We start from the raw sequence: 111,393 nt of genomic DNA, 5'->3' as shown, positions 1-111,393 counted from the left end.
CCGAGTTCGACCTGCTGATGTGCCTGGCCCGTTCGCCTCGCGCGGTGCTCACCAGGGAGCAGCTGCTGGCCGAGGTGTGGGACTGGGCGGACGCCTCGGGCACCCGGACCGTGGACAGCCACGTGAAGGCGCTGCGCCGGAAGATCGGCGCGGAGCGGATCAGGACCGTGCACGGCGTGGGCTACGCGCTGGAGACCCCGCCCGGCTTCGCCGGCGAGGCCCCACGCTCCGGCCAGGCGGCGGGCGAGGTCTGACCGCGTGCTCGAACTCGTTCGGCATCCGGTGTGGCGCCGGGCCTGGCGTCTGACGCGCCCACTGGATCCGTTCCGCTCGGTCAAGGCGGCGCTGGGCTGGCTGGTGGTCATCTCGGTCGTGATCACGACCATGCTGAGCCTGCTGGCCTACCGCTCCGACATCGAGCTCCAGGTAATCGCGATCATGGCGATCATCGCCTCGCTGCTGGTCACCCAGTTCGTCGCGCAGAGCCTGGCGACGCCGGTGCTCGAGATGACCTCGGCCGCCCGGGCCATGGCCCGCGGCGACTACGGCCGCCGGGTGCGCGTCGCCCGGCGGGACGAGCTGGGCGACCTGGCCCGCGCCTTCAACCGCATGGCAGCCGACCTCCAGGCGGTGGACCGGCACCGCAAGGAGCTGGTGGCCAACGTCTCGCACGAGCTGCGGACGCCCATCGCCGGCCTGCGGGCGGTGCTGGAGAACGTGGTGGACGGCGTCTCGGAGGCGGACCCGAAGACCATGTCCACGGCGCTGCGGCAGACCGAGCGGCTGGGACGCCTGGTCGAGCAGCTGCTCGACCTGTCCCGGCTGGAGAACGGCGTGGTGCCGCTGCGGCCGCGCGGCTTCCAGGTGGAGCCGTACCTGTCCGCCGTGCTCGGCGACGCCACGGTGGCCATGCGCCGCGGCCACGCCAGGACGGACGTCCGGCTCCGGCTGGACGTCACGCCCAACGGTCTGCGCGCCCACGCGGACCCGGAGCGGCTCGACCAGGTGGTCACCAACCTGGTGGACAACGCGGTCAAGCACAGCCCACTCGGCGGCGAGGTGGTGGTCCTGGCCCGCCCGGGACAGCTGCCGGGCGGGCTGATACTGGAGGTCAGGGACCAGGGCCCGGGCATTCCCCGGGCGCAGCGCGAGCTGGTCTTCGAGCGCTTCGGGCGGGGCACCACGGACGGCCACGCCCCGCGCGACGGCGGCACCGGGCTCGGCCTGGCGATCGCCCGCTGGGCGGTGGACCTGCACGGAGGCACCATCGGCGTCGCCGAGTCGCGGCGCGGCTGCCGCATCAGACTCACTCTTCCGGGTGATGGCGAGACACGGCCCTGACGACTGTCGCGGGAGCGCGGCGACCGGGTGGACGGCGGATCCCGATCATCGGCGGTCCGTAGCGCCGCCAGGTCGCGGCTTCATTACCGTTTCCTTGCCGTTTCGCGCCGAACTCTGACCAGTTCCCGGAGGCTCGCCTGCCGAAACCACCGAAACCCCGGGCCCGAATGTGATCTAGGCGACGTCTGCCGTTCCTGGACTGCGACCCGAGGCCGGGGAGGCGTAGCCTTGATTTCCGCTGTCCATGACCTTGTGAAGCGGAAGAGGGCGGTTGCCGCCGTGTCGCCACAGTCCCCGAACACCTCCAGCGTCGAGACCGACCCAGGGGCGGAGAAGAACCCCGCCGCCGGATTCGGTGCGAACGAATGGCTCGTTGACGAGATCTACCAGCAGTACCTCCGGGACCCGAACTCCGTGGACCGGGCCTGGTGGGACTTCTTCGCCGACTACAAGCCCGGCGGGCAGGGCACCAAGCGCGCCGACGGCGCGCAGGAGGCGGCGGACGGCGGCGAGGCCACCGCCGCGGCCGCCCCGCAGGCCGCCCCGGCGCAGCCGGCGGCCCAGGCCACCGAGGCCCCGGCGAAGCCGGCCGACGCGGCCACCGGGGCGCCCGCGAAGCCCGCCACGAAGCCGGCCGCCAAGCCCACCGCCGCGAAGCCCGCCGGCAAGGCCGCCGCCGAGGCGGAGGAGGCCGGCGGGCCCGAGCTGGTCACGCTGCGCGGCCCGGCCGCCGCCGTCGCGAAGAACATGAACGCCTCGCGCGAGCTGCCCACCGCCACCTCGGTCCGCGCGGTCCCGGTCAAGCTGCTCTTCGACAACCGCATCGTCATCAACAACCACCTCAAGCGCGCCCGCGGCGGCAAGGTGTCGTTCACGCACCTCATCGGCTACGCCATGGTGCAGGCGCTGAAGGCCATGCCCTCGATGAACTGCTCGTTCACCGAGAAGGACGGCAAGCCCACCCTGGTCAGGCCGGACCACGTCAACCTCGGCCTCGCCATCGACCTGGTGAAGAAGAACGGCGACCGCCAGCTCGTGGTGCCGGCCATCAAGGGAGCCGAGGATCTCAGCTTCTTCGAGTTCTGGCAGGCGTACGAGGACGTCGTGCGCCGGGCCCGCGGCGGCAAGCTCACCATGGACGACTACTCGGGCGTCACCGCCTCGCTGACCAACCCGGGCGGCATCGGCACCGTGCACTCGATGCCGCGGCTGATGCCGGGTCAGGGCCTGATCATCGCGGTCGGCGCCATGGAGTACCCGGCCGAGTTCCAGGGCACCTCCCAGGAGACGCTGAACCGCCTCGGCATCTCCAAGGTCATGACGCTCACCTCCACCTACGACCACCGGGTGATCCAGGGCGCGGCCTCCGGCGAGTTCCTGCGGCTGATGAGCCAGCTGCTGCTGGGCGAGAACGGCTTCTACGACGACATCTTCGAGGCGCTGCGCATCCCGTACGAGCCGGTGCGCTGGCACCGGGACATCGACGTCAACCACGACGACGACGTCACCAAGGCGGCCCGCGTCTTCGACCTGATCCACGCGTACCGGGTGCGCGGCCACCTGATGGCCGACACCGACCCGTTGGAGTACAAGCAGCGCAAGCACCCCGACCTGGACATCAAGGAGCACGGGCTCACCCTGTGGGACCTGGAGCGCGAGTTCGCGGTCGGCGGCTTCGCCGGCAAGTCCATGCTGAAGCTGCGCGACATCCTCGGCGTGCTGCGCGACTCGTACTGCCGCACCACCGGCATCGAGTACATGCACATCCAGGATCCCAAGGAGCGCAAGTGGATCCAGGACCGGGTGGAGCGCCCGCACACCCCGCCCGAGCGTGAGGAGCAGCTGCGCATCCTGCGCCGGCTCAACGCCTCCGAGGCGTTCGAGACGTTCCTGCAGACCAAGTACGTCGGCCAGAAGCGGTTCTCGCTGGAGGGCGGCGAGACCGTCATCCCGCTGCTCGACTCGGTGCTCGACGAGGCCGCCGAGGCGCGCCTGGACGAGGCCGTCATCGGCATGGCCCACCGCGGCCGGCTGAACGTGCTGGCCAACGTCGTGGGCAAGTCCTACGCGCAGATCTTCCGCGAGTTCGAGGGGAACCTCGACCCGAAGTCGATGCACGGCTCGGGCGACGTCAAGTACCACCTCGGCACCGAGGGCACCTTCACCGGCCTGTGCGGCGAGAAGATCAAGGTGTCGCTGGCCGCCAACCCCTCGCATCTGGAGGCGGTCGACCCGATCGTGGAGGGCGTCTCGCGCGCCAAGCAGGACATCATCGGCAAGGGCGGCAAGGACTTCACCGTGCTGCCCGTGCTGATCCACGGTGACGCGGCGTTCGCCGGCCAGGGCGTGGTCGCCGAGACGCTCAACATGTCGCAGCTGCGCGGGTACCGCACCGGCGGTTCGGTGCACATCGTCATCAACAACCAGGTCGGGTACACCGCGACCGCCGCGGCGGCCCGGTCCTCGACGTACTGCACCGACGTCGCCCGGATGATCGAGGCCCCGATCTTCCACGTCAACGGCGACGACCCGGAGGCGGTGTGCCGGGTCGCCCGGCTCGCCTTCGAGTACCGCCAGGCGTTCAACAAGGACGTCGTCATCGACCTGGTGTGCTACCGCAGGCGCGGGCACAACGAGACGGACAACCCCTCCTTCACCCAGCCGCTGATGTACGACCTGATCGACAAGAAGCGGTCGGTGCGCAAGCTGTACACCGAATCGCTGATCGGCCGCGGGGACATCACCCTGGAGGAGGCGGAGCAGGCGCTCCAGGACTTCCAGGGCCAGCTGGAGAAGGTCTTCAAGGAGGTGCGGGAGGCCACCGGCACGCCCGCGCCCGCCGAGGTCCCGGCGCCGCAGCCGGAGTTCCCGGTGAGCCTGGAGACCGGCGTCAGCCAGGAGGTCGTCAAGCGGATCGCCGAGTCCCAGGTCAACATCCCCGAGCGGATCACGGTCCACCCGCGGCTGCTGCCGCAGCTGCAGCGCCGGGCGGCCATGGTCGAGGAGGGCACGATCGACTGGGCGATGGGCGAACTGCTGGCCATCGGCTCGCTGCTGATGGAGGGCACCCCGGTGCGGCTCGCCGGCCAGGACACCCGGCGCGGCACCTTCGGCCAGCGGCACTCGGTGCTGATCGACCGGAAGACCGGCGAGGACTACACCCCGCTGCTGTACCTCTCCGAGGACCAGGCCCGGTTCAACGTCTACGACTCGCTGCTCAGCGAGTACGCGGCCATGGGCTTCGAGTACGGGTACTCGCTGGCCCGGCCCGACGCGCTGGTGATGTGGGAGGCGCAGTTCGGTGACTTCGCCAACGGCGCGGCCACCGTGATCGACGAGTTCATCTCCTCGGCCGAGCAGAAGTGGGGCCAGACCTCGGGCGTCACGCTGCTGCTGCCGCACGGGTACGAGGGCCAGGGCCCGGACCACTCCTCGGCTCGGATCGAGCGCTTCCTCGCGCTCTGCGCGCAGAACAACATGACGGTCGCGATGCCCACCGTCCCGGCGAACTACTTCCACCTGCTGCGCTGGCAGGTGCACAACCCGCACCACAAGCCGCTGATCGTGTTCACCCCGAAGTGGATGCTGCGGCTGAAGGCGGCGACCTCCGCGGCCGAGGAGTTCACCTCCGGCGGCTTCAAGCCGCTGATCGGCGACACCACGGTGGACCCGTCCGAGGTGCGCAAGGTCGTCTTCTGCTCCGGCAAGGTGTACTACGAGCTGGCCGCCGAGCGGGACAAGCGCGAGGTGCGCGACACGGCGCTGGTCCGCCTGGAGCGGCTCTACCCGCTGCCCAGCGAGGAGATCCAGACCGAGCTGGCGCGCTACCGGAACGCCGAGCGGTACGTGTGGGCCCAGGAGGAGCCGGCGAACCAGGGCGCGTGGCCGTTCATCGCGCTGAACCTGGTGGACCACCTGGACGTGATCATCGGCTCGGGCCAGGTGCCCGGGGCCGACCGGCTGCACCGGGTCTCCCGCCCGTCGTCGTCCTCGCCCGCGGTCGGCTCGGCCAAGCGCCACCAGGCCGAGCAGCAGGCCCTGGCCGACGAGGTCTTCACGCTGTAGCCCGGAGCACGACCGCACGAGCCCAGGCGGGCCGGGCGTCCGCGGCAGCACGCCGCCGGATGCCCGGCCCGCCTCGGCGTGCCCTGCGTGTCCGTACGGTCCCGCTCGTCCGCCGACGGCCGGGCCCCGGGGCGCCCCCAGAGCCCGGCAAGGGCTACGTCCCGAGCGGCTCGAAGTCCCAGAAGGGGCGGACCCGGCTGCGGGCGCTGACCGTGTGCACGTGCTGCGAGCCGAGCGTGGAGATCAGCCCGGACAGGGCCTCCTCCTCCACCTTGTCGGCGTCCTCGCCCTTGCGCACCCCGCGCAGGTCCAGCGCCAGCGCGGTCTGGCAGGACAGGAACAGCGGATGCTTGCGGCCCACCGCCTTCGCGGCCCGGCGGGCGGTGTCCCGGCTGAGCTCGACGGCGCCCTCCAGGTCCCCGTCCAGGCTGCGGCCCGCCGTGGCGTTGAGCGCCGTGCCGAGCGTCCACGGGTGGTCGGGGCCGAGCGCCGTGGCCATGTCCGCCAGGCACTCCTCGGTGAGCAGCAGGGACTGCTGCCGCTCGCCGGCCGCCCGCAGCACCAGCGCGTGGTTCACCGCCGCGCCCAGCGTGTACGGGTGCCGCGGCCCGAGCGTGATCCGGAAGCGCTCCATGATGGACTCGCCGATCGCCCGGGCCTGGTCCAGGTTCCCGTGGGCGCGCTGGACGAACGAGTAGCAGGTGGCGATGCGCAGCGTCAGCGGCGAGTCGTCGCCCAGCACCCGCTCGGCCCGCTCCAGCAGGTTCCCCAACCGGGCGTGGGCGCCCGCCCGGTCGCCCGCCCGCAGCACGCAGAGCGCGAGGTTCTGCTCGGCGGTGAGGGTCTGCGGGTTGTCCGCGCCCATCACCGCGCGGTGCTGCGCCACGCCCTGCTCCTGGACCGAGTACGCCTCGTCGTAGCGGCCGAGCAGCCGCAGGTCGAGGGCGTACGCGTTCTCCGCGAGGAGCGTGGAGTTGTGCCGGGCGCCGAGCAGCTCGCGGCGGTCCGCGAGGTTCTTCCGGTTGAGGTCCATGGCCTGGGCGTAGCGGCCCAGCAGCCGCAGGGTCAGGGCCAGGTTGTGCCGGGAGTGGAAGGTCCGGGAGTCGGTCTCGCCGACCACCTCGACGTGCCCGGCCAGGGAGCGCTCGTTGACCTCCAGCGCCTCCTGGAAGCGGGCCAGCCCTCGCAGGTCGGCGGCCAACCCCTCCCGGGCGCGCAGCACGCTGGGGTCGAGCGCGCCGCGGGCCGTGGTCAGGTGGTCGATGACCGAGCGGTCGAGCCGCTCGCAGCGGGCGTAGTCGCCGAGCGCCCGCACCATGGTCGCCTGCTGCGACGCCAGGTCCCAGAGCGCGACGTCCTCGGCGCCGAGCACCTCGCGCCAGGCGCGCTCGGTGCGCTCGATCAGCTGGACGCCGGCCGTGTACTCGCCGGCGAGGTACAGGTACCTGATGCAGTTGAAGATCAGCCGGTGCAGGTCGGGATGGGTGCTGCGGAGCGCCCCCGACGGGTCCAGATGGGGCACCAGCCTGGCGAACCGGGGCCACAGCCGGGTGTCGGTGGGGCGCAGCGGGTCGGCCGCGGCCAGCGCGCGGCGCACCGCCCGGGAGTAGTTGGCCTGGTCCTCCTCGGTCATCCCGTCGCGCACGGTCTGGTGCACCATCCGGTGCAGGTGCAGCGTCCCGGAGGAGGCCGGATCCTGGTCGTGCACCTCGCTCTCGTCGGCCTCGAAGCGCACCACGGAGTGCTGCACCAGCTTGCCGACGGCGGCGTTCCACCGCAGCGAGTCGTCCATCAGCCCGGCCAACGGTTCGGGCAGTTCCTCGGTGGGAACGGCGCGCAGCAGCGTGACCGGGATGGCGCCGGGCGCGAAGAAGGCGCACAGCCGCAGCAGCTCCACCGCCTCCGGCGCGGTCTCGCGCAGCCGGTTCAGCAGTATGGAGAAGGCCGTGTAGTAGCTCATCGGGAAGTCGGTGGACAGCCGGAGCCCGGACTCCAGGTCGGCGCCGCCGTGCAGCAGGTCGACGTACTCGGGGACCGACATGGTGGCGTCGCTGAGCCAGCCCGCGGTCTGGTCCAGCGCCAGCGGCAGGTCGCCCAGCGAGTCGGCGAGCAGGTCGGCGTTGGTGGCGTCGATGCGCGGGGCGCGGCGGCGGATGAACGCCACGGACTCCTCGCGCAGGTACACCGGCACCTCGATGAGCGTGGTGTTGTGCTGGGCCCATTCGCGGTTCTGCGAGGTGATGATGACGTGCCCGGGTCCGGTGGGCACCAGGTCGGCCACGGCGGTCGGATCGTCGGCGCCGTCGAGCACCAGCAGCCAGCGAGCGTGCGGGTCGCCGCGGCGCAACGCGTCCCGGACGGCACGCAGCCGCTCGCCGTAGTCGGGTCCGGTGGTGAGCTCCAGCGCGGGCGCCAGCTCGGCGAGCCGCTGGCGCAGCGTGCCGCGCTGGTCGGCCGGCACCCACCAGACCATGTCGTACTCCGGGCCGAACCGGTACGCGTACTCGGCGCCGATCTGGGTCTTGCCGACGCCGGACATGCCGAGCAGGGTGACCACCCCGGCGCCCGGCTCGGACTCCTGGAGCTCGGCGTACGCCTCCTGGAGGGTGCCCTCGCGGCCGGTGAACCGGGTGTTCCGCCGGGGCACGCCGCTCCAGATGCTGGGCTGCTCGTGCGGATACCGCGGGCCGCGTCTGCGGTCGATCGACACCCCGGCCGGCGGGGTGTGCCGCTGCCCGCCGATGCCCAGCAGGCTGATCAGGCGGCGCTCCGCCTCCCGGGCGCCGATGCCCCACAGCTCGGCGGCCCCGCCGAACGCGGCGGTGGCCGAGGGCATCGGCTGCGAGGTGACGGACACCGCCGCGAACCGGTGGGTGTGCGGGGCGACGACGGAGCGCAGCGCCGCGTTCCACGCCTCCTCGCGGCGCGGGCCGAGCTTGAAGTACCAGTCGCTGAGCACCACCAGGATGCGGCCCTCGACCAGCAGCAGGTCGGTCAGCGCCTCCTCGAGCGAGGTCTCCAGGGGCGGGTCCCAGCGCTGGAACGCGACCCGGACGCCGTGCCGCTCCAACCGGTCGCCGATCCAGGCGGCCCAGGGGCGGTTGAAGCCCGCGAAGCTGATGGTGACCTGGCGGGTCTCGGCTTCGGTGTCCACGGGTCTCTCCTCGTACCGCGATGGCGACGGACCGTCAGATGTCCTCGCTGGGAACATACACCGGGCGTCCGTCAGGTAACCTCCCCCGGCCCGCGGGGCGCTGTGAGGTGCCTCTACTGCCGGGCATGCTGCCGGCTCCACAGCGTGCGGGCGGTCTCCACGTACGCGGTGGCCCGCACCAGATGGCCGTCCGGCGGTCGCGGTCGGCGCAGCTGCTCGTGGCGTTCGGCCATGGCGCGGACGAACTCGCGGCCGGCGTCGGTGAGCCGGCGGGTGTCCCGCAGCACCGGCAGGACGGCGGCCACCTGGGCCCAGCACCGGGCGTGCGCCGCCCAGGAGTAGTCGCGTTCGGCCGGGTCGGCCAGGCTCAGCGCCAGCCGTTGCCAGAAGGCGGCGAGCGCGAGATGGGCGTAGGCGCCGTGCAACAGCCCGTCGAAGGGGCGCGGATCGGGGCGCCACGGGGCCCAGTGGCGGCGCTCGGCGCCCGCGGTGTGCAACGGGGTGAGCTCGCTGAGCGCGGCGAGCTTCGCGTGCTGCAGTTCGTGGGTCAGCCCGGCGGCGAGCAGCGCCGGGCTGGGCGGCGGGCTGGCCAGCACGGCGCCGAAGGCGCCCGGGCTGGTGCCGCTGGAGTGCCCGACCTCGGTGTCCGCCGGTTCGGCCATCGGCACGATGCAGTCCAGCAGCGCGAGTTCGGCGGACCGGGCGGCGCCGCCGAGGTGCAGCAGGGGCAGCGCGCCCTGCCACAGCGCGGCCCAGTGTTCGCGCTCCCCGGGCGGTAGTTCCCTGCGCGCGTGCGCCCCGCCGGGCGCGGAGGTCCGCGCGGCCAGCGGACCCGGGTCGAGGTCGTCGAGCAGCACGGGGCGCGGCCCGCCGTCCAGGGTGCGCAACGGCAGCCAGCGCGGGTCGTCGGAGTGCCAGGAGCCGTCCGGGTCGCGACGCACCTCCAGCGGCGGCTCGCCGGGGGTGCGCATGATCAACAGGCCGTCGCGGCCGCTGAGGTCGGCGAGCGCCCCGTCGGGGGCGGCGCTGTGCAGCGCGCCGAGCGTGGGCAGCGTCATCCGGCCGTCGCGCAGCGGGGCGCTGGTGGTGAAGTCCAGTCCCGCGCGGATGGCCGCGGCGGCGGCGACGGACCCGAGGTGGGCGAGGTCGCGGGCCGCCTCGGACGGGGCGCCGCGCTCCAGTTGCCGGACGCAGGACTCGGCCCAGGGGCCGGTCAGCGGATAGAACAGCACCCGGCGGGCGGCCTCGGGCGCGGCCCGTTCGGCGTGCTCCAGCAGGTCGGCGTGGTCCCTGGCGAGGGGCAGGGGGGCGGCGCCGACCGCGTCGAAGAGCAGCCGCAGCAGCAGCAGGCGCCGGGTGTGCTGGTCCGCGGTCAGCAGCGCCAGCGTGTCGCCGCCGCCCTCGGCCCGCCCCAGCTCCCGCAGGTGTTCCGGGGCGAGGGTGCCGGTCACGGAGCCGCCCCGGCCACCGGAGCCGCCTCGGGGTCGGCGGCCCGGCGGAGCGCCGCGGCGACGTGCCGGATCAGGCGTTGCAGGTCGGCGCAGTAGACCGACGGATTGCGGAAGCCGTGGCCCTCCCGGTAGCGGTGGGCGTAGTGGCCGGCCCCGCAGACCTCGACGAGCGGGCAGCGCTGGCAGTCCTCGGCCAGGGCGGCGCGCCCGTCCTGCCGGGCCACCACGCCCGGGTGGCGGAGCGCCGCGTCGAACGGGTGCCGGAACACGTCGAGTCCGGTCTCGGTGGCGCCGGGGTAGGCCGTCTTGAGCGCGTCCACCTGCTCGATGCTCCCGTCCGTCTCCACCACGACGGCGTCGAAGGGCTGCAGGCCCAGGGCCTCGCCCGCGGCGGGCAGCCCGAGCAGCAGGGCGACGCACTCCTGGAAGAGACGGATCCTGACCCGCCGGCGGTCGTCCCGCCACCAGCGATCGAAGACGGCGCACAGCCAGTCGCCGTACGGCGTCGGGCGCGCGGCGGCCGGGTCGGGCAGGCCGCCCGGCAGTCCCGGCGGCGGGGTGGTCCAGTTGCCGTGCGGCAGCAGCAGGGCGAGCGCCGGTGGGTCGAGCCGCAGCAGCGACTCGTACACCTCCACCGGATCGCTTTCGAGGTCGATGACGCAGAGCACCCCGGCGTAGCCGGCGCGGTGTCCGGGCTCGGCCAACAGCCGGGCCGCCCGGCGGATCCCGGCCCAGGCGGGGCGGCCGGCGTGGTCGATCCGGTGCCGGTTGTGGTGGGCCAGCCCGCCGTCCAGGCTCAGCCCGACGCGGATCCGGTGCCCGGCGAGCGCGCGCAGCCGCCGTTCGGTGAGCAGCACCCCGTTGGTCTGCACGGTGGCGCGCACGGCGCAGCCGGCGGGCACCCGCGCGCGCACCTCGTGCACGAACGCGCCCAGGTCGTCGGGGTCGGTGAGCAGCGGCTCGCCGCCGTGCAGCACCACGGAGACGGCGGACAGCCGGTGCGTCGCGGCGTGTTCGCCGATCCGTTGGGCGGTGCGCCGCAGGGTCCGCGGCGCGGCGGTCACCGGCTGCCGGCGCCAGCCCTGGTCCGCCGCCTCGTACATGTAGCAGTAGTCGCAGGCGAGGTTGCAGCGGCTGTTGACCTTGACGACGAACTGCCGGAACGGTACGGCCACGCCGTCACCAGGCCTGGGAGAACTGCCAGAGGGTCTCCCCCGGCGTGACCATCCGATCGCGCAGCTCGTCGAGCACCTCGTTGAGCACCGGGTGGTCCAGGCGGCGCAGCTCTCCCAGGCTGAGTCCGAGCAGGTCGGGCAGCGGCTCGCGGGCGGCGGGGGCGGTGTCGTCGGGAGTGCCGTCCGCTGTGGTGGCGCACCCAGCCGCGTCCCGTGGGCGGGATGTCATGATTCCTCCTCGCGGCGCTTGACTCCACGCATCGCCGACAGGGGCCATGCGGACATTCCCCCGCGATCGCCTGCGGAAACCCCCGTTCCGCGGCTACCCGTCCGAACCAGCCAGTACGCGGCGGGTGTTGGGCGCCCCGCGCCAGGGTCGGCCGGGTCAGGCGTCGGGGCCGCCGCGGAGTTCGTCGAGGCGTTGCTGGGTCGCCCGGCCGTCGTCGCCGCCGCCGTCCGGTAGGCGTCGCCACAGCGTCCGGGCCGCACGGAACGCCTCGGCCGCCGCCAGCGGGCGCTTGGCGTGCTCGTACGCGTCGCCACGCTGGTGCAACGCGAGCGCGCCGAGCCGGACCGCCTCGGACGACTCCGCGCCGCTCCGTTCGGCGCGCTCCGCCTCCGCGGCCGCCGCTGCGGACCTGCGGTACGCCTCGGCGGCCGACTCCAGCCGCTCCAGCCGGCCGATGTGCCGGAACGCGCGGCGGTGCGTCTCGCCCAGCTCGAACCAGGCCCAGGCGCGGGTCAGCGGCTCCTCGGCGCCGGTGGCGGCGCGGGTGAAGAGGTGCTCCGCCTCGCGCAGGTCGACCATGTCCACCGCCTCCTGGTACCGGGCGGCGAGGGCGCGGCCGAGCAGCAGCAGCCGGTGCGGCAGCCGCGGGTCGTCGGCCGGCGTCTCCATGCGGCAGTCCCGCAGCACCCGCACGGCCTGGGAGATGGCCGTGGCGCCGCCCTCCAGGCCGGCCCGCTGGAGCAGCAGCGCCCCCCACTCCTCCAGCAGCTGCCCGTACTCGGGCCGGTCCCGGGACAGCAGCCGGCTGGCGCCGGCGAACCGCTGGGCCGCCGCCGCCAGGTCGGACGGCGAGCCGTGCTCGGCGAAGCGCCGGGCCCGCAACCGCGCCGAGCGGATCAGGCAGGCGCCGTACAGCTCCGGGTCGTCGGTCAGCTTGCGGGCCCGCGCGATGACCGAGTCGGCGCGCGGCCAGTCCCGCTCGGTCAGCAGCAGCGCGTCCACCTGGTCGAGCAGCGCCCGCGCGGTGGCGCGGGGCGGGGCGGACTCGGCGAGCAGCGCCTGGGCGCCGAGCTCCAACGAGACCGCGGCCTGCTCGGCGTTGACCCGGGCCCGCTCGGCGTCCGGCTCGGCGCCGGCCAGCCGCAGCAGCGCCCGGCCGATGGCCAGCGGCAGCCCGCTCGGCACCGGGTCACTGCCGGGCCAGGCGTCCACGATGGCCTCCAGCATGCCGACGCTCTCCTGGAGCAGGCCGGTGTCGCCGCCGAGCCGCCACTGCTCCTCCAGCACCCGCACCCGTTCCAGGGCCGGGCCGAGCGCCTCGTGCACACTCAGTCCCGGGGTGGCGCAGACCGCGGCGAACTCGCGGTCCGCCTGCCGCCACAGCTCCAGGGCGCCCCGGCGGTCGCCCAGCGCCTGCCGCTCGCCGGCCTCGGCGCTGAGCACCCGGGCCAGCACGGCGCGGGCGCGCACCGCGCCGGGGTGGGCGGCGGCGGTGCGGGCGGCCTGCCGCGCCTCGCGCAGCAGCGCGCCGTCGCGCTGCGCGCGCCACAGCCGCAGCAGCAGGTCGGCCAGCTCACCCCAGAGCTCGGGGTCGGTGCCGCGGCCGGGGCCGCGCTGTCCCGAGACGGCCTCGCGCAGCATCCGCACCGCCTCCAGCAGGTGCCGGACCCGGCCGTCCTCGGCGAACCGGTCGGCGAGCGCGCGGGCCTGGCCGACGGTCTCGGCCACCGGCGGGGCGTCCGCCTCCGGGTCGCGGTGCAGCGAGACGGGCGGGGACTCGGGCGGGAACTCGGGCAGGAAGCGCTGCAACACCTTGGCCGCGACCTCCGCGAACGGCTGGGGCGCGACCGGGCCGCGGGCCGGTTCCGCACGGTCCTCGGGCCCGGCGCCCGGGTCCGGCGGGGCGGCGTGGTCCGGCGGGACCGGCAGGGCCTCCGCGACGTGGCCGCCGGCGAGCTGGGCCAGCGCCAGCGCGGGGAAGTTGGGCCCCGCCTTGCCGAAGCGCTGTTCGACGTAGCCGGAGCAGTGCTTGAGCACCAGCACCGCCTCGTCGTGGCCGAGGGAGCCGAGCAGCTCCTGGTGCACGCCGTCCGCGAACTCGTACCACCGGCCGTCGCCGCCGCCCGCGGTGCCGCCGGTGCCGCCGGCGCGGCGGCGGATCAGGCCGCTGAGCATCACCTCGGACAGCTCGGCGGGCCCGGAGTCGGGCAGCATGGTCCGCTGGATCAGCTGCATCACCGGCAGGAACAGCGGCGCCGCCGCCAGGTATCCGGCCAGCCGGACGGCGGCCGGCGAGGCCGTGGCGCGGAACCGGGCCAGCAGCTGCGCCGCGGAGCGGGAGTCGGCGGCCCGCCGCTGTGTCGTGGCGGCGGCGGGCTGGTCGCCGCGGACCCAGCCGACGGCGGCGCGCACCGATCCGGAGCCGACGCCGGCCAGCAGGCCCGTCCAGGCGCCGAGCGCGGCGGGCGTCGGCGGCAGCACCGGCACGGGCACGGCGCCGTCGCCGGGGCCGTGCGGCCGGCGCGGATCGTCGGCGGCGAAGCGGAGCCTGGCCGAGGAGATCGGCCACTCGTCGCGCAGCAGCCGCCCCGGCGAGACGGGCAGCCGGGTGCGCGCCCACAGTCGCTGCGGCAGCGGCTGCACGACGGCCACCTGGGCGTGCCGGGAGAGCCGGTACAGCAGCCGGTGCGCGGCGCCGCTGCGCCACAGCGGCCCGGTGCAGTCGCTGACCACCACGGTCAGCCGGCGGCCCGTGGGGTCCTGGAGCTGGCGGACGGGGCGCAGCACCGCCTCGTCCGGGTCGAACCTGCGGCTGATCGCCGGGCGGCCGTCGGGCGACTCGTGCAGGTAGTGGACCTGGATGTCGCGGAACGCGCCGAGCCGCGCGAAGACCTCGGTGAGCTCGCCGAGCATCCGCTGCCACACCCGCATGGCGGAGGCCGCGTCCATCAGCAGCTGGAGGTCGACGTGCCCGCGCGGCACCTCGTGGAAGGCGGGTAGCAGCAGCCCGCCGGACCGGGCGGCGCGTTCCACGGTGGCCCGCTCGTCCAGCTCGCCGCGGACCGCCCTGGGCGGCGGGGCGGGCGGGCGGCAGCGCCGCAACGGCCGCAGCGCGCGTTCGAGCTCCAGCAGGTCGGGGAGCGCCCTGGCCTCCGGCACGCCGACCCGCAGCGCGTCCCTGGTCAGGGCGGAGCGCGGTTCGCCGGAACCGTGCGGGTCGGCGTAGAGCGCGACGGTCTGGTCGCCGGCCCGGGGCATCCGTCCGGGTCCGCTCGGGGCCGGCGACTCCGGCTCCCCGGGGTGTTCGTCCCGGGGTGCGGCGGGGCGGCCCCGGTCGGCCGGCGCCGGGTCGGGACGCGCGGCCGGGTCGGCGGCGCTCGGCTCGGCCCGTGCGCCCGTGGGCCGCGCGTACCGCGCCAGCCACAGCGCGTCGGCCAGCCCGGCCCAGTCCGGATCCAGGCCGGCGCCACGCAGCGCGCCGACCAGCCCGGCCAGCCCCGATCCCTGGCCGGCGGATTCGGCGTCGCCCGGCGAGGGGGCGTCGGCGTCCAGCATCGCGGGCTACCTGGGCCGGTCCAGTCGCCGGATGAGCATGTCCGCCAGCCGGTCCCGGGTGAGCGGCTCGGCGTGGTGGGTGAGGTAGATGGCGTTCAGCAGCTGGTCGGTGGCCAGCTGTTCGGTGCGGGAGCGGTCGAAGAACCGGCTGATCAGGTCCTCGCCGACGCGGGCCAGCTCGTCACCCAGATGGGCGCGGACCACGGTGGCCAACCGCTCCGGGTCGGGCCGGCTCAGCTCCAGATGGATGCAGCGGCGCAGCAACGGGGCGGGGAAGTCCCGCTCGCCGTTGCTGGTCAGCACGACGAACGGGAACGCGTGGCAGCGCACCCGGCCGTCCCTGATGCTGACCTGCTGGCCGTCGTCGGTGAGCACCTCGACCTCGGGCTCGCGCTCGGCGATGCGCTCCAGCTCCGGGATCGTGAACTCACCCTCCTCCAGGACGTTCAGCAGGTCGTTCGGCAGGTCGATGTCGCTCTTGTCGAGCTCGTCGATGAGCAGCACCCGCGGCACCGGCGTGGGCAGCAGCGCGGTGCCCAGCGGCCCGAGCCGCAGATAGCTGCCGATCCCTCCCGGTGCGGTGCCGGGCGTCGCGCCGGCGGCCCGGCCGCTGGCCGCGATCTGGGTGTCCTGCAGCCGGGCGATGGCGTCGTAGTGGTAGAGGCCGTCGCCCAGGGTGGTGCGGCTGACGATCGGCCAGTGCAGCACCCGGCCGAGCCGCAGCTCGTGGGCGACGGCGTGCGCCAGGGTGCTCTTGCCGGTGCCGGGGCTGCCGGTGACCAGCAGCGGGCGCCGCAGGTACAGCGCGGCGTTGATGATCTCCAGCTCCTCCGCGCTGGGCCGGTGCATCTCCGCGATGTGGCGGAAGGCGCCGAGCCGGCGGGTGGAGGTGCTGTCGGCGTCGGGCGCGGCCGCGACCAGCGGCCGTCCGTCGAAGTCCCGCCACGGCGGCGGCTTGGGCAGGGCGCGGATGCCGTCGTGCGGCTCGCCGACGCCGCGATATATCAGCCACTCCCGGCTGCCGGGCTCGGCCACGGCGGCGCCGTCCGGGGAGTCCGGGTTCCTGTCAGACACAGCCACTGCTTGCTCCTCGTCGCTCGTTCGCCGTTCGCGGGGGCGCCGGCCGCGCCCTGACCGTATCGGGGCGGGGCCCGGGGCAGAAGGGCCACACGTCGCCGCCACGCGACGCGCGCCGGGACGCCCCGGCGGGCCCGGTGACCAGGGCGGGGAGGCCTCCCTCGGGAGGACCGTCGCTCACGGGGCCTCCAGCAGGTCCTCGGCGCCGGGCAGGGGCTCGGCGGTGGGATCGGCGTAGAGCAGGGCGAGGCCCTTCGACCAGTACGCCTCCGGCACGCCGCCGCCGACCTCGGCGCGCAGCCGCCACAGCGCCTCGGGCAGCGCGCCGCCGTGGCCCGCCACGGTGACGGTGTGGGTGACGCCGCGGTGGAAGTCGGCGCAGTTCGGCTCGCGGGCGGCGGGCTCGCGCCGCCAGAGCACCATGTCGAAGCCGCCGTCCAGCACCGTGGACATCGCGTTCGGGTCCTCGCCCGCGGCGCCGCGGCAGAGCACCGGGACGGTGCCCGGCTCGCTGCGGGCGAGCGCGCCGTGGTCGGGCAGCGCCCGCGGATACCCGCCGAGGCAGTCGAGCACCAGCGGCTCCACCGGGCCGAGATGCGCCTTCTCCCAGCGGAACTGGCGGAGCGCGTGCCACGCCTCGGCGGTCCCCGAGTCGGGATGCGGGTCGTGGTCGGCGCAGCGGACGACGACCGGACGCTGGTCGCCCAGCCGGGAGCCGGGCGGCCCCGACACGTGCCACTCGTCGATCGGCAGGTCGAGCAGCCGGTACGGCAGCACGGCCTGCACCATCACCGGCCGGTCGTGCTCGTCACAGCGCCGGAACGCCTCGGCGAGCGCGCCGCGCAGCCGGGACGACGGCTGGTCGTACCCCTCGGCGCCGGTGTCCGCGTCGATGGCCGTCAGCTCGCCGGTCGGCAGCGGGGCGTAGACCAGCCAGTCGTACCGGCTGGGCTCCCAGGCGTGCGGGGTGACCTCGAGCAGCACCGCGGGCAGCGGCGTGACCGGCGGCGGGGTGGCGTCCGGCACCGCGACCACCGGCGGGGAGTGGATGACGCTTCCGGGCGCCGGGTCGGACCAGTCGCGCGTGCCGGCCGGCAACCCACCGGCCACCAGGGGTCCCTGCGGCTGCCAGCGGGCCCGGAGCCTGGCCTGCTGCTCCTCCTTCAGCCGGGTGCGGATCCACTGCGGCAGCCCCAGGTCGGCGGCGGTCTGGTGAGCCCAGTCCAGCAGCCGCTCCTCGGCCGCCGGCGGCGCGGGGAACGGATGGTCGGCGGTCGCGGCGTAGACCGCGTACCGCAGCACCGTCTCCAACTCGCTGCGGCCCGCGCCCGGGTCGTACAGCAGGCCCAGGCCGTCGCGCCAGCCGCGCGGCGCGGGCAGCGGGCCGCGGAACGGGCGGCCGCGCAGCTCGGTGATCAGCCGGGACAGCCGGGGGGTGTCGGCCGGCGGCGGCAGCTCGGCCAGCAGGCCCAGCAGTTCGGCCCGTTGACCGGGACGCAGCGATCTGCGGGCCAGCGCGGGCAGCTCGGCCTGGGCGTCGGTCCAGGTGTCGTGTGGCGTGCTGGTGTCCCGGTGCTGGTCGGCGTGGTACCGGTCGTGGGCGTGCAGCACCCGGTGGTAGGTGTCGTCGCGCTCCGCCAGCAGCCGGCCGGCGGGCGCCGGCAGACGCCGCAACTGCAGGACGGACAGGCCCAGTCCGCCGTCCCGCCCGGCGGTGCGGCGGGCCTTGACGATGCCGATCACCTCGCCGCGCTCCAGGTCCACCATGGGCCCGCCGGAGGCCCCGGACGGGATCTCGTCCTGGTTCCCCAGCTTCAGCTCGCCCTCGGTGCCGAACTCGCCCAGGATGCTGCACCAGCCGTTGACCCGCTCGATCCGGCCGTCCTCCTCGGTGCAGCCGAAGAACGCCACCCGCCCGTCGGTGAAGACGGAGGCGGTGCGCTCGGTCAACCAGACGCACTCGTGCCGGACCGGCTCCAGCAGCCGGATCAACGCCAGGTCCGGCGCGGGCCAACGGCCGTCCGCGGGGCTGTGGTCCGGGTCGGCCCACTCGACCACGCCGCGCACGCGGCGTGCCGGGTCGCCGAGGTCTCCGAAGCTCAGCCCCACTTCGCGCCTGCCTCCCTCGCTCGGTCCCCCGCGAAGTGCCACGTGGGCGCAGGTGAGCACCCATCCCGGGGCGACGAAGAAGCCGCTTCCCCAGGGCCGTGAACTCGGCTCGCCACCGTCATACCCGGCTGGCGGCGGATGGATGCGTACGGTGGCGGCGGCGGCGAGCGGCGCCAGGATCTCGAAGGGGTCCACGTCCGAGGGCTGTGCGCCCCCGGTGCCCTCCCATGTCATCCCGCCTGCCCCACGTCGTCCGGCGGTGCCCCCTGCCAGCTGAGCGTGACCGTGATAGCGGCCCGGGCCCCGCCGTCGGCGAGCAGCGCCACCACCCGTCCCGGGCTGGCGCTGAGCTCGATACCGAAGCTGACGCTGACCTCGTCGGGCCGGGCGGCCCTGGCGCCCGCGGCGACCGACGCGGCCACGCCGCTGATCAGCCCGCGCAGGCTCTCGACCCGGGCGGCGACCTGGTCGCCGAGCGCGGTGTCCGCGTACGTGGAGCCGGGACGCTCCTCCCGCTCCCGCTGGTCCAGCAGCCCGGCGTCGGAGATCCGCGCCCACACGGGCGTGCCGTCCGGGAGGTGGATCCTGGTGACCTCTCCGCTCATGGCCGACCCCCCGTCGTCGCTGGTGTGCATGCAGCGTAACGGCAGGCACCGACGGCTGCCTATCCTGGCTGTTTGTCACTCGGCCAGTCCCCCGGCCGGTCCCCGAACCCGGAGCGGAACGTGTACTTCACCGATCGCGGCATCGAGGAGCTCGCGCAGCGGCGCGGCGACGAGGAGGTCAGCCTCGGCTGGTTGGCGGAGCAGCTGCGGCTGTTCGTGGATCTCAACCCGGACTTCGAGGTGCCGGTGGAACGACTGGCCACCTGGCTGGCGCGGTTGGACGACGAGGACGAGGACGAATAGCCCGACGCACGGCCGACGTGCCGACGACGCACCGCCAGCGCACCGCATCCGCGCCCCCGGCGCACGACCTGGAAGACCGCGCGCGCCGGGGGCGCGGACGCGACTGTCGCGAGCCGGGCCCCTTGACGCCAGCGGTACGCGATATATCGTGTTCTTCGGAAGTCGCGATATACCGCCGCCCTGGCGGCCGTAGCAGCGGGGAGGTCCCGTGTCCGGGAAGTCCGAATGGTCCGTCACCGAGGCGCAGACCCTCACGTTCGACCGGGATCCGGTCAGGAACCTGCACGTCCGCATCGTCAACGGCACGGTGAACGTGGTGGGCACCGACGAGCCGAACACCCGGGTGGAGATCACCGAGGTCGAGGGCCCGCCGCTGGTCGTCACGCACGAGGCGGGACATCTCGTCGTCGCGTACGAGGACCTGCCCTGGCAGGGCTTCCTCAAGTGGCTGAACCGCAAGGGGTGGCGGCGGCGCGCGGTCGTCTCGGTCTGCGTGCCCGCCGCCGCCCGGCTCACCGTCGGCGTGGTCGGCGCCTCGGCCGTCGTCAGCGGAATGGAGGGCCGCGCCGACGTCCGCGGCGTCAGCGGGCACACCACGCTGGTCGGGCTGTCCGGCCGGGTGCACGCGGAGACCGTCTCCGGGGACATCGAGGCCCAGTCGCTCGGCGGCGAGCTGCGGTTCAACTCCGTCTCGGGCAACCTCACGGTCATCGACAGCGTGGTCCAGGAGCTGCGGGCCGACGCGGTCAGCGGCGACATGGTCGTCGACCTCGCGCCCTGCGAGAAGCCCACCGACCTCCGGCTGAACACCGTCTCGGGGGAGGTCGCGATCCGCCTCCCCGACCCGATCGACGCCGAGGTGGACGCCACCACGGCGAGCGGCGGAATATCGTCCGCCTTCGCCGAGCTGGCCCAGCACGGCGACTGGGGCGCCAAACGCCTCGCCGGCACACTGGGCGACGGAGCCGGCTCGGTGCACTGCTCCACGGTCTCCGGCTCCATCGCACTGCTGCGCCGCCCGGCGCCACCGGACGAACCGTCAGACACCGCCGGGCCGGGCAACCATCCCCGTCAGGCCGCCGCTCTGCGTAAGGACGTGTGACATGGCTCCCGTCTTCGGACACGGCCGACTCCGGCTCTACCTGCTGAAGCTGCTCGGCGAGTCCCCCCGGCACGGATACGAGGTGATCCGCCTGCTGGAGGAGCGCTTCCACGGGCTCTACGCGCCCTCGGCCGGCACCGTCTACCCCCGGCTCGCCAAGCTGGAGGCGGAGGGCCTGGTCAGGCACGCCGAGGAGGGCGGTCGCAAGGTCTACTCGCTCACCCTGGACGGCGAGCGGGAGCTGGGCGACCGGGAGGACGAGCTGACCGACCTGGAGCGGGAGATCCGCGACTCGCTGGCCGCGCTGGCGGCCGAGATCGCCGACGACGTCAGCGGCTCGGCCCGCGACCTGCGCCAGGAGGTCAAGCGGGCGACCGCCGAGGCGCCGCCCACCCAGGCCGCCGGGTACCGGGCCAGCGACCGGGCGGCCTGGCAGGCCCAGGCGCGCCGGGCCAGGGAGGAGTCGCGCCGCGCCCGCCGGGAGGCGAGGCAGGCGCGCGAGGACGCCCGGCAGGCCAGGGAGCAGGCCGGCCAGGACGCCCGGCAGGCCCGCGAACAGGCCGGCCAGGAGGCACGGGACCATTTCGAGCAGGCGGCCCGGCGCATCCAGGAGCGGGTGCAGGCGCACGGGGCGAGCGGCGACTGGCACGGCGCGATACGCGAGGGCCTCGACAGCCTGGGCCGGGAGATCGGCGGGTTCGCCCGGTTCGGCGACCGGCCCTCCACCGCGTGGCCGGCCTGGGGGCACGAGTCCGAGGACCAGACCGCCGACGTCACCGATCCCGAGCGCGAGCTGCAGCGGCTGCTCGACGCGTTCCGCGACGAGGTGCGGGACGCCGCCCGGGACCACGGCGTGACCCAGGACCAGCTCAGGGAGGCGCGGCGGCACCTGTCCACCGCCGCGGCGCACCTGGTGGCGCTGCTCCGCTCACCGCACGGCTGAGCGGTCGCCGGCGCGGGTCGGGACCGTCGGGAAACAGCCGGGAGGGCGTCAGAGGGTGAAGACGATCTTTCCGAACACCTCGCCGCGGTCCATCCGTTCGAAGCCCTCGGCGGCCCGGTCCAGCGGCAGCTCACGGTCGATCAGCGGGCGGATGCCGGTGGCGGCGCAGAAGTTGAGCAGCGCGGCGAGCTCCTCCTTGGTGCCCATGGTGCAGCCGACGACCTTCAGCTCCAGGAAGAAGATGCGGTGCAGCTCCGCCGCGGGGGGGTTGGGGCCCGAAGTGGCGCCCGAGATCACCAGCGTGCCGCCGGGCCGCAGCGACTTCACCGAATGCGACCAGGTGGCGGCGCCGACCGTCTCCAGCACGGCGTCCACCCGCCGCGGCAGCCGCTCGCCGGTCTCGAACGCCGCCTCCGCGCCCAGTTCCACCGCGCGCCGGCGCTTCTCCTCGTCCCGGCTGGTGACCAGCATCCGCAGCCCGGCCGCCGCGCCCAGCACGATCGCGGCCGTGGCCACCCCGCCGCCGGCGCCCTGCACCAGCACGGTGTCGCCGGGCCGCACCCCCGCGCTCGTGAAGAGCATCCGGTAGGCGGTCAGCCAGGCCGTGGGCAGACAGGCGGCCTCGGCGAAGGACAACTCCTTCGGCTTGGGCAGCACGTTCCACTGCGGCACCGCCAGCCGCTCGGCGAAGGAGCCCTGGTACCGCTCGCTCAGCAGCGAGCGCCGCTCGCGCGGGCCGACCCCGTGGCCGCTGGCGCCGATGACGGAGTAGACCACGACCTCGTTGCCGTCCGCGTCCACGCCGGCAGCGTCGCAGCCCAGGATCATCGGCAGCTGCTCCTCGCCGAGGCCGACGCCGCGCAGCGACCAGAGGTCGTGGTGGTTCAGCGACGCCGCCTTCACGTGCACCACCGTCCAGTTCGGCGGGGCCTCCGGCTCGGGGCGCTCGCCCAGCCGCAGTGCGTTGAGGGGCTGGTCTCGGTCGAAGCTGGCGGCATAGGCGGCGAACATGATCCTCACGCTAACCCCGCGCGGCGGGCCCCGCCAGGGGGACCTCCCGTCGGTGTCCGGCGTTCCCGCGGCGGCCGTGAGGTGGGACGATGGAGGCCGAGGGGAAATCGGGGAGGCGACCATGGGGACGGTGTTTCTACGACGCTTGAGCCGGTGGCAGGCGGAGGGCGAGCGCGACGACGTGGCCGACCTGTACGTCGAGGCGATGCGCGACGTGCCGGGCCCACGCCCTCTGGACCGGGGCGAGTTCGCGCGCCGGTTCGTCGACCACGTGGTGCAGCAGCCGGGCTTCGACATGATGGTCGCGGGCGACCCGGCGCTGGCCGGCTCCGCGTACGGCCACCGGGCGGACCGGGGCGGCCCGTGGTGGGAGAGCTACCAGGAGGTGCCCGTCGAGCTCGACGAGTTGACCAGCGCCCGGCAGGTCTTCGCCGTCGCCGGACTGCTGGTGGCCCCGCGGCAACGCCGCAACCAGGTCGGGACGCGGATGCTCAGCGAGCTGCTGGCCCGTGCGGACGCCTCACTGGCGATCGCCGTCCTCGACCCGGGGAACGTGCCGGCCCTCACCGCGTTCCAGTCCTGGGGCTGGACGAAGGCCGGCCAGCTCACCCCGCGCGACGCCGCGCCCCCGCTGGAGGCCTGGGCCCGCCGACTCGGTCGCTGAGCCCGTGCTCAGCCATGCAGTGACAGGCCCTTGGTGACCCGGTCGACGGCGTTCCTCGGCCCGTAGAGGCCGAGCCCCGCGAGGCTCAGCTTCTCCGCCTCGACCGCGCGGACCGCGGCGCGGTTGGCGGCGTCGTGGTCGGTGGCGAACAGCTCGTCGGTGTACACCGCCGTGGCCAGCCCGCGACCGAGGGCGCGGGCGTGGGCGCGGGCGAGCCCCGCGGCGTCCGCCTCGAAGACCAGCACCGGCTGCCGGAACATCGCCAGATAGCGGTTGCCCGAGCCGTCCTCGTACGGGTCGCCGATGGTCTCGTCGCGGGCGTGCGCGACGCCACTGGCCAGGTACGAGGTGACGTTCAGCCGCTGCCACACGGCCAGGTCGGCTCGCACGACGACGGCGATCTTGGTGTCGAAACGCATGCCGGCAGTGTCCGCCGGCCCGTCCACCCCGGTCTTGAACACTCGTGCGGCGGGGTCACACGCTGACCGGTACGGCCCCACGGCCGCTACTCTGGTGCACCACCCGTGACCAGCGAAGGAGGGGTCGATGCGCAGCACCCTCGACCGGATGTGGCGGGAGATCGAGGAGGCGGGCCATCCCGCCGGTTACGTCGTCGAGATCGTCGACGGAAAGGTGATCATGACCCCCCAGAGCCCGGTCCGGTCCTGGACGGTCACCAACATTCTGCGCAAGGCACTGGCGGCGGGCATCGACGAGCTCCGACTGGTGAACGACGTGGCCGTCGACTTCCCCGGCGAGACGTCGGCCGCGCCCGATCTGGCCGTCCTGGACGAGGCGGCGGTTCCCATAGGGCGTCGTTACAACTGCGTGGACGTGCTCGCGGCCGTCGAGGTGGTCTCCGCCAGGTCCGACTCCAACGACTACGTCACGAAGGTCGCGAAGTACGCCCGGTTCGGCATCGGCACGTACCTGATCATCGACCCCTTCCGCGGCGTGTGCACGCTGCACGAGAAGGCCGAGGCCACCGGCTACGAACAGGTGACGGAGTACACCTACGGCGAGACCGTGCCGCTGCGCGTCTCCGACGGTGAGACAGTGCAGCTGACGACCTCGGATTTCGTCCGGGAGACGTGAACCCGGTAGCGCCCCGTCACAGCACCTTCGACAGGAACGCCTTCGTCCGCTCGTGCCGCGGGTTCGCCAGCACCTCGCGGGGGACGCCGTGCTCCACGACCGCGCCGTCGTCCATGAAGACCAGCGAGTCGCCGACCTCCCGGGCGAAGCCCATCTCGTGGGTCACCACGATCATGGTCATGCCGTCCTCGGCCAGCTTGCGCATCACGTCCAGCACCTCGCCGACCAGCTCCGGGTCCAGCGCGGACGTCGGCTCGTCGAAGAGCATCAGCTTCGGCTCCATCGCCAGCGCCCGGGCGATCGCCACCCGCTGCTGCTGGCCGCCGGACAGCTGCGCCGGGTAGTGGTGCGCCCGGTCGGCCAGGCCCACCCGGTCCAGCAGGCGCTGCGCGCGCTCCGCGGCCGCCGCCTTCCGCAGGCGCTTGACCTGCATCGGCGCCTCCATGACGTTCTCGGCGGCGGTCATGTGCGGGAAGAGGTTGAAGCGCTGGAACACCATGCCGATGTCCCGGCGCTGCTCGGCGACCTCGCGCTCCCGCATCTCGTACAGCCGGTCGCCCTTCTGCCGGTAGCCGACCAGCCGGCCGTCCACGTACAGCCGGCCGGCGTTGATCTTCTCCAGATGGTTGATGCAGCGCAGGAACGTCGACTTGCCGGATCCCGAGGGCCCGACGACGCAGCACACCTCGCCGGCCCGCACCTGGAGGTCGATGCCCTTGAGCACCTCGATGTGGCCGAACGACTTGTGCACCCGCTCGGCGAGCACCATCGCGCCCGCACCCGTTGCCGTGTCGCTCATATGCCCGCTCCGCCCGCTCCGCCCGCTCCGGTCCCCGACTCGCCGCTGCGCACCCGGAACGCGGTGACGTGCGCCCGCACCCGCTGCAGCGGGGTCATCGGCAACGTCCGGTCCACGCCCCTGGAGTAGTGGCGCTCCAGGTAGTACTGGCCGACGCTGAAGACGGTGGTCAGCAGCAGGTACCAGACGCTGACCACGATCAGCAGTTCCATCACGGCGAGGTTCCGGGAGCTGATGACGTCCCCGGCCCAGAAGAGCTCGTGGTACTGGATGGCGTAGGCCAGCGACGAGGTCTTGAGCATGTTGATGAACTCGTTGCCCGTCGGCGGGATGATCACCCGCATCGCCTGGGGCAGCACGATCCGGCGCATCGTCCTCGTGCCGTTCATGCCCAGGGCCTGCGCCGCCTCGGTCTGCCCGGAGTCCACGGAGAGGATGCCGGCCCGGGCGATCTCCGCCATGTACGCCGCCTCGTTCAGGCCGAGGCCCAGCAGGGCGGCCAGGAACGGCGTCATGAAGTCGTTCATCTCGTCCTTGTAGAAGCCGAGATTGATGGTCTCGAAGACGAACGACAGGTTGTACCAGAGGAACAGCTGCACCAGCACCGGCGTGCCGCGGAAGAACCACACGTAGCCCCACGAGACGGAGGCCAGCACCGGGTTGGGCGACAGCCGCATCACCGCGAGCAGCAGGCCGAGGACCACGCCGAGCAGCATCGACAGCACGGTGATCCACAGCGTCGACAGCGCGCCGTCGACGATGGTGTGGTAGTCGAGGTAGTCCCCGACGACGTCCCACTGGATGTCGGCGTTCGCGAACGCCGACACCAGCAGGGCGAGCAGGCCGAGGACCGCGGCCGCGCCGATCCAGCGGCCGTAGTGGCGCACCGGGACGGCGCGGATCGCCTCGGGCGGGGTGGCGTCGCCGCCCGGCCGCTTGGCGAACGAGACCTGGTCAGGACTCTCGTCGCGGGGTTCGGGGTCGGACTCGGACACGAAGGAACCTCACCTCAGGTGCCGGCGTTGATGGTGGCCTCGTCGATCGCGCCCGTCTCGGCGTTCCACTCCTGGAGGATCTCCGCGTAGGTGCCGTTGTCGATGATCTCCTGCACGGCCGCCTGGAGCGCGTCCCGCAGCTCCGTCTCCTCCTTGGGGACGGCGATGCCGTACGGGGCGGCGTCGATCTGGTCGCCGACCACCTCGAAGAGCTCGCCGTCACCGGCGGTCAGCTCGTTGTAGAGGGCCACCGGGTAGTCGGTGACGACGGCGTCGGCCCGGCCGTTCTGCAGCGCGGTGATGGACTCCGAGTCCACCTCGCTGTAGGTCGGGTCGATGGGCTCGTCGCAGGACTCCTGCTGGTCCTCGACCAGGGCCTCGTTGGCGGTACCCAGCTGGGCCGCGACGCTCAGGCCGCACAGGTCCTCGACGGTCTGGATGCCCTCGGGGTTGCCCGCCGGCACCAGGATCGCGGAGCCGGCCTGGAAGTAGTTGACGAAGTCGGCGCCGCCGCCCTCGGCGTCGCCGCTGGCGCCCTCCTGGCGCTCCTTGGTGTCCGTCATGGCCGACATGATGATGTCGTGGCGGCCGTTGTTCATGCCGAGGATCAGGCCGTCGAAGGTGCCGTTCTCGAAGACGAAGTCGACGCCGAGCACGTCGCCGAGCGCCGCCGCGATGTCCGGGTCGATGCCGGCGATCTCGTCGTTCTCGTCGTAGAACTCGATGGGCGGGTAGGCGATGTCGGAGCCCACCTTGATCTCGCCCGCCTCCTGGATCCGGGTCGGCAGCATGTCGTGCAGCGAGGCCTCCTCGCCGCCGCTGCCGCCGGAGGAGTCCGAGGAGTTCCCTCCGCTGGAGCCGCCGTCCCCGCCGTCGTCCGTCTGGTCGCCACACGCGGCGAGCAGCAGCGCGCCGGTGGCGACGAGGGCGCCCAGCGCCGCGAGGCGGGGGCGGCGGGTGGTGCTGGAGGTCATGGGATGGTCCTCCTCGGAGGGTGGAGTGTCCGGGGGGTTCGAGTTTCCGGTGCCGGGCACGCGTCTTCGACAGTGGTGACGACGTTCGACGGAGGCATCCTGCCACCAGTGACCGACATCCTGAGACCCCGGGACGTCAAGATCGGATAACGGACAGACGTCACCGATGAGCGGAGGTTCCGAACTCCCGCACGGGCGTTCCCCGGTCGCCGGAACCGCCCGCGGACCGGGTGCGGTCTGAGAGATGCGTCACTCCCCCGGCTCGGACGGCCCGGGGGCATGCCCGGGCCATCAGAGGTCTATCACATGAGCACAGGCCATGCTCTTGTGGTTCCCGACCGAAGAATGCCGCCCGGCTCTGTCACGGAAACCACTCGTGGGAGATGCGCGAGATCCGATAGAACCGATTCGTTACACCCCTCACCAGGGGACCCTGGGCGCGTGTGCGGCGCGTCCGGCGTCCGAACCAGCCTCTCGCCGGCGGCCACTCGCCGGAGGGGGCGCGGACGTGGTGCCCGCCCGCCCCCCGGATCGGGGGGCGGCTCCCTCGACAGACCACGCATCACGCTTCACGCAAAAGGGGTAATTTCTGTGGCTTCGGAGACTGTCCATCCACGCCTCAGCCCACCCGCCGGTCCGCCCGCGGCAGAGGCCGACGCGAGCGTCGGCCCGGACGCGGGGTCGGGCCTCGATCCCGCGTTCGCCCTGCACCGCGGCGGGAAGATGGCCGTGCGCGCCACCGTGCCGGTGCGCGACGCGGACGACCTCTCGCTCGCCTACACGCCCGGCGTCGCCCGGGTCTGCCAGGCCATCGCCGACCAGCCCGAGCTGGTGCACGAGTACACCTGGCGGTCGAAGGTCGTGGCCGTCGTCACGGACGGCACCGCGGTGCTCGGGCTCGGGGACATCGGCCCCGCCGCGTCGCTGCCCGTGATGGAGGGGAAGGCGATCCTCTTCAAGCAGTTCGGCGACGTGGACGCCGTGCCGATCGCGCTCGACTGCACCTCGACGGACGACATCGTCGAGACGGTCGTCCGGCTGGCGCCGTCGTTCGGCGGCATCAACCTGGAGGACATCTCCGCGCCCCGCTGCTTCGAGATCGAACGCCGGCTCCAGGAGCGGCTCGACATCCCGGTCTTCCACGACGACCAGCACGGCACCGCGGTGGTGACCCTGGCCGCGCTGCGGAACGCCGCCCGGCTGTCCGGGCGCGAGCTCGCCGAGCTGCGCGTGGTGATCTCGGGCGCGGGCGCCGCGGGCGTGGCCATCGCGCGCATCCTGCTCGGCGCCGGGGTGACCGACGTGGTGGTGTGCGACCGCAAGGGCGTCGTCTCGACCGACCGCGCGGACCTCACCAACGTGAAGCGGGAGCTGGCCGGGATCACCAACCCCGGTGGCCTGTCCGGGCCGCTGGCCTCCGCGCTGGAGGGCGCGGACGTCTTCATCGGCGTCAGCGGCGGCACGGTGCCGGAGTCGGCGGTGGCGCGAATGGCGCCCAAGGGCTTCGTCTTCGCGATGGCCAACCCGACGCCCGAGGTGCACCCCGACGTGGCGGCCAGGTACGCCTCGGTGGTGGCCACCGGCCGCAGCGACTACCCGAACCAGATCAACAACGTGCTGGCGTTCCCCGGCATCTTCGCCGGCGCGCTGCGGGTGCGGGCCTCGCGCATCAGCGAGGGCATGAAGCTCGCGGCGGCGACGGCGCTGGCCGAGGTGGTCGCCGACGAGCTGAGCCCGAGCCGCATCATCCCCTCCCCCTTCGACGAACGCGTCGCCCCCGCGGTGGCGGCGGCCGTCGCCGAGGCGGCCCGCACCGAGGGCCTGGCCCGGGCATAGCGCCTTCCCGGCGCGCGGTATCCCCACGACGGGGGCCGGCGGCGCGTGCCGGGCCCGGCCCGGGCCGCCGGTCACGCCGAGCCCGGACGGTTCGGCCGGCTCCTGGGATGCCGGTGCCCGGCCGGGGAGTACGCCTCCGCCTCGCCCGCACCGGATGGGAAGGTGTCCCCCGCTGGAGCGGATCGGTCCGGCCGGGCCGGGGCGGCCCTCGCGGAAGGGCCGGGCCCGCTGTTTGGTCGCCGGCCCGGGCCGTCGCCGGTCGGCCGCGGCTTCGGGCGCCGACCGGGGCCGGCACGGCGGATGCCGGGGCGCGACGCCAGGACCGTGCGGGCCTTGGGCCGGTGACCCGCCGGCAAGGCGCTCGCTAGCGGAGGGCCAGGACCATCGCGTCGGTCAGGGAGGACCAGGCGACGCGGGTTTCCGTGAAGCCGGCGGAGCGGAGCGTGTCGGCGTGCCAGGCGGGCGACTGCATCTCGCTGTCGCCGTGGCCGCCGTCGGAGGGCCGGCCGAAGATCGCGAAACGCTCGGTTACAGGGCCGGCCAGCACCGGGTCCGCCTCGGCTGAGTCCCACCACGTCGCCCAGTCCTGGACGCCCGCCGCCCTCTCCCTGGCCCGGCGCTCCCGGTCGAGCTCGCTCACCGCCGCGTTGAGCCGCGGGGTGTCCGGATCCGGCATGTGGTCCGCGTTCAGGAAGACGCCGCCCGGGCGCACCACGCCGGCCAGCTGGCCGTAGAGGGTGCGCAGCGCGTCCGTCCGCAGCCAGTGCAGCGCGGTCGCGGTGAGCACCGCGTCGTACGTGTCGTGCGGGAGCCGTTCGGTCCAGTCCGGGTCGGTCAGGTTCGCGGTCACGAAGCGCGCCCGCGGCTCGTCCGCGAAGGTGCCCTCGGCGATGGTCAGCAGCGCCGGGTCGAGGTCCACGCCGACCGTGGTGGCGCCGGGGAAGCGCCGCAGCACCCGCGCGCTGATGCTCCCCGTGCCGCAGGCCAGGTCCAGCACCTGCGGCGCGTCCCCGACGACGGCCTCGACCGCGTCGAGCATCACCCGGAACCGCTCCTCGCGGTCCGGCATGTACCACTCCTGCTGCCGGTCCCAGCTCTCCTGCCAGTCCTGCCAGCGCGTCTCGGCCACGCCCACGCCGCCGCTCGTGCCCTCGCCCATGAGTAACAGACTCCCCTCAGCCGCGTCCCTTACCAGTACGGTGTTGACTATAAGCAGCCTCCGGTAAGGAACGCAATTGGAGCTCACCTATTACTCGGACTTCGCCGTGCGCCTGGTGAACACGGAGGAACCGCTGCGCGGCACGGACTCGTTGACCTCGGTGGAGGCCGTGCGCTCGCTCTTCGGACCGTCCCAGCACGCCGCCCGGCGCGCCGGCGACGCGGACGTGACCCGGCTGCGCGGGGTGCGCAACCGGCTGCGCGCGGTCTTCACCGCCGCCGCGGAGGGCGACGAGGTCACGGCCGTCGACCTGCTCAACGCCCTGCTGCTGGAGTATCCGGCGAGCCCGCAGATCTCGGGACACGACTACCTCGACGAGCAGGGCCGCCCGCGCTGGCACCTGCATCTCGCCGAACACCCGTCCAGTGCGACCGCCGGCTACGCGGCCATCGCCTGCATGGGCCTCGCCTTCCAGTTGACCGATCTGGGCGTGGACCGGCTGGGGGTGTGCGAGGCGACGCCCTGCCGCAACGCCTATATCGACACGTCGACGAATCGATCGAAACGCTACTGCTCCGACCGCTGCGCGACCCGCGCGAACGTGGCCGCCTACCGGGCGCGGAAGCGGCGGGAACGGGAGTTGAGCGGGCGCACCGCCGAGGGCAGCCAGCGGGCCAGCGAGAGCAACGAGCGCTGACCGCCGCCCGGGCCGCGCAGCCGCAGCACCGCCCTGGCCAGCACCATGCCGTCCGGCACCGCGCCGAACTCCCGGCTGTCGTTGGTGACGCGCGGGTTGTCGCCGAGCACCCACCAGCCCTCGCCGCGGCGGCCGGCCACGCGTTTGACGATCAGCAGGTCCTGCTGGAGCGGGTGACGGAGCACCACGACGTCGCCGGGGCGCACCCGCACCCCGTAGCACAGCAGCAACTGGTCCCCCGGACGCAACGTCGGCAGCATCGAGGGGTTGTACACATCGGCCAGGCCCAGCCGCATCGCCGTGTCCCTCCGTCCGCGTCCGCCGCCGTGGCCCCAGTCAACACCGGACTTTGGTCCTAAGCCCGGCCCCGGGGCCCGGGTCCGCCGAGAAAACGGGCCTGTCCCGGAGTAGTCTCACCCGTGAGAAGACGATCACGAGGAAGGACAGCTGATGCTCTCCCGCCTGTTCGCCCCCAGGGTGAAGGTCAGCGCCCACTGCGACCTGCCGTGCGGCGTCTACGACCCCGCTCAGGCCCGGATCGAGGCCGAATCCGTCAAGGCCGTCCAGGAGAAGTACCAGGCCAACGACGACCCGCACTACCGCGCCCGGTGCACCGTCATCAAGGAGGAGCGGGCCGAGCTCGCCAAGCACCACGTCTCCGTGCTGTGGAGCGACTACTTCAAGCCGCCGCACTTCGAGAAGTACCCCCAGCTGCACTCGCTGGTGAACGAGACCCTCAAGGCCCTGAGCACCGCGAAGGGCTCCACCGACCCGGCCACCGGCCAGAAGGCGCTGGACCTCATCGCGGAGATCGACACGATCTTCTGGGAGACCAAGAAGGCCTGACCAGGTCTCAGCTTCCGGCAGCGGGCCGGTCAGACGTGATGTCACGTCCGACCGGCCCGCTGTCGCGTCGAGGGGTCGCTAGCCGTTCGTCCCGTCGCTGCCGGGGATCGGGGCTCCCGAGGGCGTCCCGGCGGTGACGTACTCGTCGTAGAGCTCCGCCCAGCCGACGGGTTGGTCGTCGGCGTGCGGTCCCGCCGTCGGGCGGCCGGCCACCCGGGCGTCGAGGGCGAGGAGGCAGACGTGCCAGCCGGCCGCGTTGCGGGCCGCGGTGTTCCTGGCCTCCAGCACGTTGGTGAGGGCGAACCGGGTGCGCCGGCCGTCGAGCGGCTCCAGTTCGAAGCGCAGTTCGTCGCCCAGCCAGGAGAACGCGAGCAGCCGCGGCGGGTCGAGTTCGAGCACCCGCCCGGTCGTCCGGGCCTCCGGCAGATGCGGGTCGCCGGCGAAGGTGAGCAGGCCGCCGGGCCTGAGCTCGATGGTGACCTCGGGCGAGGGGAACCAGTGGGCGAGCTCGGCCGGCTCGGTGACCAGGGCCCAGACGCGTTCGATCGGATGGTCGTAGATCCGCTCGAAGCGGACGGCCGGGCGTCCGTCGTCGAGCTCCAGGTAGCTGCCGGGATCGGTGGTGGTCATCGTTCGTCAGCGCCTCTCCGTTGCTGGTGGCTGAGTTCTCCGGCGTGGGCGTCGAGGCGGTGGCCCAACGCGTCGAGGCTGCGGTTCCACAGCCGCCGGTAGGGCGCCAGCCACGCGTCGAGGTCCGCCATGGGGGCGGGCTCCAGCACGTACAGCCGGCGCTGGGCATCCGGCTCGGCGCGGACCAGGCCGGCCTCGCGCAGCACCCGCAGGTGCTTCGAGGCGCCCGGCTGGCTGAGCCCGCACGCCTCGGCCAGCTCGCCGACCGGCCGCGGGCCGCCGAGCAGTTGGCCGAGTATCGCCCGCCGGTTCTCGTCGGCGAGCGCGTTCCACACCGCTGTCTCCATGCCCCCAGCATGCCTCCGCAGGCATATAACCGTCAAGGAATATACGTACGGGGGTGCGGCTGGCTACACCCCGGATCGGCGGTCCCGCCCCACTGACCCGCGGCCGTTCCCCGCGAAGGATCAAAGACGACAGGGACAACGACGAGGCGAGGAGCAGGACCATGGCGCGAACGATCTCCCGGCGTGCGGTGCTGGCCGGTGCGGCGGCAGGAGTGGCGGGCACGGCGGTCGGGGTGGGCCGTGGCGCGCCGGCGAGCGCGGCGGAGCCCGCCGTCACGGCCGTGACGGGGGCCACGGTGATCGACGCGGTGGGCGGCGTCCGGCGCGACCAGAACGTCCTCGTGCGCGACGGCCGGATCCTGGCCGCCGGCCATCTCCACCGGGTGCCGGTGCCGTCGGACGCGCGGGTGGTCGACGGACGCGGCCGGTTCCTCATCCCGGGTCTGGCCGACATGCACACGCACGCCACGGAGATCGAGCCCACCGACCCGGAGATGTACGTGGTCAACGGCGTCACGACCACCCGGCAGATGACGGCGAACGAGGCGGTCCGCGGCTGGCGGCGGGAGATCGAGGCCGGCACCAGGCTCGGGCCCCGCTGGACGGTCGGCAGCGACGTCATCGACGGTTCGCCCTCGCTGTGGGAGGGGCTCGGCGTGCCGCACGTCGCGGTGGCCGACGCGGCGCAGGCCCGCGCCGCCGTGCGCCAGCAGGCGCGGGCCGGCGCCGAGTTCGTCAAGACGTACACCCGCCTGTCCCGCGAGTCGTTCCACGCGGTCGCCGACGAGGCCCGCCGGGTGGGCCTCCCGTTCCTCGGGCACGTGCCCGACTTCGTGCCGGTCACCGAGGCCAGCGACGCCGGACTGCGCAGCATCGAGCACCTCTTCGAGTTCTGGTACGACACCTCCCGCGACGAGCGGCGGCTGCGCCGCGAGATCGCCCGCATCCGGATCGCCGGCGGCGACTACGCCGGATGGTTCACGGGACTGCACCCCGTCGAGTACGCCGCCGCGCGCAGCTACGACCCCGACCGGGCCGCCCGGGTCTTCGAGCGGCTGGCGCGCAACGGCACCCACGTGACGCCGACGCTCACGGTGCACTGGACCTGCGACGTGCCGCAGGACGTGCCGCACGACGACCCCCGGTTCCGGTACGTGAGCGAGGACACGATCGGGTACTGGCAGTGGGCGACCGAGACCATCTACCTGGCGGGGCGCACGCCCCGGGAGAGCGCCGAGCGCCGGGAGCTCTTCGAGCTGCGGCTGCGCCTCGCGGGCGAACTGGCCGGCGCGGGCGTGCCGCTGATGACCGGCACGGATCTCGGCACCGCGTACCTGCTGCCCGGGTTCAGCCTGCACGACGAGCTGCGCCTGCTGGTGCGGGCCGGCCTCACGCCGGCTCAGGTGCTGCGGGCCGCGACCCTGGAACCGGCCCGCCACCTCGGCCGCCACGACCAGGGCGCGGTCCTGCGCGGGCACGTCGCCGATCTGGTGCTGCTCGACGCGGATCCGCTGCGCGACATCCGCAACACCACCCGCATCGACAGCGTCCTCGTGCGCGGCCACCTCATCGACGCACGGGCCCGCCGGCGGATGCTCGCCGAGATCGAGGACGCGGCCCGGAACCGGCCGGCCACCGGGGCGCTCCCGACCGCCGCCGGCTGCGCCTGCCACGGAGGCGGCGCCCGCCCCGTCTGAGGCGGGAGACCCGGAGCCGCCGGGAGACCGGGGCGGGTCACGCCGGATCCTCGCGGTGTCAGGACCAGGCGATCTCGCCATGGCGGGAGACGAGGCGTCCGCTGCCGGCGCCGGGCTCCTCGGTGGCGAGGCGGACGATCGCGTCCGTGCCCTCGGTGACGGTTTGCGGGCCGCTGTGACCGTTGAGGTCGGTCGCGGTGTAGCCGGGGTCGGCAGCGTTGACGCGGATGCCCTTGAGCCCTTTGGCGTACTGCGTGGTCAACATCGTCAGCGCCGCCTTCGAGGAGGTGTACAGCGGCGCGACGACGTGCGACTCGGGTCGGCCAGGGTCGTGGGTGAGGGCGAGGGAGCCCATGCCGCTGCTGACGTTGACGATCACAGGGTCGTCCGAGCGGCGCAGTAGTGGCAGGAACTCGGTGGTGGTGCGGATGACGCCGATGACGTTGACGTCGAGGACGTCGCGGGCATCGGCGGCGGTGAGGTCGCTGGGATCGCCGACGGGGCCGTGCACACCAGCGTTGTTGATCAGGACGTCGATCCTGCCCTCGTGTGCGGCGACGTCCGCGGCCGCGGCGGCCACCGACGCGTCGTCCGTCACGTCGATGGGGACGTGGCGTGCGCCCAGCGCGGCGGCGGCCTCCTCGCCCTGTTCGCGGTTCCGCGCTCCGACGAGCACGGTGTGGCCACACTCAGTCAGGCGGCGGGCGGTCTCGCGGCCGAGCCCCTTGTTGGCTCCGGTGATGAAGGTGATCCTCATGCCTTCGACTCTGATCCCGACGAGGGAGGCGGACCAGGGAGGCTTCGACGGTAGGACGACCAGTACCACCCTCTCGCCCCCTGCGTGACCGGGGATGCGGGAGGATGGCATTCATGTCGGCGACACCCGGAACCGGGCTGGGCGCGATGATCCGCACGTGGCGGGACCGGCTGCCCCCGTCGGCCGCCGGGCTGCCGGTGGCCCGCGGGCGCCGGGCGGCCGGACTGCGGCGCGAGGAACTGGCTGACCTGGCCGGGGTGTCGGTCGACTACGTCGTGCGCCTGGAACAGGGACGGGCCACGACACCCTCAGCGTCGGTGGTGGCGTCCCTGGCGCGAGCCCTGCAGCTGTCGACCGCCGAGCGGGACCACCTGTACCGGTTGGCCCAGCTCGCGCCGCCGGTGGACGGTGCGATCTCCGACCATCTCCCGCCCGGCGTCCAGCGGGTGCTCGCCCGCCTCGGGGACGTGGCGGTGGCCGTGTTCGCGGCGGACTGGCAACTGGTCTGGTGGAACCGTGGGTGGGCGGCCCTGCTGGGCGATCCCTCCGCCTCGCCGCCGCAGCTGCGCAACTTCGCTCGCGACAGGTTCCCGGTGGACGCCGGCCCCGCCCGGCTCGCGCTGTGGCCGGTGACCGAGGCGGACCACGACGCCACCGATGCCGCCGTCGTCTCTGACCTGCGCCGCGCCACCGGCCGCTTCCCTCACGACAGCCGCTTGGCCGCGCTGATCCGTGATCTGGACGCGGGCAACAGGAGGTTCGCCGCGCTGTGGGCGGCCGGGGAGGTGGCCGCGCACCGCGAGGACCACAAGACGATCGACCACCCGTCGGTGGGCCCGGTCACGGTGGACTGCGACGTCCTGACCGACGGCGACTCCGAGCTCAAGATCGTCATCATGACCGCCATGCCAGGCAGTGAGGACGAGACCAGGCTCCGGCTCACCGCCATGGCCGGCCCACCGTCCGTCACGCACACCTGATCCCACCTACGCGTCGAGCCGTCGGCCGCCCGTGCGGGCCGAGCTCCGAATCACGATGCCGACCGCTACCAGGAGAGGAACACCGCCGAGCGCCCGATCCACGACGATCCACGGGTCGAAAGCCCGGCGGGATGTCGCCACCCGCCGCGACAAGACCCCCGAGAGCTGCCCCGCCGGCCCTCGTCTCCGCGCCTCCATGATCTGGATCAAGGACCTCACGCGAACCACATGGGCACGACTCGACACGCGCCCTACGAGTCGAGGTAGCGGAGGACGGCCAGGACGCGGCGGCTGCGGAGAGGTCGAGCTTGTCGAAGATCGCGTTGATGTGCTTCTCGACCGCGCTCCGCGAGACGAAGAGCCGTTCCGCGATGGTCGCGTTGGTGTGCCCCTGCGCCATCGCGTGCAAGACCTCGCGCTCCCGGGGCGTGAGCCGGGCGATCGGGTCGGCGTGGCTGCTGCGGACCAGCAGCTGGCGCACCACCTCGGGGTCGAACGCGGCGCGGCCCGCCGCCACCCGTTCCAGGGCGTCGAGGAACTCGTCGATCTCCACGACGCGGTCCTTCAGCAGGTACCCGACGCCCTCGGTGTCGCCGGTCAGCAGCTCCATGGCGTAGCGGCGCTCGACGTACTGGGACAGCACCAGCACGCCGACCGCCGGCCAGCGCTCGCGGATCCGCAGCGCGGCCCGCAGCCCCTCGTCGTGGGAGGCGTCGCCCAACGTGGGCGGCATCCGGACGTCGACGACCGCCACGTCCGGCGGGTCCCGCTCGATCGCGGCCAGCAGCGCCGCGGCGTCGCCCACGGCCGCGGTCACCTGGTGCCCCTCCTCGGTCAGCAGGCGCACCAGGCCCTCGCGCAGCAGCGTCGAGTCGTCGGCCAGCATCACGCGCACGGCAGCTCCGCGGTGATCGTGGTGGGTCCGCCGACCGGGCTGTCCACCAGCAGCCGGCCGTCGAGCGCGGCGGCCCGCCGGGCCAGGCCGAGCAGTCCGGCGCCCGCCGGGTCCGCGCCGCCCGCGCCGTCGTCGCGCACCCGCACGGTGATGGAGCGGGCCGTCGCCCGCCCGGGCTCATGGTCGGGGTCGGGGCCCGGCCCGTCCTCGGCGAGCCGGACGCTGACCGCGCGGGCGCCCGAGTGCTTGACCGCGTTGGTGACCGCCTCGCAGACCACGAAGTACGCGACGGCGGCGACGTCGGGCTCGGGCCGGGTGGCGAGCCGGTAGTCGAGCCGGACCGGCAGCCCCGACCGTTCGACCACGGTCTCCAGCGCCGCGTGCAGCCCGGCGTCGTCCAGCGCGGTCGGGTAGACCCGCCAGGCCACCTCGCGCAGTTCGGTCAGCGCCTGCCTGGCCTGTTCGTGCGCCTGGGCCAGCAGCTCCCGACCCGGATCCGCGCCGCCCGGATCGGCGTTCGCCGCGCGGCGGGCCCGGCCCAGCAGCATGCCGAGCGCCACCAGCCGTTGCTGCACGCCGTCGTGCAGGTCCCGTTCGATGCGGCGGCGCTCGTCGTGCACCGCCGTCACCACCCCGGCCCGGCTGCTGGCCAGTTCCTCGATGCGGCGGCGCAACGCCTCCTGTTCGCCCGGGCCGAGGGAACGCCGGGCCAGCCGCACCTCCAGTTCGGCGACGCTGAACACCGCCTGCCCGGCCAGGAACAGCAGGAAGAGGCCGCCGACGCAGCTGGTGACGAAGGCGAAGGGCTGCTCGATCGGCGCCAGGACCCACCACGCCCAGACCAGGGCGCTCCCGTACACCACCCCGATCAGCACGCTGAGCAGCACCAGCGCGCCGAGCAGGCCGAGCGGCCAGCGCGCCACCAGATACGCCAGCGAGCGCTCGGCGGGCCCGGGCGACGGCGGCGGTCCGAAGCCGTCCGTGAAGCGCGCGAGCCGGCGGAGCTCCGCCGCGGCGAGCCGGCGCGCGCCCGCGTCGAGCGGGCGCCGCACCGCGCGCCTGGCGCGCGGGAAGGCGAGCACGGGCAACAGGCACAGGCCGGCGCCGACCAGGTACCCGACGTGCCCGACGGCGGTGCCCGCCCCGACCACGAGCCCGGCCGCCGTACGCAGCCATCGCCGCGGCACTCTTCGCATGCCGCTCACGCTAGCCGGCCGGTGGGCGGGCGCGAACTGCGGTTTTCCACAGGATGGTGCGGGGGCTCCCACCCTTCGCCGAAGTCGCGGGCGCCGCCTAGGGTCGTACCGGTGAGCAACCAGACCGAGAACCCCGGCGGCATAGCCGGCTGGGCCACCGACCTGATGGAGACGATGGGGGCACCGGGCGCCGGGCTCGCCATCGCCCTGGAGAACCTCTTCCCGCCGCTGCCCAGCGAGATCATCCTGCCGCTCGCCGGCTTCGCGGCGAGCCAGGGCGACCTGAGCCTGTGGGCCGTGCTGGTGTGGACCACGCTCGGCTCGGTGGTGGGGGCGCTCGCGCTCTACGGGCTGGGGGCGTGGCTGGGCCGCGACCGGCTGCTGACGGTCGCCGAACGGATCCCCCTGATGAAGGTGTCGGACGTCGAGCGGACCGAGCGGTGGTTCGCCAGGCACGGCACCAAGGCCGTGTTCTTCGGCCGCATGGTGCCCGTCTTCCGCAGCCTGGTCTCGGTGCCGGCGGGGCTGAGCGGCGGCCCCTCCCGGACCGACGAGGCCCAGGGGAGGATGCCGCTCGGCCTGTTCCTGGCGCTGACGACGCTCGGCAGCGGGATCTGGAACACCGCCTTCGTGCTGGCCGGCTACCAGCTCGGCGAGGACTGGCACCGGGTCAGCGACGCGGTGGGGCTCTACTCCCGCGTCATCGTGATCGCCGTCGTCGTGGGCCTGCTGGCCTTCGTCGGCTACCGCCTGGTCCGCCCCGGCCGCGGCAGCCGCCGGCGCGGGCGTTGACCGCGACGGTCGCGGGCCGCGACCGTCCTCGGGCACCGCTCGCGCCGGATCAGGCGTCCCGCGGGCGCGTCCTGAGGTGACCCAGCAGGCCCCCGGACCCCGAGGGCACGTGCAGCACGCCCAGCCGCTGGGTCGGTCGGGTCAGCGCGACGTAGAGGTCGTTCAGCCCGCGGCGGGAGTCGGCGATGATGCGGTCGGGGTCGACGACGAGCACGACGTCGAACTCCAGGCCCTTGGCGCGCCGCGGGTCGAGCACCACCACCCGGTCCGCGGGCGCCGCCGCGCGCACCGCGGGGGCCAGCGCCGCCTCCCGGGAGGCGGGGACGACGACCGCGACCCGGCCCTCCGGGGTGCCCGCCGCCTCGGCGGCCGCCAACTCCGCCGCGAGGGCGCCCAGCTCGGCCTCGGGCACGGCACACCGCCACGGCTCGACGCCACCGGTGCGGACCGCCTCCGGCGCCCGGCGCGCGGGGTCGATGCGGCGCAGCACGCCGGCGGCGACCTCCGCGATCTCGGCCGGCAGCCGGTAGTTGACGGTCAGCTCCGCCAGCCGCCACCGGTCGCCGACGTGCGGCGCCAGCACGTCCTCCCAGGAGGGCGCGCCGCCCGTGCCGCCGGTCTGCGCGATGTCCCCGACCACGGTCATCGAACGGGCCGGGCAGCGCCGCATCAGCAGCCGCCAGTCCATCGCGGACAGCTCCTGCGCCTCGTCCACCACGATGTGGCCGAAGGCCCAGGTGCGGTCGGCGGCGGCGCGTTCGGCGGGCGTCCGGTGGTCGCGTTCCCGGTGCCGCTCCGCGAGTTGCTCGGCGTCCAGCAGGTCGTACGCGGCGAGCGTCTCGGCCTCCTCGTCCACCCCGCCCGCGCGCGGCCGGGCGGCACCGGAGACCTCCGCGGCGTCGGTGTCCTCGGTGTCGGCGTCGGGGGCCTCCGCGTCGGCGGCGTCGTGGGGCCCGTCGGCGTCGTCCACGTCGGTGGTACGGGAGCCGTAGGCGACGTCGAGCGCCTCCTGGGCCAGCGCGAGCCGCTCGGCGCGCTCCGCCGCCTCGGCCGCCCGCGCCTCCCGGGCCGCGCGCTCGTCGACGCCGAGCAGGTCCGCGGCCTCGTCGAGCAGCGGGATGTCGGCGGGGCTCCAGCCGGGTCCCGCCCGGAACAGCGCGGCCCGCTCCGCGGCGGTGAGGCCGGGCGCCGCGGCGGCCAGCCGCTCGGGCGAGGCGAACAGCTCGGCGAGCAGCCGCTGCGGCATCAGCGAGGGCCACAGCTCGTCGACCACGGCGGCCACCTCTGGGGTGTCGCGCAGCTCGCGGCGGAAGTCCTCGACCTCCTCCGGGCCGAGGAGGTTCTCCCCGTCGAACGGGTCCACCCCGTACCGTTCGACGAGCCGGCCGGCCAGCGCCGCCACCACCTGCTCGTGGAACACCTCGCGCGCCTCGTTGTGCGGCAGCCGCGACTCCCTGGCTGACCGGCGGGCGGCCTCGACGTCGTCCGGGTCGAGGAGCACGGTCTCGTGCTCGTACGGAATCTCGACCGGCCGCTCGGGGACCCGCTGCCGGTCCCGCACGGCCGCCGCCAGCACCTCGGCCATGGCCGCCCGGCCCTTGATCTCGGCCGCCTCGGGGGACTCCTTCCGGCGGGGCCTGATCCCGGGGTAGAGGTCGTCCACGGTGGCCAGCAGCACGCCGGTCTCGCCGAGCGAGGGCAGCACCTCCTCGATGTAGCGCAGGAACGTCGGGTTGGGGCCGACGATGAGCACCACGCTCCTGGCGAGACGCTCGCGCTGGGTGTAGAGCAGGTAGGCGGCCCGGTGCAGCGCGACGGCGGTCTTGCCGGTGCCGGGGCCGCCCTGGACGACGAGGACGCCGCGGTGCGCGGAGCGGATGATCTCGTCCTGTTCCGCCTGGATGGTCGCGACGATGTCCGACATTCGCCCGGTGCGGGCCGCGTTGAGCGCCGCGAACAATGCCGATTCGCCGGCGGTGGCGCGCGCCTCTCCGCCGAATTCCTCGTCCCTGACCGCGGTCACGCGCCGGTCGACGGTGCTGATATGCCGGCGACGGCGCACGCGTTCCGGGGTGAGCGCGGTCGCGGTGTAGAACGGGCGCGCGGCGGGTGCCCGCCAGTCGATCAGCAGCGGGCGGTCGCCCCCGTCCCCGGCCAGGTCCTCCAGCAGGCCGATGCGGCCGATGTACCGGCGCTCGCCGTCGCGCAGGTCCAGCCGGCCGAAGCACAAGCCCTGCTCAACGGCGTCGAGCCGCCCCAAACGCTGGGCCAACTCGGCCGCGGCCACGTCGCGTTCGGCCAGGCCCTGGTGGCCGAGCCCGGTCCGGGCCAGCACCTCGTCGAGCCGGTCCCGCGTCTGCTCGCGCAGTTCGTCAAGGCGCCCGTAGAGCCGGGTGATGTGATTCTGTTCGCCGTCGTTCTCGACCCTTGACACGCATAACCCCCGATGGCTAGAATTGCTTCCGGCAGTAGGTGACTTGTGCATTCTTGACGCCTACCAAACCAAGCAATATAGCGAGGATTTCGCCCCGTCGCCACGGGGCGCTTTTTTGTTGCCCCCGATTGTTGCCCGAGAGGACCCGATGTCAGGCAGCGTCCCGCTCCCGCCCGCGATCGACTCGATGACGCTGCTCGCCGCGGCCGTGGTCGTGCACGACCGGGACGCCGACCGCGTGGTGCTGCTCCGGCGCGGGCCGCGGGCCAAGTTCGGGCGCGGGCTGTGGGACCTCCCGGTCGGCAAGAGCGACCCGGGCGAACCGGTCACCGAGACCGCCGTCCGCGAGCTGCGCGAGGAGACCGGGCTCGTCGTCGACCCGGCCGACCTGACGCTGGCGCACGTCGTGCACGGCGCCGTCGGCGCGGAGTCCCCCGGCGGCTTCCTCACCGTCATCTTCACCGCGCACCGCTGGCGCGGGACGCTGGTCAACGCCGAGCCCCGCAAGCACTCCGAGGTCCGCTGGCTGCCCACCGGGGACCTGCCGCGCGACGTGGTGTTCTCCACCGACGCCGTGCTCCACCGCTGCCTGACCGGCGACGTCGGCGTCACCCTGCACGGCTGGGGATGACGCACGCGCCCCCGGGGGCGTCCTGTGCAACGCCCGTGCAACTCCGCACCAACGGCTTCCTCCCCACCGTCGGGTGCGCCACCATGGTGTAACGAGACGCGAGGTATCGGGGGATTCGCACATGTCCGCAGGGAACACAGGACCGTCGCCGGATCAGCCAGCGCAGCCCGGCGGCTCCAACTCGCCATCGCCGTACGCGCCGCCGTCGCCGTACGCGGCACCCGCGCCGTCGCCGTTCTGGCCCTCGCCGCACGGCGCTCCCCCGGCCGCCGGACCGCACGGCCCGGGCCCGGACGAGGGCGGCGGCCGGATCCCGGCGCACCAGATCGCGCCGTACGCCGTGAGCGCCGTCCTGCTGATGGTCTTCGCCGGCGGCGTGATCGGGTGGATCGTCGACGGCCTCCGGAACTCCGACAGCGGCGTCGGCGACCTGCTCCAGGCGCTCGTCGATCCGCTGCACGCGAGGGACGCGCAGCTACTGACGCCCTACGAATGGGCCTTCGCGCTGGCTCTGCTGACGGTCGCCGTGCTGGCGCTCTGCCAACGCCGGGTCGCCCGCGGCGGCGCCCTGCTGCTGGCCTTCCTGCTGCTGGGCATCTGCCTCCGACAGGCCGTCGGCTCGATCGACTCCGACTACCGGAAGGACTTCGAGCACCCCGACTACGGGGCGTGGATGCTGGCCACGTACGGCATCGGGCTCGCCATCGCCGTGACCGTACTGATCCTCATGTTGCAGGCGCGCGAGCAGTCCGGCCGGACGCCGCGCACGCTGACGCCGCCGCCGTACCGGCTGGCCGGCGTGCTGCTGGTCGCGATCGGCGTGGTGCAGGCCGCATGGGTGGTGGACCGCCAGTGGCAGATGGACGACGGAAACGTGCAGCCCTTCCACGACTACCTGCGCGAACTGGTCGATCCCTCCGTGTACTACTCACCGCTCAGCCTCAACAGCGGATTCGCGTTCTACGAGGCGGCGCTCATCGTCTCGCTGGTGGTGGTCGGCGTGCTGGCGCTGCTGGGCCGCCGCGTGGCCCGCGGCGCCGGGCTCACCCTCCTGGCCGTCGCCGCCTACCTCCAGGCCCGTGTGGTGACCCTCCGCTTCCAGCTCGGCAACTGGGACGCATACTTCGACTCCGTGCGCGGCATACTCGACGTCGTCACCATCGTCTTCATCAGCGTGACCATCCTGCTCGCCGCGGTCGCGCTCGTGGGCGCGGGCCGGCTCCACCGGGACGTACGATCGGACTGGTGAACGTCCGAGCGCGGGAGCGGGAGGAAGTCCCGGGCCCGTTCCTGGAATTGACACCCCACCCGGCCACGATAAGCACCGAATGCATTACGATGAGTAATACCGCCGAGGTGATCGGGACGTCTCGGCCACATCTCGGACCGGGCGACAGCGTGCCGGAGATCGCGATAGCGTCGCAGGGCGAACCGTCAGCGCGGCCGGTTCGTGGCCAACGTGTCCCAGGGTGCCCCGGCGGTGCCCGTCAGCGTCGACCAGCGCTCGACCAGTGCCCGATGAGCGGATGAGTGAGAGCCACCGTGGAGGTGAGGGTGTCCCCATTCCCAGGTGAACCCGGTTCGCAGGACTTCGTGGAAGTCCGGCTGCCAGCGGCGGGTGCCTACCTGTCCGTGCTGCGTACGGCCACGGCCGGTCTCGCCGCCCGGCTGGACTTCACCCTCGACGAGATCGAGGACCTGCGCATCGCGGTCGACGAGGCCTGCGCGATCCTGCTGCAACAGGCACGGCCAGGCAGCGTGCTCGACTGTGTCTTCACGCTGGTCGGGGACGCGCTGCGGGTCACGGTCTCGGCGCCCACCACGGAGGGGCACGCGCCCGAACGGGACACCTTCGCCTGGACGGTACTGACCGCGTTGGCGGGCGAGGTCGAGTCCGCCGTCGCGGAGGACAAGACGGTCAGCATCAGCCTGCACAAGAAGCGCGGCGCCGCCCCCGGAGCGCCGTGACCGGCACACAGGGGTCGCCACCTGAGGACGAGGGGGCCGAGGTGAACGCCGAGGTGAACGAAGTGAGACAGGCAACGCCGACGGGTCGCCAGGAGCCGGTCGGCGGCACCGCCGCGCCGGAGATCCCTGAGCTTCCGGAGATCCCCGGGCAGCCCGCGGGCCAGCCGGGACAGCCGATTCAGACGGTGACCACCGTGGAGGGCACGGTCGAGGCCACGCTGCGGCCCGAGCTCGCGGCGCAGCGCCCGCAGCCGACCCGGCGGGTGCTGCCGGACCCGCACGACCGCAGCGCCGCGCGCGAGCTCTTCGTGGAGCTGCGCAAGCTCCCCGACGGTTCCGCGGCGCGCGCGGAGCTGCGCGACAGCCTGGTCCGGATGCACCTGCCGCTGGTGGAGCATCTGGCGCGGCGGTTCAGGAACCGCGGCGAACCGCTGGACGACCTGACGCAGGTCGCGACGATCGGCCTCATCAAGTCCGTCGACCGGTTCGACCCGGAGCGCGGCGTGGAGTTCTCCACGTACGCGACGCCCACCGTGGTCGGCGAGATCAAGCGCCACTTCCGGGACAAGGGCTGGGCGGTGCGGGTGCCGCGGCGGCTCCAGGAGCTGCGGCTGTCGCTGAGCACGGCCACGGCGGAGCTGTCCCAGCAGCACGGCCGCGCGCCGACCGTGCACGAGCTGGCCCAGCGGCTGAACATCTCGGAGGAGGACGTGCTGGAGGGCCTGGAGTCCGCCAACGCCTACAGCACGCTCTCGCTCGACGTCCCGGACACGGACGACGAGTCGCCGGCCGTCGCCGACACGCTGGGCGCCGAGGACGACGCCCTGGAGGGCGTGGAGTACCGGGAGTCGCTGAAGCCGCTGCTGGAGGAGCTGCCGCCGCGCGAGAAGAAGATCCTGCTGCTGCGCTTCTTCGGCAACATGACCCAGTCGCAGATCGCCCAGGAGGTCGGCATCTCCCAGATGCACGTCTCCCGCCTGCTGGCCCGCACGCTCGCGCAGCTGCGCGAGAAGCTCCTCGTGGAGGAATAACGCATTGCGCGGACCGGTCCGCGCAATGGCCCACGCAGGGTCGCCGCGTGACCGGCCACGCCGCGGGGAACGTGCCGGGTGCGTGCCGCACGGCGAGCCGGTCCTGACGCTTCACCGCAACTACCCCACCAACACCCCCACAGGGCTCCGAGGGCAGCACGCGCAGCGCCCAGGCCGGCCGGGGACCACACCCGCCCGCGGGCACGGGAAGCACGGTGCTCCGGCCGGGCCGGCAGGCCACCGCTTCGCGGGGGCGCGCCGCGCGGGAAGCGAGACGTTCAGGCGCGGCCGGCGGAGCGTTCGTTCCCGGGGCCGATGCCGAGGGCCGTGGTGGCGGTCGGGTTGATCAGGCAGCCGAGCGTCGCCAGGGCCGACGCGGCCAGGGCGGCGCCGGCCAGCGGCCACGCGGCTCCGCCGCCGGCCATCCCCCAGGCCGTGGGCAGCGCCAGCAGCTGGACGATCACGGCCGGGCCCCGGCTCCAGCGGCGCAGCCGCCACAGGCCGAGCCCGGCGGCCAGCGGCAGCGCCGCCAGCGCCAGCACGGTGACCGCGCCGGTCGCCGCCTGCACGGTGTCGTCCGGATCGCCGAAGACGAGCAGCCCCAGCATGAAGACGCCGAGCCCGGCGATCACCACACCCTGCAGCCCGCACAGCAGCGCCGCGGCGGTGACCCGCCGCGGCCGCCGGGGATCAACGGTCGACGCTTCGCTCACCCCGCCAGGGTATCGCCGGACTCCCCCCGCTCCGGGCTCGCCCCGGCCTCGGTACGCTGCACTTCATGCGCGCACTCCTCGTGGTCAACCCCGCTGCCACCACCACCAGCGCGCGCACCCGCGACGTCATCAGCCGGGCGCTGGCCAGCGAGTTGAAGCTGGAGGTGGCCGGCACCGAGTACCGCGGGCACGCCAGGGAGCTGGCCAGAGAGGCCGCGGAGCGGAACGCCGCCGACGTGGTGATCGCCCTCGGTGGCGACGGCACGGTCAACGAGGTGGTCAACGGGCTGCTGCACCAGGACCCGCAGGGGGAGGAGCGGGAGCTGCTGCCCCGGCTCGCGGTGGTGCCGGGGGGCTCGACAAACGTCTTCGCGCGGGCGCTCGGTCTTCCGAATCACGCCGTGGAGGCCACCGGCGCGCTGCTCGACGCGATTCGCGCCCGCCGCGAGCGCCCGATCGGGCTCGGCCTGGCCAGCGGCACGCCGGGCAGCGTCGACGCCGAGGTGCCTCGGCGCTGGTTCACCTTCAACGCCGGCTTCGGCTTCGACGCGGGCGTGGTGGGCCGGGTGGAGTCGCAGCGGGAGCGCGGCAAGCGCTCCACGCACGCGCTGTACGTGCGGCAGGCGGTGCGGCACTTCGTCGGCGACTACCGGGCCAGGGTGCGCGGCGGCATCTCGCTGCTGCGCCCGGACGAGGAGCCGATCGAGGGCCTGGCGCTGGCCGTCATCTGCAACACCGCGCCGTGGACCTTCCTGGGCAACCGGCCCATCTACGCCGCCCCCCGCGCCTCGTTCGACACCGGGCTCGACGTGTTCGGCCTGTCCCGGCTGTCCTCCGCGGCGGTGGCCAGGTACGGCACCCAACTGCTGCGCACGACCCCGGAACGCGGGGTGCACGGGAAGCATGTGGTGTCCCTGCACGACGAGGCCGAGGTCACCTTGCAATCGCAGGCGCCACTGCCGTTTCAGCTTGATGGTGACCACCTGGGACTGCGAACCAGCGTGCGCTTCACAGGTGCACGGCATGCACTGCGTGTGATTGTGTGAGCGGAACCCCGGAAAGTCCTTCCAGTCGAACGTTTAGTGCAGACCGCACCCGAGGGTTATAGGGCTGTGAGCAACCCGACACCAAGGAATCAAAAAAAACTTTCCGGAAGGGGTTGTATCCGCCGCCGAGGTTTGCGAGTCTCTACTTGGCGATCGGGACGGCCGACCTACGGGCCCCCTTGAGAGCCCGAATCCTCACTCCCACACCCTTGAGCTAGCGCTCGTTCTTTGTGGGGGGATTCGTGAAAGCGTTCACATTCACAAGCAACGTAACAGCAACGTGCAGGAGATGGAGCAGACATGGACTGGCGTCACAGCGCCGTTTGCCGCGAGGAGGACCCCGAGCTGTTCTTCCCCATCGGCAACACCGGTCCTGCGCTGCTGCAGATCGAGGAAGCCAAGGCCGTCTGCCGCCGCTGCCCCGTCATGGAGCAGTGCCTGCAGTGGGCGCTGGAGTCCGGCCAGGACTCCGGCGTATGGGGTGGAATGAGCGAGGACGAGCGCCGTGCGATGAAGCGCCGCGCCGCCCGGAACCGAGCGCGGAAGGCGACCGCCTGAGGCACGCCCTGCCCGGCGGTCCCCCCGCAGCCATCAAGCCACCCGCTGCCCCGAGCCGCAGCACGCAGCACCTTTCGAGTGCGCGCACGACACGGCACTGAGCCCCGATCCGGTGACACAGTCACCCCGGGTCGGGGCTCAGGGCTGTTCTGGCTCGGTGTTGAGTCCGATGCGGTGTTGAGTCCGATGCGGCGTCAGACGCGGTCGGGCTCAGCGTTTGTGCTGGACGAGGGGGATGTCGAGCACCACGCGGGTGCCGCCGTTGGTGGCCGGCACCATGTCGAACCCGCCACCCAACTCGCCCTCCACCAGCGTCCGCACGATCTGCAGCCCGAGGTTGCCGTGCCGCAGCGGGTCGAACTCGGCCGGCAGGCCACGCCCGTCGTCCCTGATGGTGACCAGCAGGCGTCCCGGCTCCCCCCGCCGGGCGTCGGAGCGCACCGCGTTGACCTCGATCTCTCCCCGCTCCCCCGGTCCGAAGCCGTGCTCCAGCGCGTTCTGCAGCACCTCGGTGAGCACCATCGACAGCGGGGTGGCGGTCTCCGCGTCGAGTATCCCGAAACGGCCCTGGCGGCGGCCGGTGACCCGGCCGTCGGGCGAGAGCTCGGCGACCATGGCGATCACCCGGTCCGCGATCTCGTCGAACTCCACACGCTCGTCGAGGTTCTGGGAGAGCGTCTCGTGCACGATGGCGATCGAGCCGACCCGCCGCACCGCCTCGTCCAGCGCGGCCCTGGCGCGGTCGTCGCCGCTCGCGCCGATCCGTCGGGACTGGAGCCGCAGCAGGGCGGCGACGGTCTGCAGATTGTTCTTCACCCGGTGGTGGATCTCCCGGATGGTGGCGTCCTTCGTGATCAACTCGCGCTCGCGTCGGCGCAGTTCGGTCACATCGCGGAGGAGGATCAACGAACCGACGTGCTCGCCCTTGGGCTTGAGCGGGATGGCACGCAACTGCACGACGCAGTCGTGGCCGTCGATCTCGGCCTCCCTGGGCGCCCAGCCGCTGGCGAGCTTGACCAGCGACTCGTCCACCGGGCCGCGGGTCGGGGCGAGTTCCGCCGTCGTCGGGCCGAGCGGCAGCCCCACCAGATCGGCGGCCAGCCCCAGCCGGTGGTAGGCGGAGAGCGCGTTCGGGCTGGCGTACTGGACCACGCCGTCGGCGTCGAGCCGGATGAAACCGTCGCCGACCCGGGGCGTGCGGTCCATGCCCACCTGCTGGCCGGGGAACGGGAAGCTGCCGGCGGCGATCATCTGGGCCAGGTCGGAGGCGCTCTGCAGATAGGTGAGCTCCAGCCGGCTCGGGGTGCGCACGGTGAGCAGGTTGGTGTTCCTCGCGATGACGCCGATCACCCGGTCCTCCCGGCGGACCGGGATGGACTCGACCCGGACCGGCACCTCCTCGCGCCATTCCGGGTCGCCCTCGCGGACGATCCGGCCCTCGTCGACGGCCACGTCCAGCAGCGGCCGGCGGCCGCGCGGCACGTGGTGCCCGACCATGTCGTCCTGGTACGAGGTGGGGCCGGTGTTGGGCCGCATCTGGGCCACCGAGACGTAGCGGGCGCCGTCCCGGGTGGGCAGCCACAGCACCAGATCGGCGAACGAGAGGTCGGCGAGCAGTTGCCACTCGGAGACCAGCAGGTGGAGCCACTCGAGGTCGCGTTCCCCGAGGTCGGTGTGCTGGCGCACGAGGTCGTTCATGGAGGGCACCCTGGCGAGCTTACCGCCGCGTCAGGACGCGGGCCCGGGAGAGTGCGCGGAACACCGCGCGCGGGCGCGGGCGCCGCGGGCGCCGGCGGGGGCCGAGTAAGTGTGTTCAGAGGATGGACACACGCGGCAGCCGAGACCAGAATGGGCCGTCCAGACGTTGGCACACGTCTGCCACCGTCGCCGTCGTCTGTCCTCCCCGCACAGGAGGGCAGAACGCGGTCCGAGGCGTTTTCTGCCCTGACGGCGCCCCGGGCCCGCATCGCTCCGGGCTGCGGTGCCGCAGAGGGTTGAGGGTCCCTCGCCGGCGCCGCGGCCCGTGGGTGTTCCCGGGGGCACACCAGCCCGAATCAGCCAGAATCGGCCAGAATCAACCCGAATCGGCGGGTCAGCGGGTCTCGGTGACCTTCGCCAGCGCGCGGGGCGCGTCCGGATCCTGGCCACGGGCGATGGTGACCTCGTAGGCGAGCATCTGCAGCGGCAGGATCTCCAGCACCGGCTGCAGCTCCTCGGCCAGGCCCTCGGTGGGCAGCGCGAAACCGGCGGAGGCCGCCGCCACCTGGGCCTGCGGGCCGACGACGACCAGGTCCGCCCCCCGGTCGCGGAGCCGGTCGAGCACCGGCTGGAGCGCCTCACCGCCCCGGCCGTCGGTGACGATGGCGATCACCGGGGAGACGTTGTCCACCATGGCCAGCGGGCCGTGCAGCAGGTCGGCCCCGGAATAGGACAGCGCCGGAATGTAGCTGGTCTCCATCAGCTTCAGCGCCGCCTCCTTGGCGGTCGGGTAGCCGTAGCCGCGCGAGGTGATCACCATCCGCTCGGCGAACCGGTAGCGGGCGGCCAGCGCGCGCACCTCGGCGTCGCGCGCCAGGACCCGCGCGGCCAGGTCGGGCAACGACGCGGCGGCGGTCGTGCCGTCCTCCCCGCGCAGGCCCTGGACCAGCAGATAGAGGGCCAGCAGCTCGGCCGTGTACGTCTTGGTGGCCGGCAGGGACCGCTCGGGCCCGGCGAGCACGTCCACGTGGAACTCGCTGGCGGCCGCGAGCGGCGAGCCGGCGTTGTTGGTCACGGCCAGGGTGATCGCCCCGGCCTCCCGGGCCGCGGTGGTGGAGGCCACCAGGTCGGGCGAGCCACCGGACTGGCTCACCGCCACCACCAGGCAGTCGGTGAGGTCGGGGCGCGCCCCGTAGGCGGTGGTGGTGGACATGGAGGTGAGCCCGCAGGGCAGGCCCAGCAGGATCTCGATGAGGTACTTCGCGTACAGCGCGGCGTTGTCCGACGTGCCGCGCCCGGTGAGCAGCACGAAGCGCGGGCGCCTGGCGGCGATCCGCTCCGCCACGGCGCGGATGTCCGCCGCGCCCTCGTCCAGCAGCCGGCGCAGCACCTCCGGCTGCTCGGCGATCTCCGCGGCCATCAGTCGGCCGGCCGGCCCGGTGGTGCGCACGGCGGCCCCCCTTCCGTTCAGCGGGCTTCCGTTCATCAGGCCCTCACGCCCTCTCCTCGTCTCGGCCTTCCACTGCCGGGCTCCCCCGGCTCCCCCGCTCTACCGGGCGCTACCGGCGTCCGGTGACGGCCTCGGCGGCCGCCCTGGCGCAGACCCGGGCGGCGCCGTGGGTGGCGACGTGCGGCGCGCCGACCGGCGGTGCCTGCGGGACGCCCATCTCGATCACGGCGGTGTCGGGCCTGGCGTCGAGCAGCGCCCGCAGCGCGTCGGCCATCCACGGGTGCCGGTGCACGTCGCGCACCACCGCGACCAGCGGCCGGTCGCCGGCGGCGCGCAGCAGTTCCTCGGTCGCCGCCGCGGTGCCGAGCCGTTCGACCTCGACCCGGGTGTGCTCGCCGGACCGGGTGCCCGGCAGCAGCCGGTCCAGCTCCTCGGCGACGCCCCACGGGGTCTGCGAGCCGGCGGCCTGGTTCGCCACCGGGGTGAACGCGGCGACGTACGGCGGCCGGATCAGGGGCGGCGCCGCCTCCCGGTCCGCCGGCGGGGTCACCCGCAGGGCCCGGCGGGCGGCGGCCAGCCCGAGCGCGGACAGCTCCCCGGCCGGCTCCCCGGCCCGGGCCCGGGCGGTCGCGCCGTTGCTGACGGTCCACCGGCCGAGGGCCCTGACCCGCTGCGCGGCGTCGTGCAGCCGTTCCTCGGGCAGCTCGCCGTCGTGCACCGCCCTGACCAGCGCGTCGCGCAACCACAGCACCTGGGCCTCGTCGGAGGGGGTGCCGCCGACGCAGACGGCGTCGGCACCCGCGGCGATGGCCAGCACGCTGCCGCGGTCGAGGCCGTAGGTGTCGGTGACGGCCCGCATCTCCATGCCGTCGGTGTAGACGACGCCGTCGAAGCCGAGGCCGTCCTCGGCGACGGGGGCGCGCAGCAGGTCGGTCAGCACGGCGCTGCTCAGGGTGCCGGGGCGGTCGGGGTCGAGGGCGGGGATCACGATGTGCGCGCTCATCAGGCAGCGGGCGCCGGCCGCGATGCCGGCCTGGAACGGCACCAGCTCGCGGGCCCGCAGGGTGTCGAGGTCGACGTCGATGTGCGGCAGCGCCAGATGCGAGTCGACGTTGGTGTTGCCGTGTCCCGGGAAGTGCTTGACGCAGGCGGCCACGCCCGCGCTCTGCAGGCCGTCCACGTAGGCGGCGGTGTGGCGGGCGACCAGCCGCGGGTCGTCGCCGAAGGAGCGGACGCCGATCACCGGGTTGTCCGGATCGGAGTTGACGTCCGCGGAGGGCGCCCAGTTGACGGAGACCCCGCACGCGGCGAGGCGCTGGCCTATCTCGGTGGCGACGGCCCGGGTCAGCTCGGCGTCGTCCACGCTGCCGAGCGCGTGGTTGCCGGGAAACGAGGAGCCGGTGGCCACCTCGAGCCGGGTGACGTCGCCGCCCTCCTCGTCGATGGCCACCAGCAGCTCCGGACGCACCGCGCGTAGCTGCGCCGTGAGCTGGGAGAACTGTTCGACGGTGACGATGTTGCGGGCGAAGACGCCGACGCCGGTCATGCCGTGCTCCAGCAGCCGCAGCAGCCAGTCGGGGGCGCTGGTGGTGCCGGAGAAGGTGGGGTGGAGGACGGCCAGCGCGTCCCTGGTGACGGTGTCGGAGTCGCGTACCGCTGTGCTCATGCGGGCTATCCCTTCACGGCACCGGCGGTGAGCCCGCCGGTGACCCGTCGCTGGAGGAGGAGGAAGACGATCAGCACCGGGAGGGTGAACAGCGTGGAGGCCGCCATCGTGGCGCCCCAGTCGTTGCCGAAGTTCGTCTGGAACTGGGTCAGCCACAGCGGCAGGGTGGCCGCCTCGGGCGACTTGTTGAGCACCAGCACCATGGCGTACTCGTTCCAGGCCAGGATGAAGCCGAAGAGCGAGGTGGCCATCAGGCCGGGGGCCAGCAGCGGGAAGATCACCCGGCGGAACGCCTGTAGCCGACCGCAGCCGTCGATCATGGCGGACTCCTCCAGCTCCTTCGGCACCGCCGCGATGAAACCACGCAGGGTCCAGATCGTGAAAGGCAGCGCCATCACGAAGTAGACGATGGTCAGCGTGCCGATGCTGTTGAGCATCGACATGTCCCTGGCGTTCAGGTACATCACGATGATGAGGATCTCCCACGGGGCCATCTGAGCGGCCATCACCACCAGCACCATGCCGCGCCGGCCCCTGAAGTCCATCCTGGCCAGCGCGAAGCTGGCGGCCAGCGCGACCACCAGGGCCAGCAGCACGGCGCCGAGCGTGACCAGGACGCTGTTGCGCGCGTAGGTCCAGAAGAGCTCGACGCCGGTCGCGGTGGAGTAGTGCTCGAAGGTCGGGGCGAAGAGGAAGACCGGCTCCCGGACGAGCACCTCGGAGTTGCTCTTGAAGGAGGTGGAGAACATCCAGTAGACGGGGAACAGGAAGACCGCCGACAGTCCCAGAGCCAGGGCGTTGAGCCCGAGCCTGCGCGTCCTCATGCGTGCTCCTTCGCTGGTGTGTCGCGGGCTTCCTGCCGGAGGATGAGGCGGAAGTAGAAGGACATGGCGACCAGCAGGATGACCAGGGTCAGCACGGAGATGGCGGCGCCGGAGCCGTACTGGTTCTGGCCCATGCCCTCGATGTAGGCCATGACCGGGAGGGTCTCGGACTCGCGGTCGGGGCCGCCGCCGTTCAGCGCGTACACCTGCACGAACGCCTTGAAGACCCAGATGATCTCCAGGAAGGTGGTGATCAGGAAGAACGGCCGCATGATCGGCGCCAGGATGGACCAGAAGATCCGCCAGGACGACGCGCCGTCCACCCGGGCCGCCTCGTAGATCTCGCCGCTGATGGTGGTCAGTCCCGCGTAGAGGTTCAGCGCCACGAACGGCACGGAGGCCCAGACGATCAGCACGGTGACGATGGTCAGCGTGGACAGGCCGCTGCCGAACCAGTTGTGCTGGTCGTATCCCGAGAAGCCGAGGCTGCGCATCACCCAGTTGGCGACGCCGAACTGGGTGTCGAACAGCCACCGGAAGACGGTGGTGCTGGAGATGGGCGGCATCGCCCAGGCGGCCACCAGGCTGACCGACAGCAGCAGGCGCATCTTCCGGCCCAGGCTCGTCAGCAGCAGGCCGATGAGGGTGCCGATGACCATGATCAGCACCACGTTGACCGCCATGAAGGCGAACGTGCGACCGAGCGAGGACCAGAACCGCTCGTTCTCCAGGACCGCGCGGTAGTTGTCGAACCCGGTGTACTCGGTGGTGCGGGAGATCAGCTGGCGCCGGCCGAACTCCTGGAACGAGATCAGCAGGTTGCGGACCAGCGCGTAGCCCAGCACCGCGACCATGGCCGCGACGGCCGGGGCGAGCAGCAGGTACGGCAGCCAGCCGGCGGGCAGGCCACGGGGCCGCGCCCGCCGTGGTCGGACCACCGTGCCGGGTACCCGCGGGGGCGGTGGGGCCGGCGCCTCCTCGATCTGCACGGTCATGCGCTGTGTCCCTCGCTCACTGGCTGCTCCCTCGCTGCCCTCGCTGACGGCCGCCGGCGCCGCACGCGCGCGTGCCCCGCCGGGTCGCCGGCCACCGGCGACCCGGCGGGGGGATGGGCCACCGGTGGCGGTCTCGTCGACCTGTCGGTCACTCGCGGTTGATGCGGGTGGTGATCTCGCTGTCCGCGGCCTCGGCGGCGGAGGCGTAGTCCTCGCCGTCGAGCACGTTGGTCATCAGTTCCTTTATCGGGTTCGGGTCGGTCTCGACGTTGGCCCAACCGGTGGTCAGCGGGGGCAGGAATCCGACGTCGGCGGAGGCGACCATGGCCTCGGCGAAGCTGCCGGACGCGGGCGAGGCGGTGACGTCGGTGCGGTTCGGCACCACTCCGCCGTCGTTGGCGTCCACGTACTTCTGCGCCCATTCGGCGGAGGTGGCCATGCGCAGCCACTCCCGCGCCATCTCCGGGTTGCCGGCGCGCTCGTTGACCGCGAGGTTGGAGCCGCCGAGGAAGACGTGGCCCAGCTCGTCGGCGGACTTGCCGGGGATCGGGAAGTAGCCGAAGTCGGCCTCGCCGCCCTGCTCCTCGATCGCCGCGATGGCGCCCGCGGCCTCCCAGCCCAGGCCGATCCAGGAGGCGACCTCCTGGTTCGGGACCACCTCGGTCGACTGCTGCGGCTCCGCCTCGTCGTTGTCCGTCGGGGAGGTGGAGAACGACTGGAGCTCGGCGTAGAACTCCATGCCGGCCTCGCCGGCCGGCGTGTTCAGCGCGCCCGCCCAGTCCTCGCCGTCCTCCACCGCGAAGCCGCCGCCCTCGTCGGCGATGAAGCCGCCGAGCACGTAGTAGCTCTGACCCGGCAGGTAGATCGGCTCGGCGTCGGTGTTCTGCTCGATCGCCTCCAGCGCGTCGATCCACTCGTCGCGGGTGGTGGGCACCTCCGCGCCGGCGTCCGCCCAGACGCTCCTGTCGTAGACCACCACCCGGTTGGCGCCGTACCAGGGGGCGGCGTACAGGGTGCCGTCCACCTCCGCGGAGGCCAGCATCGACTCGGTCCACGGCTGGTCGGCGAGCTCGTCGAGGGCCGCCAGGCCGCCGGTGTTGGCGTAGCCCACGGTCTGGGTGTTGCCGATCTCCAGCACGTCCACCGTGCCGTCCTCGGAGAGCGCGGTGGTCACCCGGTCCTGGATGCCCTCCCACTGCTGGATCTCCACGGTGACCTCGACGCCGTGCTCGCGCTCGAACGCCTCGTTCAGCTCCGTGACCCAGCTCTCCGGCGCCGAACCGTCCATCAGCCAGACGGTCAGCGCGTCGGGATCGCCGCCCCCTCCGCTGCCGTCGTCGCCGCAGCCGGCCAGCGCGGCCGTACACGCCGCAACGCCGAGGGCGGCGATCAGCTTGCGTCTCACGAGGACCCTCCTTCTCCCAGCTCGCCAGTGGTGTAGACAAGAGGTGTAGACCAGGCATGGAGCCTGGACTAGACCAGTGAGGGTGTCAAGGGTCCACGAGCGGCGCCCGCCGTCCGTTACCGGACCGACATCTGCCCGAGTGCACCGCGCCCGTGCGGCGCGTGCCACGATGTGAGCTGCAAGCGCGGAGGAGCCGGTGACGGCAGATCAGCGGAAACAGAAAAAACCCGGTCGGGCGTGGTCCGAGGGGAACGAACCCGAAAGGCGAGCGATGGCGAGGGACGGCGGCACCACCGCGGGCGTTTCCGGCCCGGCGGGGGCCGTCTCGGCCGGCGCGGGCGCGACGGACGGCGCCGAGCGGAGCCGCACGGCCCGGGTGCCGAAGTACTACCGCCTCAAGCGCCACCTCCAGCAGATGACGGAGACCATGCCGCCCGGCACCCCGGTGCCGCCCGAGCGCTCGCTGGCCACCGAGTTCGACACCTCCCGGACGACGGTGCGCCAGGCGCTGCAGGAGCTCGTGGTGGAGGGCCGGCTGGAGCGCATCCAGGGCAAGGGCACCTTCGTGGCCAAGCCGAAGGTCTCCCAGGCGCTGCAGCTGACGTCGTACACGGAGGACATGCGGGCGCAGGGCCTGGAGCCCACCTCGCAGCTGCTGGAGATCGGGTACATCACCGCGAACGAGCGGCTCGCCCAGCTGCTCAAGCTGCCGCCGGGCGGCCGGGTGCTGCGGATCGAGCGGCTGCGCCTGGCCAGCGGCGAGCCGATGGCCATCGAGACCACCCACCTCTCCCAGGAGCGCTTCCCCGCGCTGCGCCGCAGCCTGGTCCGTTACTCCTCGCTGTACGCGGCGCTGGCCGAGGTCTACGGCATCCACCTGGCCCGGGCGGAGGAGACCATCGAGACCGCGCTCGCCAGCCCGCGGGAGGCCGGGCTGCTCGGCACGGACGTCGGGCTGCCGATGCTGATGCTCTCCCGCCACTCGCGGGACACCGAGGGGGAGCCGGTGGAGTGGGTCCGCTCCGTCTACCGCGGCGACCGGTACAAGTTTGTGGCGAATCTGGAGAGGCCGCGGCCGACCCGGTAGTCAGCCCCCCACCAGGTGTCCTACATTCCGGGCCTGTCGATCGTCGGTGATCCGCGGGTGCGGTCCGGCGACGCTGGGCAGAACCGGAGCCAGGCCCGCGGCACGCCATTGGCACGGCGCCGCACGGCACGGCACTGCACGGCACAGGGACGGGACTGGGCAGGACTGGACAGGGAGGACGCCATGGCGGGACAACCTGCACAAACTCGGCGGCTGCGGCCGCGTTCGGTGATCATCTGGACCGTGGTCTCGTTGGTGGCCGCGACCGGCTGGGGGGTGCTGGCGCTGGCCCGGGGCGAGGAGGTCTCGGCGGCCTGGATCCTCGCGGCGGCGCTCGGCTCGTACGCCATCGGCTACCGCTTCTACGCGAAGTTCATCGTGACCCGGGTGCTGAGAGCCGACGGCGCCCGTGCCACGCCGGCCGAGCGTCTCAACGACGGCCTCGACTACCATCCGACCGACCGGCGGGTGCTGCTCGGCCACCACTTCGCCGGCATCTCCGGGGCGGGGCCGCTGGTCGGTCCGGTGCTCGCCGCGCAGATGGGCTACCTGCCCGGCACCCTCTGGATCATCGCCGGCGTGATCTTCGCCGGCGCGGTGCAGGACATGGTGGTGCTGTTCTTCTCGGTGCGGCGCAACGGCAAGTCGCTGGGCCAGATCGCGCGCGAGGAGATCGGCACGGTGGGCGGCATCGCCGCGGTCATCTCGATCTTCGTCATCATGATCATCCTGCTCGCGGTGCTGGCGCTGGTCGTGATCAACGCGCTCGCCGAATCGCCGTGGGGCGCGTTCTCCGTCGGGCTGACCATCCCGATCGCCCTGTTCATGGGCGTCTACCTGCGCTGGCTGCGGCCCGGACGGGTCGCCGAGGTCACGCTCATCGGCGTGGCCCTGCTGCTCTTCGCCATCGTCGCCGGCCGCTGGGTCGCCAACTCCGGCATGGCCGACGCGTTCACCCTGTCCCCGCGGACGCTGGTCATCGCGCTGGTCATCTACGGCTTCGCCGCCTCGGTGGCGCCGGTGTGGCTGCTGCTGGTGCCGCGCGACTACCTGTCGACGTTCATGAAGATCGGCACCATCGGGCTGCTGGCCCTCTCCGTGCTCTTCGTGCTGCCGAACCTGCAGATGGACGCGGTCACCGACTTCGCCTCGCGCGGCGACGGCCCGGTCTTCGCCGGCTCCCTCTTCCCGTTCGTCTTCATCACCATCGCCTGTGGGGCGCTGTCCGGCTTCCACGCGCTGATCTCGTCGGGCACCACCCCGAAGATGATCCAGAAGGAGACGCAGGTCCGCACCATCGGCTACGGCGCGATGCTGATGGAGTCCTCGGTGGCGATCATGGCGATCATCGCGGCCTGCATCCTGGAGCCGGGGCTCTTCTTCGCGATGAACTCGCCGCCCGCGATGATCGGCGACACGCTCCAGTCGGCCTCCGACACCATCACGTCCTGGGGCTTCACGATCACGCCCGACCAGCTCGCCGCGGCGGCCGAGTCGGTGGAGGAGGAGTCGCTGCTGTCCCGGACCGGCGGCGCGCCCACGCTGGCGCTGGGCCTGGCCGGGATCCTCGCCGACTTCCTCGGCGGCGAGAGCATGATGAGCTTCTGGTACCACTTCGCGATCATGTTCGAGGCGCTGTTCATCCTGACCGCCCTCGACGCCGGCACCCGGGTCGGCCGCTTCATCCTCCAGGACGCGCTGGCCAGCGCCCACCCGTCGCTGGCCCGGCTGCGCTCGCACACCTGGCTGCCCGGCGTCTGGCTGACCAGCGGGCTGGTCGTCGGCCTCTGGGGCTACCTGCTCTGGGTCGGGGTCAACGACCCGCTCGGCGGAATCAACACGCTGTTCCCGCTGTTCGGCATCACCAACCAGCTCCTCGGCGCGGTGGCGCTGGCCGTCTGCACGGTGCTGCTGGTCAAGTCGGGACGGCTGCGCTACGCCTGGGTCACGGCCGTGCCCATGACCTTCGTGGCGGTGGTGACCCTGACCGCGAGCTGGCAGAAGGTGTTCTCGGACGATCCCCGGGTCGGCTTCCTGGCCCAGCGTGACGTCTACCAGGACGGCATCGACGCCGGCGAGGTGCTGGCTCCCGCCCAGGACGTGGGCGACATGGAGACCATCGTCACGAACGCGACGGTGGACGCCACGCTGACGGCGGTGCTCGCGCTGCTGGTCATCGTGGTCTTCGTCGACGCGGCGCGGGTGTGCGTCAGGGCCGCCATGCGGCCGCAGGACGTGGCGCTCGCCGAGGCGCCGGCCGAGGAGTCCCAGATCGTCGCCCCGGCCGGGCTCATCCCCACCAGGGAGGAGAAGGCCGACCTCGTGGCCGCGGGTCTCGGGCCCGGCGGCGGCATTCCCGAGCAGTCCAGGAGCTCCGCCGAGACCAGGACGGGGGCGCGACCGTGACCGCGGCCCCGCCGCGCCGGGCCGCCGCCCGGCTGTGGTGGTACGTCAGGGAGTTCACCGGCGAGACCGCGTACGAACGGCACGTGGCGCGGCTGCGCGCGACGGACCCGACGGCTCCGGCGCCGAGCCGCCGCGAGTTCGAACGGCGGCGCGTCAGGTCCCGGTACGGCGACCCGGCCGGACCGCCCGGCGGCGGCTGCTGCTGACCGACCGTCTCCGCACGTGCGGGCCGCGGCGCCGGGCGGCGGTCGGAGGGCGGCGGTCGGAGGGCGGCGGTGTCAGACCCCACGGTCACACTGATCCCATGGACATCACGATCAGGGACGCGAGGCCGGCGGAGTTGGCGGCGGTCGGGGCGCTGACCGCCGCCGTGTATCTCGGGGAGGGCCTGCTGGTCGACGCCGAGCGCGACCCGTATCTGGCGGTGCTGCGCGACGCGGCGCGGCGCGCGGAGCACGCCGAAGTGCTGGTGGCCGTGGCGCCGGACGGTCCGGGCGACGAGGTGGTGGGGACGGTGACCTTCGTCACCGCCGGGGAGTACGCCGACATCGCCGGCCCGGACGAGGCGGAGTTCCGGATGCTCGCGGTGTCCCCCGCCGCGCGCGGGCGCGGGGCCGGCGAGGCGCTGGTGCGCGAGTGCCTCCGCCGGGCGCGCCGGTCCGGCCGGCGGCGCATCGTGCTGTCCAGTCAGTTGCAGATGCACACGGCCCACCGGCTGTACGAGCGGCTGGGCTTTGTGCGGACACCGGAGCGGGACTGGGAGCCGCTGCCCGGGTTCGTTCTCAGCACGTTCGCACGAGGCCTGGACGATCCGCCGACCGACGAACTCCTCGGCGACCACAACATATAGGGGCGCTCGACTTTCACGGCACAAGATGTATGCTCGTGCTCGCTGCCACCGCAGGGGAATCCGGTGCGAGTCCGGAACTGTCCCGCAACGGTGTGTGATGGGCTGATCCTTGCCGTTTTCTGATGCCCGTCACGAGTCCGAATGCCTGTCGGCGGCGGAGGAACTCGTCCGGGCCTCGTGGGCTGGGCCAGCGGACGCGGTGCTTGGATGCCCTTTGCCCGGTTGCCGGGGGGACACGCCTGCCCGCGCGCGCTCGTCCACCTGCGTCGCCCCTCGCGCCGTGAGGAGAGCGTCGCCGTGACCATCGCACCCGAGATCGTCGCCCCATCCCAGACCGCCGCCGAGCCACCGGATCCGATGCGGCGTCTGCTGGCGGCGGCGTCGGCCGGGCTGCCCGCGACCGACCCCGACCGGGTCGCGGCGGCGGTGGCGCGCGGCCGGCACGCCGGCTCCGACGCGGCCGAGGTGCGGGACCTGGCCATCGAGGCCGCCGCCGGACTCATCGTCGAGGACCCCGAGTACTCCCGGCTCGCCGCCCGGCTGCTGACGGTCGCCGTCCGCGAGGAGGCCGCCGGCCAGGGCGCCGGGTCCTTCACCGCCTCGATCGAGGTGGGCCACCGGGAGGGTCTGATCGCCGACCGCACGCTGAGCTTCGTGCGCCGGCACGCGGCCCGGCTCGACGCGCTGGTCGAGCGGGCGGTCGCCGAGGGCGCGGACGACCGGTTCGGGTACTTCGGGCTGCGCACCGTCCACTCCCGGTACCTGCTCCGCCACCCGACCAGCCGGGCGGTGATCGAGACCCCGCAGCACTTCCTGCTGCGGGTGGCCTGCGGCCTCGCCGCCGACGAGTCGGAGCCCGCGCTGGCCGAGGTCGCCGAGCTGTACCGGCTGACCAGCCGGCTCGACTACCTGCCCTCCTCCCCCACGCTGTTCAACTCGGGCACCCGGCACCCGCAGATGTCCTCCTGCTACCTGCTGGACTCCCCGAAGGACGAGCTGGACTCGATCTACGACCGCTACCACCAGGTGGCCCGGCTGTCGAAGCACGCGGGCGGCATCGGCCTGCCCTACTCCCGGATCCGGGCCCGCGGCTCGCTGATCCGCGGCACCAACGGCCAGTCCAACGGCATCGTGCCGTTCCTCCGCACCCTCGACGCCTCGGTCGCCGCGGTCAACCAGGGCGGCCGCCGCAAGGGCGCGGCCTGCGTCTACCTGGAGACCTGGCACGCGGACATCGAGGAGTTCCTCGAACTGCGCGACAACACCGGCGAGGAGGCCCGGCGCACCCACAACCTCAACCTCGCGCACTGGATCCCCGACGAGTTCATGCGCCGGGTCGCGGCCGACGCCGACTGGTCGCTCTTCTCGCCGGTCGACGTGCCGGAGCTGGTGGACCTGTGGGGCGAGGAGTTCGACGCCGCCTACCGCCGGGCGGAGGCCGCGGGCCTGGCGCGGCGCGCGGTGCCGGCCCGGCAGCTCTACGCCCGGATGATGCGCACCCTGGCGCAGACCGGCAACGGCTGGATGACGTTCAAGGACACCGCCAACCGCACGGCCAACCAGACGGCCCGACCCGGCGCCGTGGTGCACTCCTCGAACCTCTGCACCGAGATCCTGGAGGTCAGCGACGACGGTGAGACGGCCGTGTGCAACCTCGGCTCGGTCAACCTCGCCGCCCATGTGACGCCCGCCGGCGGGATCGACTGGGACCGGCTGGACGCCACCGTGCGGACGGCGGTGGTCTTCCTCGACCGGGTGGTGGACATCAACTACTACCCGACGCGGCAGGCCGGCGACTCCAACGCCAGGTGGCGGCCGGTCGGGCTGGGCGTGATGGGGCTGGCGGACGTCTTCTTCCGGCTGCGCCTGCCGTTCGACTCGGCCGAGGCCCGGGAGCTGTCCACCCGGATCGCCGAGCGGATCATGCTGGCCGCCTACGAGACCTCCGCCGAGCTCGCCGAACGGCACGGCCCGCACCCGGCCTGGGCGGACACCCGCACCGCCCGGGGCACGCTGCACCCCGACCACTACCCCGAGACCACCGCGTCCGCCGCCTGGCCGGAGCGCTGGGACGCGCTGCGCGCCCGGATCGCCCGCGTCGGCATGCGCAACTCCCTGCTGCTGGCGATCGCGCCCACCGCCACCATCGCCTCCATCGCCGGGGTCTACGAGTGCATCGAGCCGCAGGTCTCGAACCTCTTCAAGCGGGAGACGCTCAGCGGGGAGTTCCTCCAGGTCAACGCCTATCTGGTGGCCGAGCTGAAGCGGCTGGGCCGGTGGGACGAGGCCACCAGGGAGGCGCTGCGCGAGGCGAACGGCTCGATCCAGGACCTGCCGGGCCTGCCGGACGAGCTGCGGTCGCTGTACCGCACGGCCTGGGAGCTGCCGCAGCGCGCCCTGATCGACATGGCCGCCGCGCGCACCCCGTACCTGGACCAGAGCCAGTCGCTGAACCTCTTCATGGCCGCGCCCACCATCGGGAAGCTCAGCTCGATGTACGCCTACGCCTGGCAGCGCGGTCTGAAGACCACCTACTACCTGCGCTCCCGGCCGGCGACCCGGATCGCCCAGTCCGCCCGCGCCGCCGCCCCCACCACCGTCACCGTCCCCGAACAGGCCGCGCCCTCCGCCGCGGAGGCCGCCGCCTGCTCCCTGGAGAACCCCGAGACCTGCGAGGCCTGCCAGTGACCAGCACCACCCCCGGCGCCACCGCCGACAGCACCACCAGCACCGCCAGCACCGGCGCCGCCACCAGGAACCTGCTCGACCCGGGCTTCGAGCTGACCCTGCGTCCGATGCGCTACCCGGACTTCTACGAGCGCTACCGCGACGCGATCAAGAACACCTGGACCGTCGAGGAGGTGGACCTCCACTCGGACGTCACGGACCTGGCGAAGCTCTCACCGGGCGAACAACACCTCATCGGCCGGCTGGTGGCGTTCTTCGCCACCGGCGACTCGATCGTGGCGAACAACCTGGTGCTCACCCTCTACCGTCACATCAACTCCCCCGAGGCGCGCCTCTACCTCTCCCGACAGCTGTTCGAGGAAGCGGTGCACGTCCAGTTCTACCTGACGCTGCTGGACACCTACCTGCCCGATCCCGACGAGCGGGCGGCCGCGTTCGCCGCCGTGCAGAACATCCCGTCCATCAGGGAGAAGGCCGAGTTCTGCTTCCGCTGGATGGACTCGGTGGAGGACATCGACCGGCTGGAGACCAAGGCCGACCGCCGCCGCTTCCTGCTGAACCTGATCTGCTTCGCCGCCTGCATCGAGGGCCTCTTCTTCTACGGCGCCTTCGCCTACGTCTACTGGTTCCGCTCCCGCGGCCTGCTGCACGGCCTGGCCACCGGCACCAACTGGGTGTTCCGCGACGAGAGCTGCCACATGGACTTCGCCTACCACGTGGTGGACACCGTGCGCCGGGAGGAGCCGGACCTGTTCGACGCGGAGCTGGGCCGGCAGATCTCCGAGATGCTGCGCGAGGCGGTCGCCGCGGAGCTGCAGTTCGCCCGGGACCTCTGCGGCGAGGGACTGCCGGGGATGAACACCGAGTCGATGCGCGAGTACCTGGAGTGCGTCGCCGACCAGCGCCTCGTCCGCCTCGGCCTCGACCCGGTCTACGGCGCGCGCAACCCGTTCCCGTTCATGGAGCTGCAGAACGTCCAGGAGCTGACGAACTTCTTCGAACGTCGGGCATCGGCCTACCAGGTGGCGGTGGAGGGCAACGTGTCCTTCGACGACGACTTCTGACCTATGGTGAACGCCGGCGCGTGAGCCTCGGCACGTGGGCCCGGTCATGTGCAACCTCGCAGACCCGGTCCACGTGAAGTAGGACGACCGTCTCACGACCGCACGCTCACGCGTCGTCGTCACCGTACGCCCGGAGTCACCTTGTCCACGCGCCGTCATGTCCTCGTCGGTGGGGCCGGCCTCGCCGCCTCCACCGTCGCCCTCGGATTCAACGCCCTCCTGCCGTCCCGGGGACAGGCGGTCGACCGGCCGCCCAACGTCGTGGTGATCACGGCCGACGACCTCGGCTACGGCGAGCTCGGCGCGTACGGACAGCGCACGATGCGCACCCCCCGGCTGGACCGGCTCTGCGCCGAGGGGCTGCGCTTCACCCAGGCGTACTCGGCCGCGCCGGTCTGCGCGCCGTCCCGCTGCTCGCTGCTCACCGGCCTGCACTCGGGGCACTCCGCCGTCCGGCACAATCCGTCGAACGGGCGGCAGGACGCGCTCGACCCGGACCAGCCGACGTTCGCCGAGGTGCTCAGGGCCCGCGGCTACCGCACCGCGTGCGTCGGCAAATGGGGGTTCGGCGGCGAGGCCGCGGACGATCCGAGCCGGCCCAACGCCCGCGGCTTCGACGAGTTCTACGGCTACGTCACCCACCGGCACGCCCGGGACCACATGCCCGACCACCTCTGGCACGACGACGTGCGCCGCCCGGTGGAGCCGGGCTCGTACGCGCCGGACCTCTTCGAGGAGCGCGCGCTCGACTTCCTGCGCCGGCAGGTGACGGCGCGCCGCCGCTTCCTGCTCTACCTCTCCCCCAGCCTGCCGCACGCGCCGAGCGCCGTGCCGCCGGCCGAGGCCGCCGCGTCGGCCTACCGCGACCGGCCGTGGAGCCCGGCGGACCGGGCGCACGCGACGCAGATCGCCCGCCTCGACCGGATGGTCGGCGCGGTCACCGACGAGCTGCGGCGGCTCGGCGTCCACCGGGACACGCTGGTGCTCTTCACCAGCGACAACGGGCCGCACGAGGAGGACGGCACCGACCCCGACCTGTTCGACGCCAACGGGCCGCTGCGCGGCTACAAGCGCAACCTCTACGAGGGCGGCATCCGGGTGCCGCTCGTCGCCTGGCGCCCCGGCACCGTCGTGGGCGGCACGGTGAGCCAGCGGGTGACGCCGCTGATCGACGTGCTGCCCACGCTCGCCGAACTCGCCGGCGGCCGGACGCCGAAGGGCATCGACGGCCGGTCGGCCGCAGCGCTGCTGGGCGCCCACGGCGAGGCGGCGGAACACGACCACCTCTACTGGTTCCGGGGCGGCAGCAGCGCCACGCCCCGCGCGAACGCGGTGGACGCCGGGCGCGCCGGCCAGCTGGCCGAGGCGGTGCGCCGGGGCGACTGGAAGGCGGTGCGGTTCGCGCCGGGGCGGGACCGGCGGGTGCCGGACGAGCGGTGGGCGCTGGAGCTCTACGATCTGGCCGCCGACCCGGGCGAGACCACGGACGTGGCGGCCCGGCACCCGGCGGTGGTCGCCGAGCTGACCGGGCTGATGCGCGCCTGCTGGACCGACGTGGCGCGCTGAGCGCGCGAGACCGGCGGCCGGGAGCGCGGCACGCGCCCCCGGCCGCCGGTCCGGGTGTTCAGACCCGATCGGGTCTCGATCAGTGCTCGATCGGTGCCCGATCAGGGTCGTTCGGGACCGCTCAGACGCCGCAGCTGGGGGCGTCCCAGTACTGGCTGGAACGGGTGTCCACGTGCGTGTGGTCGTCGTGGCCCGGGTAGCCGGGGCCCAGGATGCCGTTGAACCCGTGGTCCCTGGCCGCCTGCGCGAGGGTGCACAGCGAGTGGTTGCCGACCAGGTCGACGGCCGCGCCGTACAGGTGGCGGCTGTCGCTGGCCCCGCCGGCCGCGTCGTTGCAGGCGCGCGAGCGGAACGCGCTGCTGACGACGATCGGCGCGTCGCCCAGGGCGTGCCGCATCGCCTCCAGCTTCCACATGTTGACGAGCGCGTTGGCCTGCGCCTCGGAGGCGCTGACCGCGCCGCCCGACCAGTCCGAGTTGCAGTCGTTGAACTCGGAGTAGGTGAAGTGGGCCGGCGTGCAGTCGTCGTCCTGGAGCGCGTAGATCTGGTTGAACGTCTGCGATCCGGCGATGCCGTCGGCCGAGAGGCCGTACGCCTGCTGGAACCGCTGCACCGCCGCGGCGGTGGCCGGACCGTACTCGCCGTCGAGCGCCAGCACCGCGCCCCGGCCGGGGTAGCCGGAAACCCGGATCTGCAACTGGCGCACCGCCTCGCCCGAGTCGCCCTGCTGCAGGGTGCCGCTCCAGGTGTAGCAGCCGTCCGCCTGAGCGGTGCCCGCGGTGCTGACGGAGATGGCCACCGATGCTGTCCCGACCATGACAAGAGTGAGCAGAAACCGTACGACGCGTCTCAACATTCCGCCTCCGTGGGGTAGAGGGCTGTGCCTGGTCGAGTCAGAGACTGGCCGATGAGTCAACGCGCGTCAACCACCGGGTACGGCGCCGGACTTCTCGTCCGGCGCCGTTCGTCCGCGCTCCCCCGCCGCGTCACCTGCGCGTTTCTACGCGGCCGGCGGGTTGGGGACCGTCTCGTACCGCGGGGTGCCCTCGGCCATCATCTTCAGGGCCTTCTTCCGCTCCCGCTTGGAGAGCCGGTCCAGGTAGAGCGAGCCGTGGAGATGGTCCGTCTCGTGCTGGAGGCAGCGGGCGAAGTACCCGGTGCCGCGGACCGCGATCGGCTTGCCGGTGGCGTCCTGGCCGCGCACCACGGCGACGTCCGGGCGGCCGAGCTCGGCCCAGGCGGTGGGGACGGAGAGGCAGCCCTCGTTGTTGTCGTCCAGCACCCGCGACTCGGCCGGCAGCTCCACCAGCACCGGGTTGCAGACGACGCCGACGTGCCGCACGCCGTCGTCGTCGGGGCAGTCGTAGACGAAGACCTTCAGGTCGACGCCGATCTGGTTCGCGGCCAGGCCCACGCCCTCGGCGGCGTGCTGGCTGGCGAACATGTCGTCGACCAACGAGGCCAGCGCGCCGTCGAACTCCGTCACGTCCTGGCACTCCCGGTGCAGCATGGGGTGGCCGACGACGGTGATGGGCCGGACCGTGCCACGCTGCCGGTGGGCGAGCTCCCGCTCCGCGCAGTCCTGGGTGTCGTCGATGAACTCGTCACTGACCCGCTCATCGGTGTCTTGCCGCGCCATGGTCCGCCGTTCGCCCCTTCGGTGAGCCCGTTCCGTAACCCGTACAGCTTACGGCGGACGGCGCGGAGGTCGGCGCCCTCAGCAGACCTCTTCCAGGTCCCGCCAGTCCCGGGTGTCCGGGCTGTCCGCCACCCAGCCGTCCAGCAGCCCGCGCACCAGCGAGCCGGGCGCGGCCAGGCCGCACTCCCGCTCGGGCGACCACAGGCCGTCGGGGGCGGTGTGCCCCAGCGGCCCCGGATGCCCGGGCACGCTGTGGTCGTGCGGGTCGTGCAGCGCCAGGCCGTCGCCCTCCTCGCTCGGCATCCGGCTCTCCGAGCAGGCGCGGCACAGCAGCCGCACCGAGGACGACCAGTCCTCCGCCGCGTAGCCGGCGTCGGCGGCCAGCCGCTCCAGGGCGTCCCGGTCGGCCTGGGTGGCGGCCTCGATCAGCACGACCCAGGTCGGGACGGAGGACGGCGCCCACAGCTCGATCTCGTCGAAGACCGGGTACACCGACGGGCGGCCGCCGGGGGAACCGCTGGCCGCGGTGGTCCGCTCGCCGCGCGGCGCCCCGTCGTGCAGCACGACCTCGCCCCAGCGACGCCCGGAGGACGGCAGCGGGATGTTCAGCACCTCGATGCGGGCCGGGTCGAGGCGCCGGCCCCAGACCACCTCGGCCTCGCCGTCCGGGGAGAGCCGCACGGCCGCGCCGCCCAGGTTCATCCCGAGCGGCTCGCCCGAGGCGGCCAGCGAACCGTGCCCGTTCCCCGGCACGCGCAGCCCGTACGCCTGCCAGGCGCGGCGGGCCAGCGGCCAGTCCTGCAGGGCGGTCGCGGCGATGCCCACGTTCCACCAGTCAGGCGCGCCGGCGTCCCGTTCCAGCAGCGCGACGGCGCGCAGGCCGGCGGCGCGGGCCTGCTCCCAGTCGTGCCGGAACTTGTGCAGCAGCGCCAGGTTGAACCAGGACTCGGAGAGCCACGGCTCCAGGTCGGCGGCGCGGGTGAGCAGCGCGCCCGCGTCCTCGTAGCGGCCGTCGTCGATCAGGGAGAACGCCCGGTTGGTGGCCAGCCGCCAGTCCGTGGACGGGCGCTGCCTGACCCTGCCGAAGATCCTCACGATGTCCCGCCTGATTCCCGCCTCGTAGCGTGCACTTCACGGTTCTCCTGTCCGCCCCGGCAGGCATCCAACCATGGGCGGACAGCTCCTTGCTCACAGGATGGGCCAGTGGCCTGCCGAGCGCGAGGCGGGGCGGCCTCCGCCGGGTGCTCGGCGCGGGCCGTCCGCGCGGCGGGCACGGTCAGGACACCGGCCGGCTCGGCCGATCGGGTGACTGCCCGACCCGGCGAACCGCCTGGTGAGAGAAGCGTCGCCGCGGAACGTGGTCGTGCGGCTACCGCGCGCGGGCTACTCCGCGGGCTGTTCCGACCGGGCCCGGCCGGCCTCGCTGGCCTCACCGGCCTCGGTGGCGCGAATCAGATCGATCCGGTCCAACACCTTGGCCCGCAGATCGGTCGGCACCTCGTCCTGGCCACAGCAGCGCTTCACGAGCTTCTTCACCGACTGTTCCAGACCGTACTTCTCCAGGCACGGAGAGCATTCCTCGATGTGCTCGGCGAACTTCGCGCAGTCGCCGTCGGGCATCTCACGGTCGAGGTACTCGTAGAGGTGGTCCAGGACCTCCGAGCAGTCCGTGGGGCGTGACTGGTCGCCGCTCATGATCCCGAGCCCTCCCGTGCCCCGGCTGGGACGAGGCCGCGCTCCCGCGCGTAGTCAGCGAGCATGTCGCGCAGCTGACGGCGGCCGCGGTGCAACCGGGACATCACCGTGCCGATGGGTGTACCCATGATGTCGGCGATCTCCTTGTAGGCAAAGCCCTCGACGTCCGCGAGATAGACCGCGATGCGGAACTCCTCGGGGATCGCCTGGAGGGCCTGCTTGACGTCCGAGTCGGGCAGGTGGTCCAGCGCCTGCGACTCGGCGGACCGCAGGCCCGTCGACATGTGCGACTCGGCGCGCGCGAGCTGCCAGTCCTCGATCTCCTCCGCCGCGCTGCGCTGCGGCTCCCGCTGCTTCTTGCGGTAGGAGTTGATGAAGGTGTTGGTGAGGATCCGGTACATCCACGCCTTGAGGTTGGTGCCCTGGCGGAACTGGTGGAACGAGCCGTACGCCTTGGCGTAGGTCTCCTGCACCAGGTCCTCGGCGTCCGCGGGGTTGCGCGTCATGCGCAACGCGGCGGAGTACATCTGATCCAGGTAGCCCAGCGCGTCCCGCTCGAAGCGGGCGTTGCGCTCGGCTTCGGTCTCTTCGTTCTCCTCGTGCCTGCCGTCGTTCGTCTCGGCTACCGGACCCACCTCCCTCGGAAGCGCGGCGAGCCCGGTGGCGGGCCCGCCCGCTTCGGAGGATAGACGAAAGGTGGTGGCGCCCGCCGGTCGGGGCGAGCGCTCCGCGGCCAGCCGCAGCGTCGCCCAGTCGACCTCGGCGGCCCGGTGACCGGGTGTTTCCGCGGAATAGTGCGGCAGGCAGGCGGTCGAAGCCATGGAAGCGGTCTCCCTTGGTGGTAGGTCTGACCGCATTAACACCGACGCCATCCGGAGCATTCCCCCTGGAAGCCCTAGAAGAGGGTCTCCACCTCGGGGGCGGGAAGCTCGCGCACCAGGTCCGGTCCGTTGTTCCGCACGTTGCTGACCTCGGTGGCCACCGGATAGGCCCGGACCAGGCCCGTCGGCGGCGGGGCCAGCAGCGGGCGTATGTCCTCGGGGTCGGTGCGGCCCGGGTCCAGCCAGGCGTCCCACCGGTCGGGCGGCAGCATCAGCGGCATCCGGGGGTGGATCTCGGACAGCGATCCGGGCGCCGCGCCCGGCTCCTCCCCCTCGGCCGGCCCGTCCGCCGCCGCGCCGGGCAGCGGCGTCGTCTCGGCCTCGGTGGTGACCACCGTGCACGTTGCCCACCAGGCCCGCGCGTGGTCGTCGGGGAGCGTCGAGTCCCGCCAGAACTCGTAGAGCCCGGCCATGGCCATCACCGAACCGTCCACCGGCGTGACGAAGTACGGCTGCTTACGGGGGCGCTTCCGCTTGCCCTTCTCCTCCTCCACCCGCTCCGCGCGGCCGGTGACCCACTCGAAGTAACCGTCGGCGGGGATCAGGCAGCGACGGGTGGCGAAGGGCCGGCGATAGGCCGGCTTCTCGTGCACCGTCTCGGCCCGGGCGTTGATCATCTTGGCGCCCATCTCCGGGGACTTCGCCCAGGACGGCACCAGACCCCAGCGCAGCACCCGCAGCTGCCGCACCGGCTCGGGGCCGGCGCCGGCGTCCTTCAACGGCCGCTCCAGCACCGCGTACACGTCCTTGGTGGGCGCGACGTTCCAGTCGGGGGCGAGGGCCTGCTCGTGATCCCACCGCTCGATGTCGAAGAGGCCCGCGAGGTCCTCCGGCCGCCTGCTCGCCGCATACCGTCCACACATGCCGACCGAGCGTACCGGGCAGCACTGACAACGAGGGGGCCGTCGTTTCCCCGGGCGCGGGAGAAGGAAGAAGAGGGATAGCAGGGATAACGCGGTGACGGGTCAGTGCGGGGTGGCGCGGGGCGGAAACCATCGACTTCCCCGGCTTTCCCCGGCTTTCCCCGGTTTCTCTCTGATCCTCTCGGATCCTCACCGAATCTCTGGGATTCTCTCGGATCGACTCGGATCCACTCGGATCCACTCGGATCCTCTCGGCTATCCGGTCAGGGACGACCCCGCGGCGCCGGGCCGATAACGGACGATAGACGCCTGAGGCGGACAGCACGCGGCGGCGCCCGGGCACCGGGGCCGGGTTTCCCGCGGCCGAACTTGCGCGCGACGCTATGGTGTTCGCTATCGCACGTCCCTTCGCATGGATTCGCACAGAGAGCGGGTCGCCACCGTGGACTACTGCATAACCTGCCGCCGGCATCTGAATGGCGCGCTGATATGCCCGGGATGCGGGGAGATCACCAACTGGCCCTCCTCCAACCGGGACAGAACGGCCCGCTCGGGCGACGGCGCCGCCGGCTCCTCGTCCGAGTCGCCGTCGCGCGCCGACTCGGCCGGAACGACGCGGCCGGCGGGCGGGCCGGGCGGCAGACCCGAGGCCCCGCGCCCCGACGGCGGCCCCGCCGCGTCGGAGCGGGGCCGGTCGACGGAGTCCGGCTACGCCTCGCTCGATCCCTCCCAGCCGCCGGGCCCGGCGGGTCGTCCGCCGCACCGCCGGTCGGAGCGGCCGGCGGCCGGGGCGACGGGCGCGGGTGGCGGTGGTGACGCGGCGGGCGTCCGCCCGTTCGACGCGCCGGGCGGCCGGCTCAACCGGCCGGGTCCCGGCGCCAAGCCCCGTACCGCGGGCGCGGCCGGGGCCGCGGGCGCGGCGGCCCACCGCGCCGACTCCGGCGGCGAGCCCGCGCCGCGGCCAGGAAGGGCCGGGGACGGCCTGCCCCCGACACGACGCGCGAGCCACACCGGGTCGGGCGCGTCGCCCGACGCCGAGGGACCCGCGGCCGGCGCCGTGCCCCGGCCGCCGCGCCGGGCGGGCGATCCGGCGAGCGGCGGGCGGCCACCGGCCCCCGGCACGCCCGGATTCGCCCGCACCCCCGACGCGCACGAGACGGCCGCGCTGCCGGCCCTGGCGGCCAGCGGACCCGGCCGCGCCACGGCGGCGGACGAGGCCGACGCGGCCGGCGACGAGCGTTCCGGATCCACCGCGCCGCTGCCGGCGGTGGACGGGCGGCCGACCCGGGGCCGCAAGGGCCGCAGGGCCGCCCCACGCAACACCCGCAGGCGTTACGTGGTGGGCGCGCTGCTCGGCGTCGCCGTGCTGGCGCTGACCATCAGCGAGGTCGGCGACGTCGTCATGCCGCACGACGAGCCGGCGAGTTCGGACCGGGAGACCGAGGCCGACGCCCTGCCGTCCGAGTCCGACGAGGCCGAGGAGACGGGCGAGGACGAGGCGGGCTCCGACCCGTCCGACTCGGGCGAGCCGATCGCGGACGAATCCGAGGACTCCGGTTCCCCCGACGCCTCGGACAGCGACAGCCCGGAGGACGACCGCGACGGGCGCGGGGACGACGAGGCGTCCGACACGCCCGACGAGACCCAGGGCGGCGGCAGCATCGGAACGCCCTCGGACGATCCGTCCAGCCCCGACGACGACGCGACGACGCCCAGCGCGGACCCGACCGACTCCGCGACGCCCAGCGACCCCGGTGACGACCCGTCGCCCTCCCCGTCCCCCACAGAGGACGAGGACGATGACGACGACTGCTGGCTCATCTTCTGCTCCTGAGCACCGAGAGGTGGTGCCCCCGGCCCGCGACGGGTTCCAGCGGCCGGGGGCACCTCCGGGCATCCAGCTCCGCGCCGAGCGCCGAGCGCCGAGCCCGACCCCGGGCGGAGCCTCACACGACCACGAGGGCCCCGACCGCCGAACGGCGGCCGGGGCCCTCGTCAGAAGGACCGGCCCATGGGCTGGCTCGGGTCCCTCACACCGCTTTTACACGCCCTCGCCGAAGAGGATCGTGTAGGTGGCCAGGGCGACAGCGGCGTCGCACTGCGCCCAGAAGCGGTGGTAGTTGAACGTCGGCACTTCGCCGCCGTTCAGGTAGTCCTCGACCTTGCCCCAGTCGGGGTCGTCGCGCAGGAAGGACCGGATCGAGTCGAAGGTGGCGCCGGGCTCGATCACGTCGCCGTTCGGCATGGTCCCGCTGAAGCCGGACGGGATGTAGACCTCGGCGACCAGGCGGTCGTAGGCGTCCTTCTCCTCGGGCACCGAGACGCCGAGGTCGTCCGCCTTCGTCAGGATGCCCTCCAGCAGACCCTCGGCCGCGGCCTGGGCCTCCGCGTTGCCGGAGGCGGCGGCGTAGTACGCGAGGGTGTTCGCCAGCGAACCGGTGATGCCCACGTCCTGGGTGTAGTTGGCCACCGAGACGTGCAGACCGGCGTTGTCGCCCGGGTTGCTCGCGTTCCACTCGTCGGGCTCGCCGGACCACTCCAGGGTGGACGGGATCTGGTAGTCGGCACCGGTGGTGATCTCGCTGAGCACCCACGGGACCCACTTGTCCAGGATCTCCCCGGCCATCGCGTCGCCCGAGACGTAGTAGTACTCGGCCATCCGCTGCATCGACCAGGCCTGGAAGCCGAACCAGTTGTTCGACGGCGGGTCGTGGTAGACCGGCTGCCAGTCGTAGGCCATGCCGTAGAAGGTGGGGGTGCCCGACGGCGGCTGGCCGTACGCGCCCTCCCAACTGTTGGTGGCACCGCCGGCGATGCCGCCCTCGGCGGACTGCAGCCACCGGTAGAACTCCACCTGCCGGGTCAGGCTCTGGCCCCAGTCCTCGCCCGCGGTGGCGCCCTGCGGGGTCATCCCGCCCTCGGAGAGCGCGTACGCGGCCATCGGGTTCTGGTAGCCGAAGTGGCAGTGGCTGGAGCCGATCCGCCAGGCCCAGCCGGCGTTCGTGTCCAGGGCGCCGCCCCAGGCGTAGTACCAGGAGAGCAGGTAGTGGCAGCTGTCCTTGCCGCTGCCGGGGGCGCAGCTGTCGGGGCTGGTGCAGTCGCCAATGGTCTTGAAGTACTTGTCATACATGGCGTACCGCAGGTAGTCGCCCATCATGGACGCCTTCTCCACCACGTCCGCGACGGCGCCCGCGTTGCCCTGCTCCGTCGCCCACTCGTTGGCCCAGTAGGCGGCCTGGATAGCGCGCGCGTCGGCGTCGGGGGCGTTGGTGTAGCGCCACTGCTGGGCGTAGCTCTGGTCGCCCACGAACAGGTCGAGGTAACCGTTCTCGCCGCCGTAGCTGAAGTCCTCGATGGAGGGGTGCGGCACGGTCTCGAAGACCGACTCCTGCGGACCGCGCTGGTAGGTGTTGATGAACGTCGGCCCGTCGCCGTAGCCGTAGACGTTGTCCACGTCCTGGATCCAGTGCATGCCGTAGATGTCGTCGGTGCCGTAGGCGGACGACAGCTCCTGGGCGAGCGGGTCGGAGCCGACCGCGACGTCGGGGTCCAGGGCCGACGGGTACGACTCCGGCTCGTTGTACTCGCTGGCGTAGGTGGCCGGAGAGGACGGGTCGTAGAAGCTGTTCGTGGGCTGCTGGTCCGAGGCCGGGATCATGTGGTCTTCCATGACCTGCCAGGCGTCGTTGAACGGGCCCCACTCCCCGGTGATCCGCCCGTACAGCGCCTCCAGCCAGATCAGGTACGAGTACGCCTCGGAGGTCGTCTCGTGGCCGTGGTCCGGCGCCTCGACCAGCAGGGTCTCGATCGAGTGGTAAGGAATGCCCTCGGGCGAGAAGTAGCCCCCGGCCTTGATCTTGTCGTACAGCTCCAGGAACTGCTGCTCGTACTGCAGAACGCTGGGGCCGTCCTTCGTGCCGGTGCCACCCTGGGCGCCGGATGCCAGCTTGATGGACAACGGCAGCGACAGCGCCGCGGTGCCCGCCAGCACGGCGCGCCGGGGCACCCTCGACTTTCGATGGGTCGAGGGCTTCTCGTCAGGTGATCCACTTTGGATCCGCATCGGGCCTCCTCGCGGCTCGGTGGGGGTGAGGGGCAGTGCACGCCGTGTGACGTGCACACGGAAACCAGTGGGAGCGCTCCCAAGCATCGGAGCTGCCTCAGTGATGCGTCAAGACCCTTGACACAACCGGCCGCTGACGGGCAGGTCAGCGGTAATTTCTCGAACGACCCCTTGGCGAGACGGGGTGTTGTGCCCTACCGTCCCTTCAACCAGTGGGAGCGGTCCCAAGAGTCAGGCGCCAAGGACGGCGCGCCATGACGACCGGAGCGCTCCGAATGCACCCCCCACCCTCCCCAACCAGCCCCCACAGTTCCCGTCACGAGCCGCTCGGCTCCGCCCTGCCGTCCCGGATACCCGCCGGGACCGGCCAGGGCTGCCCGCCGCCTCACACCACCACGCGATCGGTGGCACGTACACCTGTGCCCAGGGCCGAGGCGCCATCCGCGCCCCGGTCGCGCCGCCACGCGCGAGTCGGCCAGCCCGTGCGGCACGACGGAAGCGCGCGGGGGTGGGAGCACGGCGGTGTCCCCCGGCCTACGTCACCCGGTCGCCAGACCGCGCCGCCCGCCGGCGTATGACACCAGAACCACAGCAGGACACAGCGGAGAACCTTTCTGGAGGAAGGAACCCAATGAGCCGCAGCAACCCCCCACGGCACCGCCGAGGTCGCCGGCCCGCGTTGTACGCGGGCGCGCTGGTATCCGCGGTCGCCCTCACGGCCGGCACCCTGAGCTTCGCCTCGGCCGACGAGGGCCCGGTCACCTTCGAGCGGGTGGACAACCCCTACCAGGGCGCGGGCGTCTACGTGAACCCGGACTGGTCAGCCAACGCGGAGGCCAGCGGTGGCAGCGCCATCGCCGACCAGCCCACCGCGGTGTGGTTGGACCGGATCGAGGCCATCACGGGTGGCTCCGCCGGGAACAGCACCGGCCTGGAGGAGCACCTGCAGCGCGCGGTGGAGCAGGCCAACGGCGAGCCGTACGTGTTCCAGATGGTCACCTACAACCTGCCGGGCCGTGACTGCTCGGCCCTGGCCTCCAACGGCCAGCTCGGGCCGGAGGAGATCGACCGGTACAAGACGGAGTTCATCGACCCGATCGCGGAGATCGTCGGCGAGTACGCCACGGCGAACCCCAACCTCCGCATCGTGAACATCGTCGAGATCGACTCGCTGCCGAACCTCGTCACCAATGTCGGCAGCCGTGAGACGGCGACGCCCGAGTGCGACGTGATGCTGGCCAACGGCAACTACCAGGAAGGCGTCTCGTACAACGTCGGCACGCTCGGCGAGTACGAGAACGTCTACAACTACCTGGACGCCGGTCACTGGGGCTGGCTCGGCTGGGACTCCAACTTCCAGCCGGCGGCCGACCTGTTCAACGAGGTCATCAACACCGCCCCGTCCAGCCCCGACAAGGTCGCCGGCGTCGCGGTGAACGTCGCCAACTACGGCGCGCTCGACGAGCCCAACTTCGAGATCACCGAGACGATCGCCGGCACCCCGGTGCGCCAGTCGGAGTGGATCGACTGGAACCAGTACGAGGACAACACCGACTTCGGCCTGGACTTCGCCGCCGCGGTCGACGGTAACCACGGTCTGATCATCGACACCTCCCGCAACGGGTGGGGTCCGGAGCTCCCGGGTCCCGGCCCGGAGACCAGCGTCGACGAGTACGTCAACGAGGGCCGCGTCGACCAGCGGTTCCAGACCGGCAACTGGTGCAACCAGTCCGGTGCCGGCCTCGGTGAGCGGCCGCAGGCCGCGCCCGCCTCGGGTATCGACGCCTACGCGTGGATCAAGCCCCCGGGGGAGTCGGACGGCGCCAGTGAGGAGATCCCGAACGACGAGGGCAAGGGCTTCGACCGGATGTGCGACCCCACCTACGAGGGGAACCCGCGCAACAACTACAACATGTCCGGTGCCCTGGGCGACGCCCCGCTCTCCGGCCACTGGTTCGACGCCCAGTTCCAGGAGCTGATGGCGAACGCCTACCCGCCCCTGTGAGCCACCCCGGCCGATCCCCTCGGCCATGAGTCCCCCCCGGTTCCCAGCCGAGTGAGGGCTGCCACACCCTGGCACCACCCCGCACCACCATGAGAAACCCCCCACAGCACCCGCCCCCGCTGCCCGCCAGGCAGCGGGGGCGGGTTGCCAGGCGGCCCGCGGCGCGGCCGACCCGACATGGGTCGGCAGGCACGGTCAGCCAGGCGCGGTCGGCCCGCACGGCCGCCCGCAGGCGCAGTCAGCCAGGCACGGTCAGCCAGGCACGGTTCGGTCCGCGGGCTTGCGCCCCATGCCGCCGGCCATCATCAGACCGCTGTGGTCCAGCGGCTCGTTGACCGGCTCGTCGGGACGCCACAGGGGCAGCGGCACGACGCCGGGGTCGAGCAGCTCGAAACCGTCGAAGAACCCGCCGATCTCCTCGAGCGTTCGCAACTGCCCTCGTCCCAGCGCCTTGAGCAGGACGCCCTCCAGGGCCCGGGCCTCGGGGAAGGAGCTGCAGAAGTGGCTGATGAAGAGGTGACTTCCCGGAGCCAGCCGGTCCTTGTAGGCGTTGACCACGCCCACCGGGTCCTCGTCGTCGCGCACGTGGTGGATCACCGCGAGCAGCACCAGACCCACCGGCCGCGAGAAGTCGAGGAAGCCCGCCACCCCCGGGTGGCCGAACACGCCCTCGACGTCCAGCAGATCGGCCGTGATCACTCTGGTGTTCGGGTTCCTGGCCAGCAGCGCGTGGCCGTGGGCCAGCACGATCGGATCGTTGTCGACGTAGACCACCCGGGCGTCCGGGTTGACCGCCTGGGCGACCTCGTGGGTGTTCTGCGCGGACGGCAGGCCGGAGCCGAGGTCGAGGAACTGGTCGACGCCCTGTTCCGCGAGGTGGCGCACGCCGCGGATGAGCAGGTCGCGGTTCACCCTGGCGCTGCCCACGGCGGCCGGGGAGATCTTCCTGGCCTCCTCGATGACCGCGCGGTCCACCGGATAGTTGTCCTTGCCGCCGAGTCCCGCGTCGTAGACCCGGGCGATGCTGGGCCTCGTGGTGTCGATCTCGGGCAGCTCGTACCCGGGCTCGCCGTCGGTCCAGCTCCAGTCGTACGGCCGGACCTCGCCGCCCGCAGGCCCGTCGCTTCCGCCACGGTCGCTCACGGTGGCCCAACTCCCTCCGCACTCAGTCGGTTTCCAACAGTTTCACACGGTGGTGTGGCACCCCTGGTCCCGCCCGCCCCCCTGGGGCGGGAAACCAGCGGAAAATCGGCGCAGAACCAGTACACATCCAGCGCCGAAGCGTCGTCGAAGACACGCGGGGCCTCCGCGAGCCGGCGTGGGTACGCGATCCCGGCGCCCCGCACGCGCCGCGGTCGCTCCGCACCATGCCGCCCCGGACTACGCCGCCCCCGACTACGACGAGGCCCGGCGCACCAGCTCGGTGGGCAGCACCAGCCGTGGACGCTCCGGCGCGTCGTCCCCGATCTCCGACAGCAGGGTGCGGGTCATCGCCCGGCCCATGGCGACGGTCGGCTGGTTGACGCTGGTGAGCGCCGGATCCATGTGCCGGGCCAGCGCCGAGTCCTCGAAGCCCACGAGCGCCACGTCGCCGGGAACCGAACGGCCCAGCTCGCGCAGCGCCCGCCGGGCGCCGACGGCCATCAGGTCGGAGGCGCAGAAGACCCCGTCGAGCTCGGGACGCCGGCGCAGCAGCGTGCGCATGGCCACGTACCCGCTCTCCTCGGTGAAGTCGCCGCGCTCCATCAGCGCCTCGTCCACCTCGCGCCCCGCGGCCCGCAGCGCCTCCCGGTACCCGTCGAGCCGGCACTGGGCGACGTACATGTCGGCGGGCCCGGTGATGGTCGCGACCATGCCCCGGCCCCGGCCCAGCAGGTGCTCCACGGCCAGCTGCGCGCCGCCCTCGTTGTCACAGTCCACGAACGGCACCTGCTCGTCCGCGGACCTGCGGCCCGTCATCACGGCCGGAATGCCGGCCGCGGCCAGCTGGTCGGGCAGCGGGTCGTCGCCGTGCACCGAGATCAGCAGCACCCCGTCGACCCGGTTGCTCGCCGCGTACTGGGTGAAGCGCTCCCGCTCCCTGGGCGTGCGGATGAGGGTGAGGAGCAGCTGGATGTCGGTGTCGGCCAGCTCGGAGCTGACGCCGCGGATGATGCCGGAGAAGAAGGGTTCGGCGAACAGCCGCTCCTCCGGCTCCGGCACCACCAGCGCGATGGCGTCCGAGCGGTTTGCGGCCAGCGCCCTGGCCGCCCGGTGGGGCACGTATCCCAGGTCCGAGATGGCCTGCTGGACCGCCGCCCGGGTCCGGTCGCTGACCCGCGGAGATCCGTTGATCACCCGCGAGACCGTGCCTCGCCCGACCCCCGCGCGCGCCGCGACTTGTTCAAGTGTCGGTCTTCCGTCGCGGCCCGTGCCGCGCCCTGCAACTGCCATCGTTCCTCCCGGTTCCGCCCCGGATCCAACTACATCACGGATACCGAGACGCACTGTCTGACGTCTTGACACTCGCCGAAGGCTCAGGAACCCTTCAACTCATCACATCTGGGAGCGCTCCCACACGCCCCAAACCCTACAGAACCCGTACGTTCCGAGCCCAGGCCCCACCCCCCACATGTCGATACCACCCGGCCGGGAAGGCAACGTCAGTGCGCCAGGAGGACGACGACGTCATGCGCAGTATTCACCGCCCATCCAAGCCACCGCGCCGCCGGACCCGCAGAGCTCTTGCGATCGGTCTGACCGCCACTCTCGCTGCCACCGCGCTCGCCGCCTGCAGCAGCGACGATGAGGGCGGCAGCGAAGGCGGCGACGAGGAGATCACGCTCAGCGTGGGTCTCTTCGGCACCATCGCGTACGAGGCCGCCGGGCTGTACGACGAGTACGAGCGGCTGCACCCCAATATCACCATTGAACAGACCTCCCCGCAGGAGAACGACGACTACATTCGTCAGCTGCGGAACCGCCTCACCCAGAACAGCGGCCTGGCCGACATCCAGGCGATCGAGGTCGGCAACATCGCCGAGATGGCCGGCGAGCTCAGCCCTCGTTGGGTCGACTTCAACGAGTACGACGTGAACCTGGACCACTTCCAGCCCTGGAAGGTCGACCAGGCCACCGACGAGGACGGCCGCGTCATCGGCCTCGGCTACGACATCGGCCCGATGGCCATCTGCTACCGCACCGACCTCTTCGAGGAGGCCGGGCTGCCCACCGACCGCGAGGAGGTCGGCGAGCTGTGGGCCGGCGACTGGAACGCCTACCTGGACGTCGGTGACGACTTCATCGACGGCACCTCGGGCGACGCCGCGTTCGTCGACTCGGCCGCGAGCCTCTTCAACGCCGCTGTCTACGGCTACGACGAGACCTTCTACAACGAGGCCGGCGAGACGATCTACGACGACAGCCCGGCCGTCCAGGACGCCTGGGACCTGTCCGTCCGGGCCGCCCAGACCGACGGCATGAGCGCCCAGCTGGACCAGTTCTCGCAGGAGTGGAACCGCGCGTTCGCCAACAGCGACTTCGCCACCATCGCCTGCCCGGCCTGGATGCTCGGCTCCATCGAGGAGTACTCGGCCGAGGACGGCGAGGGCAACTGGGACGTCGCCGCCGCGCCGATGGCGTCCAACTGGGGTGGCTCCTTCATCGGCGTGCCCGAGGCCGCCGAGCACAAGGAGGAGGCCATCGAGCTGGCCGCCTGGCTGAGCGCCCCCGAGCAGCAGGCCAAGATCTTCGCCGAGACCGCCGCGTTCCCCAGCTCCGCCGAGGCGACCACGCTGCCCGAGGTGCAGGACGCCACCAGCGCGTACTTCAACGACGCGCCCATCGGTCAGATCTTCGCGGCCTCCGCGGCCGAGATCCCCGCCGCCGTCATCGGCACGCACACCTACACCATCCAGGCCGAGTTCACCAACGGCCTGGTGCAGATCGAGCAGCAGGGCGCGTCCCCCGACAGTGCCTGGGACGACACGCTCTCCTCACTAGACAACGCGATCGCGGAGTGACCGGGACCGTTCATGACCACTGACCACACCGCCGCCGCGCCTCCCGGATCACCGGGGGGCGCGGCCCCGCGCCCGGCGCCGGCCCTCTCGAAGTCGCCGCCTGGCGGAACGCCGGCGCCGCCGAAGGACGGGCCCGCTCCGAAGACCTCCTGGCGTTCGCGTCGTTACCGCTGGGACGTGAAGTACAGCCCGTACGGGTTCATCGCGCCGTTCTTCCTCTTCTTCGGCGCCGTCGGACTCTTCCCCCTGCTCTACACGGGTTGGTCGGCGCTGCACGACGTGTCGATGATCAGCCCGAACGAGATGGAGTGGGTCGGCTTCGAGAACTTCACCCGACTGTGGAGCGACGAGTTCTTCTGGAACGCGTTCCGCAACACCTTCACGATCGGGATCATCTCGACCGTCCCGCAGCTGGCCATGGCCCTGGGCCTGGCCCATCTGCTCAACTACAAGCTGCGCGGGAGCATGTTCTTCCGCGTCGCGATCCTCGCCCCGTACGCCACCTCGATCGCCGCCGCCGCGCTGGTGTTCGCGATGCTCTACGGCCGCGAGTACGGCATGATCAACTGGGCCCTGGGCCTGGTCGGGGTGGACAACGTCAACTGGGAGGCGGGCACCTGGACCTCGCAGTTCGCGGTGTCCACCATCGTCATCTGGCGCTGGACCGGCTACAACACCCTGATCTACCTCGCCGCCATGCAGGCCGTCCCCGGCGACCTGTACGAGTCGGCGGCGCTGGACGGCGCCAGCAGGTGGCAGCAGTTCCGGCACGTCACGATCCCCGCGCTGCGGCCGACGATCCTGTTCACGATCGTCGTCTCGACGATCGGCGCCACCCAGATCTTCGGTGAGCCGCTGCTCTTCGGCGAGGGCCAGCCGGACGGCGGCGCGCAGGGCCAGTACCAGACGCTCGGCCTGTACATGTACGAGATGGGCTGGACCAACCTGCAGCTCGGCCGCGCGGCGGCCATCGCGTGGGCGATGTTCCTCCTGCTGATCATCATCGGGGTCGTGTACTCCCTGCTCACCCGCTGGGTGGGCCGGAGCAGCGGCACCAGCGCCGAGGAGGCGTGATGGCGACGACCACAACGAACACGCCGACCGACGCGGCGGCCCCCCGGGTCCGGCCGCAGCCACCGGCGCCACCCCGCCGAGGGCGAGGCCGGCGGGCCGGCAGTGCGGGCCGGCAGCTGCACGGCGGCTGGCTCACCTACACCATCCTGATCATCTTCACCATCGGCTCCCTGATACCGCTGGTCTGGGCCCTGATCGCCTCCTCGCACAACAACTCCTCGCTGGCCAAGACCCCGCCGCCCTTCTGGTTCGGCGGCGAGATGGCCAGCAACTGGAAGTTCGCGTGGGAGCAGGCCCACATGGGCACGGCCATGCTGAACACCCTGGTGGTGGCCGGGACGATCACCCTCAGCACGGTGCTGTTCTGCACCCTGGCCGGCTTCGCCTTCGCCAAGCTCCGCTTCCGGGCGAAGAACGTGCTGATGCTGCTGGTCATCGGCACCATGATGGTGCCGCCCCAGCTGACCGTGGTGCCCCTGTTCATGTGGGTCTCCGAACTGGGCTGGACCGACCATCTCCAGGCGGTCATCGTGCCGCAGCTGGTGGCCGCGTTCGGCGTGTTCTTCATGCGCCAGTACCTGGTCCAGGCGCTGCCGTCGGAGATCATCGAGGCCGCCCGGGTGGACGGCGCCCACAGTCTGCGGATCGTCTGGCACGTCGTGTTCCCGGCCGCCAGACCCGCGATGGCCGTGCTGGGGATGCTCACCTTCGTGATGGCCTGGAACGAGTTCTTCTGGCCGATCATCGCCCTCACGGAGGAGAACCCGACGGTGCAGGTCGCCCTGACCGCCATCCCGCAGGGGTACGTCCCCAACGAGGGAGCGATCATGGCCGGTGCGGTCATCGGCACTCTCCCGCTGCTGGTGGCGCTGGCCCTGTTCGGCAAGCAGATCGTGGGCGGCATCATGCACGGAGCGGTCAAAGGCTGATCACCTACCAAGGTCCACATACTCTCTTCGAGCGAGAAAATGGGAGCGCTTCCATGACTCAAAACGAACCCCGAGTCTTTCCACCGGACTTCGTGTGGGGGGCGGCCACCGCGTCGTACCAGATCGAGGGTGCCGCCCGCGAGGGCGGCCGTACCCCGTCCATCTGGGACACCTTCAGCCACACTCCGGGCCGGGTGCTGGGCGGCGACACCGGCGACGTCGCCTGCGACCACTTCCACCGCTTCCGCGACGACATCGACCTGATGGCCGGACTCGGCCTGGGTGCGTACCGGTTCTCCGTCTCCTGGTCCCGCGTCCAGCCGACGGGCCGCGGCCCGGCCGTGCAGACCGGCCTGGACTTCTACCGCGAGCTGGTCGACGGCCTGCTGGAGCGCGGCATCGCGCCGGCGCTCACCCTCTACCACTGGGACCTCCCGCAGGAGCTGGAGGACGCGGGCGGCTGGCCGGCGCGCGAGACGGCCGAGCGGTTCGCCGAGTACGCCACGATCGTCGGTGAGGCGCTGGGCGACCGGGTGGCCATGTGGACCACCCACAACGAGCCCTTCTGCGCCGCGCTCCTCGGCTACGGCTCCGGCGTGCACGCCCCGGGCCGCACCGAGCCCGAGTCCATGCTGAAGGCCGCGCACCACCTGAACCTCTCGCACGGCCTCGCCACCCAGGCGCTGCGCGCCGTGCTGCCGCGCAGCGCGCAGGTCGGCATCACGTTCAACCCGGGCGTGATCCGGCCGTTCTCCGACTCCCCCGAGGACGCCGACGCGGCGCGCCGCATCGACGCGCTGCACACCCGGATCTTCACCGACCCGGTGCTGCACGGCTCCTACCCCCAGGACCTGCGCCAGGACACGGCACGGGTGAGCGACTGGTCCTTCGTGCGGGACGGCGACGAGGCCACCATCCACCAGCCGATCGACTTCCTCGGCCTGAACTACTACACGCCGACCGTGGTGTCCTTCGCCCAGGATGGCGCCGTCAAGGGCAACGACGGCCACGGCGTGTCCGAGCACTCCCAGTGGGTGGGCTCCGAGGACGTGGTGCAGTTCCACCCGGCGCCGGGCGAGGTCACCGACATGGGCTGGGTCATCGACCCCACAGGACTCACCGACCTGCTGCTGCGCTTCCACCGCGAGGTGCCCGGGCTGCCGCTGTACGTCACCGAGAACGGCGCCGCCTGCCCCGACAAGGCCGACGACGCCGGCGTGGTGCACGACTCGGACCGGATCGCGTACGTGCACGGCCACCTCGCGGCGGCGCACAAGGCGATGGAGCAGGGCGTGGACCTGCGCGGCTACTTCCTGTGGTCGCTGCTCGACAACTTCGAGTGGGCGTACGGGTACAGCAAGCGGTTCGGCATGGTGCACGTCGACTTCGAGACCCTGCAGCGCACGCCGAAGGCGAGCGCCCGCTGGTACGCGGAGGTGATCGCCGCGGGCCAGCTGCCCGCGTAGGCGCCTCCCGCTGGACCTTCCCGAAAGGGGGGAAGGGCGTGCCCGACGTTTCCGTCACCGCCCGCACGTCGGGCACGCCAAGGCCCCGGGCCGGTGCACGCCACCCACGGCACCGACCCGGGGCCGTTGTCTTGTCTGCGCCCGCGCCTTGCCGGCGGTTTTCCGGGGGCGGCCGCGAGACACCCACGGCCCGTGGCCGGGCGGGCGCGGGCGCCCGCCGACGTTCCCGGCGTCCCGGCGTCCCGGGGCGAGCCCACCGGCTGGCCCGACGTGACCACGCGAACCCTCGCCCCAGGCACGCCCCGCCGCCAGGCCCCGGCCCCGTGCCGAACGGCACGGCCAACCGCAGTCGCGGCGGGACACGACAGCGGTGCGGACCGGCGGAACTCAGCCGGGATGGGTCAGCCATCGGCCGGTGGTGGGCCCGGTGGGCGGAACGGCGGGGGCGACCGGCGGCAGTCGGTTAGCGGAAGACGCTGGTGGGGGGTGACGGGGAGGGGAGTGCGGTGGCGTCGGTGACGACTGCCGCGCCCGCCGTGAAGTCGGCCAGCGCGCGGTCCGAGAGCAGCCGCGCCGGGCGCGGATCGCCGGCGTAGCGCCTGGTCAGCTCGTCGGCGGGCAGCTCGCGGTCGGCCGCCAGCAGGATCCCGTTGCCGAAGCGGCGTCCCCGGAAGACCCCCGGCTCGGCGGCGAGGCAGACGTGCCGGAAACGGCTGAGCGCGGTGGCCGACTGGCCGCGCAGATGCGCCAGCGGCGGGCCGTCGGTCAGGTTCGCCGCGTACCAGCCGCCCGGGGCCAGCACCCGGCGCACCTCGTCGAGGAACTCGGCACTGGTGCAGTGCGCCGGGGTGCGGGCCTCGGCGAAGACGTCGGTGATCACCAGCTCCGCCCAGCCGTCGGCCAGCTTCGCCAGCAGCGCCCGCGCGTCGGCCGTGCGGGTGCGGATCCGGCAGCCGCGCGGCAACGGCAACTCGCGGCGGACCAGCGCGGTCAGCTCGGTGTCCGGCTCGGCCACCTGCTGCTCGGAACGGGGACGGGTGACGGCCACGTAGCGGGCCATGGTCAGGGCGCCGCCGCCGAGGTGCAGCACGGTGACGGGGCGGCCCGGCGGGGCGACGAGGTCCACGATGTGGCCGAGGCGGCGCTGGTACTCGAACTCCAGCCACGTCGGGTCGGCGAGATCCACGTGCGACTGGGCGGCCCCGTCGATCAGCAGCTCCCAGGCGTCCCGACGGTCCGGGTCGGGCACCAGCTGCGCCAGCCCGCCGCCGACCACCTGGCTCACCACCTCACGGCCCCCGGCCCGCCGTCTCTTCGCCGTCACCCCTCCAGTGTGACGGCATGCCCGGCCGCACCCCCACGCGAGTCCCCCAAGCCGCCCCCACCACACCACAACGCGCCGCCCCGCGCGGACACACGACCGCTCAACCGGCGGTCGCCAGACCGGGACCCGAGGCGTTCTCGGCAGGGACGGCGAGCACCCGCGCGCCAGACAACCCTGCCGCCGACCGTGAGAGCACCCGGTGCTCCCTCACGGGCAGCGGCCGGCACGGGCGAGGGCACCCCACGACGGCACATGCGGCGCTGTGCGGTCCTGTCGCCGGCCGGCGCGCGCGGACCGGCGACACCAGGCGTCTGGCCCGCCCGTCGATGGGCCAAGGCCAAGGCGCGGCCGGCCAAGGCGCGGCCGGGCAGGGCGCGGGGCACCCCGAAGCGAGGTGGTCCCGCCGCAGGCGGCGGGCATTCGGCGAGCGGCGCCGCTCGCCCGGGCCCCGTGGCCCGCCGAGGGCCCGGGCCGGCCGGCGCCGAGCGTAGGGGGCAGGGGGCAGGGCGCCGCGGGAAGTGGCTGCTCGGGAAGTGGCTATGCGCAGCGGTCGATGACCGCGAGGAGGCGGGTGGCCTCGTTGAGGGCCGCGCGGAGCAGGGCGGGTTCGGTGGTCTGGGTGACCGCGCCGTCCGGGGCCACGAGCCAGCCGCTGCCGCCGCGCGCCGCGCGCGCCCGGGTGCACGCGCTGCCCGGCAGGTCCCACGCTTCGGCCGTGCCGGGCGGGACGACGAAGCCGAGCGTGTCGCCCGTCGGGTCGTGCAGCACCGGTCCGACGCCGTCGCGCAGCCGCAGGATGTCCACGGCCTCCAGCCCCTCCCTGGCCGGCACGGTGACGAGTTCGCAGTCCATGGCGTCCACCATGGGGGATCCCTCCTCGGGGGTCGTGGTCGGTCGAGGAGTACAACGCCCGAGGGCTGTCAATGGCTACGGCCGCGGACCCCCGCAAAGGATGGCAGTTCATGGCAGATTCCCGGCTCGATGCCCGGGTTTGTCGTAATTCCGGAGGGAGCGCCGCTTTCTCACCCGGTACCGTCCGGCCATGGGGATGGCAGCATCCGCCGCGCCGGAAGGGAAACCCAACCGAATCTTCCGGGAGTTGCGGGGAGACAGGTCGCCCGGCGAGTTCGCGGCGGCGGTCCGTCGCGCGGCCAGAGAGATCGGCGAACGCGTCGCGTGCGACGCACGGTACATCGGGCGGGTGGAGGCCGGAGAGATCCGCTGCCCTAACTACGCCTACGAACGGGTATTCATCCATATGTTCCCGGGACGCACCCTTACCGATCTGGGGTTCGAGCCACGGCAGGCGGTCCGCGGCAGGGGGGCGCGGACAGGACCGGGGCGGACCGGACCGGGACGGCAGACCAGCACCCCTACCACCGAGGAGAGCGATGTGCTCCGGCGCGCCTTCATGACCGGCGGTTCGGCCGCCCTCGCGTCCCTGGCCTCCCCCCTACAACCCCAGGCCTCCGCCGCGGCCGGCACGCCGGTGGCCAGACCCGGCGGGCTGGCCGGTGGTTCCGCCGTGCTCGGCCGCCCCGGCGAGACGGAGGCCGCCGCGGTGCGCCAGGCGGTGCGGGACATCCGCCTGCTCGACGACCGGTACGGCGCGGACACCCTCTACCGGGCCGCGGGCGAGGCGTTGCGCGCCGCGTACGAACTGGTCGACGCGGGCGCCCGCCGTCAGGCGGTCAACGACCATCTGCACACCTCGGCCGGCGAGCTCGCCGTCTCCGTCGGCTGGCTGGCGCACGACTCGGGGCGGCTGGCCGAGGCCCGCTCGCACTACGCGGAGGCCCTGGCCACGGCTCGGGTCAACGGCGACGCGGGGCTCGAGGCGCACGCGTTCTGCAACACGGCGTTCCTGGCCAGGGACGCCGGCCGTCCGCGGGAAGCGGTGCGCGCGGCGCAGGCCGGGCAGCAGGCGGCGCGCCAGCTGGCGTTCTCCCGACTGCTCGCCTCGCCGCGTCTCGAATCGCTGCTGGCGCTGCGGGAGGCGGGCGGCTGGGCGGGCCTGGGCGACCGGCGCGCCTGCCAGGAGGCGCTGGCCCGGGCGCACAACCTGTTCGGGATGGGCGCGCGCGAGGCGGACCCGGAGTGGCTGGTGTTCTTCGGCGAGGCCGAGCTGGCCAGCCTGGAGGCGCAGTGCTGGGCGGCGCTCGGCGAATGGGCGCGGGCCGCGGAGCACGCGCGGCGGGCCGTCGCGGTCCAGGAGCCGCGTTTCGTGCGGAACATCGCGCTGTTCTCGGCCGAGCTGGCCGGGTATCTGGCGCGGCAGGGCGATCCCGAGGAGGCGGCGGCGGCCGGGCATCGCTCGCTCGACCTGCTGGTCGGCGTGCGGTCCTCGCGGATCTCGGCGATGCTCGCCGGCACGGCGCAGCGCCTGGGGCCGTTCCGGGCCGAGCCGGCGGTCGCCGAGCTGCTGTCCCGGGTCTCCCCCGCGTCCCCGGCCGCGTCGCCCCCACGGCCCGGCTGAGCCGAGTGACCCGCCTCAGCCGTTTGACCCGCCTGACCCGTCTGATCCGGCCGCTGGCGGGCGGCGGCTCAGGCCGTCCTGGGGGTGCCGGCGTAGGTGCCGAACGACCAGAGGTTGCCCTCCGGGTCGCGGACGGCGAACTCCCGGGATCCGTAGTCGGTGTCGGCGAGCGGCCGGACGACCTCGGCCCGGCGCCGCAGCGCCCGCTCGTAGAGGGTGTCCGGGTCGGTGGTGACGACGTAGCCGCCGGCGGTGCCCGGCTCGCGGGACCAGACGTTCCCGGGGCGGTGGCTGCCGAGCATGACGCCGCCGGCGCCCTCGGGCCAGAGGAGTTCGGCGTGGTCGACGGTGTCGCCCTCGCCGTGCCTGGCCGTCTGGACGAAGCCGAAGGTCTCGACGAGGTAGTCGATCAGCGCGGGCGCGTCAGCCGCCTGCAGGGTCAGCCAGACGGCCGGGGTCGGAGACGTGGTGGGGGTCATCGCGGTCGCTCCTGTCCTGGGGGGCGTGGGTGTCATGAGCCCACTCTGACCAGTCCCCGAAGCCGCCGTCTTGTAGGTTTCGGAACTCCCTGGCCAGCCAGGCCCGCGGCGGGAGCCCGGTGAACCGGACGAACTCGTGGGTCAGATGCGGCTGGTCGGAGTAGCCGCAGGCGGCCGCGACGGCGGCGAGGTCGGTGCGCTCGCCGCGCCGCGCGGTGCCGGCGATCCGCGCCGTGGTGTGCTCGAAGCGCATCAGCCGCGCGACGGTCTTCGGGGACCGGCCGACCTCCCGCCGGAACAGGGTGGTGAGGTGCCGCGCGCTCAGCCCCACCCGTTCCGCCACCGCGCCCACCGGGGACCGCCCGCGGCTGCGCTCCAGCAGGTGCCAGGCGTGCGCCAGCTCGGGGCGCACCGCCGCGCTCCGCCGGTCGGCGCGGTGCCGCCGCGCGTCGACGAGATGGTCGGCGACGAGGCCGAACGCCTCCCGCCACCCGGTGGCCTCGGCGACCCGTTCGCGCAGTTCCGCGGCCCGGGCTCCGAGCACGGTGAGCCCGTCGAAGTCGCGCACGCTCAGCTCCGCGCTGGGCACCCCGAACAGCGCGCGGGAGGCCAGCGGGTGCACGGCCAGTTGCACGCCGGCCTGGCCGGGGCGCTGGCGCACGTGGCTCGCCGCCACGTGCAGGCCGCCGAGCACCACTGGGTTCGGCCGCGCGTCCGCCAGGGCCTCGGCCGTCTCCGCGGCCTCCACGCCGTCGTCCAGGCTGACGATGAACGTCAGCGACGCGGACGGCAGCCCGAGGTGGGGGGTGTCCGGCACGTCCAGCGCCCGGTACCCCACCATCGAGGCGACGCCGGGCGCGCTGCGCGGGGGCGCCACGGCGAACTCCCAGCTCGCCGGCGCCTCCGCGTTGCCCATGGGGTCGCCCATGGGCGCCACGCTAGGCGCCGGTCGGGCGCCTGGCCAGCCGTGGGCCCGCAGCACGTGTCACGAAGCCGTGGTCACGCGGCCATGGTCACGCGGCCGTGCCGGTTCCCCGGCCCGCGCGTCCGGACGTCACACGCCGGCGGACGCGCCCCGGCCGCCCGCTCGGAGCGCACACCGGGCGGCGTTCGTCACCTCGGGCAGCGCCTCGTCACTCCAGGTGCCCGGCGTCGTTCCATCGCTCCACGGCCGGATCGCCGTACGCCCAGCCCAGAACGGACAGCGTGGCCGGTGACAGGCCGAGCCGGGCCGCGAAGCGGACGTCCTCGCCGAGCCAGCGCGCCGCGACGGCCCGCAGGATGTGCCCGTGTGCGAAGAGCAACGCGTCGCGGTCCGCTGACCTGGCCCAGCTCACCACCGCGTCCGCCCGCGCCGAGAGCTCCGCCAGGCTCTCCCCGCCGGTCACCCCGTCCCGCCAGATGACCCACTCGCCGCCCCGCCGCTCGGCGACCTGCTCGGAGGTCAGGCCCTCCGCGTCGCCGTAGTCCCATTCCGCGAGCGCGTCCCACGCCGTGCAGCGGTCGCCGAAACCGGCCAGCTCACAGGTCTCCACGGCCCGGGACAGCGGGCTGGAACGCACCGCGACGCCGGGCAGCCCGCGCCACGGCGCCCGGTGCAGCCGCGCGCCGATCGCCTTGGCCTGATCCCGCCCCTCGTCCAGCAGCGGCACGTCGGTGCGCCCGGTGTGGCGCCCGGCCGTGGACCAGGCCGTTCGCCCGTGCCGTACCAGCAGGATCCGCGGCGCCATGTCTGCCTCCCGGCGTCTCACCGATGTCGCACTCATCACACATCATCGCGCACGCAACCGTACGGGCGGTTTTCGCGTCTTCTCGCCCGAGGTCGCCGTACGGTGGACGACTGCTGTTCGGCGGCGGAGGCAGGTTTCGTCGACGCCATCACGGGAGACTGGAACTCATGCTCCGAGACCGGCCACGCTGGTGGACCGAGCTGCTGTTGATCGTGATCGTGTACGGGGCCTACTCGTGCGCGCGCCTGCTCGCGCGAGGCGACGTCAACACGGCCATAGACAACGGTCTGGCGATCCTCCACCTGGAACGTTCCCTCTGGCTCAACGCCGAGCACCCGCTGAACGAGCTGTTCACGCAGGAGGCCTGGCTGGGAGTGCCCTCCTCGTTCGCGTACGCCTCCCTGCACTACCTGGTGACCCCGGCGGTGCTGGTGTGGCTGTTCCGCCGTCGCCCGCTGCACTACCGGCTGATGCGCACCTGGTTGCTCGCCTCGACGCTGCTCGGCCTGGTCGGCTTCACGCTGATGCCGACCAGCCCGCCCCGGCTGCTCGACCCCAGCTACGGCTTCGTGGACAGCATGGCCCAGTACAGCGGCTACGGCTGGTGGTCCGGCGAGGCCAGCGCGCCGAGCGGCATGGGCGACTTCACCAACCAGTACGCGGCGATGCCGAGCCTGCACGTGGGCTGGTCGCTGTGGTGCGGGGTGGCGATGTGGCACTACGGCAGGCGCTCGACGCTGCTGCGCGTCCTCGCCCTCGGCTACCCGCTGACCACCATGCTCGTGGTGATGGGCACCGCCAACCACTACTTCATGGACGCGGTGGCCGGCGTGCTGGTGATGACCGCGGGACTGCTGCTGGCCCGCCCGCTGCTGGGGCTCTCGCACCGGCTCCAGACCCGTTTCGGGTTGGCCAGGCCGACCCCGGGGACGGAGCACGACAGCCTCCAGGTGGCGCGCGGCGGACGGCAGTCCGTGCCGGCCCCCCGCGGTCGCCACCCGGCGGGTCGGGAGCCGTCAGGGCACAATGGCTCTGCACAGCCCAGGGAGCTCGCGCCCCCATCGTGAGCCGCCGCGGCGGAGCCGAACGAGGAGAGCAGTTCGATGGCAGAGTCCGGCCAGTCCCGCCGGCCGCACGGAAACCCCCCGCACTACCGACGCCCAGCCCCGCTCTTCTTCGAGCCGGCGGCGGGGAGAGGCGACGAGGAGGAGCACTTCTTCGACCTGGAGTCGCTCACCGACCCCGGAGAACTCCTCGGCCGCGCCACGGAGCTGGCCGTGGCCTTCCAGACGGCGGCCGACCGCGCCGTCGAGTACCAGGCGATGGCGGCGGCCCAGCTCGCCGACCCGGCCCGTTTCGACCGCCTCCCGGCCGCGGCCATCGCGGACCGCGCGGGCTGGACCGAGGACTACGCGGTGAAGATGATCGACTACGGTCGGGAGCTGCTCCGCCGCCGCCCGACCCGTTGACCAGTCCCGACCGGGTCCCCGCCCAAACCGATTTCTCCCCTGGCCAACCCGGGTGCTAAGGTCTACGACGTCACCAGGCGCCGCTAGCTCAGTTGGTTAGAGCAGCTGACTCTTAATCAGCGGGTCCGGGGTTCGAGTCCCTGGCGGCGCACCGGCGATCAGGCGCCCTCTCCGCGGTTCCCCGCGGAGAGGGCGCCTCTTCGCGTCTCCGACAACCTTCCGCTCTCCGACAACCGTCGACTCACGGCAGCCCGATGATCGCCATACTCTGATATGGTCTCCGTATGGCAAGCAAGAAGGTGACGATCACGCTCGACGAGTCGCTCGTCGAAGCCATGTCCACTGTCGCTCAGGAGGCGGGCGTTCCGCTGTCGCGCCTGATCGCCCGCGCCGCCGAGCGTGAGCTGCGACTGCGGGCCGGGCGGGTCGCGGTCCAGGAGTGGCAGGAGGAGCACGGCGCCTTCACCCCCGAGGAACTGGCCGCCGCGCGTGCCGAGATGGCCGCGGCGGACGCGGAGTACCTGGCCGGCGGGGGCTCCGTCGCCGCGTGAGCATCCCCTATCTCTACGATGCGGGCGCGCTGATCGCCATCGACAACAACGACCGCCGCATGTGGGCGCGTCACCACCTCGCCCTCGACGAAGGTCGGGACATCCACGTCCCGGCCCCGGTTGTCGGCCAGGCGTGGCGCGATCCCCGTCGCCAGGTGCGGCTCGGCAAGCTCCTGGCCAGCTGTCGCGTCGAGCCCGTGGGTCTCGAGGTCGCCAAGGCAGCGGGGGTGCTGTGCGGCAAGGCAGGCACAACGGACGTCGTTGACGCCGCTGTCGTCGTCATGGCCGCCATCCACGGCGCGATCGTCTGGACGTCCGACCCCGAGGACATTCGCGCCCTCGCCGACGCACAGGACACCAAACCCGCCTTGGTCATCCGTCATCTCTGACCGCGGGGATCGGGCCCCGCGGCGGTGCTTCCGGCGCCGTGCCGGGGCCGGTGGGGGTGTTCGTATCGCCGATATAGTGTCGGCATGACCGACAACGCCTCACGATCGCGGGTCCAGAGCGTCGACCGGGCGGCCCTTCTGTTGGCCGAGCTGGCGCGTGCGGACCAGTCGGGGCGGAGCCTGGGGGACCTCGCCGGCGCCCTCGGGGTGGCCAGGAGCACCGCGCACGCGCTGCTGCGCACCCTGAAGTTCCACGGTCTGGTCGGCGAGATCAAGGGCCCCCGGTTCGTCCTCGGCACAGGGCTCGTCCGCCTCGGCGACCTCGCGGCGCGCCAGTTCCCGCTCGCCGACCTGGTGCGGCCGGCGCTGGCGGCGCTGGTGGAGGAGACCGGGATGACGGCCCGGTTCGCGGTGCCCGACGACGGCGTTCCGGTCTTCACGGCCAAGCTGGACGGCGGCGGCCCGGTCCGTTTCCAGACGCCGCTGGGCAGCCGGGAGATGGCGCACAGCACGGCCACCGGGAAGGTCTTCCTCGCCGATCTCCCGGAGGAGGGGCTGCGCAAGGTCACCGATCGCACCGGGCTGCCGCAGCGGGCCAGGGCCACCATCACCGACTACGAGTCGCTGGTGAAGGAGCTGGAGCGGGTCCGCGAACAGGGCTTCGCGGTCGACGACGAGGAGGACCTCGACGGCGTCATCTGCGTCGCCGCGGGCGTGCGCGACCAGGACGGCGTTCTGATAGGGGCGTTGTCCCTCACCGATCTCAAGCTCGGGCGCTCCCGCGGCCGGCTGGACGAGTACGGTCTCGTGCTCGGCCGGCACGCGCGCGAGCTCGCCGACCGGCTCGGCCCCGCGCGCGGCTGACGGCGGGGCGGCCGGGCTGACCACCGGCGCTGACGGCCGGCGTTGACCACCGGCGTTGACCACCGGCGCTGACCACCGGCGCTGACCACCGGCGCTGACCACCGGAACGGCCGGGTGACCCGCGGCGGCCGGCACGAGCTGGGCAGCCCGAGGCGGGCGGGCGGCGCGACGCCGTCGTTCAGGGCGCCCGAGCCTCGACGTGCCCGGCGCGGCCGGTCCGGGCCCTCGGTCAGGCGGGGCACCGTGCGGCAAGCACCCCGTGCCGCTCCAACAGGGCGGCGAGGCCCTCGACCGCGCCGGCGTCGTCCTCCAACGCGCGCCGCGGCGGGCGGGGGTAGCCGGCCGGCTGGCCCAGCAGCCGCATCATGGTCTTCAGCTGCGCCTGCATGCCGCCGAAAACGCCGTTCCCGTCCGGTGCGTGCAGGGCGCCGCGCAGCTCGCTGAACCGTCGCGCGATGGCGAGGGCCTCCGCGGCCCGCCCCGCCCACACGTGGTCGAACGCGTCGGCGAGTAGCGAGCCGAGCGGCATGCCGCTGCCGAAGTGCCCGTCCCCGCCGCAGCCGGCGATCATCATGCTGATCCCGGCGGGCGTGAGCACGTTGCCGAACACCCGCAGCCGGTCGGACAGCTCCAGCACCGTGCGCTGGAACCGCAGGTCGTCCGGGGTGCTGTCCTTGACGGCCACCACGTTCGGGATGTCGGCGACCTCAGCGATCGTCTCCGGCCGCATGTCGGTGACCACCTCGGACGGGATGTTGTACGCCATCACCGGGCCCGGGGTGGCGGCGCACACGTGGCGGTAGAAGTCGACGACCTCCGACTCGGTCAGTCTGGCTCCGGGCGGCGGGCAGAACAGCACGCCGTCGGCGCCGGCGCCGTGCGCGTGCCGCGCGAGGGCGATGGTCTCGTCGACCGAGGTGCTGGACGTCCCCACGAGCACCGGCGCCGCCCCGGCGATCGCGCGCACCGCGACCTCGGTCACCGTGCGCCGTTCCTCGGTCGTCTGCGCGTAGCACTCGCCGGTGCTGCCGTTCACGAGGACGCCGTGGGCCCGCTGGTCGACGAGGTGGGAGAGCACGTTCGCGAGCAGCTCGCGGTCCAGCTCCCCGTCCTTGGTGAACGGGGTGGGCGCGGCGGCGAAGTAGCCCTTCCAGTCGACGTCGTGCCGGTCCATCGTTGCGTGTCCTCTCGATTCGATGCGATTCGATGCGGTTCGATGCGGTTCGATGCGATCGGTGGAGGGTCGGCGGCCCGGCGTGCCGGGCGGCGCGTTCGGCCCCGTTCGACTGCGTTCGGCTGTGCCGAATCGCGTTCGCCGTGGACGTCAAGCTACCAGTCTCGCCGGTGAGGTCAAGGCCCAACGTCGGTCCTGCCGACGCATCGACGGCCCTCCCGAATCTTCTGTTGACGGGTAGCGGCGAAGGTGTCATCATCATTCGCCATACCGACGCCCGTTCGGCAATACCGAACGAGCGGCGGAGTGTCAGCCTCCGGTTCCGGACCAACCAGGCGCGGTGCCGGGCCCGTTCGCGATCGAGGACCCCAACGGTCGCGACGTCCCCGTGTCCCTTCCCCGCCCGCAGCGACTCGCGGTCGCCCCGCTCCCCCGGCGCACACCCGCTCCCCGACGCGCCACTCCCCCGCTCGAGACCGCGAACCCGCCGCCGTCCCCTCGGACTCCCGAAAGGACCGCTCCGCTCATGACAGCCACGCCACGACTCTCGCTGGACGAGGTGCCTCCGAACCGGTTCCACTACCGGATCGCCGCGTTCACCGCGGGCGGCACGTTCATCGACGGGTACGCCCTCGGTGTCCTCACCATCGCGCTGGCGGTCCTCCCGACCGGCTTCGACATGACCCCGCTGATGGAGGGCCTGGTGGGCGCCGCGGCGCTCATCGGCCTCTTCGTGGGCGGCCTGGTCCTCGGGCCCGTGGCGGACAGGATCGGCCGCAAGAAGCTCTACACCATCGACCTGGCCGTCTTCCTGATCGCCTCGATCGCGCAGTTCTTCGTGCAGGACGCCATCCAGCTCTTCGTCGTCCGGCTCGTCCTCGGCGTGGCCATCGGCGCCGACTACGCGGTCGGGCCGACCTACCTGGCCGAGTTCCTGCCGACCAGGCTGCGCGGCCCGCTCCTGGGCAGCCTGGCCGCGATCTGGCGGATCGGCTACCTGTCGTCGATCGTGGTCGGCTACCTGATGCGGGACATGGGCCCGGACGCGTGGCGCTGGATCCTGGTGACCAGCGCCATCCCCTCGGCGCTCGTGCTGCTGCTGCGGATGGGCGCCCCCGAGTCCCCGAGATGGCTCGTGCAACAGGGCCGGTACGAGGAGGCCGAGGCCGTTGTCACCCGGTACATCCACCCCCGGGCGTCGGTGCGCGACCTCGTGGACGCCCACCAGCGGGAAACCCAGGAACAACGGTCCAGCCTGCGGCTCATCGGCGAACTGTTCAGCCGCAGATGGCGGGGGCGCACACTCTTCGCGGGCTTCTTCTGGATCGCCCAGTCCACCCCGCAGACGGCGATCTTCACCTTCCTGCCGGCCCTCTACGTGGCGCTCGGGATCTCCGGCGAGTTCACCCACACCCTCGTCCAGAACATCGTGCTCACCGCGGGCGGGATCGCCGGCATGTTCGTCCTCAACCGCATCGGGCGCCGCCCGCTCCTCATCTCCACGTTCTGGGCCATGGCGGTCTCGGTCTCGGCGCTCGCCATCCTGCCGAGCCCGAGCGCCACCGTCGTCGTGACCTGCCTGCTGGTGTACACGCTGCTGGAGTCGGTGGCCGCCAACCTGCAGTTCGTCTACCCCAGCGAGCTCTTCCCCACGGCGATCCGCGGCGCTGGCGTCGGAATGGCCGCGGCCCTCAGCCGCGTCGGCGCCGCGTTCGGGACGTTCATCTTCCCCACCCTGCTCGACAACCTGGGCGTGCAGGCCATCATGATCGGCACCATGGGCTTCCTGATCCTCGGCGCCATCGTGACCCACGTGGCCGCCCCGGAAACGGGCCGCACGAAGCTCCGCGACGCCGAACGCCCGACGGCCACGGAGCCGGACCCGAATCCCACCGATCTCCCCAGCGACCCCACCGTGACGACCCGCTGATCAGTCACGGCCGCCGGCTGTTCTCGGTAGCGGAGGCGGAATCGGTCAGGGTGGGGCGTCGGCGGGGTGGCGCCGGGCGGTGAGGGGCGTGTGCCTGCGGGCGCGTTGGGCCTCGGCGTGGCCGCGGACCGGCTCGTTCCACTCCCGGAAGCGGGCGGCCAGCCACATCGCGGACACGCCGTAGCGGCGCGCCAGGGAGGCCATCGACCGGCCTGTCCGGTACAGCCGGACAGCCTCGTCCCTCGGGATGTCGGGCATGCGCTTGCGGGGCATCCCGTCACCCGCCCTGCCGGCACGGGCCGGCGCAGCCGCGCACGGGGTAGACCAGGTCCCTGCCCCCGGCGAGGGCGTGGCGGACGGCACCGATGCGGACGGTGTCCAGGCCCAGCGGCGCCCCGCACACGACGCACGACGTGCCGGCGAGTTGCCGCCCGGTGAGGGCCGGCAGCGGGCCCCGTACCCGGTCGGCGCTCGCGGGCTCGACCTCCAGCGTGGCCACGGCCGGAACGGCACCGGGCCGGCCCGGTTCGACGTACACCCGCAGCCTGCCGACGGCTGGCCGCCGCCCCTCACCCACGACCGGCCTCGCCGAGCGCGATGTGCAGCAACGCGGGCCGGGTCAGGCAGTCCCCGACCGCCGGAGGCTCCATCAGCCACCGGATCGCCCCCTGCCAGCCCGGCGGCGGAACGCGAACCTCGTGCCCCCGGCGGAGGACCCGGACACCGGCCAGTTGCCAGGCATCTGCGGCGCCGACCGGCACGAACCAGGTGACGGCGTCCGCGATCTGGTCCTCGATCACCGGCCCCGAGCGGTGCCGTATCCGGGCGAGGGCCCGCACGGCGTCGAAGGCGTCCACCAGCACGGCGTCGAAGTACCGCCCACACGGCACGGCGCACACGCCGGCCGCGGGTAACGGCAGCCACGCCGGACGGGCAGGGTGGGCGGCAGGCTCACTCATGGTCGGCCCCTACGGTCTCGTGATCAGGTGTCACGAACCGTAAAAGGGGACGGAGCAGGGCAGGGGCAGGGATTCTGCCCCTCGCACTCCCGTTCAGGCAGCCAGGATCCCGATCCGCACCGCCAGGTCCGCGGCCCGACGGCGACGCTCCGGCGACCTCGCCTCCGTCTCCTCGAGCACGATCCGCCGCGCGTACCCGTTGTAACGGATGGTCTCCGGCGCGGCGTCGAACGCCTTGTCCAGCGTCGCGAGCGCCGCCTCCGGCTGCCCGTCCAGCTGGTATCCGCGAGCCTCCTCGATCCGGTGTCGCGCCCGGCGCGGCCGAGACGGGATCGTCACGGCGTCGGCCGCGGCGGCCTGCCGCACCGACTCCCCGCCGGCGTGCAGTTCCACCGCGACGGTCACCGCGTGCGCCCCCATGATCGCCCGAGAGAACGACGTCACGGGGTGGTAGTAGCTCTCCGGGAGTCGCCACGCCATCCTCCGCGCCCGGTCCCAGTGGCCCCACGCCGCGCCCGTGTCCCCCCGCCGGGCCGCCGTGTAGCCCGCCTCGAACCTCAGCGCGCCCGCGATCGCCAGCACGTCGTCCGACCCGTCCGGCAACAGCGCGTCCAGGTACCGGATGGTCTCCATGGTCACGGCGTCGGCCGCGTCGAAGTGCTCGGGACCGGCGTCACGGTGAGCCTGCGCCAGCAGCCATGCCGCCACGCCGATCGCGTGCGGATCCTCCGACTCCTGCGCGGCGACCATCCCGCGCTCGGCCACCCGCCACAGCAGGGCCGACTCCGGCTGGTACGCCAGGAAGAACTGCGCCAGCGAGTACACCTCGGCCAGCACCGCCTGCGCGGCCCTCCGCTCGGGCGCGGAAGCGGCCTGCCGCGCAGCGGCCTGAGCGTCCCGGATGAAGTCCGGCAGCAGCGTGCCGATCACGTCACGGTGGTTCGGAGCCGAGTGGCGCGCCGCCCAGGCGGCGGCCAGGCGGGCGCGGAGATGCTCCGCCGGCGGCGCCTCACGCGACGCCGTCAGCGGGAACGCGTTGATCACGGCGGCGACCGCCGGCAGCCGCCGGTGTCCGGGACCGATGAACAGATCGGTGGGCATGGACTCCTGGCCGGTGAGTTCGGACAGGTCCCGGACCCGGAGCGCCTCCGCGATGCGGAGGATCATCGTGAGCTTGGGCGTCTGGAGCCGGCCGTACTCGACCTGCTTCACCCACGAGGAGGACCTGCCGACCAGGCCGGCGAGTACCGGACGGCTCATTCCCCGGCGTGTGCGCAACACCTGCATCCGTTGGCCGAAGGCGAGCGGATCGGTAAACGGGTCGGGCGCAGCATCAGATGACACGGCCATGCCTCTCTCTGAACAGCTCCACACTGCCAGGGTAGGAGGCGGGGCCCGCTCTGCGTGGGGCATCGATTAGGCCGCCCTGCCCACGGTCCCCGGCGGTCACGCCCGGGTTGGGCCAACGGTGTCCCCACGCCCTTCGGCGGTGTGCACACTTGCATGGCCTCGCCGGGCGCTGTGAAGTACCCGCATGAGCCGCGTTCTGTACCTCATCGCCTGCGCCGCCGGTCCCGCCGAGTACGTCGATCAGGGAGTGCGGGCCGCGCAGGCGGCAGGGTGGGACACGTGCCTCGTCCTGTCCCCGACCGCCGCCCGCTGGTGGCGGGGCGGGCTCCCCGACCTGCAGACGCTGACCGGGCATCCGGTGCGGCACCAGTACAGCCTGCCCGGCGAACGGGAGGTGCTACCGCCGCCGGACGCGATGCTCGTCGCGCCCCTGACGACGACCAGCGCGTGCCGGTGGGCGGCGGGCATCACCGACACGGTGGCCCTCGGCCTGCCGGCGGAAGCCGTGCACATGGGGGTGCCCGTGACGGTCATGCCCTACTGGTCCACGGCGCTGGGCGCCCAACCAGCGGTGCCGCGAGCCGTGGCCACACTGCGGGAGCAGGGCGTGCGGGTGCTCCTCGGGCCGAGCGGGTACGAGCCGCATCCGCCGCGCGAGGGCAACCCGGCCGCGTACCCGTGGGCCAGGGCGGTCGCGGCGCTCGACGAACGCCGCGGCGACGCGCCCTGAACGCGGCCGGACGCCTCGCGCCCGGTTCAGGCCCGTGCCGCCTAGCTCGCCCCGGTGCCGCAGTCGGTGCGGATGTGTGGGCTGGCGGCCCAGGAGTCGCCGACCGTGACGGAGTCCACCTCGACCCTGACCGCGAGGCGGTAGTTGTAGGTGCCCACCCGGCCCTGCGGGCACAACTCCGTGACGGAGGGGCCCTGCTGGCTGCCCGCCCCGGTCCACGACGTGTGCTGCGGGTCGGCGTAGTCGCGCCAGCCCGACCAGCTGTCCCGCTCCAGCCCGTAGACCTGCCGCATCCGGCCCGGCAGCTCGCCGTGGCATTCGGTGGCGAACCCCTCGCCGCCGATCTCGGCGCGTGGGTCCGCGCCGCCCACGACGATCTCCCCCTCGACCGCGATCGGCTCGACCGTGGTGGTGCACCACCAGCCGCTGACCGTCTCGATCTCCACCGTCTCGCAGTCCGTGACGGCGGCCGGCGCCCGGTGGTCGATGGTACGCACGGCGTCGGGGTCCTGCGGAGCCGCGTCGACGTCGCCCACGGTCATGGCCACCGAACCGTCCTCGAACTCCTCGGCGCGGTAGGCGAGCCGGGTGATGTGCGGCGGTGCGGGCGTGTGCTCCGGGCTCCACGAGGCGCACGGCGTCGGGGACGCGGGCAGCACCGCGCTGTCCGGCTCGCGGACGTCCTCACACCCGCCGACTCCCAGCACGACCGCCGCCACGACAGCCGACACCACACAACCCCGTCGCCGCACCGCGGCCTCCCCGTCGCCCCCGCGTCCGAACACCCCGGACACACCGGAGGCGCCACCGTAACAGGCCCCGGGTGTCGGCCGGGTCGAGCGTGCGAAGGTCCGCGGCGCCGTAGTGGAACTCCGTGACCCTGCCGCGACCACCGTCGAACGAGGTCACGTTGGACAGGCACCGGCCGGGTCGTCCAGCGACGGCAGGGCGACGCTCGTGCGGCGGATCGTACGGGTTCCCATCGGGATGCCTTCTCAACGACGCCGAGGGGAGTTGATGCTGCAATGGGTGAGTGGACCCCCCGGTCACCCACCCCTTGCGGCGCCTGCGCGAGGAGCGCGACTGGGCTCAGGAGCAGCTGGTGGCTCCGAAGCGGTGGCTTCACTGGCTTCCCGGCGCCGACAAGCCGCTGCCGATCGGTCTGGGGTCCGCCCACGTCGCCGTGAGAGAGGCCCTCACCATGACCCTGGATCGCCGCGCCTTCGCCGGCTACGCCTCCACCGCCCTCGTCGCGCTCGCCCAGTCCTGGGCGACCCTGGAACCCACCCGACTCACGGCCAGCCTGGACGAGAAACGAGTCGACCCGGAGCTGCTCGACTGGCTGGAGGTCACCGCCGATCGGCTCACCACCCAGTCAGCCACCCAGCGTCAGCACACGGCCGGCCTGATCGACGCGCACCTCACGGCCGTCGACGGCCTCCTGCACGGGAACTGCGGCGATACCACGCGGGTGCGCCTGCATGTCCTCCTGGCCCGGCTGGCGACGGCCGCCGGCTGGTACCGGTTCGATCAGGGCGCGCACGCCGCCGCCAGCCGGTACTGGCACGCCGCGCTCCATTCGGCCCACCAGGCCGGTGACCGCGACCTCGGCGCCGGGATCCTCGGCGACCTCGGCTATCAGCAGGTCTGGCTCCAGCGGCCGGACGCGGCCGTGCGGATCCTGACCGTGGCCGTCTCCCGCGCCACCCATCCCGCCGCGCGCGCCCTGCTGGTCCTCCGCCGGGCCCGCGCGCACGCGCTGCTCGGCGATGCCGGCCCCAGCCGCCGGGACCTCGCCGCCGCCGAGGTGGAACTCGGCGCGGCCGCACGGAGCACCCGACCTGCCTGGTGCGCGTGGCTCTCGGAGGCGGACCTGGCCGTCGACTCCGGGCGTTGTCTGCTGGACCTGGGTGACACCGCCCAGGCCCACGCGCTGATCAACGAAGGCGTGGAGGAACTGCCGCTCACACGGGCCAAGACCCGGGCGGTCTTCCTGGGCTACGCGGCGGAAAGCCGCCTGCGCTCGGGGGATGTCGAGCACGCCGCCGTCCTGGCCCGGGACTCCTTCGCGCTCGCCGCACGACTCGGCGCGGCGCGCTGCCTGGCCCAGATCCAGGGGCTCGCGCCCGCCTTCCGCCCGCACCGGACGACCAACGGCGTGGCCGAACTCCTCGACCTCGTCTCGACCTCGTCCGCGACGAGACCGCGGCATAACCGACAGCGGGCCGACGCGTCCGCCGCCCGGCCGCCATGCCCCGGAACAGCGCCTTAGCCTCAGCGCCCGCTGGCCGGACCGCACCGTCGAATGGCCCGGGAATCCTGGTTACCCGCCCGGGCGGGTCCAGAACTGTCGTGGGGCGAAGCCCTCGCGGCGTAGCCAGTGTTCCGTGTAGACGATCCGCTCGGCCTCGATCGCGACGAGCGGGCCCGACGGTGGTTCGTCGAGGGAACGCGAACGCTCGACGTGGTCGGACTGCCAGCGGAACGCCGGCCAGTAGCGCTCCAAGTCGGGATCGTCCTCGGACAGCGTGCGGGCCCGTCCGAAGAGCTGGGCGCCTCGGCTGCTGGCCTGTCCGACGAGCGGGGCGAAGATCCCCACCGACACCCGGGGATCGGCGGCGAGGTTCCTCATCTTCGGCGACCCGGAAACCGTGCTGAACATCACCGCGAAGTCCAGGTGGAAATAGCGCACCGGCGTGGCGAGCGGCCCTTCCGGTCCCGCCGTCGCGAGCACGCACATGTTCTGCGACGACAGGAGGTTGAGTATCCGCTCTTCCAGTCGCTCGCGATCGAGGCGCTTCTTCGGTGCGGGACCGGCGAGCCACGGATTCGTCACAGGCATGGCCGACTATCCCATACGCCACAGTGGCCGCCGTCCGCCACCTCCTCACCGTCGCATCGGCCGTTGCGGCCGTTGCAGCCGTTGCTCGGCGAACGCTTCGCGCCGGGCCGGGCCCGACCGGCGTCGGATCACGGGCGGGCGCGCGCGGTAGGATCCGCGATCTGCTGTTGGGCGTCGTCGAGTTGACGTGGGGGGCCGCATGACGACCGTCGCCGTTACCGGGCACATGGATCTGACGGACGAGAGCGTTCCGTTGGTACGCGCCGCGCTGCGCCGGCTGCTGGACCGCTACGCTCGCGAGGTCGGGGAGGAGTTGGTCGGCGTGTCGTGCATCGCGGCCGGGGCGGACAGCCTGTTCGCCGAGGCGCTGCTGGAGGTGGGCGGCCGGCTGGTCGTCGTGATTCCCTCCCACGACTACCGGCGGACCAGGGTCGCGCCCGATCACGCCGTCACGTTCGACCGCCTCGTGCGGGCCGCGACCGAGGTGCACCGGATGCCCGTCGAGACCGCGAGCCGCGCGGCGTACGAGGCCGCGAACCGCGTGATGCTCGGCCGGGCCGACCGGCTCGTCGCCGTGTGGAACGGCGCGCCGCCCGGCGGCGCGGGCGGCGGCACGGCGGACGTGGTGATCGAGGCCCGCGCGGCGGGCATCCCGGTCGAGGTCGTCTGGCCGGAGGGCACGGCGCGCCGGGGTTGAGCGGGTGCGATCACTCCGCCTCGGGCTCCTCGCGCAGGACCGGGCGGAGTGATCGCGGTGAGCGGGCGCCCTGGCGACGTGGGCGCGCCACTCGGGCGGAGATACGGAATGACGCACCGGGTGGTTCAAACTCGAACTTCCGATTCCGCTTCCCTCCCGCAGAGTTCGCTTTCCTCGCGACCGAACGGCCCTTTTCGCATGCTGGTTGACTGCTTGACGGGTTCGCGACACGGCAGTAGGGTCCTGCCGTGCTCGCGCAGGACCCAGTCGGGTAACGCGACAACGGTCGGTATTTCCGACCGGTTATCCGGCGTTTCTTTTCATCGGTGGCGACATCCCTGATGACACGGATGGGTCATGAGAACAACGGCAACGAAGCGCTTCACCACCGTCATCGCCGTGGCCATCGCGGCGTCGGCGATCCTGATCGGCCCCAGCGCCCAGGCCCACGCCCGCGAGACCGGCGATCTGCCGTTCCCCTGCGGGCCGTACAACCCGGGCGACGGACTGCTGTACTTCGGAAACTGTGACTCGACCAGCACGCTGGTCTCCGTTTCCGCGCCGGGAATCGATCCGAGATTCGAATGCGTGCCCGCGCGCACGGCCGTGCTGCTCGGGGTTGACGATCCGAGTTGGACGGTCGTGGACCTCGACCAGCCCTGCTGACGGACGGCGGCGCCCCGGCCCTCGCACGCGACGCGGCGGCCGGGGCGCCCGCCGGCGGGCACTCGGCCGGGCCCCGCCGGGTCGCCGAGCGGGGCGGGGGCCGTCACCCTGGCCCCATGGGCACGCCTCGGATCGTCGTCTACCCGCCCACCTCCGGTGGGGGCAGGCGGGTGCGCGTGGACGGCAGCATTCTCGGCATCGCCCGTTCGCCCCGCGAACTGCGCGAGTTCCTGCGCCGGGCCGGGATGCCCGACGTCGATGACGCGGACCTCCTCGACTCCCGGCTGGTCGAGTGGCGCGGCCCGGGCCCCGAGGTGTGGGAGTAGCGTCGGCGGCGCCGCGGCGCCACTCCTAGAATCGCACGCGTGTCCGATTCTCTGCCTCCCGACCCCGCGCGGCTCCGGATCCTGGCGCGCTGGTTGGAGCTGCAGCTGGCCGCGGTGCGGGAGGCGCTCGACGAGGCCGAGCGGCCGCGCTGGTGGGTGCAGTGGACCCGGCGGCGGCAGGGCGAGCCGAAGCGGGGGACGTTGCACCGGGAGGGCTGCTGGCGGCCGGGCGAACCGGACCTGAACCTCGCCGAGGCGCGGGCGGTGCTCGCGGAGCACGGCGAACGGATCGCGCGGTGCGACGTGTGCCGGCCGCCGGACCGGCCGTGACGCCGCCGGCGATGAGTTTCGGCGGTCGCCCGGGTCTGCACGGGTGGGGGTCACCGAGGACCTCATGTCCCCGAGGAGATGTGATGAGCACCGTCGTGATGCACAACGTCGTTTCCGTGGACGGCTTCATCGCCGACGCGAACGACCAGGTCGGCCCGCTGTTCGACTGGTACGGCAACGGCGACGTCGAGCTCGGCGCGGTCGGCAGGGTCTCGCGGGTGTCGGCGGACTACGTGAGGCCGATCTGGGCCGGCCTCGGGTCGATGGTGATCGGCCGTCATCTGTTCGACCTCACCAACGGCTGGGAGGGGAAGCCGCCGGCGGGCGAGCACGTGGTCGTGGTGTCGCACCGGCCCAAGCCCGAGGGGTGGCACCCCGAGGCGTCGTACCACTTCGTCGACGGCGTGGCGGAGGGGGTCGCGAAGGCCAGGGAGCTGGCGGGCGGGCGTACCGTCGCCGTGGCCGCGGGCGAGGTGGGCGGGCAGGCGTTCGCGGCCGGCCTGGTGGACGAGGTGGCGATGGACGTCGTGCCCGTGGTCTTCGGGTCGGGCAAGCGGTACTTCGGGTCGGTGGACGCCCAGCATCTGCTGGAGGACCCGCACACGGTGATCCAGGGCGACCGGGTGCTGCATCTCGCCTACCGCGTCCGTCGCTAGGTCCTTGCCGGGCGGGCAGCGGCCCGCGACGGCCGCGGAGGGAACGGCTCCCCGGCCCTCCGGCCGGTCCGCCACGTCCGGCGTCAGGCGCGGGGCGACCGCGACGGCCGCCCGGGGCGCCGCTGGTGAGCTCCCCCGGGGAAAGCACCGCGCGGCCGCGCGGGTTGACCGCCGGGGAGGGCGGCGGGACCGTGGTCGTGCCGCTGGACGGGACCGTGCGGCGACGGGCGACGAACGGGCGGAAGGTGCGGGATGCGCGGCATAACCCGGATGGTGCACGACGACCTCGAGGCGGGCCTGCGGTTCTTCGTCCCGCCCCGCTGGGAGATCGCGCCCGTGGACCTCGTCGAGCCGCTGACCACGGCCGCGTACCCGTCGCGCGGGATGAGCGAGGAGGAGGCGGCGGAGGCCGAGCGGGCGCTCTGGGAGGAGGCGATGGCCCCGATGGACGCCGGCCCCGCGGCTCCGCGGCGGGCGGCGGCCCTCGACGTCGTCGACGACGATCCGGAGGACTTCGTCGTCCACCTCATCTACCCCAGGGCGATCTACCTGGGCCGGTGGGACGGCCTCGACGAGGAACCGCCGGACGAGGAGGACGTCCTGGCGGGCGCCGACTGGCTGGCGACCGGGTTCCGCGAGGACTTCAACTTCTACCCCGCCCACACGCTGCGCGGCCTGGACCACGGCCAGCGGCGGGTGGCCGTCGCCGGCCGCCCCGCCGCCGTCGCCTGGTACCGGTTCCTGCTCGCGGAGGCCGACCAGACCGACGACGGCGAGGATCGGGTCGGCTACCTGCGACTCCTCCTCGTCCACCTCGGCGGCGACCTGGTCTCCTTCGTCGTCGGCCTCGGCCAGACACGGGCCGACCGCCGGCTCATCGACGCCTGCCTGGACAGCGTCGAGCCGCTGGTCAGCGGACCGTCCTGACGATCAGGCCCGGACGACGGGGCGCGCGCAGCGCCGTGGCGGCGGACAGCAGCGCCGGGGCCGCGGCGAGGGCGAAGCACGCGGGGAGCGGCAGGCGCCCCACCAGCAGGCCGGTCGCGGCGGCCGCCCCGGACGCACCGGCGTTGAAGGCGGTGTTGACCCACGCCCCGGCCCGGGTGCGGGTGTCGGGGCCGGCGCATTCGTCGGCGATCAGGTAAGCCGTCGTCAGGGCCGGGGCCACGAAGAGCCCGCCGAGCGCCGCCCACCCGACGAGCGCGTGGGGGTGGGCGGAGAGCCCGGCCGCGGCCACGACGAGGCCGAGGCCCGCCGCGCAGGCCGACAGCCGCAGCCTCGCGGGGACGCGCCACGGCACCGCGCCGTAGACCAGGCCGCCCACCGCGCTGCCCGCGGACAGCGCGGCCATGACCCAGGCCACCGCCCCGGGCGTGTGGTGTTCGTCCACGACGACGATCACCAGGAGCTCCAGCGCGGCCAGGCACATGCCGACGCCCGCCGCGACGGCGACCGCCTGACGCAGTCCGGGAGCGTGCCACAGCGGGACCCGGTCCGCCGACGGTTCGGCGGCCGACCCGGCGGCGCGGCCGGCGGGGCGCACGGCCGGGCGGCCGGCGGCGCGCACGGCCGGCGAGGAGACGAGCGCGAGCGTGCCGGTCAGGACGAGCGCCGCGCTCACCGCGAGTCCGAGCGACGGCGACGCGACGTGCACCAGCAGTCCCACCAGCAGCGGCCCCGTGACGAGCAGGAGTTCCTCGGCGACGCCGTCCAGGCTGTACGCGCGCCGCAGCAGCGCGGGCTCCGGTAGCAGGTCGCTCCACAGCGTCCGCATCACCGGGCCGAGCGGCGGCGTGCAGGCCCCGGCGGTCACCGCCAGGACGCCCAGCAGCACCCCGGACGCGCCGGGCCACGCCGTGGCCAGGGCCAGCCCGGCCAGCAGCAGCGCGTAGCCGCCTGCCATGGGCGGCAGCGCCCGGCGCGGTCCGTACCGGTCGATCAGTCCCGCCCGGGTCGGCGACAGCAGGACGCTCGTCAACCCGAACAGGGCCATGACGGTGCCCGCCACGGCGTAGGAGTCGGTGGCCTCGCTGGTCGCCAGCACCAGCGACAACGAGACCGTTCCGTAGGAGAGTCGGCCCACCAGCGCGGCACCGAAGGTGCGGCAGGCATGGCGGGTTCGGAGCACGGCGGCATAGGAGGGCGCCGCCAACGGCGAAGGCATGAGTGTGTTCCTCGGGAAGTGGGCGCCGCACGGGCGGCGCGCGGGCGTGCACGGGCAGCGAACGGCCACGCCCGACCCGGGCGCGACCAGCGCCGGCTCCTATGCACGGGGGAGGAACATGCGAACGAACCTAGCAGAGAACGGAGTTGCGGAAGCCCGCCCGCACGGTCAGCACGTCCTACGCGGCGGCGCCGTCAGGCGAGGGGCGCTTCGGGGAGGGCCGAGGTCGCCAGCCAGCGGCCGTGGTGGTGGGTGACGGCGACGGGGCGGCCGAAGCAGGCGGTCAGCAGCTCGCTGGTGAGGACGTCCGGCGCCGGGCCCGAGGCCAGCACCCGTCCCTCCCTGAGCAGCAGGACCCGGGACGTGCTCGGCGGCAGCTCCTCCAGATGGTGGGTGACCGTGACGGTGGTCAGCTCGGGGCGGTTCTCGGCCAGGCGGCGCAGCGCGTCGATCAGGTCCTCGCGGGAGGGCAGGTCCAGCGCGTTGAACGGCTCGTCGAGGAGCAGCAGCCGCGGGTCGGGCATCAGCGCCCGGGCGATGAGGATGCGGGCGCGCTGCCCGCCGGAGCAGACGCCGAAGGGGCGGTCCGCGAGTTCCTTGCACTCCAGCTCGGCCAGCAGCACCCGGGCCCGCTCCCGGGCGTCGGCGTCGTACCTGCGCCACAGCGGCTGCACCGTCCCGGTGGCGCCGGTGAGCACGACGGTGTGGGCGGTCGCGTCCTGCGGGACCTTCTGCGCCGCGGACACCAGGCCGATGCTGGCGCGCAGCTCGCGCATGTCGACCCGGCCGAGCCGGTGCCCGAGCACCTCGACCGTGCCGGTGGTCGGGTGGCCGACCGCGCCGAGCAGCCGCAGCAGCGACGTCTTGCCGGCGCCGTTGGGTCCGAGCAACGCCCAGTGGTCGCCGGTTCGCACGGTCCAGTCGACCCCGTCGAGGATGACCCGGTCGCTGGTCGTCCGGCGCAGGCCGACGCCGGCCAGGACGGCCACCGTCCCGGGCTCGGGAGTCGCAGGAGGCACAGGGGCCGCAGGGGGCGCAGGAGTCACCCGGCCAGGCTAGTCCCGCGCTCCATCGAGGCATGGTTCAGGGCGCGGGGGCGTGGGCCGCGGTGACGGCCACCGTGGTGTAGCGCATCGGGAAGGCGCCGCCCAGCGCGTCGACCGCGGCTCCGGCGCCGGCCAACACCTCGGCCAGGGCGTCCGGCGGGAGCCGGGTGAAGGCGCCCTGGGTGGGCATCTGGTCCAGCCACTCGTCCCGGGTGTACGTCCGCTCCCAGTCGAAGCTCCACTGCTCGGGTTGGCCGAAGCCGCCCGCCCGCACGATCCCGTCGGCCGTCTTCGTGAACCCGACCTGGTACACCTCCAGGGCCGGCGCCGTCATCGCGCGGAAGTCGAACGGCGCGTCGGGCATCACCCGCTCGCAGACCTCCGCGATGGCCTCCGCCAGGTCCCGCGGGAGCTGGAAGACATGCCAGAACGCCGCCAGCCGGCCGCCGGGCCGCAGCACCCTGGCGGCCTGGGCCGCGCCCGCGACCGGATCGATCCAGTGCCACGCCTGGCCGGCGACCACCGCGTCGAACTCCCGGCCGGCGGGGTCCCAGTCCTCGAACGTCGCCACCTCGACCTCGGACCCGAACCGCCGGGCCAGGTCGGCCATCCGCGCGTCGGGCTCGACCCCGAGCACCCGGCAGCCGGCCGCGGCGAACTGCCGGGCCACGATGCCGGTGCCGCAGCCGACGTCGAGCACGTCGCGCCCCGGGCTGGCGGCGACGATCCGTTCCACCAGGGCCTGGGGGTAACGGGGCCGGGCGCGGTCGTAGCGTTCGGCGTCGGCGCCGAAGGACTCGGCGATCCCGCGGTGTCGATGCGGTTCGAGGTCGAGGGGCGGGTCGGCTTCGGGCGACGGCTCCGGCGGTATAGTGGGCATGCGCCCACTATGAATGGGCGCCTGCCCACTCGTCAACCGGGTGGTCACGGGGACAGGACAAGGACGGCGCAGGGAGGCGAGGCATGGTGCCGACGGGAGTGGCCCTCCGGGACCCGCGGGAGCAGCTGTTCGACGCCGCCGAACGGGTGCTGCTCCGGGACGGGCCGAGCGCGCTGACCAGCCGGGCGGTCACCACGGAGGCGGGCTGCGCGAAGGGCGTGCTGCACCGGCACTTCGCGGACTTCGACGCGTTCCTCGCCGAGCTGGTGCGGGACCGGATCGCCCGGCTCGACGGTCAGGCCGCGGCCCTGCGCGCCGCCGTGGGCACCGGCACCGTCGCCGACCGGCTGGCCGGCGTCCTGACGGAGCTGTTCGGCTCGGTGGCGGTGGCGATCGTCGGCCTCGTCATCTCCCGGGACGAGCTGCGCGCCCGGCTCCGCGCCAGCACGCCGACCGGCATCCCGCTGCTGACGGAGGCCACGGCCATGATCGCCGACTATCTCGCTGCCGAACGCGCCCAGGGCCGGATCGCGGCCGACGCGGACCTCGACGCGCTCGCGCCCACGCTGGTCGGCACGGCGCACCTGCACTTCGCCGACCGGACGGCCCCGCCGCCGGAGCCGGCGGCCGTCCGCAGGCTCGTGGCGGCGCTGCTCGGCGGCGCGGCCTGAACCAGTCGCGGTGCGGACGCTCGGCCTACGGCGGGCCGGCGGTCGGGGCGTCCGCCGTCCCGGCGTCCGTCGGCCCTGGCGGCGCGGCGGAAAGGGCTCCCACCTTCCCGCGACAGCTCGCGACGAGTTGGTCGATCGTGTCGAGTTCCGTCTTCAGGCGAGGCAGCGCGACCAACGCCTCTCGCAGCCGCCCGCGACTCTCCTCGCTGGGCGCTTCCCCCGCGCCCCCGACCCGGCGGTCGAGTTGCCGCACACTGCCACGCAGGATCCATACCTTCCCCGCGAGGCCGGCCAGTTCGCCCTCCAGCGCCGCGTGGTCGGACCCCGGGTCCCCACGGTGTCGCTCGGTCTCGCCCTTGAGCCCCGTCACCTCGGCGTCGACCTGGTCGATGCGTGCGATGAGCTGGTCCAGTCTTTCCAGTACGCTCGCCCTGGCCTTGCCCGGGGCGTGCCGCTGGAAGTCGTCGGCGCGATGGAGCAGGTTGTACGGGATGCCGAAGTTCTGCGCGATGTCCATCACCTCGTGCAGGGTGTGGTAGGCGAGATCCTCCGAATGGTCGTAGTGCAGACGCCAGAAGGCGAAGGTCCCCCATGCGACCGCGCTGAGTTCGTCCTGGGTGCCACCGACGTGCGAGGCCAGGTTGATCATCCGCATGGCGGTGTACGACGAGCCTGCCCACACCGGGATGCGGTGTTCCCGGGCCAGTCTGGTGTTTTCCGCGGATTCCTTCCGGGTGGAGGGGAACTTCTCCGTCCTCCGCTCGGAGCCCAGTCCCACGGCGATCTCCTGCTGTCCTCGGTCGGCGTCGGACGCGGTCCGCCACCCCTCGGCGTCGATGGCCGTGGTGCTGGCGTAGTGCGCTCCGGTGTCCGTCATCGTCTTGTTCCCTTCGGTCTTGGGGTTCCACCGTTGGCGGGGACCGAAGTACTCCATCAGGTCGTGCAGGACGATGACCTTCTCGCGGAAACCGAACCGTTCCGGGTTCTGCAGCACCGCCCACATGTCGAGCTTGATGCCGGTTTCCAGCCTTTTCTTGACTTCCTCGGAGAAGTTCCCCTTCTTCTTGATCTCGACGTCGAAGTATTTCTGGTAATGACCGAAGGTGTCGTCACCGCCCGCCATGTCGGGGTCCTTCATGTGTCCGGTGCGCAACTCGTCGGTGATCCGTCTCCACGAACGTTTCCCCTCCGGGCTGGCGTGGGCCTGCTGATCCGCGATCCACGCGCTGATGCGCAGCAACAGAGTGTCCATGTGCAGCTCGACCTCGGACTCGGACGGGTCCTGCACGTCGCGAGCAAGCTCCTTCTCCTCGCCCCGGTGCGGCTTGGACTCCACCCATCCGATCAGCGCCCGGGCGAGATCGCTGTAGTTTCCGTAGTCGCGGTCCTGTTGTTTGCGCCCGAAGTCGGGATGCTGCCCTCCGGGGCCCGGACCGGGCTCGCCGACAACCCACTTGTGCAGTTGCACCATGATCTGTGCGGAGTTGAGGTCGAACCTTCTGGTCTCGCCATCCGACAGGCGGTTGGGGCCGGCGGCCTCCTCCTTGAGCCGTCTGGTGAGGAAGGCGAACAGACCGGCCTCGCTGATGGCCGCGCCGGCCTGTTTCGCGGCCTCCACCAGATTCACGCCCCCGGGCTGGGATTCCGGTTGGGGGTACATCGTGATCCTGCGCTGGATCGCCCCGGCGGACCGCGACACCGGCGGCTCCTCGCCGTCCGTCGGCGGGGCGAGGCCGGTGTCCGGCTGCCCCGCCATGGCCCGGGTGGCGGTGGCCTCGGCCTCCCGCTCGAAGCGGTCCGACGGGTCGGACACCCGCAGCCCGGTCCCGGTGTCGGTGCCCGCGACCGGTCCGTTGCGCTGCTGGACGACGTGCGTCAGCTCGTGGGCCAGGGTGTGCCGGTCCGCGCCGCCCTCGCCGATGACCACATGGCTGCCCGAGGTGTACGCCCGCGCGCCGAGTTCGGCGGCCGACCGCCGGGCGGCGGGTCCCGTGTGCAGCCGGACGTCGGAGAAGCCCGCGCCCAGCCGGGCCTCCATCTCGGCGCGGACCGACTCCCCCAACGGCTGCCCCGGCGAGCGCAACACGTCGTGCGCGGCTGGCGGCGAGAGCGCTTCCCGGTCGGTGTCGGTGCCCGCGTCGTCGACCATCCTGGCCACGGCGGCGTTGCCGACGCTGCGCTGCAGGGCCAGCAGCGCGGCGGGTGAGAGGCCACCGCGGGGCGAGACCGCCGCCGTCCCCCCGGTGCTCTCGGCCGGCTCCCCGGCACGCCGCGCCGCCCGCCCCTCGCGCTGGTTCCGATCCGCCTCGTCGTGTGCGTGCATGACCGTCTCCCCCTGGGGTCACCCGCCGGTCTGATGAGATTACGGTCGCGGACGGCTCGCGTCAGGTAGTCGTACGGTTACGGTCTCGGTCAGCCGGCGGCGGCCTGGTCGTCGCCCTCGAGGAGGTCCTTCATGCGCTGGTGGCTGGTCGGCGCGACCTTGGCCGCGATGCGGCGAACCATGGGGACCAGG

Annotated in this window: 101 protein-coding genes, 1 tRNA gene, 3 pseudogenes and 1 riboswitch (2 of these 106 cut by a window edge); of the genes and pseudogenes, 51 read left to right on the top strand and 54 right to left on the bottom strand. The window is 73.1% G+C overall.

Annotation, left to right across the window (positions count from 1 at the left end; all coding sequences use genetic code 11):
* The 3 genes from ABGB06_RS01430 to ABGB06_RS01420 form a co-directional block, all read left to right on the top strand.
* Nucleotides 1-254, top strand: the end of a protein-coding gene (locus ABGB06_RS01430) for a response regulator transcription factor (RefSeq protein WP_347584723.1). 592 nt of this gene lie to the left of the window's left edge; the window shows 254 of its 846 coding nt (coding positions 593-846); its start codon lies beyond the left edge, outside the window; the stop codon is at nucleotides 252-254.
* A gap of 4 nt (nucleotides 255-258) precedes the next feature.
* Complete coding sequence (locus tag ABGB06_RS01425) at nucleotides 259-1,341, top strand: ATP-binding protein (protein WP_347584722.1); 1,083 nt, start codon at nucleotides 259-261, stop codon at nucleotides 1,339-1,341.
* A gap of 279 nt (nucleotides 1,342-1,620) precedes the next feature.
* Complete coding sequence (locus ABGB06_RS01420) at nucleotides 1,621-5,406, top strand: multifunctional oxoglutarate decarboxylase/oxoglutarate dehydrogenase thiamine pyrophosphate-binding subunit/dihydrolipoyllysine-residue succinyltransferase subunit (RefSeq protein ID WP_347584721.1); 3,786 nt, start codon at nucleotides 1,621-1,623, stop codon at nucleotides 5,404-5,406.
* A gap of 154 nt (nucleotides 5,407-5,560) precedes the next feature.
* On the opposite strand, the gene fxsT is transcribed toward ABGB06_RS01420, so the two are convergent.
* From fxsT to ABGB06_RS01380, 8 genes are all read right to left on the bottom strand, one after another.
* Nucleotides 5,561-8,560, bottom strand: a complete 3,000-nt coding sequence (fxsT, locus tag ABGB06_RS01415) for an FxSxx-COOH system tetratricopeptide repeat protein (protein ID WP_347584719.1) — start codon at nucleotides 8,558-8,560, stop codon at nucleotides 5,561-5,563.
* Nucleotides 8,561-8,673: 113 nt separating this feature from the next.
* On the bottom strand, nucleotides 8,674-10,011 hold the full coding sequence (locus ABGB06_RS01410; protein ID WP_347584718.1) for an HEXXH motif-containing putative peptide modification protein: 1,338 nt from the start codon (nucleotides 10,009-10,011) through the stop codon (nucleotides 8,674-8,676).
* Nucleotides 10,008-11,186, bottom strand: coding sequence for an FxsB family cyclophane-forming radical SAM/SPASM peptide maturase (locus ABGB06_RS01405; protein WP_347584717.1), 1,179 nt, complete (start codon nucleotides 11,184-11,186; stop codon nucleotides 10,008-10,010). Before ABGB06_RS01405 ends, ABGB06_RS01410 begins: the two co-directional genes overlap by 4 nt.
* 4 nt (nucleotides 11,187-11,190) lie before the next feature.
* On the bottom strand, nucleotides 11,191-11,415 hold the full coding sequence (locus ABGB06_RS01400) for an FXSXX-COOH protein (protein ID WP_347584716.1): 225 nt from the start codon (nucleotides 11,413-11,415) through the stop codon (nucleotides 11,191-11,193).
* A gap of 156 nt (nucleotides 11,416-11,571) precedes the next feature.
* Nucleotides 11,572-14,970, bottom strand: coding sequence for an SAV_2336 N-terminal domain-related protein (locus ABGB06_RS01395; protein WP_347584715.1), 3,399 nt, complete (start codon nucleotides 14,968-14,970; stop codon nucleotides 11,572-11,574).
* 6 nt (nucleotides 14,971-14,976) lie between these two features.
* Nucleotides 14,977-16,005, bottom strand: a complete 1,029-nt coding sequence (locus tag ABGB06_RS01390) for a MoxR family ATPase (protein WP_347585408.1) — start codon at nucleotides 16,003-16,005, stop codon at nucleotides 14,977-14,979.
* Nucleotides 16,006-16,224: 219 nt separating this feature from the next.
* Complete coding sequence (locus tag ABGB06_RS01385; protein ID WP_347584714.1) at nucleotides 16,225-18,390, bottom strand: trypsin-like peptidase domain-containing protein; 2,166 nt, start codon at nucleotides 18,388-18,390, stop codon at nucleotides 16,225-16,227.
* Entirely contained in the window at nucleotides 18,387-18,761 is a 375-nt protein-coding gene (locus ABGB06_RS01380; protein WP_347584712.1) for a CU044_2847 family protein, read from the bottom strand. The genes ABGB06_RS01385 and ABGB06_RS01380 overlap by 4 nt, the downstream gene beginning before the upstream one ends.
* Before the next feature lie 120 nt (nucleotides 18,762-18,881).
* Between ABGB06_RS01380 and ABGB06_RS01375 the strand changes: the two genes are divergently transcribed.
* The 3 genes from ABGB06_RS01375 to ABGB06_RS01365 all read left to right on the top strand — a co-directional run bounded on the left by ABGB06_RS01375 (nucleotide 18,882) and on the right by ABGB06_RS01365 (nucleotide 21,109).
* A complete protein-coding gene (locus ABGB06_RS01375) occupies nucleotides 18,882-19,064 on the top strand; it encodes a DUF6104 family protein (RefSeq protein WP_347585406.1) in 183 nt (60 codons plus the stop codon).
* Nucleotides 19,065-19,272: 208 nt separating this feature from the next.
* Entirely contained in the window at nucleotides 19,273-20,166 is an 894-nt protein-coding gene (locus tag ABGB06_RS01370; protein WP_347584711.1) for a DUF4097 family beta strand repeat-containing protein, read from the top strand.
* Nucleotide 20,167: 1 nt separating this feature from the next.
* On the top strand, nucleotides 20,168-21,109 hold the full coding sequence (locus ABGB06_RS01365) for a helix-turn-helix transcriptional regulator (protein WP_347584710.1): 942 nt from the start codon (nucleotides 20,168-20,170) through the stop codon (nucleotides 21,107-21,109).
* Between the two features lie 48 nt (nucleotides 21,110-21,157).
* Here the strand turns inward: ABGB06_RS01365 and ABGB06_RS01360 are convergent, their stop codons facing one another.
* Nucleotides 21,158-22,120 (bottom strand): zinc-binding dehydrogenase, encoded by a 963-nt coding sequence (locus ABGB06_RS01360; RefSeq protein ID WP_347584709.1) that lies wholly within the window; start codon nucleotides 22,118-22,120, stop codon nucleotides 21,158-21,160.
* Nucleotides 22,121-22,250: 130 nt separating this feature from the next.
* Here ABGB06_RS01360 and ABGB06_RS01355 point away from each other — a divergent pair, with 130 nt between their 5' ends.
* Complete coding sequence (locus ABGB06_RS01355) at nucleotides 22,251-22,784, top strand: GNAT family N-acetyltransferase (RefSeq protein ID WP_347584708.1); 534 nt, start codon at nucleotides 22,251-22,253, stop codon at nucleotides 22,782-22,784.
* An 8-nt stretch (nucleotides 22,785-22,792) separates the two neighbouring features.
* On the opposite strand, the gene ABGB06_RS01350 is transcribed toward ABGB06_RS01355, so the two are convergent.
* On the bottom strand, nucleotides 22,793-23,203 hold the full coding sequence (locus ABGB06_RS01350; protein WP_347584707.1) for a DUF2000 domain-containing protein: 411 nt from the start codon (nucleotides 23,201-23,203) through the stop codon (nucleotides 22,793-22,795).
* 127 nt (nucleotides 23,204-23,330) lie between these two features.
* On the opposite strand from ABGB06_RS01350, the gene ABGB06_RS01345 reads away from it, so the two are divergent.
* Nucleotides 23,331-23,879 (top strand): Uma2 family endonuclease, encoded by a 549-nt coding sequence (locus tag ABGB06_RS01345; RefSeq protein WP_347584705.1) that lies wholly within the window; start codon nucleotides 23,331-23,333, stop codon nucleotides 23,877-23,879.
* A gap of 16 nt (nucleotides 23,880-23,895) precedes the next feature.
* On the opposite strand, the gene ABGB06_RS01340 is transcribed toward ABGB06_RS01345, so the two are convergent.
* The 3 genes from ABGB06_RS01340 to ABGB06_RS01330 all read right to left on the bottom strand — a co-directional run bounded on the left by ABGB06_RS01340 (nucleotide 23,896) and on the right by ABGB06_RS01330 (nucleotide 26,647).
* On the bottom strand, nucleotides 23,896-24,648 hold the full coding sequence (locus ABGB06_RS01340) for an amino acid ABC transporter ATP-binding protein (RefSeq protein WP_347585404.1): 753 nt from the start codon (nucleotides 24,646-24,648) through the stop codon (nucleotides 23,896-23,898).
* Nucleotides 24,649-24,674: 26 nt separating this feature from the next.
* On the bottom strand, nucleotides 24,675-25,580 hold the full coding sequence (locus ABGB06_RS01335) for an amino acid ABC transporter permease (protein WP_347585403.1): 906 nt from the start codon (nucleotides 25,578-25,580) through the stop codon (nucleotides 24,675-24,677).
* A gap of 107 nt (nucleotides 25,581-25,687) precedes the next feature.
* Nucleotides 25,688-26,647, bottom strand: a complete 960-nt coding sequence (locus tag ABGB06_RS01330; protein WP_347584704.1) for an ABC transporter substrate-binding protein — start codon at nucleotides 26,645-26,647, stop codon at nucleotides 25,688-25,690.
* Nucleotides 26,648-27,208: 561 nt separating this feature from the next.
* On the opposite strand from ABGB06_RS01330, the gene ABGB06_RS01325 reads away from it, so the two are divergent.
* A complete protein-coding gene (locus tag ABGB06_RS01325) occupies nucleotides 27,209-28,483 on the top strand; it encodes an NADP-dependent malic enzyme (RefSeq protein ID WP_347585401.1) in 1,275 nt (424 codons plus the stop codon).
* Nucleotides 28,484-28,847: 364 nt separating this feature from the next.
* Here ABGB06_RS01325 and ABGB06_RS01320 read toward each other — a convergent pair whose 3' ends face one another.
* Nucleotides 28,848-29,642 carry a class I SAM-dependent methyltransferase gene (locus tag ABGB06_RS01320; RefSeq protein ID WP_347584703.1) on the bottom strand — a complete coding sequence of 265 codons (795 nt, stop codon included), beginning with the start codon at nucleotides 29,640-29,642 and terminating at the stop codon, nucleotides 28,848-28,850.
* Nucleotides 29,643-29,718: 76 nt separating this feature from the next.
* Here ABGB06_RS01320 and ABGB06_RS01315 point away from each other — a divergent pair, with 76 nt between their 5' ends.
* Nucleotides 29,719-30,339 carry a CGNR zinc finger domain-containing protein gene (locus ABGB06_RS01315; protein WP_347584702.1) on the top strand — a complete coding sequence of 207 codons (621 nt, stop codon included), beginning with the start codon at nucleotides 29,719-29,721 and terminating at the stop codon, nucleotides 30,337-30,339.
* Here the strand turns inward: ABGB06_RS01315 and sodX are convergent.
* On the bottom strand, nucleotides 30,252-30,635 hold the full coding sequence (gene sodX, locus ABGB06_RS01310) for a nickel-type superoxide dismutase maturation protease (RefSeq protein WP_347584701.1): 384 nt from the start codon (nucleotides 30,633-30,635) through the stop codon (nucleotides 30,252-30,254). The two genes, ABGB06_RS01315 and sodX, sit on opposite strands and share 88 nt — an antisense overlap.
* A 154-nt stretch (nucleotides 30,636-30,789) precedes the next feature.
* Here sodX and sodN point away from each other — a divergent pair, with 154 nt between their 5' ends.
* Complete coding sequence (sodN, locus tag ABGB06_RS01305) at nucleotides 30,790-31,185, top strand: superoxide dismutase, Ni (protein ID WP_347584700.1); 396 nt, start codon at nucleotides 30,790-30,792, stop codon at nucleotides 31,183-31,185.
* 78 nt (nucleotides 31,186-31,263) lie between these two features.
* Here the strand turns inward: sodN and ABGB06_RS01300 are convergent, their stop codons facing one another.
* Nucleotides 31,264-31,815 (bottom strand): SRPBCC family protein, encoded by a 552-nt coding sequence (locus ABGB06_RS01300; protein ID WP_347584698.1) that lies wholly within the window; start codon nucleotides 31,813-31,815, stop codon nucleotides 31,264-31,266.
* On the bottom strand, nucleotides 31,812-32,162 hold the full coding sequence (locus tag ABGB06_RS01295) for a metalloregulator ArsR/SmtB family transcription factor (protein ID WP_347584697.1): 351 nt from the start codon (nucleotides 32,160-32,162) through the stop codon (nucleotides 31,812-31,814). The genes ABGB06_RS01300 and ABGB06_RS01295 overlap by 4 nt, the downstream gene beginning before the upstream one ends.
* 161 nt (nucleotides 32,163-32,323) lie before the next feature.
* Here ABGB06_RS01295 and ABGB06_RS01290 point away from each other — a divergent pair, with 161 nt between their 5' ends.
* Entirely contained in the window at nucleotides 32,324-33,859 is a 1,536-nt protein-coding gene (locus ABGB06_RS01290) for an amidohydrolase family protein (RefSeq protein ID WP_347584696.1), read from the top strand.
* A 58-nt stretch (nucleotides 33,860-33,917) separates the two neighbouring features.
* Here the strand turns inward: ABGB06_RS01290 and ABGB06_RS01285 are convergent, their stop codons facing one another.
* Complete coding sequence (locus tag ABGB06_RS01285) at nucleotides 33,918-34,616, bottom strand: SDR family NAD(P)-dependent oxidoreductase (protein ID WP_347584695.1); 699 nt, start codon at nucleotides 34,614-34,616, stop codon at nucleotides 33,918-33,920.
* Between the two features lie 113 nt (nucleotides 34,617-34,729).
* Here ABGB06_RS01285 and ABGB06_RS01280 point away from each other — a divergent pair, with 113 nt between their 5' ends.
* Both ABGB06_RS01280 and ABGB06_RS01275 read left to right on the top strand, forming a co-directional pair.
* Nucleotides 34,730-35,596, top strand: a complete 867-nt coding sequence (locus ABGB06_RS01280) for a helix-turn-helix transcriptional regulator (RefSeq protein WP_347584694.1) — start codon at nucleotides 34,730-34,732, stop codon at nucleotides 35,594-35,596.
* Between the two features lie 27 nt (nucleotides 35,597-35,623).
* A pseudogene (locus ABGB06_RS01275) lies at nucleotides 35,624-35,822 on the top strand (hypothetical protein); the annotation flags it as partial.
* Nucleotides 35,823-35,847: 25 nt separating this feature from the next.
* Here the strand turns inward: ABGB06_RS01275 and ABGB06_RS01270 are convergent.
* Both ABGB06_RS01270 and ABGB06_RS01265 read right to left on the bottom strand, forming a co-directional pair.
* A pseudogene (locus ABGB06_RS01270) lies at nucleotides 35,848-36,482 on the bottom strand (response regulator transcription factor).
* Entirely contained in the window at nucleotides 36,482-37,687 is a 1,206-nt protein-coding gene (locus tag ABGB06_RS01265; protein WP_347584693.1) for a histidine kinase, read from the bottom strand. Before ABGB06_RS01265 ends, ABGB06_RS01270 begins: the two are co-directional and overlap by 1 nt.
* 111 nt (nucleotides 37,688-37,798) lie before the next feature.
* Between ABGB06_RS01265 and ABGB06_RS01260 the strand changes: the two genes are divergently transcribed.
* Complete coding sequence (locus ABGB06_RS01260) at nucleotides 37,799-38,479, top strand: DedA family protein (RefSeq protein WP_347584692.1); 681 nt, start codon at nucleotides 37,799-37,801, stop codon at nucleotides 38,477-38,479.
* 49 nt (nucleotides 38,480-38,528) lie between these two features.
* Here ABGB06_RS01260 and ABGB06_RS01255 read toward each other — a convergent pair whose 3' ends face one another.
* A complete protein-coding gene (locus ABGB06_RS01255) occupies nucleotides 38,529-40,913 on the bottom strand; it encodes a helicase (protein WP_347584690.1) in 2,385 nt (794 codons plus the stop codon).
* A 148-nt stretch (nucleotides 40,914-41,061) separates the two neighbouring features.
* Between ABGB06_RS01255 and ABGB06_RS01250 the strand changes: the two genes are divergently transcribed.
* The 4 genes from ABGB06_RS01250 to ABGB06_RS01235 all read left to right on the top strand — a co-directional run bounded on the left by ABGB06_RS01250 (nucleotide 41,062) and on the right by ABGB06_RS01235 (nucleotide 44,543).
* Complete coding sequence (locus tag ABGB06_RS01250) at nucleotides 41,062-41,544, top strand: NUDIX domain-containing protein (protein ID WP_347584689.1); 483 nt, start codon at nucleotides 41,062-41,064, stop codon at nucleotides 41,542-41,544.
* Between the two features lie 121 nt (nucleotides 41,545-41,665).
* Nucleotides 41,666-42,793 (top strand): hypothetical protein, encoded by a 1,128-nt coding sequence (locus ABGB06_RS01245; protein ID WP_347584688.1) that lies wholly within the window; start codon nucleotides 41,666-41,668, stop codon nucleotides 42,791-42,793.
* A 305-nt stretch (nucleotides 42,794-43,098) separates the two neighbouring features.
* Nucleotides 43,099-43,512 carry an anti-sigma regulatory factor gene (locus ABGB06_RS01240; RefSeq protein WP_347584687.1) on the top strand — a complete coding sequence of 138 codons (414 nt, stop codon included), beginning with the start codon at nucleotides 43,099-43,101 and terminating at the stop codon, nucleotides 43,510-43,512.
* Nucleotides 43,513-43,574: 62 nt separating this feature from the next.
* Nucleotides 43,575-44,543 (top strand): RNA polymerase sigma factor SigF, encoded by a 969-nt coding sequence (locus ABGB06_RS01235; protein ID WP_347584686.1) that lies wholly within the window; start codon nucleotides 43,575-43,577, stop codon nucleotides 44,541-44,543.
* Between the two features lie 278 nt (nucleotides 44,544-44,821).
* Here the strand turns inward: ABGB06_RS01235 and ABGB06_RS01230 are convergent, their stop codons facing one another.
* On the bottom strand, nucleotides 44,822-45,256 hold the full coding sequence (locus ABGB06_RS01230) for a hypothetical protein (RefSeq protein ID WP_347584685.1): 435 nt from the start codon (nucleotides 45,254-45,256) through the stop codon (nucleotides 44,822-44,824).
* 65 nt (nucleotides 45,257-45,321) lie between these two features.
* Here ABGB06_RS01230 and ABGB06_RS01225 point away from each other — a divergent pair, with 65 nt between their 5' ends.
* Entirely contained in the window at nucleotides 45,322-46,302 is a 981-nt protein-coding gene (locus tag ABGB06_RS01225) for a diacylglycerol kinase family protein (protein ID WP_347584684.1), read from the top strand.
* A 300-nt stretch (nucleotides 46,303-46,602) separates the two neighbouring features.
* Nucleotides 46,603-46,860 (top strand): WhiB family transcriptional regulator, encoded by a 258-nt coding sequence (locus tag ABGB06_RS01220; protein ID WP_062206726.1) that lies wholly within the window; start codon nucleotides 46,603-46,605, stop codon nucleotides 46,858-46,860.
* A 210-nt stretch (nucleotides 46,861-47,070) separates the two neighbouring features.
* Here ABGB06_RS01220 and ABGB06_RS01215 read toward each other — a convergent pair whose 3' ends face one another.
* From ABGB06_RS01215 to ABGB06_RS01190, 6 genes are all read right to left on the bottom strand, one after another.
* The gene (locus ABGB06_RS01215) at nucleotides 47,071-48,558 is read right to left on the bottom strand and encodes a histidine kinase N-terminal domain-containing protein (RefSeq protein WP_347584683.1); all 1,488 of its coding nucleotides are present in this window, start codon (nucleotides 48,556-48,558) and stop codon (nucleotides 47,071-47,073) included.
* 394 nt (nucleotides 48,559-48,952) lie between these two features.
* Complete coding sequence (locus ABGB06_RS01210) at nucleotides 48,953-50,044, bottom strand: SIS domain-containing protein (protein ID WP_347584682.1); 1,092 nt, start codon at nucleotides 50,042-50,044, stop codon at nucleotides 48,953-48,955.
* 73 nt (nucleotides 50,045-50,117) lie between these two features.
* Entirely contained in the window at nucleotides 50,118-51,674 is a 1,557-nt protein-coding gene (locus ABGB06_RS01205) for a glycoside hydrolase family 3 protein (protein WP_347584681.1), read from the bottom strand.
* A 5-nt stretch (nucleotides 51,675-51,679) separates the two neighbouring features.
* On the bottom strand, nucleotides 51,680-52,498 hold the full coding sequence (locus tag ABGB06_RS01200) for a carbohydrate ABC transporter permease (protein WP_347584679.1): 819 nt from the start codon (nucleotides 52,496-52,498) through the stop codon (nucleotides 51,680-51,682).
* Nucleotides 52,495-53,493 (bottom strand): sugar ABC transporter permease, encoded by a 999-nt coding sequence (locus ABGB06_RS01195; protein WP_347584678.1) that lies wholly within the window; start codon nucleotides 53,491-53,493, stop codon nucleotides 52,495-52,497. The genes ABGB06_RS01200 and ABGB06_RS01195 overlap by 4 nt, the downstream gene beginning before the upstream one ends.
* A gap of 148 nt (nucleotides 53,494-53,641) precedes the next feature.
* Entirely contained in the window at nucleotides 53,642-54,898 is a 1,257-nt protein-coding gene (locus tag ABGB06_RS01190; RefSeq protein WP_347584677.1) for an extracellular solute-binding protein, read from the bottom strand.
* A 271-nt stretch (nucleotides 54,899-55,169) separates the two neighbouring features.
* On the opposite strand from ABGB06_RS01190, the gene ABGB06_RS01185 reads away from it, so the two are divergent.
* The 7 genes from ABGB06_RS01185 to ABGB06_RS01155 all read left to right on the top strand — a co-directional run bounded on the left by ABGB06_RS01185 (nucleotide 55,170) and on the right by ABGB06_RS01155 (nucleotide 64,559).
* Complete coding sequence (locus tag ABGB06_RS01185; protein ID WP_347584676.1) at nucleotides 55,170-55,985, top strand: GntR family transcriptional regulator; 816 nt, start codon at nucleotides 55,170-55,172, stop codon at nucleotides 55,983-55,985.
* A 183-nt stretch (nucleotides 55,986-56,168) separates the two neighbouring features.
* Nucleotides 56,169-58,391, top strand: a complete 2,223-nt coding sequence (locus tag ABGB06_RS01180; protein WP_347584675.1) for a carbon starvation CstA family protein — start codon at nucleotides 56,169-56,171, stop codon at nucleotides 58,389-58,391.
* A complete protein-coding gene (locus tag ABGB06_RS01175; protein ID WP_347584674.1) occupies nucleotides 58,388-58,597 on the top strand; it encodes a CstA-like transporter-associated (seleno)protein in 210 nt (69 codons plus the stop codon). The genes ABGB06_RS01180 and ABGB06_RS01175 overlap by 4 nt, the downstream gene beginning before the upstream one ends.
* Nucleotides 58,598-58,695: 98 nt before the next feature.
* Nucleotides 58,696-59,241 carry a GNAT family N-acetyltransferase gene (locus ABGB06_RS01170; protein ID WP_347584672.1) on the top strand — a complete coding sequence of 182 codons (546 nt, stop codon included), beginning with the start codon at nucleotides 58,696-58,698 and terminating at the stop codon, nucleotides 59,239-59,241.
* 22 nt (nucleotides 59,242-59,263) lie between these two features.
* Nucleotides 59,264-59,409, top strand: a riboswitch (cobalamin riboswitch).
* 189 nt (nucleotides 59,410-59,598) lie between these two features.
* A complete protein-coding gene (locus tag ABGB06_RS01165; protein ID WP_347585399.1) occupies nucleotides 59,599-61,929 on the top strand; it encodes a ribonucleoside-diphosphate reductase subunit alpha in 2,331 nt (776 codons plus the stop codon).
* Nucleotides 61,926-62,993: a ribonucleotide-diphosphate reductase subunit beta gene (locus ABGB06_RS01160; protein WP_347584671.1), complete on the top strand. Its 1,068-nt coding sequence runs from the start codon at nucleotides 61,926-61,928 to the stop codon at nucleotides 62,991-62,993. Before ABGB06_RS01165 ends, ABGB06_RS01160 begins: the two co-directional genes overlap by 4 nt.
* A gap of 141 nt (nucleotides 62,994-63,134) precedes the next feature.
* The gene (locus tag ABGB06_RS01155; RefSeq protein WP_347584670.1) at nucleotides 63,135-64,559 is read left to right on the top strand and encodes an arylsulfatase; all 1,425 of its coding nucleotides are present in this window, start codon (nucleotides 63,135-63,137) and stop codon (nucleotides 64,557-64,559) included.
* A gap of 121 nt (nucleotides 64,560-64,680) precedes the next feature.
* Here ABGB06_RS01155 and ABGB06_RS01150 read toward each other — a convergent pair whose 3' ends face one another.
* From ABGB06_RS01150 to ABGB06_RS01125, 6 genes are all read right to left on the bottom strand, one after another.
* A complete protein-coding gene (locus tag ABGB06_RS01150) occupies nucleotides 64,681-65,415 on the bottom strand; it encodes a D-Ala-D-Ala carboxypeptidase family metallohydrolase (RefSeq protein WP_347584669.1) in 735 nt (244 codons plus the stop codon).
* Between the two features lie 144 nt (nucleotides 65,416-65,559).
* Nucleotides 65,560-66,198 (bottom strand): peptide deformylase, encoded by a 639-nt coding sequence (def, locus tag ABGB06_RS01145; RefSeq protein WP_347584668.1) that lies wholly within the window; start codon nucleotides 66,196-66,198, stop codon nucleotides 65,560-65,562.
* 78 nt (nucleotides 66,199-66,276) lie between these two features.
* Nucleotides 66,277-67,293, bottom strand: coding sequence for a tetratricopeptide repeat protein (locus tag ABGB06_RS01140; RefSeq protein ID WP_347584667.1), 1,017 nt, complete (start codon nucleotides 67,291-67,293; stop codon nucleotides 66,277-66,279).
* A 288-nt stretch (nucleotides 67,294-67,581) separates the two neighbouring features.
* On the bottom strand, nucleotides 67,582-67,893 hold the full coding sequence (rsrA, locus tag ABGB06_RS01135) for a mycothiol system anti-sigma-R factor (protein WP_347584666.1): 312 nt from the start codon (nucleotides 67,891-67,893) through the stop codon (nucleotides 67,582-67,584).
* Nucleotides 67,890-68,714 (bottom strand): sigma-70 family RNA polymerase sigma factor, encoded by an 825-nt coding sequence (locus ABGB06_RS01130; protein ID WP_347584664.1) that lies wholly within the window; start codon nucleotides 68,712-68,714, stop codon nucleotides 67,890-67,892. Before ABGB06_RS01130 ends, rsrA begins: the two co-directional genes overlap by 4 nt.
* A 74-nt stretch (nucleotides 68,715-68,788) precedes the next feature.
* Nucleotides 68,789-69,637: an SOS response-associated peptidase gene (locus tag ABGB06_RS01125; protein WP_347584663.1), complete on the bottom strand. Its 849-nt coding sequence runs from the start codon at nucleotides 69,635-69,637 to the stop codon at nucleotides 68,789-68,791.
* Nucleotides 69,638-70,049: 412 nt separating this feature from the next.
* Here ABGB06_RS01125 and ABGB06_RS01120 point away from each other — a divergent pair, with 412 nt between their 5' ends.
* The gene (locus ABGB06_RS01120; RefSeq protein ID WP_347584662.1) at nucleotides 70,050-71,471 is read left to right on the top strand and encodes a hypothetical protein; all 1,422 of its coding nucleotides are present in this window, start codon (nucleotides 70,050-70,052) and stop codon (nucleotides 71,469-71,471) included.
* 207 nt (nucleotides 71,472-71,678) lie between these two features.
* On the opposite strand, the gene ABGB06_RS01115 is transcribed toward ABGB06_RS01120, so the two are convergent.
* The gene (locus ABGB06_RS01115) at nucleotides 71,679-73,700 is read right to left on the bottom strand and encodes a glycoside hydrolase family 48 protein (RefSeq protein WP_347584661.1); all 2,022 of its coding nucleotides are present in this window, start codon (nucleotides 73,698-73,700) and stop codon (nucleotides 71,679-71,681) included.
* 631 nt (nucleotides 73,701-74,331) lie between these two features.
* Here ABGB06_RS01115 and ABGB06_RS01110 point away from each other — a divergent pair.
* Nucleotides 74,332-75,705: a glycoside hydrolase family 6 protein gene (locus ABGB06_RS01110; protein WP_347584660.1), complete on the top strand. Its 1,374-nt coding sequence runs from the start codon at nucleotides 74,332-74,334 to the stop codon at nucleotides 75,703-75,705.
* Between the two features lie 252 nt (nucleotides 75,706-75,957).
* Here the strand turns inward: ABGB06_RS01110 and ABGB06_RS01105 are convergent, their stop codons facing one another.
* On the bottom strand, nucleotides 75,958-76,848 hold the full coding sequence (locus ABGB06_RS01105) for an SAM-dependent methyltransferase (protein WP_347584659.1): 891 nt from the start codon (nucleotides 76,846-76,848) through the stop codon (nucleotides 75,958-75,960).
* Nucleotides 76,849-77,100: 252 nt separating this feature from the next.
* On the bottom strand, nucleotides 77,101-78,138 hold the full coding sequence (locus ABGB06_RS01100; protein WP_347584657.1) for a LacI family DNA-binding transcriptional regulator: 1,038 nt from the start codon (nucleotides 78,136-78,138) through the stop codon (nucleotides 77,101-77,103).
* A gap of 236 nt (nucleotides 78,139-78,374) precedes the next feature.
* On the opposite strand from ABGB06_RS01100, the gene ABGB06_RS01095 reads away from it, so the two are divergent.
* The 4 genes from ABGB06_RS01095 to ABGB06_RS01080 are packed head-to-tail and all read left to right on the top strand — an operon-like array spanning nucleotide 78,375 to nucleotide 83,175.
* Nucleotides 78,375-79,706 carry an extracellular solute-binding protein gene (locus ABGB06_RS01095; protein ID WP_347584656.1) on the top strand — a complete coding sequence of 444 codons (1,332 nt, stop codon included), beginning with the start codon at nucleotides 78,375-78,377 and terminating at the stop codon, nucleotides 79,704-79,706.
* A gap of 12 nt (nucleotides 79,707-79,718) precedes the next feature.
* A complete protein-coding gene (locus ABGB06_RS01090; protein ID WP_347584655.1) occupies nucleotides 79,719-80,780 on the top strand; it encodes a sugar ABC transporter permease in 1,062 nt (353 codons plus the stop codon).
* Nucleotides 80,780-81,709 (top strand): carbohydrate ABC transporter permease, encoded by a 930-nt coding sequence (locus ABGB06_RS01085; protein WP_347584654.1) that lies wholly within the window; start codon nucleotides 80,780-80,782, stop codon nucleotides 81,707-81,709. The genes ABGB06_RS01090 and ABGB06_RS01085 overlap by 1 nt, the downstream gene beginning before the upstream one ends.
* A gap of 53 nt (nucleotides 81,710-81,762) precedes the next feature.
* Nucleotides 81,763-83,175, top strand: a complete 1,413-nt coding sequence (locus tag ABGB06_RS01080) for a GH1 family beta-glucosidase (protein WP_347584653.1) — start codon at nucleotides 81,763-81,765, stop codon at nucleotides 83,173-83,175.
* Nucleotides 83,176-83,638: 463 nt separating this feature from the next.
* On the opposite strand, the gene ABGB06_RS01075 is transcribed toward ABGB06_RS01080, so the two are convergent.
* Both ABGB06_RS01075 and ABGB06_RS01070 read right to left on the bottom strand, forming a co-directional pair.
* A complete protein-coding gene (locus tag ABGB06_RS01075; protein ID WP_347584652.1) occupies nucleotides 83,639-84,499 on the bottom strand; it encodes a fused MFS/spermidine synthase in 861 nt (286 codons plus the stop codon).
* A gap of 537 nt (nucleotides 84,500-85,036) precedes the next feature.
* The gene (locus ABGB06_RS01070; protein WP_347584650.1) at nucleotides 85,037-85,363 is read right to left on the bottom strand and encodes a hypothetical protein; all 327 of its coding nucleotides are present in this window, start codon (nucleotides 85,361-85,363) and stop codon (nucleotides 85,037-85,039) included.
* A 178-nt stretch (nucleotides 85,364-85,541) separates the two neighbouring features.
* Here ABGB06_RS01070 and ABGB06_RS01065 point away from each other — a divergent pair, with 178 nt between their 5' ends.
* On the top strand, nucleotides 85,542-86,975 hold the full coding sequence (locus tag ABGB06_RS01065; RefSeq protein ID WP_347584649.1) for a tetratricopeptide repeat protein: 1,434 nt from the start codon (nucleotides 85,542-85,544) through the stop codon (nucleotides 86,973-86,975).
* Between the two features lie 68 nt (nucleotides 86,976-87,043).
* Here ABGB06_RS01065 and ABGB06_RS01060 read toward each other — a convergent pair whose 3' ends face one another.
* The 3 genes from ABGB06_RS01060 to ABGB06_RS01050 all read right to left on the bottom strand — a co-directional run bounded on the left by ABGB06_RS01060 (nucleotide 87,044) and on the right by ABGB06_RS01050 (nucleotide 89,184).
* Nucleotides 87,044-87,454 (bottom strand): VOC family protein, encoded by a 411-nt coding sequence (locus ABGB06_RS01060; RefSeq protein ID WP_347584648.1) that lies wholly within the window; start codon nucleotides 87,452-87,454, stop codon nucleotides 87,044-87,046.
* Nucleotides 87,399-88,382, bottom strand: coding sequence for a helix-turn-helix domain-containing protein (locus ABGB06_RS01055; RefSeq protein ID WP_347584647.1), 984 nt, complete (start codon nucleotides 88,380-88,382; stop codon nucleotides 87,399-87,401). Before ABGB06_RS01055 ends, ABGB06_RS01060 begins: the two co-directional genes overlap by 56 nt.
* A 205-nt stretch (nucleotides 88,383-88,587) precedes the next feature.
* Nucleotides 88,588-89,184 (bottom strand): histidine phosphatase family protein, encoded by a 597-nt coding sequence (locus ABGB06_RS01050; protein WP_347584646.1) that lies wholly within the window; start codon nucleotides 89,182-89,184, stop codon nucleotides 88,588-88,590.
* A gap of 167 nt (nucleotides 89,185-89,351) precedes the next feature.
* Here ABGB06_RS01050 and ABGB06_RS01045 point away from each other — a divergent pair, with 167 nt between their 5' ends.
* From ABGB06_RS01045 to ABGB06_RS01020, 6 genes are all read left to right on the top strand, one after another.
* A complete protein-coding gene (locus ABGB06_RS01045) occupies nucleotides 89,352-90,251 on the top strand; it encodes a phosphatase PAP2 family protein (RefSeq protein ID WP_347584645.1) in 900 nt (299 codons plus the stop codon).
* 36 nt (nucleotides 90,252-90,287) lie between these two features.
* Nucleotides 90,288-90,653: a hypothetical protein gene (locus ABGB06_RS01040; RefSeq protein WP_347584644.1), complete on the top strand. Its 366-nt coding sequence runs from the start codon at nucleotides 90,288-90,290 to the stop codon at nucleotides 90,651-90,653.
* 77 nt (nucleotides 90,654-90,730) lie between these two features.
* Nucleotides 90,731-90,804, top strand: a tRNA-Lys gene (locus tag ABGB06_RS01035).
* 133 nt (nucleotides 90,805-90,937) lie between these two features.
* Nucleotides 90,938-91,204, top strand: a complete 267-nt coding sequence (locus tag ABGB06_RS01030; protein ID WP_347584642.1) for a hypothetical protein — start codon at nucleotides 90,938-90,940, stop codon at nucleotides 91,202-91,204.
* Nucleotides 91,201-91,593 (top strand): PIN domain-containing protein, encoded by a 393-nt coding sequence (locus ABGB06_RS01025; RefSeq protein WP_347584641.1) that lies wholly within the window; start codon nucleotides 91,201-91,203, stop codon nucleotides 91,591-91,593. Before ABGB06_RS01030 ends, ABGB06_RS01025 begins: the two co-directional genes overlap by 4 nt.
* Before the next feature lie 84 nt (nucleotides 91,594-91,677).
* The gene (locus ABGB06_RS01020; protein WP_347584640.1) at nucleotides 91,678-92,457 is read left to right on the top strand and encodes an IclR family transcriptional regulator; all 780 of its coding nucleotides are present in this window, start codon (nucleotides 91,678-91,680) and stop codon (nucleotides 92,455-92,457) included.
* A 229-nt stretch (nucleotides 92,458-92,686) separates the two neighbouring features.
* On the opposite strand, the gene ABGB06_RS01015 is transcribed toward ABGB06_RS01020, so the two are convergent.
* Entirely contained in the window at nucleotides 92,687-93,631 is a 945-nt protein-coding gene (locus ABGB06_RS01015) for a dihydrodipicolinate synthase family protein (protein ID WP_347584639.1), read from the bottom strand.
* 526 nt (nucleotides 93,632-94,157) lie between these two features.
* Here ABGB06_RS01015 and ABGB06_RS01010 point away from each other — a divergent pair.
* Nucleotides 94,158-95,561 (top strand): MFS transporter, encoded by a 1,404-nt coding sequence (locus ABGB06_RS01010; protein WP_347584638.1) that lies wholly within the window; start codon nucleotides 94,158-94,160, stop codon nucleotides 95,559-95,561.
* A 45-nt stretch (nucleotides 95,562-95,606) separates the two neighbouring features.
* On the opposite strand, the gene ABGB06_RS01005 is transcribed toward ABGB06_RS01010, so the two are convergent.
* From ABGB06_RS01005 to ABGB06_RS00990, 4 genes are all read right to left on the bottom strand, one after another.
* Nucleotides 95,607-95,834 (bottom strand): hypothetical protein, encoded by a 228-nt coding sequence (locus tag ABGB06_RS01005; protein ID WP_347584637.1) that lies wholly within the window; start codon nucleotides 95,832-95,834, stop codon nucleotides 95,607-95,609.
* 4 nt (nucleotides 95,835-95,838) lie between these two features.
* A complete protein-coding gene (locus tag ABGB06_RS01000; RefSeq protein WP_347584636.1) occupies nucleotides 95,839-96,060 on the bottom strand; it encodes a hypothetical protein in 222 nt (73 codons plus the stop codon).
* 70 nt (nucleotides 96,061-96,130) lie between these two features.
* Complete coding sequence (locus tag ABGB06_RS00995; protein ID WP_347584634.1) at nucleotides 96,131-96,520, bottom strand: hypothetical protein; 390 nt, start codon at nucleotides 96,518-96,520, stop codon at nucleotides 96,131-96,133.
* A gap of 93 nt (nucleotides 96,521-96,613) precedes the next feature.
* Nucleotides 96,614-97,864: a helix-turn-helix transcriptional regulator gene (locus tag ABGB06_RS00990; protein ID WP_347584633.1), complete on the bottom strand. Its 1,251-nt coding sequence runs from the start codon at nucleotides 97,862-97,864 to the stop codon at nucleotides 96,614-96,616.
* A 190-nt stretch (nucleotides 97,865-98,054) separates the two neighbouring features.
* On the opposite strand from ABGB06_RS00990, the gene ABGB06_RS00985 reads away from it, so the two are divergent.
* Nucleotides 98,055-98,600 (top strand): flavoprotein, encoded by a 546-nt coding sequence (locus ABGB06_RS00985; RefSeq protein ID WP_347584632.1) that lies wholly within the window; start codon nucleotides 98,055-98,057, stop codon nucleotides 98,598-98,600.
* 41 nt (nucleotides 98,601-98,641) lie between these two features.
* Here the strand turns inward: ABGB06_RS00985 and ABGB06_RS00980 are convergent, their stop codons facing one another.
* Nucleotides 98,642-99,331: a hypothetical protein gene (locus tag ABGB06_RS00980; RefSeq protein ID WP_347584631.1), complete on the bottom strand. Its 690-nt coding sequence runs from the start codon at nucleotides 99,329-99,331 to the stop codon at nucleotides 98,642-98,644.
* A gap of 302 nt (nucleotides 99,332-99,633) precedes the next feature.
* Here ABGB06_RS00980 and ABGB06_RS00975 point away from each other — a divergent pair, with 302 nt between their 5' ends.
* Complete coding sequence (locus tag ABGB06_RS00975; RefSeq protein ID WP_347584630.1) at nucleotides 99,634-100,872, top strand: XRE family transcriptional regulator; 1,239 nt, start codon at nucleotides 99,634-99,636, stop codon at nucleotides 100,870-100,872.
* Between the two features lie 51 nt (nucleotides 100,873-100,923).
* On the opposite strand, the gene ABGB06_RS00970 is transcribed toward ABGB06_RS00975, so the two are convergent.
* Nucleotides 100,924-101,442, bottom strand: a complete 519-nt coding sequence (locus ABGB06_RS00970) for a pyridoxamine 5'-phosphate oxidase family protein (protein ID WP_347584629.1) — start codon at nucleotides 101,440-101,442, stop codon at nucleotides 100,924-100,926.
* A gap of 199 nt (nucleotides 101,443-101,641) precedes the next feature.
* On the opposite strand from ABGB06_RS00970, the gene ABGB06_RS00965 reads away from it, so the two are divergent.
* The 6 genes from ABGB06_RS00965 (at nucleotide 101,642) to ABGB06_RS00940 (ending at nucleotide 105,044) form a co-directional block, all read left to right on the top strand.
* On the top strand, nucleotides 101,642-102,139 hold the full coding sequence (locus ABGB06_RS00965) for a hypothetical protein (RefSeq protein WP_347584627.1): 498 nt from the start codon (nucleotides 101,642-101,644) through the stop codon (nucleotides 102,137-102,139).
* Between the two features lie 357 nt (nucleotides 102,140-102,496).
* Complete coding sequence (locus tag ABGB06_RS00960) at nucleotides 102,497-102,805, top strand: hypothetical protein (RefSeq protein WP_347584626.1); 309 nt, start codon at nucleotides 102,497-102,499, stop codon at nucleotides 102,803-102,805.
* Nucleotides 102,806-102,921: 116 nt separating this feature from the next.
* Nucleotides 102,922-103,131 (top strand): hypothetical protein, encoded by a 210-nt coding sequence (locus ABGB06_RS00955; RefSeq protein ID WP_347584625.1) that lies wholly within the window; start codon nucleotides 102,922-102,924, stop codon nucleotides 103,129-103,131.
* Between the two features lie 39 nt (nucleotides 103,132-103,170).
* Nucleotides 103,171-103,461, top strand: coding sequence for a DUF6233 domain-containing protein (locus ABGB06_RS00950; protein WP_347584624.1), 291 nt, complete (start codon nucleotides 103,171-103,173; stop codon nucleotides 103,459-103,461).
* 83 nt (nucleotides 103,462-103,544) lie between these two features.
* Nucleotides 103,545-104,117 (top strand): dihydrofolate reductase family protein, encoded by a 573-nt coding sequence (locus ABGB06_RS00945; protein WP_347584623.1) that lies wholly within the window; start codon nucleotides 103,545-103,547, stop codon nucleotides 104,115-104,117.
* A 252-nt stretch (nucleotides 104,118-104,369) separates the two neighbouring features.
* Nucleotides 104,370-105,044 carry a hypothetical protein gene (locus ABGB06_RS00940; protein ID WP_347584622.1) on the top strand — a complete coding sequence of 225 codons (675 nt, stop codon included), beginning with the start codon at nucleotides 104,370-104,372 and terminating at the stop codon, nucleotides 105,042-105,044.
* On the opposite strand, the gene ABGB06_RS00935 is transcribed toward ABGB06_RS00940, so the two are convergent.
* The 3 genes from ABGB06_RS00935 to ABGB06_RS00925 all read right to left on the bottom strand — a co-directional run bounded on the left by ABGB06_RS00935 (nucleotide 105,028) and on the right by ABGB06_RS00925 (nucleotide 108,207).
* A complete protein-coding gene (locus ABGB06_RS00935; protein WP_347584620.1) occupies nucleotides 105,028-106,281 on the bottom strand; it encodes an MFS transporter in 1,254 nt (417 codons plus the stop codon). The two genes, ABGB06_RS00940 and ABGB06_RS00935, sit on opposite strands and share 17 nt — an antisense overlap.
* 194 nt (nucleotides 106,282-106,475) lie before the next feature.
* Nucleotides 106,476-107,270 carry an ATP-binding cassette domain-containing protein gene (locus ABGB06_RS00930; protein ID WP_347584619.1) on the bottom strand — a complete coding sequence of 265 codons (795 nt, stop codon included), beginning with the start codon at nucleotides 107,268-107,270 and terminating at the stop codon, nucleotides 106,476-106,478.
* A 94-nt stretch (nucleotides 107,271-107,364) separates the two neighbouring features.
* Nucleotides 107,365-108,207: a methyltransferase domain-containing protein gene (locus ABGB06_RS00925; RefSeq protein ID WP_347584618.1), complete on the bottom strand. Its 843-nt coding sequence runs from the start codon at nucleotides 108,205-108,207 to the stop codon at nucleotides 107,365-107,367.
* 86 nt (nucleotides 108,208-108,293) lie between these two features.
* Between ABGB06_RS00925 and ABGB06_RS00920 the strand changes: the two genes are divergently transcribed.
* Nucleotides 108,294-108,878 carry a TetR family transcriptional regulator gene (locus tag ABGB06_RS00920; RefSeq protein ID WP_347585397.1) on the top strand — a complete coding sequence of 195 codons (585 nt, stop codon included), beginning with the start codon at nucleotides 108,294-108,296 and terminating at the stop codon, nucleotides 108,876-108,878.
* 1,750 nt (nucleotides 108,879-110,628) lie between these two features.
* On the opposite strand, the pseudogene ABGB06_RS00915 reads toward ABGB06_RS00920, so the two are convergent.
* Both ABGB06_RS00915 and ABGB06_RS00910 read right to left on the bottom strand, forming a co-directional pair.
* Nucleotides 110,629-111,027 (bottom strand): annotated as a pseudogene (locus ABGB06_RS00915) (DUF4157 domain-containing protein); the annotation flags it as partial.
* A 263-nt stretch (nucleotides 111,028-111,290) separates the two neighbouring features.
* A protein-coding gene (locus ABGB06_RS00910) for an SRPBCC family protein (RefSeq protein WP_347584617.1) crosses the window boundary here: on the bottom strand, nucleotides 111,291-111,393 show its end. Its footprint extends 344 nt past the window's final position; only the last 103 of its 447 coding nucleotides appear in the window; the start codon falls outside the window, past its right edge; it ends in the stop codon at nucleotides 111,291-111,293.

Source organism: Streptomyces sp. B6B3, from assembly GCF_039871525.1.
Taxonomy (GTDB): Bacteria; Actinomycetota; Actinomycetes; order Streptomycetales; family Streptomycetaceae; genus Streptomyces.
The sequence above is the reverse complement of the archived record's forward strand: the minus strand, read 5'-3'. Positions and strand labels throughout refer to the sequence as shown.

What these genes read in the sequence shown, in the direction of transcription:
- ABGB06_RS01400 (WP_347584716.1), bottom strand. Translation starts at nt 11,415, where the DNA reads ATGACATCCCGCCCACGGGACGCGGCTGGGTGCGCCACCACAGCGGAC.
- ABGB06_RS01395 (WP_347584715.1), bottom strand. Translation starts at nt 14,970, where the DNA reads ATGCTGGACGCCGACGCCCCCTCGCCGGGCGACGCCGAATCCGCCGGC.
- ABGB06_RS01385 (WP_347584714.1), bottom strand. Translation starts at nt 18,390, where the DNA reads ATGACATGGGAGGGCACCGGGGGCGCACAGCCCTCGGACGTGGACCCC.
- ABGB06_RS01380 (WP_347584712.1), bottom strand. Translation starts at nt 18,761, where the DNA reads ATGAGCGGAGAGGTCACCAGGATCCACCTCCCGGACGGCACGCCCGTG.
- ABGB06_RS01365 (WP_347584710.1), top strand. Translation starts at nt 20,168, where the DNA reads ATGGCTCCCGTCTTCGGACACGGCCGACTCCGGCTCTACCTGCTGAAG.
- ABGB06_RS01360 (WP_347584709.1), bottom strand. Translation starts at nt 22,120, where the DNA reads ATGTTCGCCGCCTATGCCGCCAGCTTCGACCGAGACCAGCCCCTCAAC.
- ABGB06_RS01350 (WP_347584707.1), bottom strand. Translation starts at nt 23,203, where the DNA reads ATGCGTTTCGACACCAAGATCGCCGTCGTCGTGCGAGCCGACCTGGCC.
- ABGB06_RS01345 (WP_347584705.1), top strand. Translation starts at nt 23,331, where the DNA reads ATGCGCAGCACCCTCGACCGGATGTGGCGGGAGATCGAGGAGGCGGGC.
- ABGB06_RS01340 (WP_347585404.1), bottom strand. Translation starts at nt 24,648, where the DNA reads ATGGTGCTCGCCGAGCGGGTGCACAAGTCGTTCGGCCACATCGAGGTG.
- ABGB06_RS01330 (WP_347584704.1), bottom strand. Translation starts at nt 26,647, where the DNA reads ATGACCTCCAGCACCACCCGCCGCCCCCGCCTCGCGGCGCTGGGCGCC.
- ABGB06_RS01320 (WP_347584703.1), bottom strand. Translation starts at nt 29,642, where the DNA reads ATGGGCGAGGGCACGAGCGGCGGCGTGGGCGTGGCCGAGACGCGCTGG.
- sodX (WP_347584701.1), bottom strand. Translation starts at nt 30,635, where the DNA reads ATGCGGCTGGGCCTGGCCGATGTGTACAACCCCTCGATGCTGCCGACG.
- sodN (WP_347584700.1), top strand. Translation starts at nt 30,790, where the DNA reads ATGCTCTCCCGCCTGTTCGCCCCCAGGGTGAAGGTCAGCGCCCACTGC.
- ABGB06_RS01300 (WP_347584698.1), bottom strand. Translation starts at nt 31,815, where the DNA reads ATGACCACCACCGATCCCGGCAGCTACCTGGAGCTCGACGACGGACGC.
- ABGB06_RS01295 (WP_347584697.1), bottom strand. Translation starts at nt 32,162, where the DNA reads ATGGAGACAGCGGTGTGGAACGCGCTCGCCGACGAGAACCGGCGGGCG.
- ABGB06_RS01290 (WP_347584696.1), top strand. Translation starts at nt 32,324, where the DNA reads ATGGCGCGAACGATCTCCCGGCGTGCGGTGCTGGCCGGTGCGGCGGCA.
- ABGB06_RS01285 (WP_347584695.1), bottom strand. Translation starts at nt 34,616, where the DNA reads ATGAGGATCACCTTCATCACCGGAGCCAACAAGGGGCTCGGCCGCGAG.
- ABGB06_RS01280 (WP_347584694.1), top strand. Translation starts at nt 34,730, where the DNA reads ATGTCGGCGACACCCGGAACCGGGCTGGGCGCGATGATCCGCACGTGG.
- ABGB06_RS01265 (WP_347584693.1), bottom strand. Translation starts at nt 37,687, where the DNA reads ATGCGAAGAGTGCCGCGGCGATGGCTGCGTACGGCGGCCGGGCTCGTG.
- ABGB06_RS01250 (WP_347584689.1), top strand. Translation starts at nt 41,062, where the DNA reads ATGTCAGGCAGCGTCCCGCTCCCGCCCGCGATCGACTCGATGACGCTG.
- ABGB06_RS01245 (WP_347584688.1), top strand. Translation starts at nt 41,666, where the DNA reads ATGTCCGCAGGGAACACAGGACCGTCGCCGGATCAGCCAGCGCAGCCC.
- ABGB06_RS01225 (WP_347584684.1), top strand. Translation starts at nt 45,322, where the DNA reads ATGCGCGCACTCCTCGTGGTCAACCCCGCTGCCACCACCACCAGCGCG.
- ABGB06_RS01220 (WP_062206726.1), top strand. Translation starts at nt 46,603, where the DNA reads ATGGACTGGCGTCACAGCGCCGTTTGCCGCGAGGAGGACCCCGAGCTG.
- ABGB06_RS01215 (WP_347584683.1), bottom strand. Translation starts at nt 48,558, where the DNA reads ATGAACGACCTCGTGCGCCAGCACACCGACCTCGGGGAACGCGACCTC.
- ABGB06_RS01210 (WP_347584682.1), bottom strand. Translation starts at nt 50,044, where the DNA reads ATGAACGGAAGCCCGCTGAACGGAAGGGGGGCCGCCGTGCGCACCACC.
- ABGB06_RS01205 (WP_347584681.1), bottom strand. Translation starts at nt 51,674, where the DNA reads ATGAGCACAGCGGTACGCGACTCCGACACCGTCACCAGGGACGCGCTG.
- ABGB06_RS01200 (WP_347584679.1), bottom strand. Translation starts at nt 52,498, where the DNA reads ATGAGGACGCGCAGGCTCGGGCTCAACGCCCTGGCTCTGGGACTGTCG.
- ABGB06_RS01195 (WP_347584678.1), bottom strand. Translation starts at nt 53,493, where the DNA reads ATGACCGTGCAGATCGAGGAGGCGCCGGCCCCACCGCCCCCGCGGGTA.
- ABGB06_RS01185 (WP_347584676.1), top strand. Translation starts at nt 55,170, where the DNA reads ATGGCGAGGGACGGCGGCACCACCGCGGGCGTTTCCGGCCCGGCGGGG.
- ABGB06_RS01180 (WP_347584675.1), top strand. Translation starts at nt 56,169, where the DNA reads ATGGCGGGACAACCTGCACAAACTCGGCGGCTGCGGCCGCGTTCGGTG.
- ABGB06_RS01170 (WP_347584672.1), top strand. Translation starts at nt 58,696, where the DNA reads ATGGACATCACGATCAGGGACGCGAGGCCGGCGGAGTTGGCGGCGGTC.
- ABGB06_RS01165 (WP_347585399.1), top strand. Translation starts at nt 59,599, where the DNA reads ATGCGGCGTCTGCTGGCGGCGGCGTCGGCCGGGCTGCCCGCGACCGAC.
- ABGB06_RS01150 (WP_347584669.1), bottom strand. Translation starts at nt 65,415, where the DNA reads ATGTTGAGACGCGTCGTACGGTTTCTGCTCACTCTTGTCATGGTCGGG.
- def (WP_347584668.1), bottom strand. Translation starts at nt 66,198, where the DNA reads ATGGCGCGGCAAGACACCGATGAGCGGGTCAGTGACGAGTTCATCGAC.
- rsrA (WP_347584666.1), bottom strand. Translation starts at nt 67,893, where the DNA reads ATGAGCGGCGACCAGTCACGCCCCACGGACTGCTCGGAGGTCCTGGAC.
- ABGB06_RS01130 (WP_347584664.1), bottom strand. Translation starts at nt 68,714, where the DNA reads ATGGCTTCGACCGCCTGCCTGCCGCACTATTCCGCGGAAACACCCGGT.
- ABGB06_RS01125 (WP_347584663.1), bottom strand. Translation starts at nt 69,637, where the DNA reads ATGTGTGGACGGTATGCGGCGAGCAGGCGGCCGGAGGACCTCGCGGGC.
- ABGB06_RS01120 (WP_347584662.1), top strand. Translation starts at nt 70,050, where the DNA reads ATGGATTCGCACAGAGAGCGGGTCGCCACCGTGGACTACTGCATAACC.
- ABGB06_RS01115 (WP_347584661.1), bottom strand. Translation starts at nt 73,700, where the DNA reads ATGCGGATCCAAAGTGGATCACCTGACGAGAAGCCCTCGACCCATCGA.
- ABGB06_RS01110 (WP_347584660.1), top strand. Translation starts at nt 74,332, where the DNA reads ATGAGCCGCAGCAACCCCCCACGGCACCGCCGAGGTCGCCGGCCCGCG.
- ABGB06_RS01100 (WP_347584657.1), bottom strand. Translation starts at nt 78,138, where the DNA reads ATGGCAGTTGCAGGGCGCGGCACGGGCCGCGACGGAAGACCGACACTT.
- ABGB06_RS01095 (WP_347584656.1), top strand. Translation starts at nt 78,375, where the DNA reads ATGCGCAGTATTCACCGCCCATCCAAGCCACCGCGCCGCCGGACCCGC.
- ABGB06_RS01090 (WP_347584655.1), top strand. Translation starts at nt 79,719, where the DNA reads ATGACCACTGACCACACCGCCGCCGCGCCTCCCGGATCACCGGGGGGC.
- ABGB06_RS01085 (WP_347584654.1), top strand. Translation starts at nt 80,780, where the DNA reads ATGGCGACGACCACAACGAACACGCCGACCGACGCGGCGGCCCCCCGG.
- ABGB06_RS01080 (WP_347584653.1), top strand. Translation starts at nt 81,763, where the DNA reads ATGACTCAAAACGAACCCCGAGTCTTTCCACCGGACTTCGTGTGGGGG.
- ABGB06_RS01070 (WP_347584650.1), bottom strand. Translation starts at nt 85,363, where the DNA reads ATGGTGGACGCCATGGACTGCGAACTCGTCACCGTGCCGGCCAGGGAG.
- ABGB06_RS01065 (WP_347584649.1), top strand. Translation starts at nt 85,542, where the DNA reads ATGGGGATGGCAGCATCCGCCGCGCCGGAAGGGAAACCCAACCGAATC.
- ABGB06_RS01060 (WP_347584648.1), bottom strand. Translation starts at nt 87,454, where the DNA reads ATGACCCCCACCACGTCTCCGACCCCGGCCGTCTGGCTGACCCTGCAG.
- ABGB06_RS01055 (WP_347584647.1), bottom strand. Translation starts at nt 88,382, where the DNA reads ATGGGCGACCCCATGGGCAACGCGGAGGCGCCGGCGAGCTGGGAGTTC.
- ABGB06_RS01050 (WP_347584646.1), bottom strand. Translation starts at nt 89,184, where the DNA reads ATGGCGCCGCGGATCCTGCTGGTACGGCACGGGCGAACGGCCTGGTCC.
- ABGB06_RS01045 (WP_347584645.1), top strand. Translation starts at nt 89,352, where the DNA reads ATGCTCCGAGACCGGCCACGCTGGTGGACCGAGCTGCTGTTGATCGTG.
- ABGB06_RS01040 (WP_347584644.1), top strand. Translation starts at nt 90,288, where the DNA reads ATGGCAGAGTCCGGCCAGTCCCGCCGGCCGCACGGAAACCCCCCGCAC.
- ABGB06_RS01030 (WP_347584642.1), top strand. Translation starts at nt 90,938, where the DNA reads ATGGCAAGCAAGAAGGTGACGATCACGCTCGACGAGTCGCTCGTCGAA.
- ABGB06_RS01020 (WP_347584640.1), top strand. Translation starts at nt 91,678, where the DNA reads ATGACCGACAACGCCTCACGATCGCGGGTCCAGAGCGTCGACCGGGCG.
- ABGB06_RS01015 (WP_347584639.1), bottom strand. Translation starts at nt 93,631, where the DNA reads ATGGACCGGCACGACGTCGACTGGAAGGGCTACTTCGCCGCCGCGCCC.
- ABGB06_RS01010 (WP_347584638.1), top strand. Translation starts at nt 94,158, where the DNA reads ATGACAGCCACGCCACGACTCTCGCTGGACGAGGTGCCTCCGAACCGG.
- ABGB06_RS01005 (WP_347584637.1), bottom strand. Translation starts at nt 95,834, where the DNA reads ATGCCCCGCAAGCGCATGCCCGACATCCCGAGGGACGAGGCTGTCCGG.
- ABGB06_RS00995 (WP_347584634.1), bottom strand. Translation starts at nt 96,520, where the DNA reads ATGAGTGAGCCTGCCGCCCACCCTGCCCGTCCGGCGTGGCTGCCGTTA.
- ABGB06_RS00985 (WP_347584632.1), top strand. Translation starts at nt 98,055, where the DNA reads ATGAGCCGCGTTCTGTACCTCATCGCCTGCGCCGCCGGTCCCGCCGAG.
- ABGB06_RS00970 (WP_347584629.1), bottom strand. Translation starts at nt 101,442, where the DNA reads ATGCCTGTGACGAATCCGTGGCTCGCCGGTCCCGCACCGAAGAAGCGC.
- ABGB06_RS00965 (WP_347584627.1), top strand. Translation starts at nt 101,642, where the DNA reads ATGACGACCGTCGCCGTTACCGGGCACATGGATCTGACGGACGAGAGC.
- ABGB06_RS00960 (WP_347584626.1), top strand. Translation starts at nt 102,497, where the DNA reads ATGAGAACAACGGCAACGAAGCGCTTCACCACCGTCATCGCCGTGGCC.
- ABGB06_RS00955 (WP_347584625.1), top strand. Translation starts at nt 102,922, where the DNA reads ATGGGCACGCCTCGGATCGTCGTCTACCCGCCCACCTCCGGTGGGGGC.
- ABGB06_RS00945 (WP_347584623.1), top strand. Translation starts at nt 103,545, where the DNA reads ATGAGCACCGTCGTGATGCACAACGTCGTTTCCGTGGACGGCTTCATC.
- ABGB06_RS00940 (WP_347584622.1), top strand. Translation starts at nt 104,370, where the DNA reads ATGCGCGGCATAACCCGGATGGTGCACGACGACCTCGAGGCGGGCCTG.
- ABGB06_RS00935 (WP_347584620.1), bottom strand. Translation starts at nt 106,281, where the DNA reads ATGCCTTCGCCGTTGGCGGCGCCCTCCTATGCCGCCGTGCTCCGAACC.
- ABGB06_RS00925 (WP_347584618.1), bottom strand. Translation starts at nt 108,207, where the DNA reads ATGCCCACTATACCGCCGGAGCCGTCGCCCGAAGCCGACCCGCCCCTC.